At 60.5% G+C, this 113691-nt stretch carries 107 protein-coding genes and 2 tRNA genes (2 of these 109 cut by a window edge); 63 read left to right on the top strand and 46 right to left on the bottom strand.

What is annotated here, in order from left to right; translation table 11 throughout:
• Positions 1 to 48, bottom strand: the 5' portion of a protein-coding gene (locus tag WNY37_RS07550) for a sterol desaturase family protein (protein ID WP_342972853.1). Its footprint begins 756 nt before the window's first position; the window shows 48 of its 804 coding nt (coding positions 1–48); it begins with the start codon at positions 46 to 48; the stop codon falls past the left edge of the window.
• Between the two features lie 143 nt (positions 49 to 191).
• On the opposite strand from WNY37_RS07550, the gene WNY37_RS07545 reads away from it, so the two are divergent.
• Positions 192 to 2216 carry a hypothetical protein gene (locus tag WNY37_RS07545; RefSeq protein WP_342972852.1) on the top strand — a complete coding sequence of 675 codons (2025 nt, stop codon included), beginning with the start codon at positions 192 to 194 and terminating at the stop codon, positions 2214 to 2216.
• 172 nt (positions 2217 to 2388) lie between these two features.
• Positions 2389 to 4599 (top strand): TonB-dependent receptor, encoded by a 2211-nt coding sequence (locus tag WNY37_RS07540; RefSeq protein WP_342972851.1) that lies wholly within the window; start codon positions 2389 to 2391, stop codon positions 4597 to 4599.
• Here WNY37_RS07540 and pbpC read toward each other — a convergent pair.
• Together pbpC and WNY37_RS07530 are read right to left on the bottom strand one after the other, a co-directional pair.
• The gene (gene pbpC, locus WNY37_RS07535) at positions 4596 to 6656 is read right to left on the bottom strand and encodes a penicillin-binding protein 1C (protein WP_342972850.1); all 2061 of its coding nucleotides are present in this window, start codon (positions 6654 to 6656) and stop codon (positions 4596 to 4598) included. The genes WNY37_RS07540 and pbpC overlap by 4 nt on opposite strands.
• Entirely contained in the window at positions 6653 to 11608 is a 4956-nt protein-coding gene (locus WNY37_RS07530; protein WP_342972849.1) for an alpha-2-macroglobulin, read from the bottom strand. The genes pbpC and WNY37_RS07530 overlap by 4 nt, the downstream gene beginning before the upstream one ends.
• 91 nt (positions 11609 to 11699) lie before the next feature.
• Here WNY37_RS07530 and WNY37_RS07525 point away from each other — a divergent pair, with 91 nt between their 5' ends.
• The gene (locus WNY37_RS07525; RefSeq protein ID WP_342974880.1) at positions 11700 to 12908 is read left to right on the top strand and encodes an NAD(P)/FAD-dependent oxidoreductase; all 1209 of its coding nucleotides are present in this window, start codon (positions 11700 to 11702) and stop codon (positions 12906 to 12908) included.
• 224 nt (positions 12909 to 13132) lie between these two features.
• Positions 13133 to 13489 (top strand): YbaN family protein, encoded by a 357-nt coding sequence (locus WNY37_RS07520; protein WP_342972848.1) that lies wholly within the window; start codon positions 13133 to 13135, stop codon positions 13487 to 13489.
• On the opposite strand, the gene WNY37_RS07515 is transcribed toward WNY37_RS07520, so the two are convergent.
• Positions 13456 to 13734, bottom strand: coding sequence for an HNH endonuclease signature motif containing protein (locus WNY37_RS07515; protein ID WP_342972847.1), 279 nt, complete (start codon positions 13732 to 13734; stop codon positions 13456 to 13458). The genes WNY37_RS07520 and WNY37_RS07515 overlap by 34 nt on opposite strands.
• Positions 13735 to 13854: 120 nt before the next feature.
• Between WNY37_RS07515 and WNY37_RS07510 the strand changes: the two genes are divergently transcribed.
• Positions 13855 to 15054: a hypothetical protein gene (locus tag WNY37_RS07510; RefSeq protein WP_342972846.1), complete on the top strand. Its 1200-nt coding sequence runs from the start codon at positions 13855 to 13857 to the stop codon at positions 15052 to 15054.
• Positions 15055 to 15056: 2 nt separating this feature from the next.
• Here WNY37_RS07510 and folD read toward each other — a convergent pair whose 3' ends face one another.
• From folD to WNY37_RS07495, 3 genes are read right to left on the bottom strand one after another with little or no spacing between them, the layout of a single operon-like run.
• Positions 15057 to 15941 carry a bifunctional methylenetetrahydrofolate dehydrogenase/methenyltetrahydrofolate cyclohydrolase FolD gene (folD, locus tag WNY37_RS07505; RefSeq protein WP_342972845.1) on the bottom strand — a complete coding sequence of 295 codons (885 nt, stop codon included), beginning with the start codon at positions 15939 to 15941 and terminating at the stop codon, positions 15057 to 15059.
• Positions 15925 to 16221: a DUF167 family protein gene (locus WNY37_RS07500; protein WP_342972844.1), complete on the bottom strand. Its 297-nt coding sequence runs from the start codon at positions 16219 to 16221 to the stop codon at positions 15925 to 15927. The genes folD and WNY37_RS07500 overlap by 17 nt, the downstream gene beginning before the upstream one ends.
• An 11-nt stretch (positions 16222 to 16232) precedes the next feature.
• Positions 16233 to 16523 (bottom strand): YggT family protein, encoded by a 291-nt coding sequence (locus WNY37_RS07495; RefSeq protein ID WP_342972843.1) that lies wholly within the window; start codon positions 16521 to 16523, stop codon positions 16233 to 16235.
• A gap of 193 nt (positions 16524 to 16716) precedes the next feature.
• Here WNY37_RS07495 and WNY37_RS07490 point away from each other — a divergent pair, with 193 nt between their 5' ends.
• Both WNY37_RS07490 and WNY37_RS07485 read left to right on the top strand, forming a co-directional pair.
• Positions 16717 to 17937, top strand: coding sequence for an MFS transporter (locus WNY37_RS07490; RefSeq protein ID WP_342972842.1), 1221 nt, complete (start codon positions 16717 to 16719; stop codon positions 17935 to 17937).
• Positions 17938 to 17999: 62 nt separating this feature from the next.
• The gene (locus tag WNY37_RS07485) at positions 18000 to 18482 is read left to right on the top strand and encodes a hypothetical protein (RefSeq protein ID WP_342972841.1); all 483 of its coding nucleotides are present in this window, start codon (positions 18000 to 18002) and stop codon (positions 18480 to 18482) included.
• Positions 18483 to 18509: 27 nt separating this feature from the next.
• Here the strand turns inward: WNY37_RS07485 and WNY37_RS07480 are convergent, their stop codons facing one another.
• Positions 18510 to 18887: a VOC family protein gene (locus WNY37_RS07480; protein ID WP_342972840.1), complete on the bottom strand. Its 378-nt coding sequence runs from the start codon at positions 18885 to 18887 to the stop codon at positions 18510 to 18512.
• A gap of 150 nt (positions 18888 to 19037) precedes the next feature.
• On the opposite strand from WNY37_RS07480, the gene WNY37_RS07475 reads away from it, so the two are divergent.
• Positions 19038 to 19526, top strand: a complete 489-nt coding sequence (locus tag WNY37_RS07475) for a hypothetical protein (RefSeq protein WP_342972839.1) — start codon at positions 19038 to 19040, stop codon at positions 19524 to 19526.
• A 41-nt stretch (positions 19527 to 19567) separates the two neighbouring features.
• Here the strand turns inward: WNY37_RS07475 and WNY37_RS07470 are convergent, their stop codons facing one another.
• On the bottom strand, positions 19568 to 20341 hold the full coding sequence (locus WNY37_RS07470) for an SDR family oxidoreductase (RefSeq protein ID WP_342972838.1): 774 nt from the start codon (positions 20339 to 20341) through the stop codon (positions 19568 to 19570).
• Positions 20342 to 20501: 160 nt separating this feature from the next.
• Between WNY37_RS07470 and WNY37_RS07465 the strand changes: the two genes are divergently transcribed.
• Positions 20502 to 22184: an ATP-binding protein gene (locus WNY37_RS07465; protein WP_342972837.1), complete on the top strand. Its 1683-nt coding sequence runs from the start codon at positions 20502 to 20504 to the stop codon at positions 22182 to 22184.
• Between the two features lie 8 nt (positions 22185 to 22192).
• On the opposite strand, the gene WNY37_RS07460 is transcribed toward WNY37_RS07465, so the two are convergent.
• Genes WNY37_RS07460 through WNY37_RS07450 form a run of 3 tightly spaced genes read right to left on the bottom strand, consistent with a single transcriptional unit; the run spans position 22193 to position 23741 of the window.
• Complete coding sequence (locus WNY37_RS07460) at positions 22193 to 22486, bottom strand: 4a-hydroxytetrahydrobiopterin dehydratase (RefSeq protein ID WP_342972836.1); 294 nt, start codon at positions 22484 to 22486, stop codon at positions 22193 to 22195.
• A gap of 5 nt (positions 22487 to 22491) precedes the next feature.
• On the bottom strand, positions 22492 to 23091 hold the full coding sequence (locus WNY37_RS07455; protein ID WP_342972835.1) for a hypothetical protein: 600 nt from the start codon (positions 23089 to 23091) through the stop codon (positions 22492 to 22494).
• Positions 23088 to 23741, bottom strand: coding sequence for an HAD-IA family hydrolase (locus tag WNY37_RS07450; RefSeq protein ID WP_342972834.1), 654 nt, complete (start codon positions 23739 to 23741; stop codon positions 23088 to 23090). The genes WNY37_RS07455 and WNY37_RS07450 overlap by 4 nt, the downstream gene beginning before the upstream one ends.
• A gap of 147 nt (positions 23742 to 23888) precedes the next feature.
• On the opposite strand from WNY37_RS07450, the gene WNY37_RS07445 reads away from it, so the two are divergent.
• Complete coding sequence (locus WNY37_RS07445; RefSeq protein WP_342972833.1) at positions 23889 to 25130, top strand: EAL domain-containing protein; 1242 nt, start codon at positions 23889 to 23891, stop codon at positions 25128 to 25130.
• A gap of 13 nt (positions 25131 to 25143) precedes the next feature.
• On the opposite strand, the gene bioB is transcribed toward WNY37_RS07445, so the two are convergent.
• From bioB to WNY37_RS07425, 4 genes are all read right to left on the bottom strand, one after another.
• A complete protein-coding gene (bioB, locus tag WNY37_RS07440) occupies positions 25144 to 26148 on the bottom strand; it encodes a biotin synthase BioB (RefSeq protein WP_342972832.1) in 1005 nt (334 codons plus the stop codon).
• A 130-nt stretch (positions 26149 to 26278) separates the two neighbouring features.
• The gene (locus tag WNY37_RS07435) at positions 26279 to 27013 is read right to left on the bottom strand and encodes a DUF4386 domain-containing protein (RefSeq protein ID WP_342972831.1); all 735 of its coding nucleotides are present in this window, start codon (positions 27011 to 27013) and stop codon (positions 26279 to 26281) included.
• A 78-nt stretch (positions 27014 to 27091) separates the two neighbouring features.
• Complete coding sequence (locus tag WNY37_RS07430) at positions 27092 to 29536, bottom strand: ATP-binding protein (RefSeq protein ID WP_342972830.1); 2445 nt, start codon at positions 29534 to 29536, stop codon at positions 27092 to 27094.
• Positions 29537 to 29632: 96 nt separating this feature from the next.
• Positions 29633 to 30574, bottom strand: coding sequence for a DUF2785 domain-containing protein (locus WNY37_RS07425; protein WP_342972829.1), 942 nt, complete (start codon positions 30572 to 30574; stop codon positions 29633 to 29635).
• 156 nt (positions 30575 to 30730) lie between these two features.
• On the opposite strand from WNY37_RS07425, the gene WNY37_RS07420 reads away from it, so the two are divergent.
• Both WNY37_RS07420 and WNY37_RS07415 read left to right on the top strand, forming a co-directional pair.
• Entirely contained in the window at positions 30731 to 33115 is a 2385-nt protein-coding gene (locus tag WNY37_RS07420; RefSeq protein WP_342972828.1) for a S8 family peptidase, read from the top strand.
• Positions 33116 to 33123: 8 nt separating this feature from the next.
• Entirely contained in the window at positions 33124 to 33498 is a 375-nt protein-coding gene (locus WNY37_RS07415) for a hypothetical protein (RefSeq protein WP_342972827.1), read from the top strand.
• A gap of 7 nt (positions 33499 to 33505) precedes the next feature.
• Here the strand turns inward: WNY37_RS07415 and WNY37_RS07410 are convergent, their stop codons facing one another.
• The 5 genes from WNY37_RS07410 to ahcY all read right to left on the bottom strand — a co-directional run bounded on the left by WNY37_RS07410 (position 33506) and on the right by ahcY (position 38749).
• On the bottom strand, positions 33506 to 33772 hold the full coding sequence (locus tag WNY37_RS07410) for a DksA/TraR family C4-type zinc finger protein (RefSeq protein ID WP_342974879.1): 267 nt from the start codon (positions 33770 to 33772) through the stop codon (positions 33506 to 33508).
• A 70-nt stretch (positions 33773 to 33842) separates the two neighbouring features.
• The gene (locus WNY37_RS07405) at positions 33843 to 34907 is read right to left on the bottom strand and encodes an SO2930 family diheme c-type cytochrome (protein ID WP_342972826.1); all 1065 of its coding nucleotides are present in this window, start codon (positions 34905 to 34907) and stop codon (positions 33843 to 33845) included.
• Entirely contained in the window at positions 34904 to 36169 is a 1266-nt protein-coding gene (locus tag WNY37_RS07400; RefSeq protein ID WP_342972825.1) for a parallel beta-helix domain-containing protein, read from the bottom strand. Before WNY37_RS07400 ends, WNY37_RS07405 begins: the two co-directional genes overlap by 4 nt.
• A gap of 63 nt (positions 36170 to 36232) precedes the next feature.
• Positions 36233 to 37255 carry a hypothetical protein gene (locus WNY37_RS07395; RefSeq protein ID WP_342972824.1) on the bottom strand — a complete coding sequence of 341 codons (1023 nt, stop codon included), beginning with the start codon at positions 37253 to 37255 and terminating at the stop codon, positions 36233 to 36235.
• Positions 37256 to 37348: 93 nt separating this feature from the next.
• Entirely contained in the window at positions 37349 to 38749 is a 1401-nt protein-coding gene (gene ahcY / locus WNY37_RS07390; protein ID WP_342974878.1) for an adenosylhomocysteinase, read from the bottom strand.
• Positions 38750 to 38950: 201 nt separating this feature from the next.
• Here ahcY and WNY37_RS07385 point away from each other — a divergent pair, with 201 nt between their 5' ends.
• From WNY37_RS07385 to WNY37_RS07360, 6 genes are all read left to right on the top strand, one after another.
• Positions 38951 to 39517 (top strand): EF-hand domain-containing protein, encoded by a 567-nt coding sequence (locus WNY37_RS07385; protein ID WP_342972823.1) that lies wholly within the window; start codon positions 38951 to 38953, stop codon positions 39515 to 39517.
• 162 nt (positions 39518 to 39679) lie between these two features.
• Complete coding sequence (locus tag WNY37_RS07380; RefSeq protein ID WP_342972822.1) at positions 39680 to 40480, top strand: hypothetical protein; 801 nt, start codon at positions 39680 to 39682, stop codon at positions 40478 to 40480.
• Between the two features lie 98 nt (positions 40481 to 40578).
• Positions 40579 to 43371: a DNA polymerase I gene (gene polA / locus WNY37_RS07375; RefSeq protein WP_342972821.1), complete on the top strand. Its 2793-nt coding sequence runs from the start codon at positions 40579 to 40581 to the stop codon at positions 43369 to 43371.
• A gap of 52 nt (positions 43372 to 43423) precedes the next feature.
• Positions 43424 to 44188 carry a hypothetical protein gene (locus WNY37_RS07370; RefSeq protein ID WP_342972820.1) on the top strand — a complete coding sequence of 255 codons (765 nt, stop codon included), beginning with the start codon at positions 43424 to 43426 and terminating at the stop codon, positions 44186 to 44188.
• 298 nt (positions 44189 to 44486) lie between these two features.
• Positions 44487 to 45380 (top strand): hypothetical protein, encoded by an 894-nt coding sequence (locus tag WNY37_RS07365; protein WP_342972819.1) that lies wholly within the window; start codon positions 44487 to 44489, stop codon positions 45378 to 45380.
• A gap of 253 nt (positions 45381 to 45633) precedes the next feature.
• Positions 45634 to 45759, top strand: coding sequence for a hypothetical protein (locus WNY37_RS07360; RefSeq protein ID WP_342972818.1), 126 nt, complete (start codon positions 45634 to 45636; stop codon positions 45757 to 45759).
• 20 nt (positions 45760 to 45779) lie between these two features.
• Here WNY37_RS07360 and WNY37_RS07355 read toward each other — a convergent pair whose 3' ends face one another.
• A complete protein-coding gene (locus WNY37_RS07355) occupies positions 45780 to 46190 on the bottom strand; it encodes a GFA family protein (protein ID WP_342972817.1) in 411 nt (136 codons plus the stop codon).
• A 164-nt stretch (positions 46191 to 46354) separates the two neighbouring features.
• Between WNY37_RS07355 and WNY37_RS07350 the strand changes: the two genes are divergently transcribed.
• Positions 46355 to 47299, top strand: coding sequence for a hypothetical protein (locus tag WNY37_RS07350; RefSeq protein ID WP_342972816.1), 945 nt, complete (start codon positions 46355 to 46357; stop codon positions 47297 to 47299).
• A 122-nt stretch (positions 47300 to 47421) separates the two neighbouring features.
• Here the strand turns inward: WNY37_RS07350 and WNY37_RS07345 are convergent, their stop codons facing one another.
• The gene (locus tag WNY37_RS07345) at positions 47422 to 47799 is read right to left on the bottom strand and encodes a cytochrome c (RefSeq protein ID WP_342972815.1); all 378 of its coding nucleotides are present in this window, start codon (positions 47797 to 47799) and stop codon (positions 47422 to 47424) included.
• Between the two features lie 113 nt (positions 47800 to 47912).
• Between WNY37_RS07345 and WNY37_RS07340 the strand changes: the two genes are divergently transcribed.
• Both WNY37_RS07340 and WNY37_RS07335 read left to right on the top strand, forming a co-directional pair.
• Positions 47913 to 48653 (top strand): VOC family protein, encoded by a 741-nt coding sequence (locus WNY37_RS07340; protein ID WP_342972814.1) that lies wholly within the window; start codon positions 47913 to 47915, stop codon positions 48651 to 48653.
• Positions 48654 to 48739: 86 nt separating this feature from the next.
• On the top strand, positions 48740 to 49105 hold the full coding sequence (locus WNY37_RS07335) for a hypothetical protein (RefSeq protein WP_342972813.1): 366 nt from the start codon (positions 48740 to 48742) through the stop codon (positions 49103 to 49105).
• Between the two features lie 13 nt (positions 49106 to 49118).
• On the opposite strand, the gene WNY37_RS07330 is transcribed toward WNY37_RS07335, so the two are convergent.
• From WNY37_RS07330 to WNY37_RS07315, 4 genes are all read right to left on the bottom strand, one after another.
• Complete coding sequence (locus WNY37_RS07330; RefSeq protein WP_342972812.1) at positions 49119 to 50252, bottom strand: GGDEF domain-containing protein; 1134 nt, start codon at positions 50250 to 50252, stop codon at positions 49119 to 49121.
• 120 nt (positions 50253 to 50372) lie between these two features.
• Positions 50373 to 51146: a phosphatase PAP2 family protein gene (locus tag WNY37_RS07325; protein ID WP_342972811.1), complete on the bottom strand. Its 774-nt coding sequence runs from the start codon at positions 51144 to 51146 to the stop codon at positions 50373 to 50375.
• Between the two features lie 47 nt (positions 51147 to 51193).
• Positions 51194 to 52861, bottom strand: a complete 1668-nt coding sequence (gene ettA, locus WNY37_RS07320; protein WP_342972810.1) for an energy-dependent translational throttle protein EttA — start codon at positions 52859 to 52861, stop codon at positions 51194 to 51196.
• A gap of 158 nt (positions 52862 to 53019) precedes the next feature.
• Positions 53020 to 53736, bottom strand: coding sequence for a hypothetical protein (locus WNY37_RS07315; RefSeq protein WP_342972809.1), 717 nt, complete (start codon positions 53734 to 53736; stop codon positions 53020 to 53022).
• Between the two features lie 193 nt (positions 53737 to 53929).
• Between WNY37_RS07315 and WNY37_RS07310 the strand changes: the two genes are divergently transcribed.
• From WNY37_RS07310 to WNY37_RS07275, 8 genes are all read left to right on the top strand, one after another.
• On the top strand, positions 53930 to 54724 hold the full coding sequence (locus tag WNY37_RS07310) for a hypothetical protein (protein WP_342972808.1): 795 nt from the start codon (positions 53930 to 53932) through the stop codon (positions 54722 to 54724).
• Positions 54725 to 54791: 67 nt separating this feature from the next.
• On the top strand, positions 54792 to 57230 hold the full coding sequence (locus WNY37_RS07305; protein WP_342972807.1) for a DPP IV N-terminal domain-containing protein: 2439 nt from the start codon (positions 54792 to 54794) through the stop codon (positions 57228 to 57230).
• A gap of 149 nt (positions 57231 to 57379) precedes the next feature.
• Positions 57380 to 58750: a trehalose-6-phosphate synthase gene (locus WNY37_RS07300; RefSeq protein WP_342972806.1), complete on the top strand. Its 1371-nt coding sequence runs from the start codon at positions 57380 to 57382 to the stop codon at positions 58748 to 58750.
• A gap of 8 nt (positions 58751 to 58758) precedes the next feature.
• The gene (gene otsB, locus WNY37_RS07295; protein ID WP_342972805.1) at positions 58759 to 59475 is read left to right on the top strand and encodes a trehalose-phosphatase; all 717 of its coding nucleotides are present in this window, start codon (positions 58759 to 58761) and stop codon (positions 59473 to 59475) included.
• Positions 59472 to 61241 carry a glycoside hydrolase family 15 protein gene (locus tag WNY37_RS07290; protein ID WP_342972804.1) on the top strand — a complete coding sequence of 590 codons (1770 nt, stop codon included), beginning with the start codon at positions 59472 to 59474 and terminating at the stop codon, positions 61239 to 61241. The genes otsB and WNY37_RS07290 overlap by 4 nt, the downstream gene beginning before the upstream one ends.
• A 45-nt stretch (positions 61242 to 61286) precedes the next feature.
• On the top strand, positions 61287 to 61697 hold the full coding sequence (locus WNY37_RS07285; protein ID WP_342972803.1) for a DUF1330 domain-containing protein: 411 nt from the start codon (positions 61287 to 61289) through the stop codon (positions 61695 to 61697).
• A 69-nt stretch (positions 61698 to 61766) separates the two neighbouring features.
• Positions 61767 to 62315, top strand: coding sequence for a YbjN domain-containing protein (locus WNY37_RS07280; RefSeq protein ID WP_342972802.1), 549 nt, complete (start codon positions 61767 to 61769; stop codon positions 62313 to 62315).
• 17 nt (positions 62316 to 62332) lie between these two features.
• Positions 62333 to 63061, top strand: a complete 729-nt coding sequence (locus tag WNY37_RS07275) for an HAD family acid phosphatase (protein WP_342972801.1) — start codon at positions 62333 to 62335, stop codon at positions 63059 to 63061.
• On the opposite strand, the gene WNY37_RS07270 is transcribed toward WNY37_RS07275, so the two are convergent.
• Positions 63058 to 63525, bottom strand: coding sequence for a GAF domain-containing protein (locus WNY37_RS07270; RefSeq protein ID WP_342972800.1), 468 nt, complete (start codon positions 63523 to 63525; stop codon positions 63058 to 63060). The genes WNY37_RS07275 and WNY37_RS07270 overlap by 4 nt on opposite strands.
• 147 nt (positions 63526 to 63672) lie before the next feature.
• Here WNY37_RS07270 and WNY37_RS07265 point away from each other — a divergent pair, with 147 nt between their 5' ends.
• The 8 genes from WNY37_RS07265 to WNY37_RS07230 all read left to right on the top strand — a co-directional run bounded on the left by WNY37_RS07265 (position 63673) and on the right by WNY37_RS07230 (position 70912).
• A complete protein-coding gene (locus WNY37_RS07265) occupies positions 63673 to 64416 on the top strand; it encodes a hypothetical protein (RefSeq protein ID WP_342972799.1) in 744 nt (247 codons plus the stop codon).
• On the top strand, positions 64413 to 65624 hold the full coding sequence (locus tag WNY37_RS07260; protein WP_342972798.1) for a DUF4350 domain-containing protein: 1212 nt from the start codon (positions 64413 to 64415) through the stop codon (positions 65622 to 65624). Before WNY37_RS07265 ends, WNY37_RS07260 begins: the two co-directional genes overlap by 4 nt.
• Positions 65611 to 66567 (top strand): MoxR family ATPase, encoded by a 957-nt coding sequence (locus tag WNY37_RS07255; RefSeq protein ID WP_342972797.1) that lies wholly within the window; start codon positions 65611 to 65613, stop codon positions 66565 to 66567. The genes WNY37_RS07260 and WNY37_RS07255 overlap by 14 nt, the downstream gene beginning before the upstream one ends.
• A 109-nt stretch (positions 66568 to 66676) precedes the next feature.
• Positions 66677 to 67033, top strand: a complete 357-nt coding sequence (locus tag WNY37_RS07250; protein WP_342972796.1) for an endonuclease domain-containing protein — start codon at positions 66677 to 66679, stop codon at positions 67031 to 67033.
• Positions 67034 to 67150: 117 nt separating this feature from the next.
• Complete coding sequence (locus WNY37_RS07245; RefSeq protein WP_342972795.1) at positions 67151 to 68464, top strand: DUF58 domain-containing protein; 1314 nt, start codon at positions 67151 to 67153, stop codon at positions 68462 to 68464.
• Entirely contained in the window at positions 68461 to 69462 is a 1002-nt protein-coding gene (locus WNY37_RS07240; protein WP_342972794.1) for a stage II sporulation protein M, read from the top strand. Before WNY37_RS07245 ends, WNY37_RS07240 begins: the two co-directional genes overlap by 4 nt.
• Positions 69462 to 70439 carry an RDD family protein gene (locus WNY37_RS07235; RefSeq protein WP_342972793.1) on the top strand — a complete coding sequence of 326 codons (978 nt, stop codon included), beginning with the start codon at positions 69462 to 69464 and terminating at the stop codon, positions 70437 to 70439. Before WNY37_RS07240 ends, WNY37_RS07235 begins: the two co-directional genes overlap by 1 nt.
• A complete protein-coding gene (locus WNY37_RS07230; protein WP_342972792.1) occupies positions 70439 to 70912 on the top strand; it encodes a DUF6265 family protein in 474 nt (157 codons plus the stop codon). Before WNY37_RS07235 ends, WNY37_RS07230 begins: the two co-directional genes overlap by 1 nt.
• An 88-nt stretch (positions 70913 to 71000) precedes the next feature.
• Here the strand turns inward: WNY37_RS07230 and WNY37_RS07225 are convergent.
• A tRNA-Ile gene (locus WNY37_RS07225) sits at positions 71001 to 71077 on the bottom strand.
• A 103-nt stretch (positions 71078 to 71180) separates the two neighbouring features.
• Between WNY37_RS07225 and WNY37_RS07220 the strand changes: the two genes are divergently transcribed.
• Together WNY37_RS07220 and WNY37_RS07215 are read left to right on the top strand one after the other, a co-directional pair.
• Positions 71181 to 71966 carry an SIMPL domain-containing protein gene (locus WNY37_RS07220; protein ID WP_342972791.1) on the top strand — a complete coding sequence of 262 codons (786 nt, stop codon included), beginning with the start codon at positions 71181 to 71183 and terminating at the stop codon, positions 71964 to 71966.
• An 81-nt stretch (positions 71967 to 72047) separates the two neighbouring features.
• Complete coding sequence (locus WNY37_RS07215; protein WP_342972790.1) at positions 72048 to 73532, top strand: hypothetical protein; 1485 nt, start codon at positions 72048 to 72050, stop codon at positions 73530 to 73532.
• Positions 73533 to 73542: 10 nt separating this feature from the next.
• On the opposite strand, the gene panD is transcribed toward WNY37_RS07215, so the two are convergent.
• A complete protein-coding gene (gene panD, locus WNY37_RS07210; protein WP_342972789.1) occupies positions 73543 to 73908 on the bottom strand; it encodes an aspartate 1-decarboxylase in 366 nt (121 codons plus the stop codon).
• 254 nt (positions 73909 to 74162) lie between these two features.
• Between panD and WNY37_RS07205 the strand changes: the two genes are divergently transcribed.
• The gene (locus tag WNY37_RS07205) at positions 74163 to 75938 is read left to right on the top strand and encodes an SLC13 family permease (RefSeq protein ID WP_342972788.1); all 1776 of its coding nucleotides are present in this window, start codon (positions 74163 to 74165) and stop codon (positions 75936 to 75938) included.
• Here WNY37_RS07205 and WNY37_RS07200 read toward each other — a convergent pair.
• Together WNY37_RS07200 and WNY37_RS07195 are read right to left on the bottom strand one after the other, a co-directional pair.
• Positions 75921 to 76328, bottom strand: coding sequence for a VOC family protein (locus WNY37_RS07200; protein WP_342972787.1), 408 nt, complete (start codon positions 76326 to 76328; stop codon positions 75921 to 75923). The genes WNY37_RS07205 and WNY37_RS07200 overlap by 18 nt on opposite strands.
• A gap of 4 nt (positions 76329 to 76332) precedes the next feature.
• Positions 76333 to 76752, bottom strand: coding sequence for a secondary thiamine-phosphate synthase enzyme YjbQ (locus WNY37_RS07195; RefSeq protein WP_342974877.1), 420 nt, complete (start codon positions 76750 to 76752; stop codon positions 76333 to 76335).
• 175 nt (positions 76753 to 76927) lie between these two features.
• Between WNY37_RS07195 and WNY37_RS07190 the strand changes: the two genes are divergently transcribed.
• Positions 76928 to 77773, top strand: a complete 846-nt coding sequence (locus tag WNY37_RS07190; RefSeq protein ID WP_342972786.1) for a neutral zinc metallopeptidase — start codon at positions 76928 to 76930, stop codon at positions 77771 to 77773.
• A gap of 8 nt (positions 77774 to 77781) precedes the next feature.
• Here WNY37_RS07190 and WNY37_RS07185 read toward each other — a convergent pair whose 3' ends face one another.
• On the bottom strand, positions 77782 to 78201 hold the full coding sequence (locus tag WNY37_RS07185) for a VOC family protein (RefSeq protein ID WP_342972785.1): 420 nt from the start codon (positions 78199 to 78201) through the stop codon (positions 77782 to 77784).
• Positions 78202 to 78280: 79 nt separating this feature from the next.
• Between WNY37_RS07185 and WNY37_RS07180 the strand changes: the two genes are divergently transcribed.
• From WNY37_RS07180 to WNY37_RS07170, 3 genes are all read left to right on the top strand, one after another.
• A complete protein-coding gene (locus tag WNY37_RS07180; RefSeq protein ID WP_342972784.1) occupies positions 78281 to 78931 on the top strand; it encodes a metalloregulator ArsR/SmtB family transcription factor in 651 nt (216 codons plus the stop codon).
• Between the two features lie 80 nt (positions 78932 to 79011).
• Entirely contained in the window at positions 79012 to 79572 is a 561-nt protein-coding gene (locus WNY37_RS07175) for a GIY-YIG nuclease family protein (RefSeq protein ID WP_342972783.1), read from the top strand.
• Between the two features lie 110 nt (positions 79573 to 79682).
• Positions 79683 to 80972, top strand: a complete 1290-nt coding sequence (locus tag WNY37_RS07170) for an O-acetylhomoserine aminocarboxypropyltransferase/cysteine synthase family protein (protein WP_342972782.1) — start codon at positions 79683 to 79685, stop codon at positions 80970 to 80972.
• 44 nt (positions 80973 to 81016) lie between these two features.
• Here the strand turns inward: WNY37_RS07170 and WNY37_RS07165 are convergent, their stop codons facing one another.
• The 7 genes from WNY37_RS07165 to WNY37_RS07135 form a co-directional block, all read right to left on the bottom strand.
• The gene (locus WNY37_RS07165) at positions 81017 to 81793 is read right to left on the bottom strand and encodes a transglutaminase family protein (protein WP_342972781.1); all 777 of its coding nucleotides are present in this window, start codon (positions 81791 to 81793) and stop codon (positions 81017 to 81019) included.
• Positions 81794 to 81989: 196 nt separating this feature from the next.
• Entirely contained in the window at positions 81990 to 83846 is a 1857-nt protein-coding gene (locus WNY37_RS07160) for a hypothetical protein (RefSeq protein WP_342972780.1), read from the bottom strand.
• A gap of 39 nt (positions 83847 to 83885) precedes the next feature.
• The gene (gene rpoD / locus WNY37_RS07155; protein WP_342972779.1) at positions 83886 to 85850 is read right to left on the bottom strand and encodes an RNA polymerase sigma factor RpoD; all 1965 of its coding nucleotides are present in this window, start codon (positions 85848 to 85850) and stop codon (positions 83886 to 83888) included.
• Positions 85851 to 85910: 60 nt separating this feature from the next.
• A complete protein-coding gene (gene dnaG / locus WNY37_RS07150; protein WP_342972778.1) occupies positions 85911 to 87734 on the bottom strand; it encodes a DNA primase in 1824 nt (607 codons plus the stop codon).
• A 130-nt stretch (positions 87735 to 87864) separates the two neighbouring features.
• Complete coding sequence (locus WNY37_RS07145) at positions 87865 to 88401, bottom strand: SRPBCC family protein (protein WP_342972777.1); 537 nt, start codon at positions 88399 to 88401, stop codon at positions 87865 to 87867.
• Positions 88401 to 88748, bottom strand: a complete 348-nt coding sequence (locus WNY37_RS07140; protein WP_342972776.1) for a metalloregulator ArsR/SmtB family transcription factor — start codon at positions 88746 to 88748, stop codon at positions 88401 to 88403. Before WNY37_RS07140 ends, WNY37_RS07145 begins: the two co-directional genes overlap by 1 nt.
• Positions 88749 to 88872: 124 nt before the next feature.
• Entirely contained in the window at positions 88873 to 89361 is a 489-nt protein-coding gene (locus tag WNY37_RS07135) for a GatB/YqeY domain-containing protein (RefSeq protein WP_342972775.1), read from the bottom strand.
• Positions 89362 to 89489: 128 nt separating this feature from the next.
• On the opposite strand from WNY37_RS07135, the gene carA reads away from it, so the two are divergent.
• Both carA and WNY37_RS07125 read left to right on the top strand, forming a co-directional pair.
• Positions 89490 to 90665 carry a glutamine-hydrolyzing carbamoyl-phosphate synthase small subunit gene (gene carA, locus WNY37_RS07130; protein ID WP_342972774.1) on the top strand — a complete coding sequence of 392 codons (1176 nt, stop codon included), beginning with the start codon at positions 89490 to 89492 and terminating at the stop codon, positions 90663 to 90665.
• Between the two features lie 278 nt (positions 90666 to 90943).
• A complete protein-coding gene (locus WNY37_RS07125; RefSeq protein WP_342972773.1) occupies positions 90944 to 91324 on the top strand; it encodes a 2OG-Fe(II) oxygenase in 381 nt (126 codons plus the stop codon).
• A gap of 3 nt (positions 91325 to 91327) precedes the next feature.
• Here WNY37_RS07125 and WNY37_RS07120 read toward each other — a convergent pair whose 3' ends face one another.
• Complete coding sequence (locus WNY37_RS07120; RefSeq protein WP_342972772.1) at positions 91328 to 91837, bottom strand: hypothetical protein; 510 nt, start codon at positions 91835 to 91837, stop codon at positions 91328 to 91330.
• 87 nt (positions 91838 to 91924) lie between these two features.
• On the opposite strand from WNY37_RS07120, the gene WNY37_RS07115 reads away from it, so the two are divergent.
• Positions 91925 to 92389 carry a GFA family protein gene (locus WNY37_RS07115; protein ID WP_342972771.1) on the top strand — a complete coding sequence of 155 codons (465 nt, stop codon included), beginning with the start codon at positions 91925 to 91927 and terminating at the stop codon, positions 92387 to 92389.
• Here the strand turns inward: WNY37_RS07115 and WNY37_RS07110 are convergent.
• Positions 92386 to 93297 (bottom strand): M48 family metallopeptidase, encoded by a 912-nt coding sequence (locus tag WNY37_RS07110; RefSeq protein ID WP_342972770.1) that lies wholly within the window; start codon positions 93295 to 93297, stop codon positions 92386 to 92388. The two genes, WNY37_RS07115 and WNY37_RS07110, sit on opposite strands and share 4 nt — an antisense overlap.
• 108 nt (positions 93298 to 93405) lie before the next feature.
• Between WNY37_RS07110 and WNY37_RS07105 the strand changes: the two genes are divergently transcribed.
• The 12 genes from WNY37_RS07105 to WNY37_RS07050 all read left to right on the top strand — a co-directional run bounded on the left by WNY37_RS07105 (position 93406) and on the right by WNY37_RS07050 (position 106319).
• The gene (locus tag WNY37_RS07105) at positions 93406 to 93930 is read left to right on the top strand and encodes a paraquat-inducible protein A (protein ID WP_342972769.1); all 525 of its coding nucleotides are present in this window, start codon (positions 93406 to 93408) and stop codon (positions 93928 to 93930) included.
• Positions 93930 to 94595, top strand: a complete 666-nt coding sequence (locus WNY37_RS07100; RefSeq protein WP_342972768.1) for a hypothetical protein — start codon at positions 93930 to 93932, stop codon at positions 94593 to 94595. The genes WNY37_RS07105 and WNY37_RS07100 overlap by 1 nt, the downstream gene beginning before the upstream one ends.
• A 38-nt stretch (positions 94596 to 94633) precedes the next feature.
• Positions 94634 to 95368, top strand: coding sequence for an MBL fold metallo-hydrolase (locus WNY37_RS07095; RefSeq protein ID WP_342972767.1), 735 nt, complete (start codon positions 94634 to 94636; stop codon positions 95366 to 95368).
• Positions 95369 to 95704: 336 nt separating this feature from the next.
• On the top strand, positions 95705 to 96913 hold the full coding sequence (locus WNY37_RS07090; RefSeq protein WP_342972766.1) for a Tad domain-containing protein: 1209 nt from the start codon (positions 95705 to 95707) through the stop codon (positions 96911 to 96913).
• 133 nt (positions 96914 to 97046) lie between these two features.
• A complete protein-coding gene (locus WNY37_RS07085) occupies positions 97047 to 97385 on the top strand; it encodes a YMGG-like glycine zipper-containing protein (protein ID WP_342972765.1) in 339 nt (112 codons plus the stop codon).
• Positions 97386 to 97573: 188 nt separating this feature from the next.
• Positions 97574 to 97933 (top strand): hypothetical protein, encoded by a 360-nt coding sequence (locus tag WNY37_RS07080; RefSeq protein WP_342972764.1) that lies wholly within the window; start codon positions 97574 to 97576, stop codon positions 97931 to 97933.
• 130 nt (positions 97934 to 98063) lie between these two features.
• The gene (carB, locus tag WNY37_RS07075; protein WP_342972763.1) at positions 98064 to 101342 is read left to right on the top strand and encodes a carbamoyl-phosphate synthase large subunit; all 3279 of its coding nucleotides are present in this window, start codon (positions 98064 to 98066) and stop codon (positions 101340 to 101342) included.
• 69 nt (positions 101343 to 101411) lie between these two features.
• Positions 101412 to 101885 carry a transcription elongation factor GreA gene (greA, locus tag WNY37_RS07070; RefSeq protein WP_342972762.1) on the top strand — a complete coding sequence of 158 codons (474 nt, stop codon included), beginning with the start codon at positions 101412 to 101414 and terminating at the stop codon, positions 101883 to 101885.
• Between the two features lie 146 nt (positions 101886 to 102031).
• The gene (locus WNY37_RS07065; RefSeq protein ID WP_342972761.1) at positions 102032 to 103135 is read left to right on the top strand and encodes a mitochondrial fission ELM1 family protein; all 1104 of its coding nucleotides are present in this window, start codon (positions 102032 to 102034) and stop codon (positions 103133 to 103135) included.
• A gap of 80 nt (positions 103136 to 103215) precedes the next feature.
• On the top strand, positions 103216 to 104154 hold the full coding sequence (locus tag WNY37_RS07060; RefSeq protein WP_342972760.1) for a cation diffusion facilitator family transporter: 939 nt from the start codon (positions 103216 to 103218) through the stop codon (positions 104152 to 104154).
• A 98-nt stretch (positions 104155 to 104252) separates the two neighbouring features.
• Positions 104253 to 105221 carry a thioredoxin-disulfide reductase gene (trxB, locus tag WNY37_RS07055; RefSeq protein WP_342972759.1) on the top strand — a complete coding sequence of 323 codons (969 nt, stop codon included), beginning with the start codon at positions 104253 to 104255 and terminating at the stop codon, positions 105219 to 105221.
• A gap of 51 nt (positions 105222 to 105272) precedes the next feature.
• Complete coding sequence (locus tag WNY37_RS07050; protein ID WP_342972758.1) at positions 105273 to 106319, top strand: hypothetical protein; 1047 nt, start codon at positions 105273 to 105275, stop codon at positions 106317 to 106319.
• Positions 106320 to 106337: 18 nt separating this feature from the next.
• On the opposite strand, the gene WNY37_RS07045 is transcribed toward WNY37_RS07050, so the two are convergent.
• Positions 106338 to 107090 (bottom strand): hypothetical protein, encoded by a 753-nt coding sequence (locus tag WNY37_RS07045; RefSeq protein ID WP_342972757.1) that lies wholly within the window; start codon positions 107088 to 107090, stop codon positions 106338 to 106340.
• A 142-nt stretch (positions 107091 to 107232) separates the two neighbouring features.
• On the opposite strand from WNY37_RS07045, the gene WNY37_RS07040 reads away from it, so the two are divergent.
• The 4 genes from WNY37_RS07040 (at position 107233) to WNY37_RS07025 (ending at position 110746) form a co-directional block, all read left to right on the top strand.
• Complete coding sequence (locus tag WNY37_RS07040) at positions 107233 to 108369, top strand: serine hydrolase domain-containing protein (RefSeq protein WP_342972756.1); 1137 nt, start codon at positions 107233 to 107235, stop codon at positions 108367 to 108369.
• A 7-nt stretch (positions 108370 to 108376) separates the two neighbouring features.
• Positions 108377 to 109489: an NAD(P)/FAD-dependent oxidoreductase gene (locus tag WNY37_RS07035; RefSeq protein ID WP_342972755.1), complete on the top strand. Its 1113-nt coding sequence runs from the start codon at positions 108377 to 108379 to the stop codon at positions 109487 to 109489.
• Between the two features lie 87 nt (positions 109490 to 109576).
• Positions 109577 to 109653 (top strand) — tRNA-Met (locus WNY37_RS07030).
• Positions 109654 to 109951: 298 nt separating this feature from the next.
• Positions 109952 to 110746, top strand: a complete 795-nt coding sequence (locus WNY37_RS07025; RefSeq protein ID WP_342972754.1) for an alpha/beta fold hydrolase — start codon at positions 109952 to 109954, stop codon at positions 110744 to 110746.
• A gap of 21 nt (positions 110747 to 110767) precedes the next feature.
• Here the strand turns inward: WNY37_RS07025 and WNY37_RS07020 are convergent, their stop codons facing one another.
• The 3 genes from WNY37_RS07020 to WNY37_RS07010 all read right to left on the bottom strand — a co-directional run.
• Positions 110768 to 111361, bottom strand: coding sequence for an ATP-dependent Clp protease proteolytic subunit (locus tag WNY37_RS07020; protein WP_342972753.1), 594 nt, complete (start codon positions 111359 to 111361; stop codon positions 110768 to 110770).
• Positions 111362 to 111432: 71 nt separating this feature from the next.
• Positions 111433 to 113388, bottom strand: a complete 1956-nt coding sequence (locus WNY37_RS07015) for a hypothetical protein (protein WP_342972752.1) — start codon at positions 113386 to 113388, stop codon at positions 111433 to 111435.
• A 20-nt stretch (positions 113389 to 113408) separates the two neighbouring features.
• Positions 113409 to 113691: the 3' portion of an adenine phosphoribosyltransferase gene (locus WNY37_RS07010; protein WP_342974876.1), read on the bottom strand. It continues 266 nt past the right edge of the window; only the last 283 of its 549 coding nucleotides appear in the window; the start codon falls outside the window, past its right edge — the gene reads right to left on this strand; its stop codon occupies positions 113409 to 113411.

Genomic DNA, 113691 nt, shown 5'->3' with positions numbered 1-113691 from the left:
GAAGACGACAAAAAATATGCCTATGCGAACGATCAGTTCACTTGGCATTCAACGCTCCCTCTCGAACCGGCCTCATCACTTGGCGCGCAATTGACCGGATTGGAACCAAACTGCGTATGCATCGTCTTCTGAACACAATTTCACCTTACGCACAGCCCCATACCTTTGAACAAACCGGTGCGGATGTTTAAGTGGATACCAAGGACATAACTTCAACTCGAGCGGACCTCACCATGCTGCATGCTTCGACCCAGAAACTGATTGACCGACTCGCCACCATGACGGCGCAAAAGAAGATTGACTGGATTGAGAAGGACAATGGCGACGTCATGTACGCGACCGAGGGATATGTCGTCCGGCTGACCCCTGAACCCCCTCGCGTCCTGCTGTCCACCGAAGCTGGCAAATCCCTGGAAGATGCGAGCTCCACGCTCCTCAATAGTGCGCCGCATGCAGAAGGCGGCACCTATGGAGACCTCGTCGCATCCATCGCCCGCGATGCCTGCCGCGAAGCGCGCGGCACCGAAGCGGCCATCAATACGCTGCTTGCAGGCCTGTCCGACGAAGAGGCGCCCGAAACCACGGCAGAAGACGACGAAGCTGTAGAGGCCGACACCGACGAAGCGCTCGTCGCGACGTCTGCCGAAGACATGCCCGACAGTCTCGAAGACGAAGGCGACGCCACGACCATTCTGGAAAGCGAAGACTTTGCGAGCGAGGATCAGCCAGAAGCGCCGGCCGAGACCAATGAGGACCTGGTCGATGTCAGTGTCCCGGAAGCGGCCCTCCTCAGCGACGATGAAGCAGACCTGGAAGCGGGCACAGAAACCGATGCGCCTGCCGACACCTTTGAAGCTCAGGCTGAGGCTAACGCCGACGATCATGATGATGTGGTCGAAGATGACGATGAAGATGTCCAAGGCGCCGTCGCGCGTCTCGCAGACGAGGTCAACGGAACCTCCAGTGACGAGGCCGAGGCCTCCCACGCCGAATCGACCGATGACGACTATGTCGAAGAGGTAGAGACGGCAGCAACGAACACGTCTGATGCTGAAACATCTGACGCCGACACGGACACCGACGAAACCGTCGAAACCGTCGAAACCGTCGAAACCGTCGAAACCGTCGAGCCTGAGATCGAGGTTCCATCCTTCTCTGTCCAGCCAGATGAGGGTGAAACCTTCACCATCGATGACGATGAAAGCGACGACACGATCAACGTCTATTCTCAAACCGACCTGCCAGCCGGCCCGGATGTCGACGCTGAAGACGAGCCTGCCGAAATAGCGGCGACGACCGACACGGCCCTTGCAGAAGAGATCGATACGCCTGACCAGGACGCCGTCGCAGAGGTCGCAGACGAAACGCCACCGGTCGCAGCCAGTGCCGAAGCGGAAACCGAAGTCGAAGCGGACGTCGAAGTCGAAGCGAAAACCGGCGCTGAACCTGAAGTCTCAGCCAAGGAATCCAATATACGTTATGTGCCTTTTGGCGCTGCCGGGCTTCAGGCGGCTGGTGCCGACGCCTCTGAAGAAGAGATGCCGGTAGAGGAAAACGTTGCGTCCGAACTGGGCGCCGTCGCAAGCGACATGGCCCTGCCCGAAGAGGCCCAGGCCGACGCCCTCGCGGACACCGAAGCCCCGGAAACAGACTTCGACGTGCCTCCGAGCGCTGAGACCGCAGAGCCCGAAATCGAGCAGCCCGAAGTTCAAGAGCCTGAAATCCAGGAGGAAGACACCGTCGCAATTGCTGCGCAGGATGTTGAGACGCCGTCGGAAAGCCCCTCTGTCTCAGCGCAGCCCGCTGGCATCATGTCGATCAGCGGTTTCAGTGCCGGTCTTGGTTTTGGGGCAAAGGCGTCCGGCTTTACCCCGCAGCCTCCTCGCCCTGCCGATCAAGCCTCGCAATCCGAGCACGTCTCCCGCGCGCCGGTTGTGATCGACGCGACCGATGACTACCCGGACGAAATCAGCGACACGGCCACTGAAATCCAGCCTGAAGTCTCGCCACTGGAATTCGCATCTGCCGAGGACACTGACGACGCGCTGGTCGAAGCAACCGCATCATCTGAGGATGTTGACGCCGTATCGCCTCGCGAGGCGATGCCTCAGCCGGAGACTGCGAGCGCATCAAACCCGGATCAGACCGACGAATCTGCGGAAGAGACTCAGGAAACCATCGTTCGACCGAAAACCCGCTTCAATCCGTGGACCTGATCTGACGCCGAATTTGTTGCTGTGCCGCAACATAATCAGTGTTGCGGCGCAAGATGACGCCTGTGAAGTCTCCGTGCCCCTTGCATAGGAGGGCAGACTAGCCCTTGAAGGGTCAGGAACGCTTTCCCGATAGCGGCAAGCGAAAGAACTGATCCTTCAAAGGCCGCGTCCAATGAAATCCTTGAAATCCTTCCTTGTCGCCAGTGCAGCCCTCAGCGCTTTCGGCTCCGTCGCGTCCGCGCCCGCCGTCGCCCAGGCAACCGAGAATGAAGCGCGCCTCGACCCCGTGACGGTGACGGCTCAGCGCATTGAGGAAGATCTGCAAGAGGTGCCGGTATCGATCTCGACGCTTGCCGACGAAAAGCTCAATAACCTCAAAGCGGGCGGCGCAGATGTCCGCTTTCTGTCTGCCCGCGTTCCCAGCGTCGTCGCTGAAAGCTCATTCGGCCGGGCCTTCCCGCGCTTCTATATTCGCGGGATCGGCAACACCGATTTCGACCTGAACGCCTCCCAGCCGGTCAGCCTTGTCTATGATGGCGTGCCTTATGAAAGCCCGATCCTGAAAGGTTTCCCGGTCTTTGACCTTGAAAACATCGAAGTGCTTCGCGGCCCTCAGGGCACCCTTTTTGGTCGCAACACCCCTGGCGGCATCATCAAGTTCGACAGCGCCAGGCCCGTACACGAATTCGACGCCTATGCGCGTGCCTCGTATGGTAATTACGACACCGTGACCGCCGAAGGGGCCGTGAACCTGCCGATCTTCGAAGATCAGCTCGCCCTGCGCCTGTCCGGCCTCTATCAGGAGCGCGAGCCTTATGTGGACAATGCATTCACAGGCCAGAACGACCGGTACGAGGGCTTTGAGGAACTCGCCGGGCGCGCTCAGCTCCTGTTCACGCCGCTCAATTCAGACTTCGAAGGCCTTCTGAACTTTCACGCCCGCTCCAATGATGGCGACGCTCGCCTCTTCCGGGCCAACATCATTCAGCAGGGAAAACGCGGCCTCGGCCCGAACTTCGAACGCGACACCGTCTATTATGATGGCCAGAACTTCCTGGCTCAGGATACGCATGGCCTCACGCTGACCCTGTCCAAGGGGCTCGCCGACGCGATCGATATGGTCTACGTCTTCGGCAATGAGCAGGCGGAGATTGCGAGCCGCGGCGATATCGATGGTGGATTCGGGGCATCCTTCCTCGGTGCCGGCAATTTCGGTCCGGGCAACATCCCCTTCCCGTCTGAGACGTCCGGCGCCGTCAATGCCCTGCACCAGACCACCCATGAAATCCGATTCGCCTACGATGATGGCGGGCCGCTACGGGCGCAGACGGGCGTCTTTTTCTTTGATGAGTTCGTCTCGATCACCTCGAAGAATTTCGACTCGCTGTCACCGGGTAATCCGGAAACGAGCCAGGCCAGTCGCAGCCTGGACACAGAAAGCGTCGGCATCTTCGCCTCTGTCAGCTACGACCTCACGGACGCGGTGACCCTTTCTGGCGGCGCGCGCTGGACCGATGACGACAAAGAGTTCTCGGCCACTGGTGACAATCGCAGCCTTGGCGATGAACAGGTCAGCTGGGACGCCTCGATCTCGTGGCAAGCGACCGACACCATAAATACCTATGCGAAGGTCGCAAAGGGTTTCCGCGGCCCCACCGTTCAACAACGCTTCGGGGCGCCCTCACAGGCCGATAGCGAGACGCTGGTCTCCTATGAAGCCGGCGTGAAGACCGAATTGATGGACCGCCGGATTCGTCTGAACACGGCCATTTATTATCTCGATTTTGAGGGCCAGCAGCTCACCATTGTTGGCGGGCTGGACAATTCTGTGTCGCTCTTCAATGCCGATGAAAGTGAGGGCTATGGGTTCGAGGTCGACCTCGAAGCGGCCCCGATTGAGAACCTCCTCCTCACCGGCGGGCTTTCCTACAACAAGACCGAGTTCAAGGATGATCTGATCATCGCCCCCGGCTGCGGCGCGCCGTGTACCGTTCTCGATCCGCCCGTGTTCGACGATATGAACAATCTTCTGGGCTACAACATCTCAGGCAACAGCTTCCCCAATGCGCCGGAATGGATTGCCAACTTTACCGCGCGCTACGCGATCCCGGTTGGCGATGGCGAGGTCTACGGCTTCACCGACTGGGCGTTCAAGGACGAAACCAATTTCTTCCTCTATGACAGCATTGAGTTTGGTCAGGATGCCTATTGGGAAGGCGGCCTGCGCCTTGGCTATGAAGCCAATTCAGGCTGGGGCGTATCGGTCTTCGCGCGCAATATTCTCGACGAGGAAGTGCTTGAAGGCGCCATCGACTTCAACAATCTCACAGGCTTTGTGAATGAGCCCCGCACCTATGGCGTTGAGGTGAACTGGCAGTACTAACCGGTTGGGGCACCGATCACCCGCACCAGGACTGACGCTTCCCGGCCGACCGGATCAACGGCGCTGACACGGTAGAAACCTGACCGCGTCGGCGTCCACACGGGCAGGCCCGCATCGTCGGTTGGGCAGGGTTCGCCATCGATATACCAGCTGAGCGCGCCCTCGCCGCGACCGGCCAATACGAAGGGCCGGGACGCCTCGCCATTGACCTCGCCGGACCAGAGTTCGGCATCCTTTGGCGGGAACAGGATTTGCGGCGCGGGGCGGCCACGTTCGAAACGCTGAAGGGCCCCCTGGGCATCGGCGGCTTGCTTCGTCATGAGGCGCGTGCCTGCACCGCCCTCACCGCCCAGATGATAGGTCGCCCGGTCCGCCACTTCGAACAGGATCGGCAGCGCCGTATCACGCCCCGTCGCGCCGGGACGTGGGGCGCCATCAGCGCGGCCGACCCAGACGATGATGGCGTGATCACCCGACACGCCCGCCGCCCAGGCATCGCGGAACCCATATGACGTCCCGGTCTTGAATGCGATCTGTGGGGCGTTCGCTGTGAGGCGGCCCGGCATGCGGCCTTCAGGCGTCGGCGCATCTTTCAGGATGCGCTGAATCTTCTCTGCGCTGTCGGCGCTCATCAGGCGAAAACCACGCGCGGCTTGTATCCGTTTTTCATCTTCGACCGTCCATGCCAGCGGCTTTGCGCGCCCGCCATCACCCAGAGCTGAATAGATCACGGCCAGCTCACGCGCGGTCATCCCGGCGCCCCCTAGCGCGAGCGCCAGTCCGGCCTGATTGTCCGCCCCGCCATGAATGCGCGGCGGTGCCCCCGCCAGTGCCAGCGTTGCGGCAAACCGCTCCGGACCGATCCGGTCCAGCGCGAGGACGGCCGGGACGTTCAGGGAATGCTGGAGGGCGTCCGAAATGCGGACATCGCCGCGAAACATTCGGTCGAAATTATCCGGCTGATAGGAGGCAAACCGCTTCGGCAGGTCGGCAATGCGCGTATCCGGCGCGGCAGAGCCGTCATCAAACGCCATCGCATAGATGAAGGGTTTCAGCGTCGATCCCGGCGATCTCGCCTGCGCGGTCAGGTCGAGCCAGCCGCCCGGCAGGTCGCGCGATGCAGACCCCACAGCCGCTCGTACGCCTCGCGTGGGAATGTTCACAACCAGGATCGCGACCTGCGTGCCGTTGCCGAACTCCTTGGCATGCTCGAGGGCCAGCGCCTCCATCTCTTTTTGTAGCTGGGCATCGATCGTCGAGGTGACATCGGTGCTGGCTTCAAAGGCGGCGCGGGTCGTCGCGTGCCAGGCCCGGGCTGGAAAGGCATAGGCCCCCGTCGGCATGGAGGATGTGCGTGCTTCTTCGGCTCGCGCGGCATCCAGATAACCAAGCCGCTCGAGCTTTGAGACGATCGTCTTGCGGCCCGCATCTGCGCCCTTGGGGCGAAGGTCCGGGCGGCGAACTTCAGGGCTTTGCGGCAAGGCGATCAGCAAGGCTATCTGGTCGTCGGACAGCCGGTCCGGTTCGCGCCCGAAATAGCGCCAGCTCGCCGCGCGAATGCCTTCGATATTACCGCCATACGGCGTGAGCGTCAGGTACAGCTCCAGGATTTCGCGCTTCGTCAGGCGCGCCTCGATCTGATGGGCCCGGAACATCTCGATCAGCTTGGACCCGATATTGCGCGGACGCGGCTCAAGCAGCCGGGCCGTCTGCATCGTGATCGTCGAACCGCCAGACACGATGCGCCCAGCCCGCGCCGAACTCGTCACGGCGCGCACCATGCCCATCCAGTCGACACCGCCATGAGACCAGAAACGCTGGTCTTCGACTTCCAGAAGCGCCTCGATGAAGACCGGGTCGATCTCGTCCAGATCGGCGTGGAAGCGCCAGTAATTATCAGGGGTGGGAATGGCGCGAAGCGGCCTGCCATCCCGGTCTGTCACCATGATGGAGACAGTGTCACCCCGCTCAATCGGCGGGGGGAAGATCCGGTCCAGCGCAAAGGCTGCGACCAGCAATGCCGCGAAGGCAATTGCCAGTCGCTTCAGCCAGATCATCTCTGACCACCCGTCGCTGCGCTTGGCGTCTCAATCGTGATCCGGCCAGGCGCCGAACGCGCGAACACATCCGGGCGATACATGTCTTCGACATTCACGCCCGGGATCGCAAAGCTGCCCGGCGTCACGGCCCGAACGACGTAAGCGAGGCGCACGGCCTTGTCGCGGACATCGATCGCAGCAACGAAGCGGTCATCGCGAGCCTCGGCCGTGTTTGGCTGGTCGATCTTGCCGAGCCAGGCAAACGCGCCGTCCGTGCTGCCTTCGCGGTCGCCATCAGCAGGCTTCAGCACAGTCTCGATTTCGAAACCAGCCGGCAGCAGGTCAGCCACAATCATCGGATTGGTGCGGTTCTGCTCTGGCGTGATCACCATCGACACGACAAGCTGGTCGCCCTGATTGATATCGGCAAGGTCAACGCCTGCACCGGTCAGGCTACGGATGGCCTTCTGCACACGTACCTTCGAGGAGGTGGCTTCTGGCGGCGATGCGGGCGCGCCGCGGACCATCACTGTTCTGAACATCGGCGCAGAATTTCCAGCCAGTGTGAACGTCACATCGCTCTGGGCCTGGTCTTCCGTCAGGACGTAGCGGCGATCATTATTGTTGCCGCGGCCAAGTCCATCGACTTCGACCCGAATCTCCTCACCGTCGCCGGTCAGCGCATTCACAGCGAGCAGCGCGAACGCCTTCTCCTGCGTGGTGAGCTCGGATGGGTCTGGCGCATCATTGCCAAGACGTTCCGACAAGCGCGTGACATGCTCGGTGAAGCCGGTCTCGGCGGCCAGGGCGAGTACGCCCGTCAGGTCGCGAAGCGGCGTCTGATAGTAATCGCCATTATTCTGATAACCGAGCGCCTCTTCCGCCTTGGTGAAGGCGCTATAGGCACGCGACCGGTCACCCATATATGACAGGGCTGCGGCAAGCTGGGCACGCGCAAGCGGGCTTTCCATCTTGTCGATTTCGCGGTCATGCAGGTAACGCAGACGGCTCACATCGGCCTTGCCGGCCTTGGCGAGCACATAAAGCGCATACGGCGCAGACCGACGCATCAGCTTCTCTTCCGTGTCGTCGTGCCAACGGCTTTCCCAGACATCCGTGTCGTAGCCATAGACGCGCCAGGCATCGCCCTGCGCAATCGAGCGAAGCGACTGATAAGCCCGGTCGAGCGAGGCTTGCGGCACTTCGTATCCGGCCTCACTGGCGCGGTAGAGGAAGTCTGCCGTATAGGCACCGAGCCAAGGCGATGCGTGGCGATCCCCTTCACTCCACAGGCCGAACGAGCCGTCGCTCGACTGGCGATTGAGGACGCGAGAGACCGCTTCCTGAACCTGGGCCCGCGCGGGCTCACGCTCGTCTTCATCTGCCCCGAGCGCGACGAGCTGTTCGGAGTAAAGCAGCGGCATGGCGCGGCTGACTGTCTGCTCGGTGCATCCATAAGGATAGCGGGCCAGCGACGCGTAAAGCGCATTGGCATCGAGCGGCAGCGAGGCGAACGTCACTGTCACTTCCGCCGTTCCCGGCACATATCCCGCGAGAATATTGTCCGGGATCGACCAGGCATCGCCCGGCTGCATCAGCGCCGTCGTAATCTCGGTCGCCGGCAGGTAGGGCGAACGTGACTGGATCATATAGTTGCGCGAGATCGAGTAGTTTTCCGGGCCCTCGACATTCAGGCGCAGGCGCGAGATGCCGGAGGTTTCAGCCGCAATGTTCAGCCCTTCATCGATACGCTGGCCTTGCGGAATGGTCCGTGAGACCTCGCTCGCCGCGACCGTCACCGGCTCGCTGGCATCAAGCGAAGCCGTGAAGACGCCGCTTTCGAGCTCGATATTATCGATGCTCACCGTTGCGAGCGCCTCATCACCTGGCGCCAGGAAGCGTGGCAGGATGAGATCGGCTGGGGCCGGATCGCGCACCGTCATTGGCTGGCTGGCAGCGCCGAGGCCGGTTTCAGACCAGGCGACCGCCATCAGGCGCAGTTCGCCGTTGAACTCAGGCACGTCGAAGGTGACGCGTGCCCGGCCATTCCGGCCGACATCGACCAGCCCGGAGAACAGCGCCACCGTCTTGGTCGGCACCACGGTCAGGCCTTCGCCGCCAAGCTGGTCACCACCGGTCCTTACTTCAGCGGGCAGACCCATGTTCGGATCGAGCAGGCGTCCATAATCGTCATAGATTTCAACGCCGAGCGACTTCTTCCCGAAGTAATAGTCGACCGGGTCAGGGGTCTGGAATTTGGTGAGACGCAGAATGCCTTCGTCCACTGCGGCGAGCGTCAGATAGATATGCTCACGGGGACCGCCAGTGACATTGACGTCGATGGTGTGTTCACGGCGCGGGCGGACGAGGTCCGGTGCGTCGATTTCAACCTCGAAAGTGCGGTCATCCATGTCGAGCGGGACATAACCGACGCCAACAGCGCGGCGGGGTTTGGACTGCACGACAGGGTCGCGCGGGGTGTAGACGTTGACGAGGATGTAAGCGCCCTCGCCCCATTCTTCTGTCACCGGCAAGGTAAACTGCGTGCCGTCCGGGGAGACGTCACGGGTTTCGACGTGGATGATCTCGTCGGTTGCGACAACGATCTGCGCTTCGCCGGCATAAGGCGGCACGACGGTGATCGCAGCCGGGCGACCGGCGACAACTTTCTGGTCTTCAACGATGACCTGCACACGGTCAGGGGCTTCGACGCCGTCATCGGAGACATAACCGCCCCAGCCGACATAAAAATCCGTACTGGTTTCAGCGTCGCTGCCATCAGCCGTCACGATGAGTTCGTGCTCACCCCAGTCGAGGCCGTTCACGGCGATGGCCTGGGTGGTTCCGTCCGTGTCGACGACACCCTCATTCACGGTCCGTACCGTGCGTGAGCGGCGCCAGCGCCAGCGGCTGTCTTCGCGATACCAGTCATAGTGGTAGTCGATCTCGATGACTTTCCAGTTGAGGCGCGTGTCAACGATCTCGCCATCGGCATTGAGCGCGGCCAGTTCGAAACGGTTCTCCTGGCCTTGCTTGGCGCGACCGTCGAAATCGGACTTCACACCGAGATAGAGATCATTCGGGCGGTACGGCAGACGCACGCTTTCGGTCACGGCGCGGCCACCGGGCTCCAGAACGGAAACGGTCGTATTGAGCCGCAGCGGACGATCGGAATCAGTGCCGCGCGTGCCGGGGGACAGACGGACAACCGCTTTACCGGCGCCATCAGTCGTCTGGTCATCCAGTTCGATGATCTCTTCGCGGAAATAATTGTCGTGGCGACCGAATGTGTAGCCCTTATAGCCTTCGAACGGGCTCGGATCCGGCTCGACACGGGCCTGGGCCTGAACGGTCAGACCAGCACCGGGGGCACCATAGAGAAAACGGCTGTCGACCAGAATTTCCTTGGTCTCTCCGGCTTTCAGCACGGTGTCTTCATCAGTATCGAGCTCAACGGCGATGCGCTGGGGCACGAAGTCTTCGACCGAGAAGCGATGGGAGCCGGCTTCGCCTGCACCATCGATTTCCAGCACGGCGCGCCACATGCCACGAGACGCACTGTCGGCGAGGTCATAATCCCATTGAACCGCTCCGGCCTCGCCGCCAGCGAAGCGATAACGGTCAGCCTCCAGCCCGTTCGGGCGGTAGATGATGAGATTGCCCGACCGGCCTTCAATGGCATTCGCGGCCCGGTCGCGCATCATGGCCGTCAGGTGAACCGTTTCACCGGGCCTGTAGATACCGCGTTCGGTATAGATGTAGCCGTCAACCGGACCGGGGGTGCGGCGCCCGCCCGTATTCTGTTCAGACAGATCCACCGGCGCGCGGGTCAGATCAAGCACGGCAAGGTCACCCTTGGCCCCGAAAGCCATCACCATGCGGGCGGCAGAATTGCCCGTACCGGCCAGCAATGGCGCACCAAAGCGCACGCGGCCTTCCTCGCCGGTCTCAGCTTCGCCCAGCACCTCGTTGTTGAACGCGATCAGCTGGACGCGCGTATTGGGGAGCACTTCGCCATCCTGCAGCGAGCGCAGCGTGACATCGAGGCCGTTCTCGCCGCGATAGGCCGTCAGCGCCAGATTTGTCAGCATGATCCAGCGTCGCGCCGATGCGGGCGGCCCATCATTGCTGTTGAGGTCCTTGGAGTCCTGCAGCTCAACGAAATAAGAGCCGGGCTTCAGCGTCTCGATGACATCCGGAAGCGGGAAGACAGTGGTCACCGGGGCGTTGGTAATGTTGTCGATATCCATGGAGCCCGTCCAGACTTCGGACGAGACATCGCGCGGATCTTCTTCACCGTAGAGATATGAATAACGGCCCTGAGGGGCCTCATTGCCCTGGTCGATGCGCTTGAATGCCAGCGCCCGGTCGTTGACGCGATAGACGGTGACATCGACCTTCTCGACATTCACGGTTTCGATGGCGAGCCCATCCGCATCGTCGCGCGGCAGGATCACGCCCGAGCCCTTGAAACCGACATAAGGCGGGCGGTCCTCAAAGCTGATCGTTACTTCTTCTTCGCGCGCAATGGCGCGGCCGTCATCGGATGGCAGCCCTTCGAGGATCGTCGCTGTGTAGCTGCGCGCAAAATCGAGGCCTTCGAGACAAAGCTCGCGGCCTTCAATATTATAGGCAGGCCGAACACCCGGACGCATATTGATGAATGTGGAATAGTCGACATCAGGATCGAGCGGCGCGGAGAAAACGAGGCAGGCGCGCGGCTGGTTACCACTCGTGTCTGGGGAATAGCGGAAGTAGGTGAACTTGTTTTCTTCAGCAGCGGCGAGGCGTTGGCGTTCGCGTTCGCGCCGTTCTGCTGCCACCTGATCTGCGCGAGAGCGCTCAATGACTTGTCCGTTTGATGATTCAGGAACCGTCTCGGGCGGCTTGTCGCCGCCTCCGCACGCCGCCAGAGCACTTACCAGTCCTGCGAGAAGTATGCCCCTAGCCTTGAATGTGCGGCCGATCATGTCCGTTCTCCCTCAAATGTGACTCACACCTTTACAGGAAGTTGGTATGCCGCCAACAGGGCGTGATTAAGACTTTTTCAGGATTTGCGATCTGCAACAGCGCTTTCACACCCTTGTTCTTGGCGCCGGCGCGGCAGGCCTGTTCTGCGGGGCCCGGGCGGCCGGACGCGGCCTGAGCGTCTGCGTTCTGGATCATAGTGCGAAGCCAGCCGAGAAAGTGCGCATCTCAGGCGGCGGCCGATGCAACTTCACGAACGTGGATACCAAGGCCGCCAATTTCCATTCCGAGAATCCGCATTTTGCCAAATCCGCCCTGGCCCGCTACACGCCATGGGACTTTTGCGACCTGATGGCAAAGCACGGCCTGAGCTGGCAGGAAAAGACACTGGGCCAGCTTTTCTGCGACCAGCGGAGCACCGCCGTCATTCAACTCCTGCTGGACGAACTGGACAGTGCCGGCGGCGAGCTCCGGCTCTCGACCGAGGTGTCTGGAGTGCAGCACAGAGACGGCCGTTTCGTCGTGGAGACAAGCGCAGGTGAGATTGAAGCAGACAACCTCATCGTGGCGACCGGCGGGCTTTCCATCCCCAAGATCGGTGCAAGCGGTTTCGCCTATGAACTGGCCCGCCAGTTCGGCCATGAAGTCATCCCTCCCCGCCCTGCCCTGGTCCCGCTGACATTCACGGGCGCGGCCAAGGACAATTTCGCCGAACTCTCCGGCGTCTCGTGCCCGATCGATGCGCAAGCCAGACGTGGCCCGGAATTTCACGAGGCGATGCTGTTCACCCATCGCGGCCTGTCCGGCCCAGCCATCCTGCAGGCGTCTTCCTATTGGCGGGAAACCGAAAGCGTCGGCATCGATCTCGCGCCCGGCTGGTCCGTGCGAGATGAACTGAAGACCGCAAAGGCGGACACGCCGAAGATCAACCTCTCCACATGGCTCGCCCGGCACTATCCGGCGCGCCTGGCGGATTACATGCTTACCTGGCCCGGCATGCCCGCCGACAAGCAGCTAGCCAATTTGTCCGGCGCTGACATGGAAGCGGCCGATCAGGCCCTGAAGCACTGGTCCATCAAACCCGCCGGCACGGAAGGCTGGCGCACCGCAGAGGTGACGGCAGGCGGAATCGATACAAACGGACTTTCATCGCAGACGATGGAAAGCAAACACGTCAAAGGGCTCTACTTCATCGGCGAATGCGTCGACGTTACGGGCTGGCTCGGCGGCTACAACTTCCAGTGGGCCTGGGCGAGCGCCGCCGCAGCGGCATCAGCCATCGACGCCGATCGCGCGGCTTAAGACGAATTCGGCCTCTTGATCGTGGAAACGATCAGACGCTGGCGCGTTATCTATACATCTGCGGACGAGCCGCTGCGTCGGTTCAAGCCGCATCGAGTTTCGTGCCTGGGAGGCACGCGACCTGACGGGCTGGGCGATCCGGAATTTGCCGGATAGCCCGCCCGTCTCTTTTATGCGAGAACCGTTCTCAACTTAACGCCGCAGCAGGGTCAGGGCTGACATCGATGATCGCACGCATGCTCGGCTTTCTGTTTCTGGCGCTTGGCGCGATCGGCATATTCCTGCCCATCTGGCCGACAACCGTGTTCTGGATCATCGCTGCCCTCTGCTTCGCCCGGTCCAGCCCGGCCATGCGTGACTGGATCTATGCCCGCCCCAAATTCGGGCCGCCCATTCAGCAATTCATTGAACAAGGAACGCTGTCGAACACGTCGAAAGGCGGCGCCCTGCTCGGCATGTCCATCGCAGGCGGGTTCAGTACGGTATTGCTTTGGGGACGCTGGAGCTGGATGGCGTTCGCGATCGGCTTGCTGATCTGCGGTGCCGCCTACGTCCTCACCCGGCCAACCGACCCCGTCTGAGACTTGCCCTTGATCTTGTTGCAGCGCGCATGAGCAAGCTGCAGATTGTCAGGCTCGTCTGATCCACCAGCCGCACGCGGAATGATGTGGTCGAAGGTCGGGCGCTGCCGTTTCCAGATCGTCGCATGCGCCACATCAAACCGAGAGGCAGGCATCGGCTTGCCGCACAACGCGCAGCATCCGCCCTGCTTTGCCCACAGCGTTCTGAAAAACTCGTTATCTGGTGGAACGGCTGGCTGGCTCATCAGTCTAGTTGGAAGAGGTTGCGAGCGCTGTCCAGCCGCGCAAGCCTTTGACACAACATGGCTTTGACGCAGCCATGATCGCCTGATACCGCCGAGGACAAGTCGAAAGTTCGCTTCACGATGCTGACCAGCCTGCTCCTCGTTGCCGCTTCTATCGGCTTTGGCGTCTATCTTTTCCGCCCGTCCATGCTGACCTCCCGCTTCTGGCGAGCCACGGTGACGCCCTTGGCATCGATTGTCGGATCCGGTTTCCTGATCGCAGGACCGGTGCTCTATCACACCGTCGGACACCTGGCCGTGGTTGCCATGGCCGTGCTGTGCGGCCTCGCCTATCTCTTCGGCTCAGCCGTTCGTGACAATATCCTGCATATTGAGGACGCCGAGCGCACGCCTTTACAAGGCTTCGTCAATGAAGGCGCCGACATCATCCTGGCTGCCGCCTATTTCATTTCCGTCGCCTATTACCTGAACCTGTTTGCCGCCTTTGGCCTGCGCCTGGTCGATGTCACGGACCAGACGACGATCCGCATCGTCTCGACCGCCGCCATTGCGACGATTGGCATGACTGGAGCGTTTGGCGGGCTGAAGGCGCTGGAAAGCCTGGAGGTCGGCACCGTCGGCCTGAAGCTCGCCGTGATCGGTGGCCTGCTGACGACGCTGGCGGTGGCGGCCACTATGAGCCTCGTGTCAGGCAACCTTGAAGCCGGGCCGATGCCATCCCGTGGGGGATGGGACGAAGTGCGCACCATTCTTGGCCTTCTCGTCCTGGTGCAGGGCTTCGAGACGTCACGCTATCTCGGCAGCAAGTACGATCCCGACACCCGCGTCCGCACCATGCGCCGGGCACAATGGATCGCCACGGTGATCTACATCACTTTCATCCTGCTGTTCATGCCGTATTTTACCGGCAGTATTTCAGGGCGCGGGGCGGAGACCGCCATCATTGACATGCTCGCCCCTCTGGGCATTGCCCTCACACCGCTTCTGGTCGCAGCCGCACTGGCGTCGCAATCCTCGGCGGCCATTGCAGACACCAATGGCGCGGGCGGCCTCATCGCAGAGGCGACGCGGGGCAGAATCCCGGTGAAGCCAGCCTACATCGTCACCGCGCTCGTCGCTATCGCCATGACATGGGCCTTCGACATCTTTGAAATCATCACCTACGCCTCGCGCGCCTTCGTGACCTACTACGCCCTACAGGCCTTGCTTGCGGCCTCGACGAACTTCAGGCGGTCGGACTGGCCGCGTGCGGTGCTCTATTCTGCAGCGTTCCTGATCGCCGTCACGATCATCATCGTCGCCAAGCCGGCAGACGTCTGAGCCTAGAGCCCTGCTGGCACGTCCCAGCCGCGGCGATAGCAGGCCGCTTTCACCGTGTTCTGAAGCAGGCAGGCCCGCGTCATCGGACCGACGCCGCCCGGCACAGGCGTGATGTGACCGGCCACAGGCTCACAGTCATTAAAGTCGGCATCGCCCACCAGCCGCGTCTTGCCTTCGCCGCGCTCTGGCGCATCGATCCGGTTGATACCAACATCGATCACGACGGCGCCCGGCTTGACCCAGTCCCCTTTGACCATCTGCGGGCGGCCCACGGCCGGAACGAGGATGTCTGCTGTGCGGCAGAGGCCTTCGATATCCTGCGTGCGCGAATGGGCGATGGTCACCGTGCAGTTCTCGGCAAGGAAAAGAAGCGCCGTCGGTTTGCCGACCAGGATGGAGCGGCCGATCACGACGACATTCTTGCCGGACAGATTTTCACCCAAAGCATGTTTGGCGAGGATTACGCAGCCGGTTGGCGTACAGGGGCGAAGGCCCGGCTTTCCAAGGACGAGCCGCCCGGCGCTGGCTTCGGTCAGGCCATCGACGTCCTTGTCCGGATTGATGCACTCAATCGCGCGATTGGCATCGAGACCTTCCGGCAGTGGCAGCTGCAGGAGAATGCCATCGATCTCGTCATCATTGTTGAGGTCCGAGATCAGCGCCTCGACCTCGTCCTGCGTCGCTGTGGCCGGCAGTGTCTTCTTGATTGAGCGCATGCCGGTTTCTTCGGTGTCGGTCACCTTGTGGCGCACATAGACCTGGCTGGCCGGATCATCGCCGACCAGAACGACAGCGAGGCTTGGCTGTCCCGGAAGCGACCTGACGGCCTCTGCGACCTGCGCCTTCACCGTTTCGGCGACCTGTTTTCCGCTAATCCGCTCTGCCATGCCCCATCCACTCCTCGATCTGGCGCGCCGCAGCGCTGCCGGGTTCAGTGTCGATGTCGACGCCCTTAATGCGGCTCGTCTCCCCCGTCACCACCTTCACATCAGATTTTGCCAGTCTGAGCGCCTTGGCGAGCAGCTTTTCCACAGCCCTGTTAGCCTTGCCCTTTTCGGGCACGGCGCGGACTTTGACTTTCAGGAATATGCGCCCGGCAGCATCTTCGCCCGGCCCTTCAATGCTGTCAGCCGACGCATTTGGTGTAGCGCGAACGGTGAGGCGCATCAGCCGCCTCGTCAGACAACGTTTGGATAGACGTAGTAAGCGATGACGCGCTGCAGGAAGATAATGATCAGGATCAGGACGAGCGGCGAGAGATCAATCCCGCTCATTCGCGGCAACATCCGGCGTATGGGGCGGCATAGCGGTTCGGTGATCTGCTGCAGGAAGTTCCAGAGCCCGGCCACAAACTGGTTGCGGGTGTTCAGGACATTAAATGCAATCAGCCATGACAGAACGGCCTGCGCGATCAGGATCCATATCCCGAGCTGCAGGATGATCATGACAATATCGAGAACAGCTCTCACCACACACCTCCAAGTATTACAGGCCCGACTAAGCCGGTTTGCCTATCGACTGCAAGAGATGGGCAGGTTTTGCCACAGTTGAAGACCTGCGATGCCCAGCCGCGCGTAACTGTCGCGCGTAACTGCCGCTACGTCGTGCTTGCCGACCTGCCCAAAGCCGGACAATGGTGGGGTGTAAGGGGGCGTAGCCTGAATGACCAACACGATCGAAACCGAACAGCCGCTACGCCCACTAAGCGCCTTCCAGAAAGCCGCAATCGCATTTGGCTCCGTCGCCATGGGCGCGGGCATGACGATCAACTTCGTTGTCGTCGCCCCTCTGGCGCGCGAAGCAGGCCTCAATGAAATCGAGGTCGCAGGCATCCTCACCCTGTCAGCTGCGATCTATGCCCTGATGATCCCGCAATGGGGGCGCTGGGCGGACAGGTTCGGCCGCAAGCGGATCATGGTCTTTTCCCTCTTCGCCATGGCCAGCACCAACATGCTGTTCCTGTTCGCCCTTCAGGCGGCACTGATTGGCGTCGTGACGGGCCTGTCGGCCTTCTTTCTTCTGGTTTTCACGCGCGTCTTTTTCGGATTGCTCTCGCCAGGTCTTCAACCGGCCTCGATGGCGGCGATGACCGATGCGACAACATCGCTGACCCGCGCGGGTGGGCTCGGCATGCTCGGCGCGGCCATGGGGCTCGGGTCGATACTCGGGCCAGCAGGTGCGAGCGTTCTGGCTGAATTCGGGGCCCTCGTCCCGCTGTGGGGCTCAATCATCTTCTGCGCCTTCGCTGGTTTTGTGATCGGCTTCTCGCTGCCGAAATCACGCGGCAATCGAGATTCGCAAAGGCCGACGCCCCTGCGCATACGTGATCCGCGCGTCTTCCCGCACCTCGCTTTCCTGTTCACCTATTTCGTCGCCGTCGGTGCAATCCAGCAGACGCTCGCCTGGCTGATCGAGGACCGCTATGGCCTGCAGAAGGCGGCGAGCGTTCAGGCGACCGGCATCGCCTTCGCCTGCATGTCCATCGCGCTAATCGCCGTGCAGTTTGGTTACGTCCAGCCACGTAAACCTGAGCCGGCCCGGATCCTGCCGATCGGTCTTTTCCTGATCATCATTGGTTATCTGTCGGCAGCCCAAGTGGGAAGCTTTGCCGGGCTGAGCGCCGCCTTTGCGGTCGTCGGCGCTGGTTCGGCGCTGGCGGTGCCCTCCGCAAACGCGCTCGGCAGCCTGTCAGTCGAACGCCATGAGCAAGGCGCAGCGGCTGCGCTGCTTTCGGCGGCCCCGCCGGCGGGCTTCATCTTCGGACCGCTGCTCGGCGCCTCGCTCTACTCGCAGGAGCATCGCATGCCGCTCTTTGTGAGCGCCGCCATGATGGGTGTGCTTCTGGCCTACCGGCTACTGGGAAATCGCCGCCGGCCTGGCTGACTTTTGTATTCGCGCGTTACAGACCCTGCCACATAATCCCCTTCAGAATGGAGCCCCGTTTCATGACCTCTCGCCGACTGCCAATCGCCCTTGCCGCCAGCCTTGCCCTTCTTGCCGGATGCGGCAGCCCGGAAACCAGCGAGACGACAACGCCAGCTGAAACGGGCGCAGCGGAGCCCGCTGCACCAAGCCAGGAGGGAGCGGCATCCGAACAGCAGACCGACGCAGCGCGCGCCAACCCATCCAACGGTCTGCCCAATGGTCTCGACGGTCGCTGGGTGTCTGTCGACGACCCCCAGTCTGAACTCCTCATCGAAGGAACGACCGCGGAGATGATCTATGAGGGCGAGGCCCTCAGCACGGATACGATCGCCGCCGTCGATGCCTGCGAAAGCGCCCCGGACGCCGCGGGGGCGATGCTCCTGGAGATGCGGCCCGCCGAAGGTGAGCCGCTCTGCTACAGCCTCTACAGACTCAGCGAGACGGAGCTCGTGCTGACCTATCTGCCGCGCGGCAACACGCTGGAATACCGTCGCGCAGACTGAGACTGCAGCGGCCGGCGAACGCCGTGCCTATGCTGACACCATCGTGAACGCATTGAGCTTGTTGCCATCCGGATCACGGAAGTAGGCTGCGTAGAAGCCTTCATCGCCGCGCGGGCCTGGGGCGCCTTCATCACTGCCGCCATTCGCCAGGGCAATCTCGTGGAGCTTGTGGACCTGTTCCTTGTCTTTCGCTGCCAGGGCGACCATCGTGCCATTGCCGACGGTTGCCTGATTTTCATCGAACGGCTTCGTCGCCGCAATCCCGGCGGCGCCGCCTTGCTCGCCCCATGCGATGAAGGTCGGGAACTCCATCATCCGGCCGACACCCATTTCTGCAGCGATGGCGTCGTAGAATTTCGCTGACCGCTCCAGGTCATTCGATCCTACTGTCACATATCCAATCATTTCCTGGCCTCCTCATTTTCAGAACCGGAACATTACAAGAACAAAAAGCCTTGCGCAACTGAAATCGAAGACCGGTAGCGACCCTTGACGCCATACCGCTGACATCGTCCAATCGAGGAAGGTTTGATTGAAATCCGTGGGGGCACAGATTTGAAACACACGATCCATTATCTGCTCGCTGCAGGCTTTGCAGCGGTAACGGCGGCAAGCGCACATGCCGGCCCGCAGGAAGCGGCGAACTATTTCAAAAAGGTCGAGACCTGGTATTGCAAAGGAGAGCCCTACGGCGTCGGCCGCCCGCCGACGGCTGCACGTATCGCCATGAATATCATGCCGGACTACAGCGTCGTCCTCTACCAGAACGAAGCCCTCCAGATTCGCGGCGAGAAGTATTCCCGGCTCCTCCGCTACGAAGGCAAGGCGACGCTGACAGAATCCGGATTCAGCATCGAATCAACGTCGGTGACGACCGAAAGCGAGGGCATGCTCCCCGGTTTCGGGAACTGGTCGAGGCCATTCAGCCTGAAACTCGATTTTGCCCCGCGCGAAGACCATCAGCTGGACTATGCCTTCACCGGCACCAGCAAGTCATCCGCAGGCACGACCGACCTCTTCTGCTTCGCGGACACCTACAATTAGACCGCGCCAGCGCTCTAATCCAAGGCTGGCCAGCCCACAGCTTACATGGCCGAAATGCCGCCATCGACCTTCAGCTCAATGCCCGTGACGAGCTTGCTCTCATCCGAGGCGAGATAGAGTACGGCGTAAGCGATATCGTCCGGCTCGCCGACCTTGCCGAGCGGGATCTGGCGGCCAAGCTTTGCCAGCGCTTCCTCCTCGCCGAACATTTCCTTGGTGCGGTCGAGGATCGGCGTGTTGATGAAAACCGGGTGCACAGAGTTGCAGCGGATCTGGCCGCCCGTCTTGGCGCAGTGCAGCGCGATCGACTTTGACATGTGGCGCACAGCCGCCTTGGCCGTGTTATAGGCGATATAGTTGGCGCTCGCGACGATGCCGGCAATCGATGAGATGTTCACGATCGAGCCGAGCCCATGGTCGCGCATCAGCGGGATGGCGTACTTGCAGCCATGGAAGATCGAATCGACATCGACGTTCTGCACATGGCGGAAGGTCTCGTACTTCTCGTCCTCAACCGAACCGAGCGAGCCGATGCCGGCATTGTTGACCAGCACATTCAGCCCGCCCATCGCGTCATGCGCTTCCTTGAGAACGACTTGCCAGCGCTCTGCATCGGTCACATCATGCTGCCAGGCGAACGCCGTGCCTTCGCCAAGCTCGGCGTTGATCGCTGCAGCCACCTTCTGCGCGCCCTCACCGTTGACGTCCGTCACCGTGACCTTGGCGCCTTCGCGAGCGAGCATCCACGCTGTCGCCTCACCCAGCCCCTGCGCACCGCCTGTGACAAGCGCCATCTTTCCTGAAACCCGGCCCATCGATTGCCTCCCTGTTTTTGTGTCTTTTCCAGCCCGTCTGAGTTTCAGTTTCGCGGCCTGTCGTCAAGCGGCCGAAGGGGCGTTTTGCAATCAGACATTGTGAACATTTCCTCAATGATTTCCCCTTAATTGAGGAGAAAATAGAATCTGGGGAATTGTCGTGCCGCATCGCAAAAACCTTCATTTGTCCACCGACCAGCTTCTCGATGCGCTGGAAAGTATCGACAATGGCTTTGCCATTCACGGACCCGATTTCAGCCTGCTTTACGTGAACGAGACCGCGCGCGGACATTTTCCCGAGTTCTATGAGCACCTCGCAAAAGGTCACACGCTGGAAGAATCGATGATCCATAGTACGCGGGTTATCGCTGGTCATATCGAGGGTTTCGATGTGGAGGCTCAATCAGAAAAACTGATCACGAAAATGCGAGCCTTCGGGGAAATAGAGGCACCGACAATTGACCGGCGTCATCTGAAAGCCACGTATTCACAGCTGCCCGATGGCAACATTCTCTGTATCAGCACTGAAGTGACGGATTTTCGCAACCATGAGCGCAAACTCCGCCATGCAAAGCGCGACGCCCTGGCCGCCAGTGAAGCGAAATCCGAATTTCTCGCATCGATGAGCCACGAAATCCGCACGCCCCTCAACGGTATTCTCGGCATGGCGCAGGCGCTCGGCCATCGCAACCTGCAGCACGAAGAGCGTGAAATGGTTGATGCCATTCTCGACTGCTCCAAATCCCTCATGACGTTGCTCAATGACATTCTCGACCTTTCGAAAATCGAGGCTGGCAAGCTTGAGATCGCGCCGATTACGGATGACTTCCGTCACAAGCTGAAGCGCACCGAACGCTTCTACCGCCCGCGCGCCGAAGAGAAGGGACTGTTCCTGCGCGTGATCGTCGACAAGAATATTCCGTCGGTCATGGAATTTGACCCTGTTCGTTTCCGCCAGTGTATCGACAATCTGCTATCGAATGCTCTGAAATTCACCTCGACAGGCGGGGTCATCGTGGCGGCCACATGCGAAGACTGCACAGACCCTGATAATGTGCGTCTTAAAATTCACGTCTCTGACACCGGGATCGGCATGACGGAACAGCAAGTCTCCAAACTGTTCCAGAACTTCCAGCAAGCCGATGCGTCCACCACGCGCAGTTTTGGCGGGTCCGGCCTTGGCCTCTCAATCGCCCGCAAGCTCGCTCGCCTGATGGGGGGTGATATCAACGCTGTGTCGAAACCGGGTAAGGGCTCGATCTTTACCTTTTCGATGGAAGCGAAACGCGTGGCGCAGCCGGCCAATAGCGACACCCGGCCCTCAACACCTGTCTTCGCACCAGAACTCGTCTCGCCGAGGAAAGATGAACGCGTCGTCGACTTCCGCGGCAAGACGGCACTCGTCGTGGATGACAATCGGATCAATCGCCGCGTTGCCCGCCTGTTCATAGAGCCTCTCGGCCTTCACGTCATCGAAGCAGGAAGTGGCCGCGAAGCGCTTGACGTTCTCAGCAAGACGCCGGTCGATATTGTTTTGCTCGACATCCACATGCCTGAAATGGATGGGCCCGAAACACTCAGCAGAATTCGAGACAGTGATGAGGCCTGGTCTGAGGTGCCGACCATCGCTCTGACGGCCGATGCCATGGCGGGCGATCGCGAACGCTATATCAGTATGGGCATGTCAGACTATGTCTCGAAACCGATCGACGAACGCCAGCTTCTGACCGTCCTGACGCGCTGCCTGTCGGTGGCTGGACCCGAGCGCGCCCAGCGCCGCAGTCAGGAAGACGAAAATCTCATGAATGAAATCGATGATCTCATCCTGCGGATGAGCGCCTGAAGACAGGCTTAGACGAGCTTGCTCGCAAACGCATCCATCTTGCGGGCCAGTTTCACATCCTTCTCCGTGACGCCGCCGGCATCATGGCTGGTCAGTGTCACCTCGACCTTGTTGTAGACGTTGAACCACTCGGGGTGGTGATCGGCCTTCTCGGCCTGCGTGGCCATTGCGCTCATGAAGCCGAACGCTGTCGCGAAATCGTCGAATTCGAACGCCTTGAAAATCGCGTGCTTGCCATCTTCGGCAGCTGACCAGCCCTCCACTTGTCCGAGTGCTGTGTCCAGTTCCATCTTGTCGGCCATATTGGCTACTCCTCGCCTGCTGTCTCATGTACGAAATAGAGCCAACGGCCATCTTCGGCGATTGCGGTCCGCACGCCCGGATAGCCGTCTCCATTCCTTACCTCAGCAATGCCGCTTTCACCGACAAGTTCCTCAAGACGGGCCCGTTGACTGAAGCTCAGGCGTTCATGCTGCAGCTCTTCTGGGTCGAGCGCGGCAAGTTCCGGCCAGATAAACCAGGCCTCGCCCGACACCATTTTCACGCCGTGCGGCCCGTCCAGAAGCTTTTCCAGGGTCAGGATCGGGTCGAACCCCGTCCGGCGCAGCAAATCCCAATGGGTGCGGTGTGATGCGCCTGCAAAGTTGGAAATGAAGGCGGGCTCTGAATCGGCAAACCGGGCAAGTTGGTTGAGAGAGTTGCTCTCGATAATACGCCGCAGCTCGTCGACTGTGGCCTGCGCGTCTTCGGACAGGTCGCTCTCGACACTTTCGTCCGCCTCGCTTGGACGCATATAGTCCGGCGCTGCTTCAACTTTCAGGCGGACCGTTTCAACCGGCTCCTCACCGCCGCAAGAAGCGACGGCCAGCGCAGCCAGGAAAAGAAAGACGGCCGCGCCTTGCTTCATGCAGTGACCTGCCAGCCTGTTGCTTTGCCGAGGTCAGCGAGGAGCTGATCTTCGTTAAGCACCTTGATTGTCGTCATGCCCATGGCCCGTGCGGGTTTGAGATTGATGCCGAGATCATCGAGATACACGCAATGGTTCGGATCGACGTCGAGGGCTTCACACATGAGCGCATAGATACGCGGGTCAGGTTTACGAATTCCGAGTTTTGAACTTTCAATTACATGATCGAACAGTTCGAAGATCTTCTCGATCTCTGCAGCGCGTTCATCGCTGTCGGTCATGGAGGCGCCTTTTCCGACTGGCGCATTGTTCGTGATACAGCCGACTTTCACCTTCGACTTGCAGTGCCGCAGGGCCTCAACCACCCGTGGCCGCACATTGCCCGATAGCAGTCCAAGCACATGCTTGCCGGGCACGGCGTGGCCAAGCGCTTTCGACTCTTCCAGGAAGAGTTTGTCGAACTCCTCGGCATTGACCTGCGATTGTTCGAGCTTGGCCCACGCATTGGAGTCGCCATTGCGCGCATTCACACTGCGGATGAAGTCTGTGGGAAGGCCGTTTTCGGCCTCATAGCGATTGAAGGCCTCGAAGGGGGACGAGGTAATCACCCCGCCAAAATCCCAGATTACGGCTTGGATCTGATCTGTCATTCCAGAAGCACTAGCGGCTGCCTCCTGGCATGTCGACAAGCCATTTTGGCCGTACCGGGAGAAACCTCCCAAGCATCAACAGAAAGCAAGAATCGCAAAACAAAACTACAGGAAATCTTAAAGCCTGGTTCATATGACTGACAGGTTATGACGACTTCTTCTACTCTATATAACGCCGCTTTTTTCAATGGACCTGCGGGCAGCGACCAGGTCATCGACCGGGCGCTTGATGCCATTCGCCGCCATCTCGGCATGCCCATCGCCTACATTTCCGAATTTGTCGGAAACACCTCCGTGTTTCGCCATGTCGATGCCCCCGGCCTTGAAGACATGATAAAGGTCGGCGACGAGCGTTCGCTGGACGATGTCTACTGCCGTCACATCGTTGAAGGCCGCCTGCCCGAACTCATTCCGAATACGGCAAATAATTCCATTGCTGCCAAGATGCCTATTACGGCGGCCGTACCGATTGGCTCGCATGCCAGTATTCCGATCAAGCTTGAAGACGGATCGGTCTATGGGATGTTCTGTTGTCTCAGCCCTGAGCCGAATGACAGCCTGAATGAGCGCGACCTTGAAACGATGCGTATGTTCGCCTCGCTCGCCGCCGATCAGATCCGCCGACACCATGCGGCCACCCAGACGTATAATGAAAAGCTCGACCGCATTCGTCAGGTCATCACCGATCAATCCTACCGCATCGTCTACCAGCCGATCGTCGACCTTCTGTCGTCGCGCACAGTTGGCTATGAGGCCTTGAGCCGATTTGATGCAAGTCCCGCGCGCACCCCCGATCTTTGGTTTGGGGAAGCTGAGCAGGTCGGCCTGTCACAAGAGCTTGAGCTCGACGCGATCCGCAGGGCGCTGGAGGCGACCCGTCGGATCGATGACGGTCAGTACATCTCCGTAAACGCATCGCCGCATCTCGTCTGCAGCGCTCCATTTCTGGAGCTCATGGCAAAGGCTCCGCTCGGCCAGATATCGCTCGAAGTCACCGAGCATGCCGCCGTCGAGAACTATGAAACCTTCCAGGCCGTTATCGAGCCGCTGCGAAAGGCCGGCATGAAGCTCGCCATTGATGATGCCGGGGCCGGTCATTCCTCGCTCCGTCACATCCTGCAGCTGAGCCCCGACTTTCTGAAGCTCGACATGAGCCTGACGCGCAATGTCGATGAAGACCTGTCCCGGCGGGCCCTCATCAGTGCGCTGGTCTACTATACAAGAGAAACCGGCTCACAAATCATCGCCGAAGGCATCGAGACCGAAGGCGAGCTCACCATGCTGAAACGCCTCGGCGTATCCAGGGGGCAAGGCTATTTCCTCGGCCGTCCATCTGTCGACGCCATCGAGACTACGCGTTCAAACCGCAAGGTTTTGAAGGAAGCCTGAATCGCCTGATTTTTCAGGCGCCAATCAAGCGTGTCTTTGACCGCGACGGCGTCTGAACCTCTTCGCGTGCAGCATGCTCAAAGCCCAGCGCCTTGAGGAGCGCCTCATCGCGCGTCTCGCCCGGATTATCGGTTGTCAGCAGCCGGTCACCGACAAAGATTGAGTTTGCGCCGGCCAGCATGCACAGCGCCTGACCTTCTTCGCTCATGGCTTCGCGGCCCGCAGACAGACGCACCCAGCTCTTCGGGAAGACGATCCGGCAAACCGCGATCGCCCGAGCCATCTCAACAACACTGACGGGCGCGGATGTTCCAAGCGGCGTGCCCTCAATCGGGACAAGCATATTAATCGGGACACTCTCCGGGTGAGGGTTGAGCTTGGACAGCTCATGAATGAGGCCGATCCGGTCCGCGCGGCTCTCCCCCATGCCGAGAATGCCGCCGACACAAAGATTGATGCCAGCCTCACGGCAATGCGCGATCGTTTCCAGACGGTCTTCATAGGTCCGCGTTGACACCACGCTCGTATAGTATTCGCGCGAGGTGTCGAGGTTGTGATTGTAATAGTCGAGGCCAGCGTCTTTGAGGGCGCTGGCCTGGTGTGGCTCCAGCATGCCGGCGGTGACGCAGGTCTCGAGGCCTTCGGCTTTCACCGCTTCAACCATGGCCGTGATCTTTGGCAGGTCACGATCTTTCAGGTTCCGCCAGGCGGCGCCCATGCAGAACCGGTCTGCGCCGCCAGCCTTGGCGTCGCGCGCTGCTGCAACGACGTCTTCCAGCGGCATCAGCTTTTCGGCCTTTAGGCCGGTATCGAAGTGCGCCGACTGGCTGCAATAACCGCAGTCTTCTGCGCATCCGCCCGTCTTGATCGAGAGAAGCTGGCTTTTCTGCACCTTGCCGTCCGCCCAGTTTGCCGACTTCACCGCGAGAGACTGTGTCATCAGAACGTCCAGCGGAGCCTCATAGAGCGCCGTGATTTCATCGCGGGTCCAGTCATGGCGGGGAGCGGTTTTGAGCATCGGTAAGTCCTTCCTTGATCCTCCAGTCGAGGATCGTAGCCAGCAAGTCTGCACCTCGACGAGGCACTTTGGTTTGCCTGCCTTGAAGCCGGAAAGGCGCACGCATTCAAGTCCCGACTTTGGCGAATGCTCAATTCTGTTGGCGCTTGGTCCCTCTACCAATCAGCAACACGACGCAGAAGGCGCTTTCTGCAATGACGGGCAAGCCATAGGCTGGCGCGAAAGCCTCGAACGCAGCCGGCGCGAAGAAACGCAACGAACTGCCGACAAGATAGACAAGTCCCGCAGCCCCGACGCCCACACCAATCAACCGCGGGAACAGGTCTGAGCGCCAGATCAGAACACCAGTCAACAGGCTGTTCACCCCGAAGAAGACCAGCCCGAGATCATAGCCATGGGCATGCAGGTCGAGATACTGGAGCGCCATCGCAGCGAGCTGTCCATCGGCAAGCCCTCCAATGTCCTGACCACCCGACAGCAGCAACCAGGCGGCCTGCATGTTCATGAGGTTGCCTGCGATGAGAACGGACTGAATCAGGCGGAACACCATCGCCATCAAGGCGAGGGTCGGCGCGACCGGTCGGAAGATTACAAACAGCAGAACCGCGAGCGCTGCATCCGCCACCGCCATGAGCATGTCTGCGCCAATGGCCAGCTGAAAGGACCCGGCAGAAGCGCGAATAGCATCGGCCGTGGCCTCTGCATTCTCGAAATCGATGAGCGGGCCGCGCCAGAGAACTTCCGCGCTTATCCCGAAAACAATGATGGCCAGATAAAGCAGGCCCGCGAAGCGCAATGTGGCCGGCCTGGCCATGGCAATCTCCGCATCGCTCGCCCGGAGTGGAATCGGCTCGGTGACGGACATGGACGCTCCTTGCTGGCTCAGCTCGCCTCGACCGAGGCCGGAAAACTCGCCAGTGAAACGCCGGGCGTCTATTCCGCCCTAGGCGCTCGCCTCCAGCGGCGCATTCTCAAGCGGCGTGCGCTTGGTCGTGACCGCTTTCACCGGCAGCCAGCAGACCACTTCGGTACCGCCGTCGGGTACAGATTTGATGCCGACATTGCCGCCATGCAGGTCCACGAAGTTCTTCACCAGCGCCAGGCCAAGACCGGCGCCCTGCTGGTCCGTCGACGTAAAGCTGTCAAAACTGGAGGCCTGGCGGTCAGCCTCGATGCCCTTGCCATTATCCTTCACCGACAGCACGGCCATGTTCTCGATCTGCTTGGCAGAGACAGTGATCTCGCCGCCCGGCTCTGTGAAGCGCATCGAGTTGGACAGCAGGTTGAACAGGACCTGACGGATGCGGCGCTTGTCGGCATTGATCGTGCCGACAGACTTGTCGATGTCCGCATGGACGCTGATCTCCGTATCGGCGGCCTTGCCCACCATGAGATCGATGCCCTCCTGAACCACTTCAGCGAGCTTGAAGTCTTCCAGATCGAGGTCCATCCGGCCCGCCTCGATCAGGGCGAGATCCAGGATATTGTCGATCAGCTTGCCGAGATGGTCTGATGCCGACAGGATCGAGTTGATCTGATCGAGCTGGCGCTCATTCAGCTCACCAAACTTCTGCGATTGCAGGAATTCGGCATAGCCGAGGATCGTCGTCAGCGGCGAGCGCAGCTGATAGCTGACATTGCGCACAAATTCGGTCTTCAGCTTGTCAGCCGCTTCAAACGCTTCGGCGCGGCCGCGAAGCGCCCCTTCAACAGCCCGCTGGGCCGTCACATCAGCAAAGGCGATCAGCGTATTTCCATCCGGCAGAGGCTGGGTGACATAGGTCAGCGTAGACCCATCAGACCGCTTCATCTCGCCCGTCGTCATCTGACGCGCCGTCGCCGAAGGATCGGTGATGTGGCCCTTGATCTGGCTCCACGTCTCGCGGTCGTGGAAAAGCGGAATGCACGCCTCGATAATGACGTCATAGTCCGGCGTTTCCTTGACGATCTGCTCATCAAGGTCCCAGAGCGACGTGAACGCCTTGTTGGACAGCTTCAGCCGACCATCGCTGCCAAACACGGCCACCGCTTCATGCAGGCTGTCGAGCGTGGAGCTTTGCGTCTTGGTAAGCGCCTTGAAGCGCGTCTGAAGATCGAGCTCGCTGGTAATGTCCTTGAACAGCAGAAGCAGGCCGCCCATCGGGTGGCGCTGGCGCGTAACCTGAAGAGTACGGTTGTCTGGCAGGGACCATTTGTCTTCCTCGATCCCGCTAATGTCGAGATAATAGGAAAGCTCATCGGCGCGCCATGCCGCATAGTCAGCGCGAGCTGGCAGGCGGCGGCCTTCGCGCAAGCGGTCCAGCAGCTCACCATGAGACGGGCTTTCCAGCAGGAACCCTTCATCGAGCTGCCACATGGCCGCAAAGGCGCGGTTATAGAAATTGAGACGGCGGTCAGGGCCGAAAATGGCCACGCCGTCGGCGACATGGTTCAGCGTTTCGTCATGCGCCTTAACATGGCGGTTGAGGTCTTCGCGTGCGGCTTCCTGCTCGGTCACATCGAAGGCCATAGCGCCAGCACCGCCTGAAAGTGGGAAGGTCAGCAGGCGCATCGCGCGGCGCTCTTCGCCAATCACGATATGCCGCGTCGCGTCGATGTCCCTGCCCTCTGAAATGGTTTTGCGCATCTGGTCGACAGCTGTGTTGTCGAGCATGATCTGCCGGTCGAGCGTGCGATCAAGCGAGCCGCCTTCTACCGCTTCGATATAGGCCGGGTTCGCCCATTGCAGACGGCCGACGCCTGACACACGCCAGGCCGGGAATGGTGACTTGCCAAGCATATCGAGGAACGCTGTCGGATCGCGCGCAATGACCTGCCGGGCTTCTTCCAGCTTGCCGCGCGCCGAGCTTTCTTCGAGGCCCTTAATGGTCGAGTCCGTAATCCAGACGACGGCGCGGGCGCCAGCCGTGCGCCCATCGGCTTCGAGGAACCGGCCGGACGGGCCGATCAGCGTTAGCGAAAAAGGCTGTCCGTTCTCGCGCAACTCCCTCAGGCGGATGCGCAGCGTCGTGTCCTGCCCTGCCCCATCGCGGGCTTCCAGGTCAGCAAGGCCTTCAATGATACGGATGGCCGGATCAATCGACACCGCGTCATCGGTAAAGCGCAACAGGCTGGCAAGCGCGACAGGCGAGCCGTGAATTTCCGGCGCGGCGATGTCGTCGTCTTCGTCTTCCAGCGTATCGCCCTGCCAGACGAGGATGACGCCGGGGTGCGCCCCAAGAACCGATTTAAGTTCTGCAAGGCCCGTCTCGGATTCCGAGGCGCGCTCGCGATACTTCTTGGCAGCGCCGCGCGCACCCTCTGACGTTCTGAGCGCCCAGAGAATGAAGGCGAGGCCGAGCGCAAGCGCACCGGCAGCAATTAGAAGCGGGACCTGTTCAGCCGTCATGTCATCCTCCGGCGCGAATCACTGGCGCGCGGGCCAATCTACTAGTTAACGCAATGGGCTGTTCTCGTTAAGCCCGAGTTAATAAGCCAGTAACCATCAGGGGATTGTTGTGAGAAGATGCAGCGCGCCCGGGCGCAGTTTTTTCAGGTTTTCATCGTCATTCTCGCTCGCCGAAACGAGGACAGCATAACCAAAGGCCCGCAGATTGTGTCGGCGGGCAAGTGCTGCTTCGGACGAGAAAGTATCGTCCCATGAGGCGAGCGGCGCCGGATCACCGATCTCTTCAAACCATTCGGTGAGGTCCTCTTCGCCAAGCAGTCCGCGCTGCGTCAGGAAGAGCAGCGGGCGCGACAGGCGGCCGGGCTCATCAAAGATGTAGGCAGGCGCGTCGCGGGAGGCGACCTGTGCGCCAATCGCCTCAAGCATCCGCGCCGCGTCCGCCTCATCAATGGCCTCGTTCAGGCTGAGCTGCATAAGCAGGTCCGCGCCATGCGCCACACCATGCCGCCAGCCCTCCCCATCGATAAACCCCCGATAATCGCTGACACCTTCGAGATAGACGGCCCCCGCTTCAACAAGCGCCTTTCGCTGTTCCGGGGACATCCAGGGATCAACGCGGTCGGTCCGCGCAACCTCAGACAAGGCTAACGCGGCAAACGGTCTGGCAAAGCCCTGATCGTCTTCGGTGTCTGGCGACAGGCTGCTCGATAGATGCTGCAGCAGCCTCTCGCGCTCATCTCGTGAAACGGCTCCTGCCCGCAGAAGGGCTGCCAGCGACATGTACGCGAATTCATCCCGCACCGCCGGGTCGGGTGAGCCCAGACACGGGACAATCTGCTGGGTGAGTTTGTCGCCGCCCGATTGCGCCTCAATCGCAGCGTCGACATCGCTTTGCAGCGTCTCCGCCAGGCTTGAGCAATCCGACCCTGAATGCATGAGGGCGTGGGCATCCGTCGAAGTGGTCTGGGCATCGCTATTTGCACACCCAACGACCACCAGCATCGCAGCAGATATCGCGGGCCCGACTCTTCCAGCCATTGCAGTTCCTGCCTGAAATTTCACCTACTGTTCATTTTTGGGGCTGCAATCTCCGATTGCAAACGAAAAAGCAGCCGAATCTGGGCAGATTCGCTGAGCAGCCTAGTTTGTCATCTTAGCAGGCAGAACCGCCGCAATAGGAAAGGCACGTAAAACATGCCAGACAATCAGTCGCTTCGCCTCCGCAAGCTTTTCATGACCGCCAGCCTCGCCGTGCCGCTCCTTATGGGTGCTGCAGCCTGTGGCGGTGGCGGTGCGGGTGGCGGTGGTAGCAGCACCGTGCTGCCGCCCCCGCCTCCACCACCTCCCCCTCCTCCTCCGCCACCACCGCCGCCGCCTCCCGGCCCACCGGCGGGCAGCTTCGAGACGCCAGAGTACAATCGAACCGGCGGCCTGCCGGTGATTGGCGCGTCCTCTGCCTATGCAGAAGGCGCAACGGGCGACGGCATCCTCATTGCCGTGATCGACACCAATACAGACCCTGACCATCCAGACCTCACAGGCCGCATCGTCAGCGCGTCCTTCGATGTGAATGCCTCAACCCGCGGCGCAGACGATGTCGATAGCGAGGGCCACGGCACGCTGGTGACGGGCGTCATCGCCGCCAACAAGAATGATGTCGCTGGCCACGGCATATCATTCGAGGCGGACATTCTTGCGATCCGCGCAGACCGACCGGGCAGCTGTCAGGAAACAGGCGATGATGCAGGGTGCAAATTTCGCGACGCCGACCTCGCCCGCGCGATCGATGCCGCGATCGACAACGGCGCCCGGATCATCAATCTGTCGCTCGGCGGGGAACCCGACACAGATCCATCCCTCGAAAATGCCGTTCGCCGCGCGACCGCCGCTGGCGTTCTCGTCGTCGTTTCGGCCGGCAATGAAGCGGCGCCCGCCGGACCGAATGAGAACGATCCGAGCACCGTCGATGCCGCCACCGGCATCTCTCCGACGGAACCGGCAAACATTGCTGGCACCCCCGGAACGCTCGGCCGCGTTGTTGCCGTCGGCTCGATAGACCTGAATGGCGTGATCTCTGATTTCTCCAACCGTGCGGGCAATGGCGAAGGCCGGAACGGATCGACGAATACCAAGAACTACTACATCCTCGCGCCCGGCGAAGACGTGCTGACCACCGGCCCGGATGATGATGTCATCTTTCCCGATGCCGATAACAATGACGATGACGACATCGGCGATTACTACCGTGTCAACGGAACGAGCTTCGCAGCACCTTATGTCTCGGGTGCGCTGGCCTTGATGCTGGATGTCTTTCCCAATATCGCCCCCGAAGATGCCCTGGCAGCGCTTCTCGATAGCGCGGAAGATTATGTCGATAGCAATCCGGATCTCATCCGCGACGAACCGGCAGGCGTTGGCGTCGATGCCGTCTCTGGCGTCGGGACGCTTGATCTCGCCGCCGCCTTTGCGCCTCAAGGCACGACCAGCTTCACGATTGAAGGAAAGGCCCAGTCGACCGCCCTGGTCGTTGCGCCAGCAGAAGGCGCATTCGGTGACTGGGCGAGCCAGCCCGGCGCCCTGGGCGAGCTGGTTTTCACAGACAAGTTCAATCGCGCCTATCGCTTCGATGCCGCCGCAATCCTGCCACAGGGTGAAGCCCGCATCGCTGATTTCGACCAGCGCGCCGACTCGATTGCCGGTCAGGCGCGCGCTTTCCGCCAGGGGCCTGTGACCTTATCCTGGCACCAGGCTGCCTTCCGGGACAATCCCGCCATTCCATATGATGAGGCCCCGCCCGCGCAGTTCACGGCGCAGTATCTCTTTGCGGGCGGCGGCGTCGAGTTTGGCCGCGGCTTTGGTGCCAGGTCTCTCGCCCCCGAAACAAGCCTCATCAATGAAGCGGGCGCGCGCACCGGATTTTCCGATGGCGGCTGGGCCCGCTACAGCCATGATGTCGGCGATGACATGTCGTTCGAGATTTTCTCGTCCGACGATGAAGACCTCGCCGTCTCCGGCTTTGGCCTCTCACGTCTTGAGGACAATTGGGGATGGCGCGCGCAGGTCAGCTCGATCCAGGACGACCGCACCGCGCTTGGCGGCTATGTCCAGAGCCGGTTCGGTGGCGAGGATCGCTCGCAGCTATCGGCCTACGCGCTCGAGGGGGCATGGCGACCGCTTCGCCGGCTTCGCCTGTCGGCTGGCATGGAAGCCGCCGCCGTCACCCTGCCCGGCGTGGACACCAGCAATGTCTGGACGAGCCGCTGGTCGGTCGGCGCAGACACCGTCACTACCATCGGAAGCCTCGGCCTCGTCGTCGCGCAGCCTCGCCGCGCAGAAACCGGCACGCTGAACTTCGACGGCGTGACAGGGCTCGATGAGGAGTTCAACTTCATCACGCGCACGATTAACGCGCCGCTGACGCCGAGCGGCCGCGAGATCAACTACGAGGCCCGCTGGGGCTTCCGCCTGCCGGCGCAGATCAATGCCGGGTTCACCGCCGCCCTCTCGACACAACCAAACCATGTCGAAAACGCAGATTCTGCCTCAGTGTACTGGTTCAGCCTGTCAAAAAGCTGGTAAGGACAAGCATGAAAAACGTGTTTTCCCTTCTCGCCATCGCCCTGACAGGAGCCTGCGTCATGCCCGGCAATGCAACGCCTTCGCCGCTCTGCAATTTCACGATTACCGACTCCAGCGCCTGGATCAACATGATGCCCGGGCCGGGCGGCCCTCCAGGCAACCTCACCGTGGTCGTGGAGCTTGAGGATGACGGCGTCTCGCGCCGGTTTGAGCCTCAGGACATGGACAGTGACGGCACGCTGAAGCTTGATGTCGTCGAATGGGGGCCAGAAGAAGGCCTCGGCAAGATCGTCTATCGCACCAAGGGCGTACAGCCGGACCGCGTCGAGATCTTCTGTGATGGCGAGCTCATCACGTCGACAGACGTGACAATCGCCCAGTAGACCGCGTCTATTTCAGCTGGCTGTCCTTGGAGCCGCGCCGGTTGATGCCGCCGCGCAGGGCCGCCGCGCTGTCGCGTTCCTGCTGGCAGTCGACGCAAAGACGCACACCGGCAACCAGCTGGCGGCGTTTCTCCGGGATCGGCTCTCCGCATTCCACACAATGTGTAAGGCTTTCACCCTTGGGGCGGCTTGCCTCAATGCGCATCAGCTCATCGCGGATCGAATCTTCAATCTGTTCGTGTACGGCGCCGTCGCGCGACCATCCGCCTGCCATCAGGGTCTCCATACCTAGTCTTCAGAACAAACATGTGAGGAGCATGACCGGTTCCTGAAAGGTCTGGCGTTCAGTCGTCGTCCATGCCGGCAATCCATTCGCGCACCAGCTCCACACCATCCTCATCGATCAGCGCGCGGCCAAGCTCCGGCATGGCGACGCCGGCTTCGGTCGAGGCCATGCGATAGGTCAGGATGGAGTTGTCAGGCTCGCCCGGCGCGACAACGAAGACAGCATCACCTGAGCCACGCCCGGCCGCTGTCGGATGCTTGCCGATGCCGAGCTTGGTCGGCTCGTCTTCATTGTAGCCGAGCCAGAGACCGGAATTGGACGCCGAGCCCTCAGCGCGATGGCAATGAGCACAATTGATGTCGAGATAGGCGCGCGCCCGGCCTTCAACGCTCGCATTCAGGTCGCTGGTGCTCGGCACGGCGGGCGGCGCATCCGGCAGGCCGCTGAGCGTGCCCCGCGCTGACCAGTCAGCGAGCTGCATCCTTCCGTAAGGCCCTTCATGATTGAGGTTACGCGCCTTCGGCCCGATCGGCGCGATATCGTCGCCCATCTGGTGGCAGGTCTTGCACTGGTTCTGGTTGGGAACCCGATACTCAATGGACACCGGCTCGCCCGCCGGGTCGATGAAGTCCAGGTCCAGCCAGTCACCGGCTGGCGCATAGACGGCTTCAGTCTCATCCTCATTCCAGACATAAGGAAACGCCGCCCAGCCATCGGCCTTGTGGATCAGGAGCCGGGTTTCGCGGTAGCGCTCTCCCTTGGCAGGCTCACGCATATCCGACGCGAAGGCGAATGTCTTGATGAGCACGCTGCCAACGGGAAAGTCGAATACGTCCTCGCCATTGTAAGCGGCTGCTTTCCCCTCCGGCACAAAGACCAGCCGGTGCTTGCTCGCATGATCCGAAAAGAGCGGATTGACGAGATCATATCTCACCACGCCCTCTGAAGGTTCGCGCGCTGACGCGTCCTGAAAGAAACCATACTCAGCCAGCGTCCTCGCCGGCTTCTCCGCCAGGATCGCCGCCATGTCAGGGCCTGCAGCGCCAGCCTCCTGCATCGTGCAGAGACGCAGTCCGCCAGCGGCGATAATCAGCAGGAGCGCAGCAACAAGTCCGCGTCTCATTCAGCGTGGCTGAGCTTCACGGGATCGAGGCTACCGAAACCGTCGCCCGAAGGGCGGTCCATGCTGGGCGACACATTGGCGATGTCGACCGGATAGGTGCCGAGGCCAAGATTGACGAAGCCGATGGTTTCCGGCTCATCAATCGCAAGGCTCACATCCGTGTCGTCCTGTCCTTCCCAGCGGGTCACGCCGTCCCAGACAATGGGTGGAAGCGAGCCGCCAAGGAGCGGTGCGAAATCTCCCAGCATTCCCTGCGGATTGTTCCCGCCGCTGCCATAGTCATTGCTGCGCACAACGACATTGCGCGGAAGCGGATTGTAGTCCTCGTCGGTGAACGGCTCGGTATAGGCTGTAATCAGCACCTGCACGGACTGGTTGTCTTCAAACCGGTTGTCCTCGACCACGACCCGGTCATTCGCCATGACGATAACGCCCGTACCCGCAGGCACGCCCGCCACGATATTCCCCGGCGGGGCGAAGTTCGGCGTGTTGTTGGAATAGATGTCATTGTCATGGATGCGGGTTGAATGACCGCCCATCACCGGCAGGTCCGGCAGGTCAAAGACGAGCACGCCGCCTGTATTCTGGGTCACGACATTTCCATAGACGTCGGCGCGGGTGGAGTTCTCAATCTCTATCCCGGCCACATTCTTCTCGGCCACAGAGTCGCGGACGATGATATTATCCGACTGTCCGACATAGATGCCCGCGTCCGAGGCGCCGCGTACCGTCACGCGCTCGACCAGCACATCCGTGCTTTCAACCGGATAGACACCGTAAGCGCCATTCTCGGGATCAGGTTCGCCCAGCCATTCAACGGTCAGGTCGCGATAGACAATCCGGTCCGCGCCTTTGGACTTGATGCCATCACCCTTGGTCTCCTGAATGGAGAAGTTTTCGAGGATCACGTCGTCGGCTGTCACCAGAAGGCCTTCGCCAGAGCCGCGCTGTTCGGAGAAATCGAGGATCGTTGCGCCCTGCCCGGCGCCGGCGATGGTGACGCCGTCAACATCAAGCGACAGGCCGTCCGTCATCATGAACGTGCCTTCGGGCAAGGTGATCGTGCTGCCTTCTTCGGCTTCGATCAACGCTGTTTGAAGCCGCGCCTGGAAGTCGTCGCCCGCTTCGAGCGTTGCTGCGCTATCTGAAGCGGCCTTCTCGGTCTGAGTTTCTGTGTCGGCCGTTGTGTCCGTCGGCTCTTCGCCGCCGCCGCCACACGCCGCCAGTACGGCAACCGCCGCCCCCATCATCAAAATGCGCATCGTCCTGACCTCCCGTCCTTATATCTGACGCGAGTGTCATTCTTTTTCGGCGCTTCGGCAAGCCTAGCGTTCAAGCCCGAAGTATTTGTAGGCGCTCCGGCGATCCCCCCAATACGGCCAGACATAGGATGGCAACTGGATTTTCGTGATCGGCTGCTGCTGGAAAGGCTCTGCCGGAACATCGCCGACAAGGATGGCTTTCGTACCGTCCTTCGGGCCCTGCGTGATGATCCACTCAACACGTTTGCCGATCTTTCTTGGCAATTCGGTACGGAAAAAGGCCAGGCCCTGTCTGTACTCTTCCGCCCAGCGGTCACGGTATCGCGTCGCATCGAAATCCGGATTGAGGTCTTTTGCTCCGGCAATACGCGCCTCGACGGTGACCGGACGGCCCTGCCCGTCCAGGTAGCAGCTGCGGTTCGGCGCGCCGCGGTGGCCCATGAAGCCGGTGCGCTTGGGGTCGACACCATTGGCAATCGCCCCGCCCTCATAGGCGCTGACGACGATGCCATCGATTTCCACGCCCGGCGCCGTCTGGATATTCCAGAGCACGGCATTGTAGGAAGTCAGGACAAGGTAAACCGGCGCGTCGGTCTCGGTTACGAGCACGTCGACACGGGTCAGCCATTCAACCGCGTTTCCCTTGGCAAAAGCGGCCGCTTCCCTTGCGAGCGCAGCGCTGTCGAAACTCGATGAGCCCATCTCATCGGCGATCTGATCTGACAGCCGGATGCGCTGCTGCAGCTGTTCAGCGCGATTGGCATCGGCAACGTATTGGAGCGGCGTCTTCACCCCGCCGCCATAGAAATAGGCGTAGGCCACGCGTGCATTGCCAGACGGGCGCGGCATCCGGCATTTGGCTTCTGCATCGACAAATTCGAATGGTGCGGGCGCGGCCTTGTTGGTCAGGACCGGCTGGCCGGTCGCAACCTGACCGACCGTACTTGCGGGTGCACCATCGACTTGCGCCACCGGATAGTCTGCCGGAATCTGATTGCCATTGCTGGCGGATTTGAGCATCGCTTCCGAGCAGGAAGACAGGCTGACCGTCAGCGCAATCAGGGCAAGTCTTGTCAGTCGCCGCATAAAAAAACCCTCCGCAATCAGGCCAGAAGCTTAATCACGAAGGGTTTGATTTATGCCGAACCCGATCCGTGAAATTTCACAGACCAGAGATGTTTAGTAGCGGTAATGCTCCGGCTTGTACGGGCCTTCCGGCGTCACGCCGATATAATCGGCCTGCTCTTCGGACAGCTCTGTCAGGCCAACATTCAGCTTGGCAAGGTGAAGGCGCGCAACCTTCTCATCGAGATGCTTCGGCAGCGTGTAGACCGAGTTCTTGTACTCGCCATCATTCTTGTGAAGCGCGATCTGGGCGAGCGTCTGGTTGGTGAACGAGGCGGACATCACGAAGCTCGGATGGCCCGTGGCGTTGCCGAGGTTCACCAGACGGCCTTCGGAGAGAAGGATGATGCGCTTGCCATCCGGGAAGGTGATCATGTCGACTTGCGGCTTGATATTGTCCCACTTGAAATTGCGCAGGCCTTCGACCTGAATTTCATTGTCGAAGTGGCCGATATTACAGACAATCGACATGTCCTTCATCGCCCGCATGTGATCGACGGTGAGGATGTCCTTGTTGCCTGTGGCCGTCACGAAGATGTCGGCTTTCGACGCCATCGTGTCGAGCGTCTGGACGTCATAGCCGTCCATGGCGGCCTGCAGGGCGCAGATCGGGTCGACTTCGGAAACGGTGACACGCGCGCCAGCACCTGACAGCGATGCCGCAGACCCCTTGCCGACATCGCCATAGCCAGCGACGAAAGCCGTCTTGCCGGCCATCATCACGTCTGTGCCGCGGCGGATCGCGTCGACCAGCGATTCCTTACAGCCATACTTGTTGTCGAATTTCGACTTGGTGACCGAGTCGTTGACGTTGATCGCCGGGAAAGGCAGTTCGCCCTTTTTCTCCAGCTGATAGAGGCGGTTCACGCCGGTCGTCGTCTCTTCGGACACGCCCTTGATGCCAGCCTTGATGCGGGCGAACCAGCCCGGCGTTTCGGCGATGCGCTTCTTGATCTGCTTGAACAAGGCGACTTCTTCATCCGACCCTGGATTGTCGAGAATGGACGGGTCTTTCTCGGCCTTCTCGCCGATGATCAGATACATGGTCGCGTCGCCGCCATCATCGAGGATGAGGTTGACGGTCTTGCCATCCGGCCACTCGAAGATCTTGTCTGCGAAGTCCCAGTACTCTTCCAGCGTCTCACCCTTGTGAGCGAAGACCGGGGTGCCGTTGTCGGCAATAGCAGCCGCAGCATGGTCCTGTGTCGAATAGATATTGCACGAGGCCCAGCGCACTTCCGCGCCCAGCGCTTCCAGCGTCTGAATGAGGACAGCCGTCTGGATCGTCATGTGAAGCGATCCGGCGATGCGCGCGCCCTTTAGCGGCTGCTCTGAGCCATACTCTTCGCGTGCCGCCATCAGGCCCGGCATTTCGGTCTCTGCGATCGCAATTTCCTTGCGTCCGAAATCGGCGAGGGAGATGTCTGCTACAGCGTAGTCTTTGGACATATCAATGATCCTTTATATGTTTATATGCCATCTATCGAAGCCTCCATCAGAAGGCAAGTTTCACGCGCAACTTTGATCAGTGAGACGCTCGAAATCGCCTTCGCGCTCCAATCCGGGCGCAATTTCGCCGCAGCATACTGATTGGTCATGTGGCATTCACGTCACACATGGCTATATTAACTTTCCCGGTTCTGCATTGGAGCTCACATGATCCGTTCACTCGCAGCCCTGATCGTCATCGCCGCGCCGCTATCTGGTTTTTCAGGTGCCGCTGCTGCTGAAGATGACGTGGTCGTTCGCCTTCCAGGGTCTGGAGAAGTGAAGGACGAAGCGCGCGCCACACTGAAAGCCGACCGGCTGAAACCCGGCGGCGGCCTGCTGGCCTCCTTCGACGCAAACGCAAATGGCCGGATTTCAGCGGAAGAGCTCGAAACCGGCGTCAAAAGCGCGTTCATCGCTGCGGACGCCAACCGCGACGGCGAACTGACCGCGCTCGAACAGCAGGCCTGGGCGCAGGATTTGCCGACCCGCGACGATTCTCTCGCCAATCCGGTTCGCTTCGACCCCAATCTCGACCGCCGCGTCAGCTTTGCCGAATTCCGCAATGTCATCCTCAACCTGGCCAGCGACTACAGCGAAGACAATGCAGAGCTGAAGCTTGCCTCGCTCAAGGCGCCGACCCCGGAGCGCAATAAGCAACGCGAGCGCATCGACGAAATCATCGAAAACACAAGCGTGCCCCCACAGGCGCGGTCCCGCGCGAGCGAGTTCTAGACGAATACCCACGTCACGATGACTGACACCAGCAGGGCCTGAAGGCTCTGTCGGCCTTGCGCGGGGTTTCGGCCTTGCCAGCTCTCCAAATCATCGCGCCAGCAAAACACTTTGGACCGATTCAGCTTCCAGCTGCGCATTACCTCTTAGGAGGCGCACCAGTTGAGCGAGCCAATTCACGACTGCCCAACCTGCGGCCGAAAGGCCCGCGTAACAGACAAGTTCTGCGTCACCTGCGGCGAAAAGCTGCTCGATTACGATGGCAGTCGCCGGACCGTGGTCGACCCTCAGCGACCACTCTCTTCACTGACGCCTTCCCCCAAACCTCCGCCGCCACGACGTCCGCCGGAAGGCAGCATGTATGCCTGCCCCGTCTGCGCCAGCCATCAGCCGGCCTGGTGGGCCATTGTCCGATGCAGCATCTGCGCGAACGAGCCGAGTGAACAGGCAGTCTTCTCGAACCTTCTGCCTGCCGAAGCTGTCCGCAGGCATAGTTTCAACTTTCCGGAGCGGACAGCGTGCGTCGACTGCGGCGGCGTGGTCTCGCTGGGCGACTTCACCGGCTGCCACCGGGAGACCGAGATGCGGGACGGAGGAGGTCAATATTTCCATCGGAAGACAGAGCCGGACTGGGCCGAGGAGGCAAGGCTCACGCTGAAGCCGCCCCATATGCAGATCCTTGAAAAGGCGCACGTCCATCGCTTTCGCGCGATGCGCGAAAAACAATCGGGTGCGCCCGCTACAGACCCGCTCACCCCAAGCGAGGACGTCATTGACATGGAACGCGCGAGCGCAGCCGCGGACTTTCTCCTGCCGCCTGTGACCGCCGAACACCTCGACCTGCTCACCAAAGCCATCCTGCTGCGCCCCTGCCCACGCTGCGACACCCCCGACCCGCTTGGCATCGTCCAGGAACTCGGTGACGCCGCTGCGTATTTCAAGCCAAAGCGGCGCCATCCCTGACCGGCTGATGTTCACCCTGCCCACAACGCCTGCATGAGCCCCCCTACCCCTTCCGCGAATGTGCCGCTACATCTGCCCTCTCAGGAAGGATTCTGCCCATGCCCACCGCGCCGATCAATGAAGACAGCCATCTCTACCTCATCGACGCGAGCGCCTATATCTTCCGCGCTTTCCATGCCCTGCCGCCGCTGAGCCGCGCCTCTGATGGCCTGCCCGTCGGCGCTGTGGCCGGTTTCTGCAACATGCTCTGGAAACTGCTGGAAGAGCTGAAGGGCGACGAGCGCCCGACCCATTTCGCCTGCGTCTTCGACAAGGGCAGCTACACCTTCCGCAACGATCTCTATCCCGACTACAAGGCCAACCGGGATGAGCCGCCAGAGGACCTTCGCCCGCAATTCCCGCTGGTCCGCGAAGCTTCCATCGCCTTTGCCTGCCATGCCCTCGAAATGGAGGGCTATGAGGCCGACGATCTGATCGCGACCTATGCCCGCCAGGCTGAGGCCAAGGGGGCTCGCGTGACCATCGTCTCGTCGGACAAGGACCTCATGCAGCTGGTCACAGAGAAGACCACCATGCTCGACACGATGAAGAACAAGCATCTTGGCATCCAGCAGGTGTTCGAGAAATTCGGGGTCGGTCCGGAAAAAGTCGTCGACGTTCAGGCGCTTGCCGGCGACAGCGTCGACAATGTCCCCGGCGCGCCCGGCATCGGCGTAAAGACGGCGGCCACGCTGCTCGAGGAATACGGCACCGTCGAGGAATTGCTCGAACGCGCCGAAGAGATCAAACAGCCCAAGCGCCGCCAGACCCTGATCGATCATGCCGAACAGGTCCGCATTTCGAAAAAGCTGGTCACGCTGGACGACAAGGTTCCTCTTGAGACCCCGCTGGAAGACCTCGCCGTCTGCGACCCGGACCCGGTCACCCTCATCGACTTCCTCGAAAAGATGGAGTTCCGCACCATCACCCGCCGCGTTCGCGAAACGCTGGAACTTGAAGGTGTGCTCGAAGAACCAACGCAGGGCGAGGTTGGCTTCGACAAGGAAAACTATGTCTGCGTGCGTGATTTCAAGACGCTCGAGGACTGGATCGAGCGGGCCTATGAGGCCGGCGTGATCGCCGTCGACACCGAAACCGACAGCCTCGACTGCCAGGTCTGTAAACTTGTCGGCATCTCAATCGCCGTCGCGCCGAATGAGGCTTGCTACATCCCGCTAGACCACATTGACCCGGATCATTCCGGTGGCGGCGACATGTTCGACGCAGCCCCGCCGCGCCAGATCCGCAAGGAAGACGCCCTGAAGGCGCTGAAACCCCTGCTCGAAGACCCGGCCATTCTCAAGGTCGGCCAGAACATGAAGTACGACTACACGGTCTTCATCCGCAACGGCATCACGCTCGCCCCGATTGATGACACGATGCTGCTCTCCTTTGCGCTGCATGCCGGCATGCATGGCCACGGCATGGATGAGCTGTCGGAGCGCTACTTCCACCACACGCCGATCCCGTTCAAGGAAGTCTGCGGCACCGGCCAGAAGCAGATCACTTTTGATCGCGTCCCCCTCGACAAGGCGACCGAATACGCCGCCGAGGATGCCGACGTCACCCTCCGCCTCTGGCAGATGTTCAAGCCGCGCCTGCACACCGAAAAGGTCACCACGGTCTATGAGACGCTCGACCGCCCGTTGATCCCCGTCCTCGCCGAAATGGAAAGCCACGGCATCAAGGTCGACCGCGACTTCCTCTCGCGCCTCTCCTCCGATTTCCAGCAGCGCATGGCCGGCCTCGAAGACAGCGCCTACAAGGCCGCGGGCACTGAATTCAACATGGGCTCGCCCAAACAGCTCGGCGAAATCCTCTTCGGAGAGATGGATTTGCCCGGCGGCAAGAAAACCAAGTCCGGCCAGTGGTCGACCGATGCGAGCCAGCTCGAATTCCTCGCCGCGCAGGGCCATGAGCTGCCGCAGATCATCCTCGACTGGAGAACGCTCTCAAAGCTCCGCTCGACCTATACAGAGGCCTTGCAGGACGCGATCAACCCGGACACCAAACGCGTCCACACCTCCTATTCCATGGCGGGCGCGCAGACGGGCCGGCTCTCCTCCACTGATCCGAACCTGCAGAACATCCCGATCCGCACCGAGGAAGGCCGCAAGATCCGCGAAGCCTTTATCGCCGAAGAAGGCAATGTCCTGATCAGCGCCGACTACAGCCAGATCGAGCTGCGCCTGCTGGCCCATATCGCCAATATCGACGCGCTGAAGAACGCCTTCAAGGACGGCCTCGACATCCACGCCATGACGGCCTCGGAAATGTTCGACACCTCCATCGAGGGCATGGACCCGATGGTGCGCCGCAAGGCGAAGGCGATCAATTTCGGCATCATCTATGGCATCTCAGCCTTCGGCCTTGCCAACCAGCTCGGCATCGAGCGCGGCGAGGCGTCGGACTATATCAAGGCCTATTTCGAGAAGTTCCCCGGCATCCGGAAATACATGGATGAGACCAAGGCCTTCGCGAAGGAAAACCTTTACGTAACAACGGCTTTCGGCCGGAAACTGCATCTGAAGGAAATGGGCTCGAAGAACGGCGCCCAGCGCGCCTTCGCAGAACGCCAGGCCATCAACGCCCCGATCCAGGGCTCCGCCGCCGACATCATCAAACGCGCCATGATCGCCATGCCGGAAGCGCTCGCCAAGAAGAAGCTAGACGCGAAGATGCTGCTACAGGTCCACGACGAACTCGTCTTCGAAGTGCCCGAAGCCCAAGCCGAAGACACGATCAAAATCGTCAAAGCCGTGATGGAAAAAGCGCCGCTACCCGCCCTGCAACTCAGCGTCCCGCTGGACGTCGACGCAAACGCCGCGCGGACTTGGGCTGAGGCGCATTAGTATATGAGAGTGATTCATGATTTAGACACTCTGCGATAGTCAATCTAAGATAATGAATCGAAAGCAATTCGTCGAAAGCTACGGTGCGACTTGCTCCAACTGGACTTGGAGTTGGTCGTTCGTAAATCACGAGGACCAGTTCGTGATATTCGGGTTTTGGGACGACCTAGAATCGAATGGCTCAGCAGTTATTCTTGAAAAAAGCTGGAGAAAACTAAACAACCGGCTTCAACCAGGATACGGTCAGGCAATAAAACATATCCAACTAATCGAAAATAGTGGCTACCGCCTTAGGGTGTTTCGACAATACAACTCCCAAAACAGCACACTTGGCGTTCAGACGGCGAAACTAAAGGGCTTCTCCGAGAAGCTGTTCGACGCACGCTTGAAGCGAGTTGGAAGTCGCTGGGACGCAATTCTCGCAGCTTTCGATTTGCATATCGATACTGACGGGCCGAAACGGCAATCTGGCCAACCGGGTCCTCCACCGTCACTTTGGTCAGCTATCGTTTCGCGCAGTGATGGACCAACTGCACTGTATGCATTTCGCTTCGGACACTCCAACGTATTCAAGCTGGGTATCTCTCAAAATCCCGAAAGTAGATTGGCTTCGCTCAACTTCTCGGTTCCAGACGAACTGCTTGGGCGAAACTGGCAATTGTTCGACACGCATTGGTTCGAAAACGGTCTGAGCGCATACACAGTCGAGCAAACTCTCCTCAAAAAATTCGACAGTCACAAGAACGAACGCGTCCAGGCGCTCAGCAGGCAAGTAACGGCAGCGTTCGAAAATCTAAGAGGCCAAACAAAGCAGTGATCATTGCCACGACTTGCCAGTCCCTAACCATCCACATTGCATTCCCCCACCCCGCCCACGATATCTCACTCACGCCTTTTGCGGCCCACTTCACACTAAAATCCGCAAAGCCAGTCCGGCGCTGTCCCTGCATGCGCGCGTACGCGAACGCGGCAAGGAGGTGGGCTGAGGCGCACCGTTTAGGTTTGGACCGGGTGCTCGAGTTCAAACGAGTTGACGAAGACTCTGTCCTCGATGAAGGTCGAATCCTGCACCAAAAAATGTGGTTGCGTTTCAATAAAAATCTTTTGAGATCAAGATGAAATATAATATTTCCTCAATTTTTATAATACTTATAATTTCAATACTTTCCCCTAACAGCCACGCGCAGTCTTCACGCGATATTCGCGCTTGCCCCACGGGCGACTTGCTCAAAAAAGTGATAGAAACATCCGGAAAATACCAAGATGACACTTTCAGTGCTTACGGGGTGCTGTTTTGGAATGAGGTGGGACCGTCTGTCTTCAGCAAAGATGATGTCTACAAACTCGCGATCGCCCAGTGCGCCAATACCCTGAGCGACTCCGGTTGCAACAAATTGGACATGGAGACGCCCGAATTCGCTGACTGGCACGCCTATTGGGATGCGAACCTGAACCACCAGATTTACGGCGCAGCAAAACCCGATGCCAATACACCCGGGATGATCCATCCCCCGTCAGCATTGCTCGACTGGGCGCAGACAACACTGGACTGCTCAGTTACCGAGGGTCAGATGAACGTTGCTGGCGCAGTCGGCGACCAACCGCCTTCAAATGCTATTCCCGATCAAGACGAGCCGTTTGAGGTGCATTATGCCGAACTGGAACGCCTCACACATCTGACGGCTGTATATACACAGGCATGCTGGACGCTGATCAAGGAGCTCGAGCCCGATGGCGGCAAAAGCGCTGGCGAGCTGGCAGAACGCTGGTATCGAATGCAGAGGGCGTCAATCGGAACCGATTATGACGGGTGCGACTCTGTCCCTGAAAGTCTCGAACGACAGATCATGGCCGACATTGCAGCCTCTGCCAGTCAGAGAATGCCTGTAGAGACCCAACCCAGTGCAGATCCGGATTGGTGCGACAGCACATGCCAGCGGGAAAGGACAATCCAGGAAAACAGGCAACGGTCCTGCTATGTGAGCAATGGCCGCCGGATTTGTTATTAGGCGATTTGGACCTGTTCAGTGGCTCCCGATCCGGTACCCGGCGAGCCCATTCGTCGAACGAATGAGTCCACACCTCCCATTGCATTCCCCATCCCCGCGCACGATATCTGACCCACGCCTTTTGCGGCTCACGTCACACCAAAATCCGCAAAGCCATTCCGGCGCTGTCCCTGCCTGAGCGCGCATGATGTGCGCCGGCCTACAGGGGCAATCCGCATCGCTGGCTGCGATGCAAGAGAAGTGACCCGACCCCATGTCGAAACAACAGAAATCGAACCGCGAAATCCGCAAACCGAAAAAAGAAAAAGTGAAGACGAACGCGTCCAACCCGTCAGTGAAAACCGGCGTCCAGAACGTCTTCGACCAGCGCAAGAAATAGATCCTGCCCAAGTCCTCGCCTCAGCCCGCAGGCGGGGACTTCGCAAACGCCGTGATACTCTCCGGCAGGCTCACCCAGTCCTGCTTGCTGTCGCAATAGGTCTGCACGGTTGGATTCAGGCGTGATGCATCATTCAGCGTGCCGCCTTTCACGGCGACCATGCCTGGAAATGCCTCCAGTTCCGAGACGTTCGGAGAGCCGCAATTGCCGCAGAACTTCCGGTACACATTGTTGCCGCTGTCGCCCTTGTCCTCAAAGGTCTTGAGGTCACCCTCAACGGTGAGCTGCGCTTCATTGACCAACAAATTCACCGAAAACGCGGCCCCGCCCTGCTTCTGGCAATTGGTACAATGGCAGAGCGCGGTAAACATCGGCTCGCCCTCAATCTCGTAGCGGACCTTGCCGCACAGGCATCCCCCGGTCTTGGTCATCTTTTTTTTCCTCCCGCCTTGTTGATTCTTAGTCGGCCTGAATCTTTTTAATCGGCCCATCGTGGAAATCGAAGCCGAATTGCCCTTTAGTTTATGCTCTCATTTCGAGTTGACCGGGCACTCAGGATCAACTCATAAATGCGTAAGTTGAACTGGAGGGGTCCATGAAAAAACTCGTATTCGCTGTATCTGCTGCAGCGCTTGCTGGTTGCGCAACAAACTATCGCGTGCCCGTGGAAGAAGCGCCGCCCCAATGGCGCGATGACGGAACGAAGCTTCAGCTTTCACCGGTTGATGGTTCTGTCGAAGCCTTTGGCGGGACCATGAAGAGAGGCGATGTCCTGCTCCAGTTCGAGGTAGAGAATTTGCGTACCGGGGTCATCCAGGATGCGGTTACGTGGACATCGCCCTTTGGTCTCGAGCAGACACTCGATGCCGGCACGCCCGTCTATGCGCGTCAGTTCACCATGACGATGCAGCGGACTTACAATTACATCCCAACTGGGCCGCGCACCAATCTGAACTCGATAAATAACCCTATCGAATGGTGTGCGCCGAGGGAGGATGACGCTGTCTGCATTTTCTGGGAAGGACCGGAGAAGGCCCGCTACATCGACTCAGGCGGCGGCGTCCCACAATCGGTCTCGCTCACATCGCCAAGCGGAATGAATGGGCCGGTCCCCACAATCATCGAACAGGACGTCGAGTTTGGTAATCCCTTACAGGTCCGGATGGTGATCACTCGCTTGAATGAAAAGGAAATTCGTCTGATGAGCCGGCTCTACGACGGCGATGACTGGACGAGCTTCGGTGGTGGTACGCGTCGGATCAAATGGGAAGACAAAGCGAACGTCATCAATCTCTTTGGCGGCAAATTCGAAATCGATCCGGTCAAGGAAGATGATGGCGACATTAAAGAGGTCGTCGTCACCGTCGTCGAGGCCCCGGAGAATGTGACGCTCATGACGATGAATGAGCTTCTTGACGCCCTGGTCGCCATGCAGGCCGCAAGGGAAGCCGCCAGCGAAGACTCTGCGGATGAAGACGCATCATCCGGCGGCGATGAAGCGTCAGGCGAAGCCGGCGAGGAGCAGCCAACCGACGAGTAAGGGCTTCACGGGGGCCTTGGGCATCAGCAGGGCTCTGCTCATCAACGGGCGCTCAGGCCACAACCTCCACGCTCGCACACAGGGCGAGCCCCGCGCGCCCAAATCCAGTGGTCTTCAAGGCCTCAGGTTTCCTGCGGTTCCTGGATGCTTTCGATATAAGCGATGAGCGCGTTGGAATCCTTCGGCTCGAATTGCCATTCCGGCATGTCCGGGTGGCCGACCATGATGCCTTCGGACAGCGGCTCAGCGAGACTTTCGACCGGGTATTTCCAGGATATCTGCCGGAACGGAATGGCATCCGTGTGCGGACTCTCGCCCTCTGTGCCAACCGCATGACAGCCAGAGCAGAGATCCTGCGCAATCGTCTCGCCCTGCCCGATCAGCTCGGCTCGCTGCGTCTGCGCGGGGGTAGCTATATCGCCGTCTTCAGCAGGGGCGTTGCACGCCGTCATGGCGAACGCACCGACCACCAGAAGCGGGACCATCCAGACCTGTTTCATCCCAAATCTCCTCTCATTTCCAACCCGTCGAGCCTAACAGACATGACCGCGAGCGGAAATGGCAACTGATGCATGTTTGCCCATCGCCTCCCTTTTCGTGTTAACGCTGCAGGATGACAAAACTTCGCCTGCGCCAACTCGTTATCGCCGCTCCGGGTCCAGAGGTCGCCGACGACCTCCGCAAGGTTTTTCAGCTGGGAAAGCCGTTCCACGACAAAGCTGTTGCCGAGTTCGGACTGAAGAATTCGGTGTTCTCCATCGGCGACCAGTTCATCGAAGTGGTCTGGCCGGTGAAAGACGACGCCCCCCTCCATCGCTTTCTCGAGCGCAATGGCGGCGCGGGCGGCTATATGGTGATCTTCGAAACCGACGATATCGATGCGGCCCGCACTCGCCTCGATGGCGCCGGCATTCGCCGCGTCTGGAATATCGATCTCGACGACATAGCCGCCAGCCATATTCACCCGGCTGACGTTGGCGCCGCGATCATCTCAATCGACGAGACACGGCCCTGGGGCAGCTGGCGCTGGGGTGGTCCGAAATGGAAAGACGAAGCCGTTGAAGGCGAGCTTTCCGGCGCCATCCTTGAATCGCCCGATCCGAACGGTCTTGCGTCGCGCTGGGCCGCCGCGCTCGGCATCCCCGCCACCACCCACCCGGATGTCACCCGCATCGCGCTTGATGACGACCAGACCCTCATCTTCCAGAAAGGCGAAAAGACAATGCTGGAAGGCTTTTGCGTCAGCTTGCAGAGTGCGATGAAGGCCCTCGAACGCGCCGATGATCTTGGCCTCAAAAGTCAGGGCGATACGGTCTGGGTCGGCGGTGTGCGTTTTGTGCTGAATAACGACTAGGCCGGAATCCGGCTGGTCTCAACGCCATTAACCGTCCTATAGTTCGCTCCTGAAACCCAAACGCCGGGCAGGCAAAGGAGTGCGTGATGGACTGGTTCAATGAAGTTTTCGACCTTGCTGCGGTCGCCTCTGGCGCGGGCCTGGCCGGTGGGAGCGGCGCTGCCGTTCTCGCCTGGACCATCAAGGGGGCGATCATGCGGTTCATCATCCGCACGCTTATCACGGCGGTGCTGACCGGGGTCGGCTTCTACTTCCTGCTGGGCTTCCTGGGGTTCCAGATCGTGCCGTCTGACGAGGTTGCCGCGACGCCGCCGAGCACGAGCATGGCCCTCGACGATGACGACACCTTCCGCCCGCAAAGCACGCGGCCTGAACTGGCGGGTGAGCCGGACGATGCGGCCGAGGATGAAAAGCGGATCGTTGTGAAGTCCCCCTTCAGGCGCGGTGGCTGAACGCCAACGCTCGCTACAGGAACTCGACTTCCAGATGCGTACGGGTGCGCGTCAGCACGCGGCAACCAACGCGCAAATTCTCCGACCGGATCACGAGCCTGAACTCATCTGGCACATTTGAGGTCGTCACAAGGTCCAGTCCCGCCCCCTCCTGGCCGAGCGAGCGGACCGTGCAGTCAATGGATGCGTGCGAGCCGGCAAAGGTAATCTGCCCGGCTTTGAGCACCCGGCGGCGAACAACGCGCTGAACCACATCGGCATTATCGCCCCAGGTGACGCAGCGATTGCGGCCTGTCTGCTTGGCTTTGTACATGGCTGCATCCGCGCGGTTGAGCAGGGTTGGCAGGTCGTATTTGCGATCCTTTTGCGTTGCGATACCAAAGCTGGCCGTCACCCCCATCGTCTTGCCGGCGAACTCGAACCGTAGGGATCCGATCGCAACGCGCAACTTCTCGGCAACCAGGATTGCCCCCTTCTCGTCAGTCTCGGGCAAGAGGACGCCAAACTCCTCACCTCCAAGCCGGCCAAAAACGTCGCTCTGTCGGAGTTGAGACATGCTGGCCTTTGAGATCGCCTTGAGAACCTTGTCTCCGGCAGCATGCCCGTACGTGTCGTTGATCGATTTGAAGTGGTCGACATCAAAACTGACGATGTGCAACGTGTGACGATGGCGAGCACTGAGCTGCGCCACACGGTTACCCTCGTCCTCGAAGGCGCGCCGGGTCAGCAAGCCGGTCAAACCATCATTGGCCGCAAGCTGTCGCAGCTCATAGAAATCTGTGATGACGCGGCTGATATCATCGAGCGCCTGGACCTGGCCGGGTGCCAGCGTCAGGTTTCTGGAGTCGAGCGCCGACAAGGTGCCAACAATCTCCTTGTTGACCGACAGGATCGGGACGCCCGCGTAGAATTGCACGTCGTTATAGATGTCTTCCGAATTGAGCCCGGAAGACACTTTCAACCACCGCTGCTGGCCATCCGTCACGGATATTGTGGCGGACTCGACGCCGAGCATGTTCCTCAGCAGCGTGACAATGTTCTCGTAGAAGCCATCGGCTGGAGTATAGAACTCGTCGGCGCCGCTGGCCGGGGACGATTGCGGCGTGTGTGACACGCTTTCTTCCGGAAGGTCTGGATCTGACGACATGGGTTGGCTCGGTTCGCTTCGGTTGTTCGGCGCACATCCACTTTTGATTGTTATGACGAGTAGATTCGGCGCTTTCAGCAACAGGTTAGGCACCTGTGGTAGCAACGACAAGCGTTCAGACTATTCGGAATCCAGCTCGATCGTGCCTTCAGGTGTGACATCCAAGCTATAGTGATTGAGGGCGACTTCTAGTGTCATAAAACTGTAGACGGCCCAAACCGCTGCTGTGAACGCTGCGACGAGCAGAAAAGCCTTCAAAAACTCAGTGGCAGGCGGCGATTTGGAAAACGTCCACCAGATGACCGACAGCATGGCCGAGGCGAGCAGCATGGCCGCGATGACATCGCTCGGCCAGTGCGCGCCGAGATAGACCCGCGAGGCACCGATCGAGACGATCAGCACGGCAAGACCGGCAAGCACCACGCCCCGCCAGACCCCATCCAGCGCCCGCGCCGCGAACAGGGCAAGCGCGCCATAGATGACCATCGAATTTGTCATATGGCCGGACGGGAAGCTGAAACTCTCAACGCCGGAATAGAGATCAGCGACCGGCCGATCGCGCCCGACAAGCAGCTTGATCGCCTTTACGATGAAAGGTGTCGACAGGAAAACAACAGCGCACCCGACGGCCGGCCACCAGGCCGCACGCAGGGCAAGCGCCACGACAATTCCGATCCCGATCAGAGTGAGCGCGGTGCCGTCACCAAACAGGGTAACCAGGACGACAATCCAGTTACTCGCCGCGTTCCGCGTCGCCATGATGGTATCTATGACCATCTGGTCGAAGCCCCACACCGCTCGTGTCTGCAGCACGAGTGCCGCCAGCCCTGCGAGCAGGGCGAGGAAGACAGCTGAGGTCAGAAAGGCGCGGCGGGCAGAAACAGATCTTGTCATTACACTGACAGTTCTAGACCGTCCGCCGCTCTCATCCAGAAAAAATACTAGCTGCGTGCAAATTTCTTGAATTTGAGCTTCTTCGGCTCGACAGCATCCGGGCCGAGACGGCGCTTCTTGTCTTCAAGATAGGACGAGAAATCACCCTCGAACCATTCGACATGGCTATCGCCTTCAAACGCCAGGATGTGCGTCGCCATGCGGTCAAGGAACCAGCGATCGTGCGAGATCACCACCGCGCAGCCCGGAAAGCCGTCGAGGCCTTCCTCAAGCGCCTGCAAGGTTTCGACGTCGAGATCGTTGGTCGGTTCGTCGAGCAGCAGGCAGTTGGCGCCCTGGCGCAGCATCTTGGCCAGATGCACACGGTTGCGCTCACCGCCGGACAGCAGCCCGACTTTCTTCTGCTGGTCGGAGCCCTTGAAGTTGAACGCGCCGGTATAGGCCCGCGAGCTGACCTCGATACCGCCCAGCTCGATCACGTCGAGCCCATCGGAAATCTCTTCCCAGACATTCTTCTTGTCATCGAGCTTGTCACGGGACTGGTCGACATAGCCGAGCTTCACCGTATCGCCGACACGGATCGAGCCATCGTCGGGCTCTTCCAGCCCAAGGATCATCTTGAACAGGGTCGATTTACCCGCCCCGTTCGGACCGATCACACCAACGATACCGCCGGGCGGCAGTTTGAAGGTCAGGTCCTCGATCAGCAAATTGTCGCCGAACGCCTTGCGCAGGTCTTCGGCCTCGATCACCACATTGCCGAGGCGCGGGCCGGGCGGAATGCGGATCTGGGCCGTCGAGACCTTCTCGCGCTCAGCCTCTGCCGCGCGCTGTTCATAGGACTGGATACGGGCTTTGGATTTGGTCTGACGCGCCTTTGCGCCAGCCCGGACCCATTCAAGTTCCTTGGCCAGCGTGCGCTTCTTGCCGGCATCCTCGCGGGATTCCTGCTCCATCCGCTTGGCTTTCTGCTCAACCCAGTCGGAATAGTTGCCCTTGTAGGGAATGCCGCGGCCGCGATCGAGCTCGAGGATCCAGTCAGTGATTTCGTCGAGGAAATAGCGGTCGTGGGTCACCAGGATGACGCAGCCCGGAAAATTGATCAGATAGTTCTGCAGCCAGGCGACCGTCTCGGCGTCGAGGTGGTTGGTCGGTTCGTCCATCAGGATCATGTCGGGCTTCGACAGAAGCAGCTGACAGATCGCGACGCGGCGGATTTCACCACCCGAGAGGTTGTCGACGCTCGCATCCCCTTCCGGGCAGCCGAGCGCAACCATCGCCATCTCGATCTTGGAATCGATGTCCCAGGCGTCGGCGCTGTCGACCTGCTCCTGAAGCGCCGTCATCTCTTCCATCAGCTCGTCAGTGTATTCCTCGCCGAGCTTCATCGAGATCTCGTTGAACTTGTCGACCAGCTGCTTTTCCGGGCACTGGCTGGCGATGTTCTCGAACACGGTCATGGACGGATCGAGCTTCGGCTCCTGCGGCAGGTAGCCGACTTTCACGCCCGGCCCGGCATTGGCCTCGCCGTTAAATTCCTTGTCCTGCCCGGCCATGATGCGCAGCAGGGTCGACTTACCGGCACCGTTGACGCCGACCACACCGATCTTTGCATCCGGCAGGAAAGACAGGTGAATATTCTCGAACACCTTCTTCCCACCCGGATACGTCTTGGTGAGACCTTGCATGTTGAAGACGTATTGTTGACCGGCCATGGGCGGCTGCTCCTGGATTGAGGTGTTCGGGATTCCCACGCCATTTGGCGCAGGCGCGCCTTCAGTTCAAGTGGCAACCACTGTACCAGGGACGCGCCAGATTCACCTTGAGCCAGACACAGGCGGACAATTTCGACACGTCCGGTCTGCGTCAGCCCTCAAAATTTCGTCGACTGACACCAGACGCCGGTTTCGGCCTGCCGGGCCTGTTCGGCGGCCATGACCGGACGCAAAGCCGCAATCGCATCTGCAACGCCATCAACGACAAGCGTCGCCTTTCCATAATCTTCAGGCGTGCTCTCTTCTGTCCGCTTGAACCAGACCGTCATTTCAAACGTATGCCCGCCCTCTTCAAAGGCTGTCTGCATGGCGGGCCCATCATACGGGCCACTGGCCGCGATATAGAGACTGGTGGAGCTTTGCGGATTCCAGCCATCATCTTCTGGCAGGATAACTGATGTCCCGTCGATACTCAGCGACTGATCGAGATCATGGCGCTCATTGGTCTCATCGCGCGAGAACGCAACCAAGTTATAGCTCATGTCGCGCTGAGGCGGATGCAGCAGATAGAGCCCGACCTGCAGGTTCATCTCGCCGTCCATCAGGCGATTGCGCTGCCCCTCCCAAGGCTTGCTCCAATAATAGCTGACAGCATAGCCATTTGTGGTTTCCGTCTCGCCGTCAAACATGGTCCAGTTGACCGGGGCGTCCCGCTTTTCGAGCCGTATCGTGTCGGTCTTGATTTCATAGGCCCAGTCGCCCTGTACGCCCGCAGAGCATGGGGGACGCTGCTCCTCGGCTGACGCCATTGCGGCAAGTCCAAAACCCGCTCCCACTGACAGGCACGCCATCTGGGTCATTCGAAAAGATTTCATTGTTTAAGGCTCCCACCCTTGTTTGCGCCGCACATGGCACGATGCGGATAAGATTAGATGGAGCGCCCCACTCAGGCTTGTATGGAATCGACATGAAGCGGCAGCTTTGTCCGCGAACCAGCGCGAGGCGCTTGATCTTGGTCGGCATTACTGGAACGACAGCATTGAGAGATGCCCCGATGCGGAGACAGATATGAGCGTTCCAGAACAGCCGGACAAAGGTCCGCCCTTGCCCCCGCCAAAATCTGAACGTCCGACCGACGACAAACAGTTGAAGCCCGGCTGGAATGACATGGCCGAGGATATATTCGGGCTCAGCGTGCGCGGCCTCGTCACGATGCGAGACCTCGTCATCCGCCCATCACTTGTCTTCGATGCCGCGCGCCGGCCAGACTGGCTGCAGCGCTACACGCCCTCCATTCGCCTCGTCTCCTCGCTTGTCGCGCTGATGCTTGTGCTCAGAATTTTCTGGGCGGGCGAAGACAGCGCCATGTATCAGTCGGTGCTCGAGCAGATCGAGGAAGTTGCCCCGACCATCAGCGCAGACGGCGGCTCTACGGCACTCGCGGACAATTATTTCGCCGCCTGGGCCATCGTGTTTCCGCTGACCTACCTTGCTGTTCAGTTCCTGGCTGCGATGTGCGTGCGGATATGGGGCAAGGGCGTGCCGCAAGTCACGCGCATACGGCTCTATTTCGCGGCCATCGTGCCGGGCGTGATCCTTGCCAATCTTTCGCTGATCGCGACACCGTTGATCGGGCCGGCCCAGCTTGCATTGTTTACGACGCTCTACATGGTCGTTTGCGGCCTCGCCTATGGCGCGACCGCCTATCTTGGCCTGAAATCGTCCTATGCGTCGCCTCTTTCCCGTCTCTGGCGCGGCGCTCTGTTCGCTGTCATCGTTCTCCTCGCCGATACAATCGCGTCAATCAGTTCAAGCGTGCTAGGCGGAATAGCGGCGGGTCAGTTCCATCTGGCGACAGGTTGAAACGCGACGAGCCGCCGCCGATAGAAAGACAAGGCAAACCCTCATTCCCAAAACTGAACGACGCACGATGACCCATAGATTCTCCGCGATCGCCGCCCTGTTTTTCGCAATGGCCGGCCTGTCGCTCACCCTCGCACCTGCCCATGCCCGCCAGCAAGGAACTGCCATGCCCTCACAAGAGCTGACAATCGAACGGCTATACGCCTCCCCATCCCTGAACGGACCAACGCCGACGGGCGTGAAGTATTCTCCGGATGGACAGCGCGTCACCTTCCTGAAAGCGCGCGAAGACGACAGCAGCCGTTACGATCTCTGGCAGTTCGATGTGGCCAGCGGCGAACAGTCGATGCTGGTCGATTCAAAACTGCTGGACCCCGATGAGGTCGAACTATCCGAAGAGGAAAAAGCGCTGCGCGAACGCAAGCGCATTGCCGGGCGCAAGGGCATTGTCAGCTATGACTGGGGCACGGCAGATACAATCCTCGTCCCGCTCGGCGGGGATCTCCACCTCGTCACCCTGACCGACAGCGGGCCAAAGACCCGCCAGCTCACCGACACCGAGGCCTATGAATACGATGCCCGCATCTCGCCCGATGGCCAATATGTCTCCTTCGTGCGCGACGGCGCGGTGTTCGCGGTCGATCTCGAAACCAGCGAGGAGATGCAGCTTACACCCGATGCCGAGCCGGAAAACGCCATCTCATACGGCGTCGCCGAATTCGTCGCGCAGGAAGAGATGAGCCGCTACACCGGCTACTGGTGGAGCCCGGATGCGCGTTACATCGCCTACACGAAAGTGGACGAAAGCACTGTCGACGTGATCGAGCGCTTCGACATCAAGGCCGCAGAAACCACCGTCATTGACCAGCGCTATCCTCGCGCCGGGCGCCCGAACGCCGTGGTCGACCTCTTCGTGCGCGACCTGGAAACAGGCAAGGTTACCGAGATCGACTGGCGAATGGAAGATTTCGGCCCGGCAACGGACCAGTATCTCGTCCGCGTCAACTGGACCGGCGAACGGCTGACCTATCAGCTGATGGGCCGGGACCAGTCAGTCAAACGCTGGCGTAGTGTCGCTGCGCCAACCTGGTCCGACCCAATCGACCTGCCCGTCGAGCACCATCGCGACTGGACCAATCTTTCGAATGATCTCTCGACGACCGGTGACAAGATCGTTTTCACAAGTGAATATCCGGGCGGTTTCCGCCACCTCTACACCGTGACAACAGACGGCGAGATGAGTGAAGGCGTGACACGCGGCGACTGGGCTGTCTCTGCCATCGAAGGCATCGACCGAAAGAACAATCTCGTCTTCTTCACCGGCTTCAAGGATACGCCGCTGGAAAAGCACCTCTACGTCCAGCGCATCGTGTCGCACACCTATGACAAGTGCCCGGCCTGCGCGAACTGGCAGCCCGGCGACGGTCCTCCACCCGTTCGCCTTACCGAGCCCGGCAAGAGCTGGTCAGTGACGATGTCGCCGGATGGAGCCTCTTATGTGGCCACATCGTCTTCGCCTGATCAGCCCCCGCAAACGGGTCTCTACCGGGTGAGCGTTCCGGACGGCGAACCGCGCTTCATGCCTGACTATGATGATAATCCGGCGGCGACCGCCGTCATCCCCCTCGCCCAGCTCGACATCTCGGCCGAGCGCATCGCCTGGATTGAGGAAAATGCGCTCGACGCGGACCACCCATACGCGCCTTATCTCGACGCTCACGCCGTGCCGGAATTCGGCACGCTGGAAGCCGAGGACGGCCAGACCCTCTACTATTCCATCCTCAAGCCGGCAGACTTCGACCCGTCGAAAAAATACCCCGTCATCATCGAGGTCTATGGCGGCCCGCACGTCCAGACGGTCGACCGCGACTGGGAGAGCCTGTCAGACCAGTACCTCACCCGCCAGGGGTACATCGTCTTCCGGCTCGACAATCGCGGCTCATACAATCGTGGCAAGCGGTTCGAGGCGCCGATCTATCGCCAGACTGGCGGGCCCGAAGTGCGTGACCAGCTGCTCGGTGTCGACTGGTTGAAGTCGCAGCCCTTCGTCGATGCAGACCGGATCGCGATCCAGGGCTGGTCCTATGGCGGCTACATGACGCTGATGACGATCCTGCAGGCCCCGGAAGGCACGTTTGCCGCCGCTGCCGCAGGCGCGCCGGTCACCGACTGGTCGCTTTACGACACGTTCTACACCGAGCGCTACATGAACACACCGCAGGACAATCCGGACGGCTATGAGAAATCATCCGTGCTCTGGCAGTTCGATCAGCTCGCCCATGACATGCCGCCGCTCCTGCTGATGCACGGCATGGCCGACGACAATGTCACTTTCGACAATACGACCCGCCTCATGGCCGCCATGCAGGAAGCCGGGCAGATGTTCGAGCTGATGACCTATCCCGGACAACGTCACGGCATCCGGGGACAGGCGCTTCAGACACACCTCATGAAAACGCGAATGGCATTTCTCAACCGGCACCTGAAACCGGGCACGTCAGAATGAAACCTTGGCGCGTCGTCTCAGGGCATCCGGATCAACGGTCCACACGCAACTGGTAAAATGTGATGCCTGATTGTGCGTCGCTGCGGTCAGGATCAATAATTTCTGCAGAACCGTTGAAACTCCCAACGCACCGGGGCACTAGGTAAGCGATGGGAAGACTGATCGCGATTTCGAACCGCACCGCCGCCGATGCGAGCGCCCGCGCCGGCGGTCTCGCCGTTGCTGTGTGGGAATCACTGAAATCAACGGGCGGCATGTGGGTTGGCTGGTCTGGCAACATCTCTGATGAAGTCCCCGCCGAGCCGGAAGTCTTCACCGATGAGGGCGTCGAATTCGTCGTTACCGACCTCACTGAGGAAGAACATGACGGCTACTACCTGCAATATGCCAACCGCGTCATCTGGCCGATCTTCCACTACCGGGTCGATCTTGCCCATTTCGCCAATCCCGACTTCGCCGCCTATGCTGGCGTAAATGCCCGCATTTCGAGCCTGGTCGCACCGCGCCTGAAAGAAGGCGACAGTGTCTGGGTACATGACTACCATTTCCTGCTCATGGGCGACTATCTGCGCCAGAGCGGCTGGACGGGCCCGATCGGTTTTTTCCTGCACATCCCGTTTCCTGCGCCTGAAATCTTCAAGACGCTGCCAGAGCACGACACGATCGCCCGCGCGATGAGCCAGTTCAGCGTGCTGGGTTTCCAGTCGAAAACGGACCGGGGAAACTTCGTTCGCTATCTCGTAGAGAACTGCGACGCCACGGATGAAGGTGATGGCTGGATCAGCGTATTCGGCCGCCGTATTCGTGCGAATGCCTACCCGATCGGCATTGAAGCGGAATCCTTCGCGAAAGGCGCCATAAGCGAAGTCGCCAACACGGCGGCGTCCCGCATCGGTAAATTCCTCGGCGGGCGCCAGCTCGTCCTCGGCGTTGACCGGATGGACTATTCGAAGGGCCTGCCGCAGCGGTTTGAGGCCGTCGGCGAACTGTTCGACCATTTCCCCAAGATGCGAGGCAAGGTCTCGTTCACGCAGATCGCGCCGCCGTCGCGGTCCAAGGTCGAAGAGTATCGCGACCTGCGCACACAGCTGGACGGCCTCGCCGGGCGCATCAATGGTGACTATGGCGACCTCGACTGGATCCCTATCCGCTATCTCGCCCGTTCCTATGAACGCCGCGAACTGGCAGGGCTCTACCGGATCGCCCGCGCCTGCCTCGTCACGCCGCTGCGTGACGGCATGAACCTCGTAGCCAAGGAGTTCGTCATGGCGCAGGATCCGGATGATCCGGGCGTGCTCATTTTGTCGGAATTTGCAGGCGCAGCCGAACAGCTGTCCGATACGCTGATCGTCAATCCGCACGACACCTATCGCGTCGCAGAAGTGCTGAACAAGGCGCTCACAATGCCGCTGGAAGAACGCCAGGAACGGTGGGAGAAGCTTCGCAAAACCGTCGTTGAACAGGACATCTCGTGGTGGCGGGAGAAATTCCTGCGTGATCTTGGCGTGGAATCTGCTTGAGCCTGCCTATGAAAAATCTGCCGCGCCTGACGAGCAATTCAGCGCTCTTCCTCGACTTCGACGGAACCCTCGCACCTATTCAGGATGATCCTGACACGGTCGCCATGCCAGCCGAAACCCTCGCCGCACTAACCCGGCTACAACCCAAATTCGAAGCGATCTGCATTATAAGCGGCCGCGATATTCGCGACCTCTCATCGCGTGTGCCGACGTCGCATTGGCGGGCGGGCGGACACGGCCTTGAAATCTGCAAGCCGGGCGAAACGCCAGCCCCGTCGGGCACGACGGCCCCACGCCCGCTCAGCAATGCCATCGAGATGGTTGTGCGCGGCCTCGACGGCGTGCGCATTGAGCATAAAGGACCAGTGATTGCTGTTCACTACCGGCAGGCGCCTGATCTTGGAGATATGCTTCTGGCGCGTCTGACCGACACCGTGAATGTCCAGCCGGACTACAAGGTCCAGGCCGGCAAGATGGTGATCGAGGCAAAGCCCATCCACGCCAATAAAGGCCGCGCGCTCGAGTGGCTGATGCAACAGCCGCCCTTCGCCGGGCACAGCCCCATCATGGTTGGCGACGACACCACTGACGAAGACGCATTCTCCGCCGCCAACAGGCTTGGCGGCACATCGATCAAGGTTGGCGACGGTCCAACCGAAGCACAGCACCGGCTGGACTCTCCGAAAGGCGTGGCCGACTGGCTCAGCGAACAGGGGCAAGAATGACCAATCTTGAACTCGGCATCATCGGCAATGGTACGGTCGCAGGCCTGATTGATGAGCATGGCACGTGCACCTGGCTTTGCCTGCCACGCTTCGACGCCGAGCCTGTCTTCAACAAGCTGCTTGGCGGGCGCGGCCAGTTTGCCGTCAGCCTCAAGGGCCACGTTAAAAGTACGCAGACTTATCAACGCAATACGGCGATCATTGAAACCGTTCTGGAAGCGGAAGACGGGTCTGCCGTCAAGATTACCGACTTCTGCCCGCGCTTCATGGACAAGGGCCGCATGTTCCGCCCCTCCTCCATGGTCCGCCGCATCACGCCCCTGAAAGGCATGCCGACCATCCGCGTCGAGCTTTTCGCACAGAGCCAGCGCGGCGAATACAACATGGTGGTCCGCCGCGGCGTCAATCATATGAGCTTCCTCGACGAGCAGGCCGGCTTTCGCGTCACGACCGACGCGCCTGTGTCCTACGTGATGGACGGGCGCGACTTCGTTCTCGACCGCGAGCTGAGCTTCCTTCTCGGCCCGGATGAAAGCCTGTCTGACCGTGTCGGCGTCATCGCGCTGGAATGGCTGGAGCGAACGTCCGATCACTGGATGTCGTGGACCCGCCGGCTTGATACGCCGCCAGACTGGCAGGACGCCGTCATCCGCGCCGCGATTACGCTGAAACTCTGCGTCTATGAGGAAACAGGCGGCATCGTTGCGGCTCTCACCACCAGCATACCCGAACATGAGGGCTCTCAGCGCAACTGGGACTATCGCTTCTGCTGGCTGCGCGACGCCTACTTCACGGTGACCGCCCTCAACCGCCTGTCCGCAGTTGGCACGCTGGAACACTACCTCGCCTATCTGCGCAACACGGTCGCCCATACCAATGGCGGGCATATCCAGCCAGTCTACGGCATCTCGCTGGAACACGATCTCACCGAACAGATTGCCCATGCGCTGCCGGGCTATCGCGATCATAATCCGGTCCGGTTTGGCAACCAGGCGGCCGAGCACATCCAGCACGATGTGTACGGCCATGTCATTCTCGGCGCGAGCCAGGCCTTCTTCGATGACCGCCTGTTCGCCAAGGCTGGACCGCTCGAATTTGCCCATTTTGAAGGCGTCGGAGAGCGGGCCTTCGCCGTGTGGAATACGCCCGACGCCGGCATCTGGGAGTTTCGCGGCATTGCGCACGTTCATACCTCTTCGGCGATCATGTGCTGGGCCGCTTGCGATCGGCTGGCCCGGATTGCTGTCTGCCTCGGCATGAATGAACGCGCCGACTACTGGAACGAAAAGGCAGACACGATCCGCGAAGGCGTTCTTGAGAAAGCGTGGAGTGAGAAGCGGCAGGCCTTTACCGGCGCGTTTGGCGAAGAGGCCCTTGATGCGTCCGTCCTGCTCATGGCCGAAATCGGCTTTATCGACGCCAAGGATGAGCGTTTCATCAAGACAGTCGAGCGCATCGATGAAGAACTGCGCGATGGCTATCACGTCTTCCGCTACAAGATTGAGGATGATTTCGGCCTGCCGAAAACCGCCTTCACCGCTTGCACGTTCTGGCACATTGATGCGCTCGCGCGTATCGGCCGGATCGACGAAGCGCGGGCCATGTTCGAAGACGTCCTCGCGCATCGCACGCGTCTTGGATTGCTGTCGGAAGACATCGACACATCAAATGGCGAGCTCTGGGGCAACTTCCCGCAGACCTATTCCATGGTCGGCATCATCAACGCCGCCAACCGGCTGAGCCGCAAATGGGATGAGGTTGTCTAGCAGACCTGTCTCTGCTGAATACGCAAGCCAAGCGAGGAGACCGCCATGCCAGCCATGCAGCCGACAACTGACCAGATGCGCCGGTTCGCCAAGGACGTCCATGACGGCCCGATCGTCATGGTGAACCTTCTGAAGTTCAAGACACGCGCAGAGTACCAGCCGGATGATCCGGAATATGGCGAGCCGATTACCGGGGCCGAGGCCTATTGGCGCTATAATGATGCGCTCTTCATGTTCAGCGCCGAACCCCAGATCGGGCTCGAAATCGTTTATGACGGCCCGGTCGCCGGCATGTTCATTGGCGATGGCGACTGGGACAAGGTGCTGGTCGTGCGCTACCCCTCGCGCAAACACTTCCTCGCCATGACATCAGACCCCCGCTATCAGGACGCGCACCGCCACCGCGCCGCCGGCCTCCTGCATCAGGACCTGATCGAGACACGCCCGGATAGCTGAGCAGTTTGTAATTTGCCGCAACGCCAAGGCTTTGCGAGCATCCGAAACTGTTCTGCGGGATCGGCCTCGATGAAACTCAACAGATTGATCACCTGCGCGCTGGGACTGGCATTAATGTCGGCACCTTGCGTGGCAAATGCGGAGGATGCCGCCGAACTGGCAGCGCCAAAAAGCCAATCCGTCGACCTGATTGATGCCACCGACCCGATGGCCATCGCGACCATCCTCGCCGAAGAGGGCTTCAATCCCATCCTCTCCAAGCAGGAGTCTGGCGCTGTCCAGATCCAGTCCACGACCGGAGAGGTGGACTTCTGGCTTCATTTCCAGGCCTGCGCGCCCGATTTTACGGCCTGCGAAGTGATCACCTTCATGTCAGGCTTCGACTTCGATACACCGCAGGATCCTGCCATCTTCGGCGACTGGAATCGCGAGAAGCTCTCCAAGGCCTATCTCGACGGTGATGGCGATCCGCTTGTCGAATTCTCGGTAAACCTCGTGCATGGCGTCACCCGGGACAATTTCCTCGACACATTGCACTGGTTCGCACTGGAAGTCCGGACCTTCATGGAGCAGATTGACTGGCACAAGCAGGAGCCCGACTCCGCCAAGCCGATCTGAAACGGGGAACCACATCCATGAAACGCATGTCTCAGGCCGCTGCCGGTCTGTTCACCGCCCTCGCCATCGCCGCCTGTCAGAGTGTTCCTGCCACCACCACGGCAGACCTCAGCCCGGCCCTCGACTGGGTCGCCAACAGCCCGGAATGGGCTTCAGAGGCTGAAGAGATGTTCGGCCTTGCTGGCGACTATGTGGAAACCGTCGCTGCCGAACGGCCTGAAAACAGTTGGGCGGTCGTCCTCGATATCGATGAGACCGTGCTGAACAACGTCGAATACCAGATCAGACTCGAAGCGACCGGCGAAGAATATACCCCGGAAGGCTGGCACGCCTGGACCGCTGAAAAATCAGCGCCGCTCGTGCCGGGCGCCAAGCAATTCATCGAGCGGGTAAACGCGCTGGGCGGGCATGTCGCGCTGGTGACGAACCGCGCCGATACCGAGCAGCTCTGGACCGAGGAGAACCTCGCCGCTGTCGGACTTGAGCGTCATGAAGATTTCCGCGTCCTGCTGACCCGCGCCCGCCCGGAAGGCGCCTCCGACAAGACCCCGCGCTTCGAACTGGTGCCCGCCATGCTCGCCGCGCAAGGCTATCCCGGCGTCGAGGTTGTCGCCTATATCGGCGACAACAAGCATGACCGGCCGCAGCCCGTCAGCACCGATGACAAATTCTTCTGCATCAATCAGGGCGGCATGTACGGCACGCCGTGCGCCACGAAGCCTCAGCCAGTGATGGCGGCCGACTAAGCCGTCAGCAGGATCCGGCAGATCGCTTCGAGGCCCTCGCGGTCGACCTCATCGAAGGCATCATGATCGGTGGAGTCGACATCAAGGACGGCGGCGAGATTCCCCTCGCCGTCGAAGACCGGCACGACGATTTCGGAGTTGGACCGGCTGTCGCACGCAATGTGTCCAGGAAACGCGTGCACATCCGCGACAAGCTGTGTCTCTCCCGTCGCCGCGCAGGCCCCGCAGACGCCCTTGCCAAACGGAATTCGAAGACATCCTAGCGTGCCCTGATACGGCCCGACCACAAGTTCGTCGGCCTTCTCAGGGTCGACGACGTAAAACCCGGTCCAGAAAAAGCGCGGACGGAAGGCTTCAGCCAGCAGGCAAGCGGCCGACGCGTAGCGCGCAGGCACATAAGTTTCGCCTGCGACAATGCTCTCAATCTCCGATTTCAGCTCGCGATATTGTTCGGCGTGCGTCATCTGTGTCCTCCGCAGCAGCAAGCGGCTCATATGCCGATAGGACCATTACTTCGCAAGAGCCTTATGGACGCCGCGCTGCTGCTCTGAAATAGTCATGATCAGAGGGTTGGGTGACCGGAGTGCCGGTCGATGAGAGGAGGCTGCTGCGTGACGATTGCTGTCCGGACGATCATGATCGCCTGGGTCCTCGCGCTGGCCGCCATGGCGTCTCACCCTGCGCATGCGCAGTCTGATGACAAGGAGGTCTCCGTAGAGCGCTCACGCGTCGAACAGCTCGTCGAAGCGCACACCGCAAATGACAGGCTGCAGACCGAACGCTCCGAATGGGAACCGGAAGTAGAGGAGTTCGAACCACGCAAGCGCAATGCGTTTCTCGATGCCATCGCGGACTTTTTCGGATGGCTCTTCCGCATCATAGGCCCCCTGCTCAAATACCTGATGATCGCCGTGATTGTCGGCGCCATCCTGTATGCGCTCTGGTACATGTTCGGCGATGCCGCCGGCCTTCGCTTCAATCGCAAAAAAGCGAAAGACGGGCCGGACGTTTCCGAGATTGATGACCAGCGCCCGACACAGACCCAGGCTGTCGCCCTGCTGGATGAAGCCGATGCGCTTGCCCGTCAGGGCCGCTTTGCTGAAGCCGTCCACCTGCTCCTCTTCCGCTCAATCGATGACCTCCAGAAAAAGCGCTCGGGCGGCGTTCCAGCATCGCTGACCGCTCGCGAGATCCAGTCATTGTCAGACCTCTCGCAAGCCGCCCGCCGCGCGCTCTCACCCATCATCCGCATTGTGGAGACCAGCTTCTTTGGTGGCCGCCCGGTCGACGAGTCCGGCTGGAAGCAGGCCCGCCAGTCCTATGAGGACTTTGCCTTTGGCGAGGCGACCGCATGAGTGAACGCCTGCCCCAAGCCGCCAATCCATTTTCTGGCCGCGTCGTGCTGATCCTGCTCGCAATCGGGCTTGTCTCCTTCGCGGCGGTTCTGTCGCTGATGGCTTGGTCTCCAGAGCTCGCCAGCCGAGACCGGCCCGGCGCGACGCCCTATTCGCGCTCGGCCAGTGGCTATGCTGGCCTCATCGACATGCTGGAGGCTGAAGGACGCACGGTCAGCGTCTCGCGCCTTCGCGATAATATGGAGCGAAGCAATGGCCGTCTGCTGATCATCACCATGCCGCTCTATGGCCGCGAATTCAATATCGACGAAATCGCTCCGCCGGCGCTGATCGTCCTGCCGAAGTGGCGTTATATAGCCAACCCCGCCCGACAGGCGTTCGAACTGGACACACGCCTCGCCGACAAGAAAACCGTGGACGCCATGCTCGGCCTTGTCGAAGAGGATGCGTCGCTCGTGCGCCTCAGAAACCCCGGCAAGCTGGCGACACCTTTCGGCAAGGTTGCGCCGGATTTCGATCACGACATGCAGGTGGTGAGATCCTCCGAGCTTGAAGACATTATCAGCATTCCCGGCGGGTTGCTTCTCGCCAAACTGCCAGGCGAAGAGATCTACCTCCTGTCAGATCCGGACGTGTTCAACAATTTCGGGATTGCACGTCTTGAGAACGCCGTCACCGGCCTTTCGATCATCGACTATATTGGTCGGGGACCAGACCAGACTGTCGTGTTTGACGCGACCATCCATGGCTTCGAACGCTCGCGCAGCCTTCTGAAAACAATACTCGACATTCCCTTCCTGGGCGCGACGCTCATCGCGCTGGCGACGATGGGGCTGATCGGCTGGGCCGCATCGATCCGTTTCGGCGCGCCAGAGCGCGAAGCGGCGCCCTTCGCGCCGGGCAAGCAGGCGCTCGCTGACAATTCAGCCGGCCTGATCACCATGGCCAAGCGCGAACCGCGCATGGCGCCAGGCTATCTCTCGCTGACACGGCGCGCGCTCATCAAGGAGCTCGGCCTGCCAAAGACGCTCAGCGAAGAAGACATATCGAACCTGCTCGACCGCATGGCACAGCAGCAGGAGATGGACACGACATGGAGCGGCACCGGACATGAGCTATCCAAACCGGCCGCTTCCCGCGAAGACTTGAGACACAAGGCCCGTGCCCTCTGGCATTGGCGAAAGGAGATCACGCATGGCAATGACTGACATTCAGACGCTGGCCGACAAGATCAGGGGCGAAGTCGCCAAGGCCGTCATCGGGCAGACTGACACGGTCGATCTGATGCTGACCGCGCTCTTTTCATCCGGCCACATCCTGCTCGAAGGGCCTCCCGGCACGGCAAAGACGCTGCTCACCCAGTGCTTCGCCGCCGCAATCGACCTCGACTTTGGCCGCATCCAGTTCACGCCGGACCTGATGCCAGGCGATGTGATCGGCACCAACCTCTTCAATTTCCAGACGAATGAATTCTCGCTCACAAAGGGCCCGATCTTCACCGACATCCTGCTCGCCGACGAGATCAACCGCACACCGCCGAAGACACAGGCCGCCCTCCTCGAGGCCATGCAGGAGCGCAAGGTCACCATCGACGGCACGCCGCACAAGCTGAACGATCACTTCATGGTCATCGCCACGCAGAACCCGATCGAGCAGCAAGGTACCTATCCGCTCCCGGAAGCCCAGCTTGACCGCTTTCTCTTCAAGCACGTACTCGACTATCCAAGCCGCGAGGAAGAGCTCACCATCGTTGCAGGCCATGGCAGCCGCACCGGCATGAAAACGCCGGCCGCCTTTGGCGTGCAGTCGGCTGTCACGGCAGATGCGCTGCAAGCTGCAAATGATGCGGTCTCGCAGGTCAAGCTCAAGGACGACATCGTCGCCTATATTGTCGATATCGTGCGCGGTACACGCGAAACACCGGCGCTGGAAACCGGCGCCAGCCCCCGCGCGGCGGCTGCGATTGCGGCGGCGTCGCGCGCCCGCGCCGCGCTGGACGGTCGTGACTTCGTCATTCCCGACGACGTAAAGCTCCTCGCCCCGGCCACGCTGCGTCATCGCGTGATCCTGTCGCCAGCCGCCGAGATCGAAGGGCGCACAACCGACGAAACCCTCGCCGGCCTCATCGAAAGAACCGCTGCTCCAAGATGATCGCCCCGACGCTCCGATCTGAGACTCTTTCCTCCCCCGTTCACGGGGGAGGTGTCAGCGCAGCTGACGGAGGGGGAATGGGCGTTACGTGCGCAAGTGGGAGCTTAACATGCGCAAAGACTCCAAGACCAAGCACGCGCGCCACCTGCGAAAAACGCTCACCGCCGCAGAAACTCGCCTCTGGGCACGGCTTAGACGGCAACAGATTGAGGGCTTCAGATTTCGCCGCCAACATCCGATTGGCCCGTTCATCGTCGACTTTGCCTGTATCGAAGCAAAGCTCATCGTTGAAGTGGATGGCGCAACGCACAGCACTGAAGACGAACAGGCTTCAGACCGCCGAAGGTCGACCTGGCTCTGCAGAGAAGGCTGGCAGATCGTCCGCACATGGAACTCAGAAGTCTACGACAATATCGATGGCGTTCTCGAAGCGATCAGAATTGCGCTTCTGGACCAATCCTTCTGAGCCCCCATCGACCGCTTCGCGGCCACTTCCCCCGCAAGCGGGGGAAGACCGGACCAAGCCACCAGGTTTTCCTCCCCCGCCTGCGGGGGAGGTGCCGGCAGGCGGAGGGGGCACTCCATGATAGCCCCGACGCTCCGATCCATATGGCTGATGCTGGTGGGGGTTCCGCTCCTGCTTGTTATCGCCATCGTCGCGCCGGGATGGTGGACGCTCTCGGCAGGCTGGATCGCCGCCGTGGCAGCGCTGATGTTCGTTGACCTCGTCATGGCGGCGCGCGCCTATCAGCTCGAGATCGAGCCCGATACGCCGGTCCTGCTCTACATGTCTGGTGAGGATCCGGTCCCGGTGACATTTACCTTCCCGGCAGGTCCGCTCCCGTCCCGGATGGAGGTCCAGCTTGAAACCAATGACCTCATCGCCTCGCCGCGCCGCAAGATTATCAAGGGCTGGCAGAACCGCGCGCACACCGCTGACTTCACCCTCAAGCCGATCCGTCGCGGCACAGGCCGGCTGGAGCGTGTCTGGGCGCGGTGGACTGGGCCGCTCGGCCTGGTCTCCATCCGGAACGTCAAACCGCTCGAGCAGGACATCGCCATCACGCCGAACACGCGCTGGGTGAAAGAAGAAGCGGTTCGCATTTATCAGCGCGACGCCGATTTCGGCATCAAGGTCCAGATGGACCGCGGCGACGGCTCTGAATTCGATGCCCTCCGCGAATTCGTCTCCGGCATGGACCGCCGCGCCATCGACTGGAAGCACTCGGCTCGCCACCGCATGCTGCTGGCCAAGGAATTCCGCACAGAGCGCAACCACAATATCGTCTTTGCCTTCGACACAGGCCGCCTGATGAGCGAACCGCTGGGCGGCGTTCCGAAGCTCGACCGGGCGATCAACTCGGCCTTGCTGCTGGCTTACGTCTCCCTGCGCTCGGGGGACCGCACCGCGATTTTCGGCTTCGATGCGCGCCCCACCGTGCAAAGCTCGATCCTCACAGGCACAGGCGCTTTCCCGCACGTTCAGCGGCTCGCCTCGCAGCTGGACTACTCAGCCGAGGACGCGAACTACACGCTCGCCCTCACCTCGCTGGCCAGCCGTCTGGAGCGCCGCTCTCTCATCATCCTCTTCACCGATTTCGTCGATACGATCTCGGCTGAGCTGATGCTGGAAAACGTCTCCCGCCTGCTGGACAAACACCTCGTCGTCTTCGCGACCTTTGAGGACGAGGCGCTGAGCCAGATGATCAACGCCGCCCCAAACACCGCCGAAGATGTCAGCCGCGCCGTCATTGCCGACACGCTGCTACAGGAACGCGAAGTCGTTTTCCGCCGCCTGCAGCGCATGGGCGCGCAGGTGATTGAGACAACGCCGGAACGCTTCGGCAGCGAGCTGGTCTCCCGCTATCTCGACATTAAGCGGAGGGAGCTGCTGTGAACGACCGGGTGATGAAATCCTACCGCTTCCGCGAGGAACGCCAGGATGACTGGGCGAGGCTCGACAAGATCGTGACGCGCGCCGAAAAACGCAGCGTGCGGGCGCTGTCTGACGAAGACATGACCGCCCTGCCCCGGCTCTACCGCCAGGCCGTATCGTCCTTGTCCGTGGCGCGCTCCATCTCTCTTGACCAGAACGTCCTCGCCTATCTCGAGACGCTCTGCGCGCGGGCCTATTTCTTCGTCTACGGCACGCGGGTCAGCATCGGCCGTCGTATCGCGCAATATTTCCGCCGCGACTGGCCAGCGTCCGTCTCCGCCGCGCTGTGGCCGACCATCCTTGCCGCGCTCTGCCTGTTCGGCGGCGCAGCGCTCGCCTTCTTTCTCTGCATGCAGGACATGGAATGGTACTGGACCTTCCATCAGGGCTTCGACAGCCGCAATCCGGAAGCGAGCGTTGAGAGCCTGCGCGCGACGCTCTATACCGACAATACAGACATCGCCGACATGCTCGCCGCCTTTGCCGCGCAGCTCTTCTCGCACAATAGCGGCATTGCCATTTTCGCCTTTGCCCTCGGCTTCTGTTTCGGCATGCCGACGGCGATCCTGCTGATCTACAATGGTGTCTATCTCGGCAGCTTCTACGCGGTTTTCTGGGACAAGGGCCTCGGCTACGAACTGACAGGCTGGCTCTTCATCCATGGCGTTACGGAGCTATTCGCCATCGTGCTGGCGGGCGCGGCAGGCTTCATGATTGGCGGCGCGGTGGCCTTTCCGGGGACCAAGTCTCGCATGCAGTCGATGCGGGATGCGGGCAATGAGGCCGCGCTCGTTATTATCGGGGCGGTGCTCATGCTGTTCATTGCCGCCCTGCTCGAAGGCTTCGGCCGCCAGCTGATCAACGCCGATAGCACGCGCTACATCATCGCCATCACGACGCTCATCTTCTGGCTCGCCTATTTCTACTGGCCGCGCAGACATCGCGAAGAGGCCGGCTGATGGCGCGCGCAGGCACAAAACGAAAGGCCAAGGCGGACGCCGCCATCAGCGGCGATACCCGCCGGGAAGCCATCCGCCGGCGCGAGCTGCGCCTCAAGGAAGAGGCGCGGCAGGCCAGGCGCGTCCGCCCGCTCGTCACGCCAGAAGGCGCGGCCCTGAACCTCAAGATCGCCACAGCGTCAGAGCGCGCCGGTGCCTTCCTGCTCGATTTCGCGCTTCAGATCATGATGATCATCGCCTCGGTCTGGCTGATTGCACTGGCCTTCTCATCCATGGGCTTTGAAGGCTGGATGGTCGCCGGGTCAGTCAGCGCCGTCATCGTGTTCCTGCTGCGCAATTTCTATTTCATCTTCTTCGAGATCGGGCGCAAAGCCGCCACACCGGGCAAGCGCGCCCTGGGCCTGCGTGTCGCAGCCCGCAATGGTGGACGCCTCACCGCCAATGCCGTCCTGGCCCGGAACTTCATGCGGGAACTGGAAGTCTTCCTGCCGCTCAGCCTGCTTTTGATGACAGCGGAGGATCAGGTGAGCGCGTGGATCCGCCTGCTGGGCGTGGCCTGGGCCGGCGTCTTCGTGCTCTTCCCGCTGTTCAATCGTGACAAGCTGCGCGTGGGAGACCTGATCGCTGGCACAATCGTGATCCATGCGCCGCGCACCAAGCTCAAGCAGGACATCACATCCGTTGCGCCAGCACGGAAAGACCCCGCCTACCAGTTCACCGATACCGAGCTCGACGCGTACGGCATCCATGAACTCCACGTTCTCGAAGACGTGCTTCGCCAGTCCACCAAGGAGATCAAGGCCCGCGTTGCCGAGCGCATTCGCGACAAGATCGGCCGGAAAACACGCGAAGGCGAGGACGATGTCGCCTTCCTCGAGGCCTACTACGCGGCGCTCCGCGCCCGCCTCGAGCAACGCATGCTGTTCGGCGAGAGAAAGACCGACAAGTTCGACACCGGAAACCGGGGAGAAGACTGATGGCCCCCCGCGCCTTCGCCTTCGCCTTCACATTCGCGGCGACAATCCTCGCCAGCACGGCCTGCGCCAGCCCCGTTGCACGCGCACCGCTTGATTGGATGTCGGGTTGCTGGGCCCATGAGCATGGCGACACAAAGGAAGTCTGGTCTGAGCCAGAAGGCGAGCTGATGTTCGGATACGGCGTCAGCAAACGCGACGACCGCGTCGTCTTTTTCGAAGAGCTCCGTATCGAAGAGAGAGAGGATGGCGCGGTCTATATCGCCTCCCCGAATGGCGGACCGTCAACCGAATTCACCGAAACCGAACGCACCGGTCTCTCGATCGTGTTCGAAAACCCGGACCACGACTTCCCGCAACGCATCGAATACGGCGCAAACCGCATCGCCCTCGTGGCAAAAATCGCAAAGCTCGACGGCAGCGGTCTACAGACTTTCAGCATGGACAGGTGCAAGGATGACGGCGAGTCGGAATAACGCCCGCATAGCCCCTGCCGGGGCATTCGCTTGCCTAAAATCAGTCCACTGGACTGATTTTTTGAGCTGACGCTCAACCGGCAGCGAATGGTGGGCCCGGAGGGACTTGAACCCCCGACCAGACCGTTATGAGCGGTCCGCTCTAACCAACTGAGCTACAGGCCCTGGAACCAATTGTGCGGTGATCATCTTCTAGATGACACGATGCCGCCGCAATGGCCGAATTACATCAAGAGCGCAAGTCCCTGACGCTGAAAGGAGCTCAGAAATGAAAATGACAACCCCCAGAATGATCGCAGGCATCGCCGGTGCCGGTGCCCTGGTCGCCTGCGGTACCAGCATGGCGCAGCAATCGCCCGCCAACACGGTGAACGTGCCCGGCGAAGCGCCCATCCCGTCCTCACACCCCAATTCCATCCAGCCCGAGACCACGCTTCAGATCTCGGCATCCGGAGAGGTCTCGCGCGCGCCTGACATCGCCACGATTACCGCCGGTGTGCAAACCGAAGCCAAGACCGCCTCTGAGGCCATGTCGCAGAACGCTTCGCGCATGGACGGTGTGTATTCGGCCCTGCAGACGGCGGGCGTTGCCAACCGCGACATGCAGACGTCCAACCTCTCCCTGCAGCCGAGCTATGACTACTCCAATCGCGATGGCAGCCCACCGCGCGTGACGGGCTACACAGCCAGCAACCAGCTGACGGTGAAAGTCCGCGATCTGGACAATCTGGGCACGACGATGGACGCCATCGTCACGCAGGGCGGTAATACGATTTCCGGCCTGCAATTTGGGCTCGATGACCCTTCAGAAGCGCGCGACGAAGCGCGTCGCCAGGCCATCCAGAAAGCGGTACAGCGCGCCAATCTCTATGCCGAAGCGACCGGCTATCGTGTGGCCCGTATCGTCACGATCTCAGAGAGTTCGGGCGGCGGATACCAGCCCATGCCGATGATGAGTGTGCGCGCCGAATCGGCCGAAGACTCGACCCAGGTATCGGGCGGCGAAGTGGGCTACTCGGTGAACGTCAATGTCACGTTCGAGCTGCGTAAATAAGCGTCTGCTCAATTAAATGTCGCCACGTTCCCTTCGAAGGTTTAGGCTCCGATAGCGGAGGATCAATCTTCGGAGGGGACAATGCGGTATTTCATGCTCGCCATGTGCGCGGGCCTGGCGGCTTGCGCGACCACGTCGGACAAGACCGATCAGGCAGACTACCCGACCAGCGAAGAAGAGGCGCCCTATTATGATGACTATGCTGGCGAGCCTTCACCCATACCGAGCCGACCTCGCGAAACGCCAGACAATTACTATCCCGGCCCTCCCATGGTCGGAAGCGGCGCACCGGCCGCTGGCGGTTCTACGAATGTAACCGTCACACGTGACTTTCTCCCCTTCATCGATGTCGCCATTGATCAGGAAGCGGCCAACTCGCAGTGGGGATTGCCGCTAGAGGATCTCTACACCCGGATCCGCATCGTGACGCTCGACAAGCAGGCGACCGACATGGATGGCGTCGCCTCGGGCGCCTATACCGAGGCCCCTGCCCAGCGAAACTACAAGGATGAGAGCCGCGGCTGGTTCTCGCGCATGATGGGCTCCAAAGAGGTGTCCCGCGCGCTCCTCGCCGAATTTGAAATCTCCAAGCCGGATGTCAAAGCCACGGAGGCGCTGTTCTCGGCCTCGTTCACGTCCAATCGCGAACAGGGCGAAAGCTGGTCGACCGATCAGAGCCTCGCCCTCTACGCCACGCCCTGGTTCAAGGTCTCGTCCAACACCACCATCACCGCAAAACTGCGCATGCAGCTGTCGGATGAGCGCGAAAGCTCCGGTGCGACAGCCAATGTCATGTCTTCCCTGACTAATGCGGCCAGCCTGCTGGCGCCGAGCTCTTCGCTGATCACGGCGTTCACCGCCCCGACCATGCTGGAAGCCTCGAACTTCCTCGACAATTCGGTCTCGACGCTTTTTGGCCGCTCCATCACGGAGCAGACGATGAGTTCCATGGCGATCAAATCCTGGTCTGACAAACCGATCCTCGTCGTCTTTGCCGCGCTGCCCGATGCCAGGGATATTCGCAATACCAAGGACCGGGAAATGCTGGGCGGCTGGGCGGTCTATCTCGATGCGCCCATCGTGTCGGTCTTCACAAGCACCACACAGCCGGATGAACAGGGATATGATCAGTGGCCCGATTATCGCGGCGTCGTCGGCGCAGATATCCTCGCCTTCAAGATCGGCGAGGAACTCACCGTCTATGATTACATCTTCTCGCGGCTCGACCTGTTCGACCGTATCGCCAGCCTGAATGATTATCCTGACGCTGACCTCGCTCGCCTGATCTGCACGCGCATGGAGCGCGGCCTGGCGGAGATGGGCTTCAACGCCGCCGACTCCGCCGCTGGCGTCTGGGCGGCCGCGACGAGCGACCAGTTTAACGCGGCGGCCAGTGCGGCGATGCTCCAGCCATCAACGTGCACCGCGATGCAGCGGTGGTTTACGCTCTCTGGAGAGGTCGTCGAAGCACCGCTAGCGGGCAATGGCGATAATGAATATGGGTATGATCCGGACGCACCGCTCTCAACCGAGAGCGAACCGTCCAGCGAAACTGAAGAATACTGAAAACCGGGACTTAGTAGGCCGCGCTTGGCGCCTTCATCTCATTGGCGTCGTCAAGCAGCACCACGGTCGGCGCATGCTGGCGAGCTTTTTCGGCCTCAATTGAAGCGAATGCTGCGATGATGACCTTGTCGCCGACAGAGAAGTGACGGGCTGCTGCGCCGTTCACGCCGATGGTCTTGGAGCCACGCGGCGCTTCAATCGCATAGGTCTGGATGCGTGCGCCATTGGTCACGTTCCAGATGTCCACACGCTCATTCGGAAGGATGCCGGAGGCGTCCAGAAGTTCCTGATCAATAGAGACCGACCCTTCATAATGAAGGTCACACTGGGTGACCGTGCCAGAATGAAGCTTGGCCTTGAGCATGTTAAGAAGCATCAACGCAACTCCCTGTATCTTACGCGGCTCATTTCCGCCCACTCTATATGGGGCTCGTTTCCCCAAGGTAAAGAGATATGGCGCACCGCAACAGTTATGCCTTAAAGCATAGTTGGCGCTACAGGTGAAGACTGATTGACGCTTGTCGCGGCGTGAGTGGTGACCAGCATGCCCGACCAGCTGCACAATCACCCGCAGTCCATGCAACCGCGCTATCCGAAACAGCGTTCATATCTCAATCCGGAGATGCCCCTTTGATCGACTTTCTGAACGCGAACGCAACATGGATTGCGCTCTTCCTTCTGGCTGCGATGTTCGTCAGCTTCGTTGCCGAGCGGATCAACCCCGCCGCGACGGCAATTGCCGGGGCCGCCGCTTTCCTGGCGCTCGGCTATGTCACCGAGGACCTCGCCCTAGGCGCATTTGCCAACAGCGCGCCCATCGCGATCGGGGCGTTCTTCATCCTCGCGGCTGCCCTGCAACGAACCGGCGTTCTTGAGTACATTGCCGGGCGCATTCTCGCCGTGGCGGACAAGACCAAACTCGGCGCGCTGGCGCTGGTTGGCCTGGTGACCATCGTCGCCTCAGCCTTTGTCAGCAACACCGCCGTCGTGGTCATCCTCGTGCCCGTCATCATCGCGCTCTCCCAGAAGCTTTCAGTCTCGCGCAAACGGCTCCTGATCCCGCTCTCCTTCGTGTCGATCCTCGGCGGCACGATGACGCTGATCGGCACATCATCGAACCTGCTCGTTGCCGGTGTCGCGCAGTCGCGCGGCCTCGAAAGGTTCGGCATTTTCGAAATATCGGCGGTCGGCATTTTCACCCTGGTGGTGTGTCTGAGCTTCCTGATCGTCTTTGGACGCTGGCTCCTGCCCTCGGCTGATGAAGGCGGCGAAGACACTGAACGCCAGCGTTTTTTCCTCACCGACATTTTTCCCAATGAGGACAGCAAGGTCATCGGCCTGCCGCCGGAAGACGTCCCTGCCCTCAAGGCGAAGGGCGTGAAACTCGTTTCTCATCGGCGCGGCAACCGCCTGATCGCGCCAGACGATGAAGATCGGTTATTGTCAGCCAATGACCGCCTGACGGTCCGCGTCACGCTTGAGGAACTCCTCACCCTTTCGACGGGGCAGACCTTCAAGGTTGGCCTGCGCGTGCGCAAGGACATTCCGGACGAGCCGGTGCAGGCGCAAGCGACAATCGCGGCGACGGACCCGAATATTGGCCGGCCGCTATCCCAGCTCTCGCACATGTCGAACTACCAGATCACGGTGCGCGGCCTGTCACGGTCCGGCCACCAGCCGGGGCCAACGCTTTCCGCTTGCCGCCTCCATGCCGGCGATACGCTTCTGCTGGAAGGCACAGCCGGGACGCTTCGGGCGCTCGGCACCTCGACGCCGCTCCTGATCGATCATGACATCGACGCGGTGCCTTTCCGGCGCGGCCATGCCCCGATTGCAATCTGCGCCCTCGCCGGCGTCATTATCGCCAGCGCGGTCTTTGGCGTCCCCCTCGCTGTAGCGGCGCTGATTGGCGTGGGCGCGGTCATGGTCACCGGCTGCATCAGCACCGATGATGCCTGGCGATCCCTGCAGGCGGGCGTGCTTGCGCTGATCGTTGCGATGCTGATCGTCGGGCGCGGCATGGAAGAGACAGGCGCGCTCGCCCTGATCGTGGACGCGATATCGCCAGTCCTCCTGGCGGCGTCCCCCTTCGTCGTGCTGCTCATCATCTATGCGATGACGTCGCTGCTCACAGAGCTCATCACCAATGCGGCTGTGGCCGTCATCATGACCCCGCTTGTGATCACGCTCGCCGGATCGCTGGGCATGGACCCCCGCGCCCTGGTGCTCGCCGTCATGTTTGGCGCCAGCGCCAGCTTTGCCTCGCCGATCGGCTATCAGACCAATACGATTGTTTATTCGGCCGGGAACTACCGCTTCAGCGATTTCATCAAGATCGGCCTGCCCATGAATATCATGGCGGGCCTCGCCTCATGCACGGCGATCTGGCTATTTTTCCTGAACTGACGCGTCGATGCGCCAAGGGGGAAAGCGGCGCATGTCGCCGGCCTGATAGAGACAGACCCGGTTGCCGGCCGGATCGCGCAGATAGGCCTCGCGCCACTTCCAGCTCTGGTCGACCGGCGACGAGATGAAGCTCAGCCCCGCCGCCACGAGCCGTTCATATTCGGCATCGAGATCGTCCACCTCGAAATAGACCAGCGGATCATCCGCGCCCGGCCAGCCTTCGACATGATGTAGCGAAAATGTCGCCGGTTCGCCGCCATCCCCCGCCGGGCATTCAAAGCGCGCATAACGCGGCGGACTGTCGACAATCTGGACAAGGCCAAGCGTGGTGTAGAAGGCGACGCTCGCCGCGTAATCAGTGCAGGGCACAGTGGCCTGGTTCAGTCTCATCGTCTCACCCACCCATGTGAAGCACAACCTGCCGCGTATGTGGCCGGTCGCGGTGTTCGAACAGATAAAGCCCCTGCCAGGTGCCGAGCAGCATCTCGCCGCCGCTCACAGGTATGCCGATGGATGTCTGCGTCAGCGCCGCCTTGATATGGGCAGGCATGTCGTCTGGCCCTTCCGCGTCATGAATGATCCAGCTCATGGACGGGTCATAAGAATGCGGCACGAGGCGGCGGAAGAAATTGTTGAGGTCAGTCTGCACATCGGGGTCGGCATTTTCCTGGATCAATAACGAGCAGGATGTATGGCGCACAAAAACCGTCAGCAGCCCCTCGCTCACCCCGCTGTCGCGCACGAACTGTCGCGCCTGCTGTGTGAATTCGGTCAGGCCGGGGCCGCTCGTCGAAATGGATAATGTGTCGATCATGCGCGTCCATCGATATGCCATCGCTGACATCATGTCAGCCCGGCTGAGGCGAGGCTCGCATGTTTCATGAGGCGTGTTGGTATTCATCGTATCGATCTTTCAATTCGAGGCGGTTGCGTGCATCCTCTTTCCGGCTCGCGCGTTTGGGTTCGGGACAGGCAAGCAGGAGAAGAGAATGCGTTGGAAGGGTGGCCGCACAAGCGGACGGGTAGAAGACAGGCGGGGCATGAAGACAGCGGCCGCTGGCGGCGGTCTCGGCGTTCTGGTCCTGGGACTTCTCGGTTATTATTTTCTCGGTATCGACCCGCAAACCACCCAGAAGATCGCGAGCAGCTTCGGCGGCGCAGGCGTGCAGGAACGCGGCGACGTCGGCACGCCTGAAGACCAGGCCGGCCTCTTCGTCGATGTCATCGGCTCGAACATCAATGATGTCTGGTCCGCCAGCATGAACAGCTATTCCCCGCCATCCACAGTGCTCTATACCCAGGGCACCAATACAGGTTGCGGCTACGGCCAGTCCGCCATGGGGCCGTTCTACTGCCCCGCCGACGAGACCGTCTATCTCGACCTCTCCTTCTGGCAGCAGATGGAAACCCAGCTCGGCGCGTCCGGCGCTGACTTCGCCAAGGCCTATGTCATCGCGCATGAATTCGGCCACCACGTCCAGAAACTGACCGGCGCTACGACGCAGGTTCGCGAGGCGCAGCAACGCGCCCGCAACCAGGCAGACGCCAACCAGTATGCCGTCGCGCTCGAGCTTCAGGCAGATTGCTATGCTGGCGTGTGGGCGGCCAATGCCGCGCGCGTCTCCGGCGGCGACGTCGCGCTGGAAGAAGGCGACATACAGGAAGGCCTGCGCACGGCCAGCGCGATCGGCGACGACACCCTGCAGGAACGCGCCGGCCGCAATGTGAACCCTGAAAACTTCACGCATGGCTCATCACAGCAGCGCCAGGAATGGCTCCTGCGCGGCTATCGTTCCGGCGATCCCAATAGCTGCAACACGTTCGACGAACTGTAGGTCCGCGCTCAGTCATAGCGGTTCTTCTCGGCTGGATCGTCTGAGAAGTATTCGACAAATTCGAACTCGATATTGTTGCCGTCGATGAAATAGACATTGCGGCGGTGTTCGGTCGGGGCACCCGGATTGGATATCTCGTGACCGGCCGCCTCCAGCCGCTGAATCAGGCGTTCGATATCCGAGACCTCGAAAGCCAGATGCGCCAGTCCCGGCTGATGCCCTTTCAGGTCGCGCGGTGCGCCTTCGCCATTGTCCGACAGCGCAATGTAGAACTCGTCGTCACCGAAATGCAGCCACTCTCGCGGCTTGCCCGACCAGGTTCCCTTGCCGCGTCCGCGAACGCGCCAATGCGGGAAAGCGGCCTTCAGGAAACTCAATGTCGGTCCGAAATCAGTGACGACGAGATTGGCATGTTCGAGGCGTACCATTGTCCTTCTCCATTTATTATAGATTTTCCTTTATTTATTCTCGCTTGTTTTTGAAAGCAATCCCTTTTAAAAAAGAAAAATGAGCCAGACCGCTTCTCCACCGCCGCTGACTGCAACGCGCAATACAGTTCTCGACCTGCTGAAGCGCGGCGGTCCGCAATCTGCCAGCGCGCTTGCCGAAACGCTTGGCGTCACCGCCATGGCCGTCCGCCTGCATCTCTATGAACTGGCCGAAGAGGGCCTCATCGAAGAAAGCTCGAAACCGCAGGGCCGCGGCCGCCCGACCAAGATCTGGTCGCTGACAGACGCCGCCTCCCGCGCTTTCCCGGACGCCCATCAGGGACTCGCCCTGGAGATGATCGAATCGATCCGCGACATGTTCGGCGAGGACGGTCTTTCGAAGGTCATCGACAGGCATAGCGAGACACAACTCGCGGCTTATCGCGCCCATCTTTCAGGGCACACGGATATCGGCGCGCGCGTAAAGCGCCTCACCGAACTCCGCTCAGCCGAGGGCTATATGGCCGCTGCCGCCGAAGACGGCGACGACTGGCTCCTGATCGAGAACCACTGCCCCATCTGCTCGGCCGCCAAAGCCTGCCAGCGCCTTTGCGCAAATGAACTGGACGTCTTCCAGAATGCCCTCGGCACTGACACCCTCGTCACCCGCGAGGACCATATCCTCGTAGGGGCCCGCCGCTGCGTGTACCGAATCAGGGCGCAATCCTGAATAGATGAAAATTATCATTTCTACCTAAGGGAATGTCATCGAACGCCTGCTAGCGTCCCCTCAGAGCATCGGAGGGACTGATGGATATTTCGTCTGTGCGTGCAGCGCTAAACAAGGCCAAAGGCCCCTGGTATCCCAAGGACCATCAGGGACCCGGTTTCTACGCCATCTTCCTGAAATCCAGCAGCCAGCTACCAGGCATCGATGTCCCGCGCGACGGGCTTCTCTACATCGGCAAGACTGAAAAGGGCTTTTCGGCCCGTGACCATTTCCAGCCATCATGCGGGCATAGCGGTCACTGCACCGCGCGCCGTAGCCTCGGCGCCCTGCTGAGCGAACAGCTCGATCTCAAACCCAAGCCGCGCAGCCGTCGATCGATTTACAGCCGCAAGTCCCACTTCCGGTTCGATGCCGCCGGCGAAAAGCGCCTGTCGGAATGGATGCAGGGCCAATTATACATTGCGCGCGTTCCGTTCGAAGGAAATGTCAGCGCCGCCGAAGCCATGCTCATCGAAGGCCTGCGCCCGCCGCTCAACCTGACCATTTGGGACAATCCTCAAGCCGGTCTGGTCAAGCGGCTGCGGCGCCAGTGCTCGGATCAGGCACGGTCCTTCTTCTCACGCGGGGCGCGCGTCGCCTGACAGGCTGAGACGAGCCGTCACCCCAATAATCTCTTGGAAATTTGTCTTCGACCCGTCAGAAGGTGGCCGAGGCCGGAATTGAACGGCCGTATAGTATGGAGAAGACATAGATGACCGATGCGACGATGAATGATTTCGACACGCTGCAAGTGCATGCTGGCGCCGAGCCCGATCCGGCCACCGGCGCGCGCCAGGTGCCGATCTATCAGACCACCGCCTATGTCTTCAAAGATGCTGACCATGCTGCCCGCCTCTTCGGCCTGCAGGAAGTCGGATACATCTATTCGCGCCTGACCAATCCCACCGTCGGCGCGCTGCAGAACCGGATGGCTGCGCTTGAGGGCGGCGCGGGTGCGGTGTGCTGCTCTTCCGGCCATGCCGCCCAGATCCTTGCGCTCTTCCCGCTCATGGCGCCGGGCCGGAATATTGTCGCGTCGACGCGGCTCTATGGCGGCACGATCACCCAGTTCAGCCAGACCTTCAAACGCTTCGGCTGGTCGGCGAAATTTGTCGACTTTGATGATGTTGATGCGGTCAAGGCCGCCATCGACGACGATACGCGCGCGATCTTCTGCGAGACCATCGCCAATCCCGGCGGCTATGTCACAGACCTCGACGCCATTGCACCGATCGCCGATGAGGCCGGACTTCCTCTTATCGTCGACAACACGACCGCCACGCCATATCTCTGCCGCCCCATCGAGCATGGCGCGACGCTGGTCGTTCATTCAATGACGAAATACCTCACCGGCAACGGCACGGTGACCGGCGGGGCGATTGTCGATTCCGGCAAATTCGACTGGTCGGCCTCAGACAAGTTCCCGTCCCTGTCGCAGCCTGAGCCAGCCTATCACGGCCTGAAATTCCATGAGACGTTCGGGCCAGCGGCCTTCATGTTCCACGGGATCGCCATCGGTCTTCGCGACCTTGGCATGACGCTCAACCCACAGGCCGCCCATTACACGATGATGGGCATCGAGACCCTGTCGCTGCGCATGCAGAAGCATCTCGCCAACGCGCAACAGATCGCTGAGTGGCTGGAAAAACATCCGAGTGTCGCCGCCGTGACCTACCCCGGCCTCGACTCTTCGCCGTACAAGGCACGCGCCGAACGCATCTGTCCCAAGGGTTCGGGCGCGCTGTTCACGGTACAGCTGAAAGGCGGATATGATGCCTGCGTGAAGTTCGTCGAAAGCCTGAAACTGTTCAGCCATGTCGCGAATCTCGGCGATACGCGCTCACTCGTTATCCACTCGGCATCGACCACCCACCGCCAGTTGACCGAAGAGCAGCAAGTCGCCGCCGGGGCCGCCCCGGACGTGGTTCGCCTGTCCATCGGCATCGAAGGCGCCGATGACCTGATTGCCGACCTCGACCAGGCGCTGAAAGCAGCGGGCTGACGGGCTAACGGACGCGCCAGCACCTTAAGCGGTGCTGGCAACCCTCATTCCAGGGTGACGTGGACAGACTGCTCCTTCAGCTCGGCCGTGCCGAAAATCGTCATGAAGCTGATGTCTGTCGCGTCACGGCCGGACGCGATCCGCACGACATTGCCAATGTCCGACATGCGTGACGGGTCGATCAGCTGCCAGGCGCCGTCCAGCCAGACATCCGCAATCGCGTGGAAGTCCGGCGGCTCGATCCCCGGCGCATAGACAGACACCATTCTCGCGGGCAGGCCCATCGCCCTCGCAAAGCTGATGAACAGGTGGGCATAGTCCCGGCAGACGCCCTGCCGACTCATGAACGTATCGGCCGCGCTCGTGACGCCCGTACTCGATCCCGGCACGTAGTCGAGATGGTCGAACACCCAGTCCGCCATCGCGGTGGCCTGGGCCCCGCCAGACAGGTCGCCAAACGTGTTCATGGCAAACCCGACAAGCTGGTCCGCCTCGCAATACCGGCTCGGAAACAGGTAACGCACCACATCCGCGGAGAGCTCATGGCGCGGCGTCGCCGGAAGATCGCCCAGGTCTCTCACAATACGCGTCACATCGACGGTGGCCGTGTAGTCAATCTCCAGGTCGCCCTCGGCATGGATCCATTTCGCGCGCTGATCGCCGCCCCCGCCAATCACGTCGCGCCGCTCGACGTCCGGCCGCATGGTCAACGCGTCCTGGACGATGACCTGTTCAGCCAGGTCGAGCGCCTCGACGGCCAGCAGCACGTCTGCCGGCTGGGCGAAATGATAGTGCAGGCGGGACTGGATAGAGACGCGCATCTGGCGGGGCTTTCTTTTCGAGGGATTCCACAACACAACGCCGCCCGGCCAGATAAGATGCTGCCTGTCTGCGCAAAAAAAAGCGCTGACCTCTGGCCAGCGCCTTTATTCTTCGCTGGTGCCCATGCGGGCGTCTCCTGTCAGGAGGAGATAGCGGGCATGTTGGTAAAGTGTGTCAAATCTCCTTGAGATTAGTCTACTCGTTCTCTTCCTCGTACCGATACCGGTCTCTCAGTGCGATGAGATGTTCATGCATAGTCTTGTCGGGGTCTCTGTTGCGCTTCTTGAGGTCATTGATAATTTCGATGGCCGACATGCGGCTATGTACAGGAACGTCTTCAAGAATTTCGATAACGGCGGCCTCCGCTGCGACGACAACTTCAGCGGCTTTCTCAACCACCACCATCTCAGGCCCAGCAACAGATGCCGTCGCGCCGAGCAAAAAAGCACCAATAAGATTCAATGACTTGGTGACCAGGTTGCCACCCGTATTGGCATACAGGCCACGCAATTTACCAGACTGAACATCGCCCCGGTCAATTGCAGCAATGAACGTCTTGAGGGTTTCAATATCTTCCGACGATAACAGATTGTGTTGCGCGGAAATCGCAATCGCAACCGTTGCCGCCCCATAACGCTTCTCTGGGTTGAGATAGTGGGACGACTCATCATCCAGTTCTCGGGCAGTCGGAAAACGCCGGGCGAGTGGTCCTGCCACGCGGACCATATTCATGAGCTTTCGGCGTGCATTTATTGGAAGCTCAGGCGCACCTAGTCGCCCCAATACCACGTCGTCATCTGCTTCCAGAAGGCTGCCGATAACACATAGCGTCGTCCAGAAGGTAACGATCTCAGATGCCAGGTGCTGCGTAGTTCCCGCAACAATTTCCGACATTTCGTCGTACGCGGACTTAACATCATTCCGGCCGGGCCAATTACAGATTTCGTAGATGTCGTCGATCAAGCCCGGCAAGAGCTTTCTGAGGTTGTCGTGCAGCTTTCTTGTCGCCGCTTCTTCAGCGGCTCTCTCATCATCGCCCGAAGCGGGCGAGGCCATAACGAGGCACTCATCATGTTGCCGGAACTGGAGAGCAGCTTTGTATTGGACCAGGCCGACCACGTTCTCAGCGTCAATTTTATTGGACGTTGAGGGTATTTGTCCCGCTTGGGCGGATTCATCGTAAAAAGAATCGTATTCCGATTCATTGGAACGGCCGACCCACCCCAAAATTTCCGCGATGTCAGCCATCACTTCATCTGGGGATCGCGGATTGTTGTCGCCGTCGTCCCAGAACTCTGTCGGCTTGTTAGCAACTTTATCGAGTTTCTTGTTCGGAAACGGATCGACGGAGGCATCTTTCAGTATGTGATCGTACCAGCGGCCCCAAAGCGGCCAAGCCGAGCCGAACTCCAATAACATGGATCTGAACTTGTTGATCGTCTTTACCAATTCAGCTGATAGTCCGTACGGCCAGAGCGGCGACGCCAGAAGTTCAAACGGACCACTCGTTTCATAAGCCCGCCCATTCAGATCAATCGGACCACTCGTTTCATAAGCCCGCCAATCCAGATCAATCGCCTCCCATAAGGCCTTTCTAAATGGGTAGGCGGCGGCGTTGGCAGCGTGAGCGGCGGCAGCGGCGGCGTTGGCAGCGGCGTCGGCGGCGTTGGCGGCGTTGGCGGCGGCGGCGGCAGCGGCGTCGGCGGCGTCGGCAGCGGCGTCGGCAGCGGCGTTAGCAGCGTTGGCGCTAGCAGCGTTGGCGATGGCGACGGTGGCGGCGGCGTTGTGAAGGTTGGCGACGACGATGGCGGTGACTACAGTGTCGGCGGTGGCGTAGGCGCGCTGCGAAAATAGCGTGGCCCTCAAAACGGCCATGGTCAAGCTCTTGTCTCTGACCAACGCAATAATCGGGAGGACCCGCCATGCAATGCGAAGGGCAATGACACGCGCATGAGCGGGCGTCATACCGTCCGTTTTCAAGGCCATCTGAAGCTTTTCCGGATTGTCGATCCGGGACATCTTGCCAGCAGGCGCGGTATTGTCGTCTGACATCAGCCCCTCCCCGGCGGGCCAGAGAGGGGTTGGCTTGCCTTACGTATCCAAAAAGCTCCGCAGCTTCCGGGACCGGCTCGGATGCTTGAGCTTTCTCAGCGCCTTTGCCTCGATCTGACGGATACGCTCACGCGTCACCGAGAATTGCTGGCCGACTTCTTCGAGTGTGTGGTCGGTGTTCATGCCGATGCCGAAGCGCATGCGCAGCACGCGTTCCTCACGCGGGGTGAGCGAGGCGAGCACGCGGGTCGTGGTTTCGCGTAGATTGCTCTGGATCGCGCTATCGACCGGCAACAGCGCCATCTTGTCCTCGATGAAGTCGCCGAGGTTTGAATCCTCGTCGTCGCCAATCGGGGTTTCAAGCGAGATCGGCTCTTTCGCGATCTTCAGCACCTTGCGGATCTTCTCCAGCGGCAGGCCGAGCTTTTCAGCCAGCTCTTCCGGCGTCGGCTCACGGCCAATCTCGTGCAGCATCTGGCGCTGGGAGCGGACGATCTTGTTGATCGTCTCGATCATGTGCACCGGAATACGGATCGTGCGGGCCTGGTCGGCGATGGAGCGCGTGATGGCCTGGCGGATCCACCAGGTCGCATAGGTCGAGAATTTATAGCCGCGGCGGTACTCGAACTTGTCGACCGCTTTCATCAGGCCGATATTGCCTTCCTGGATGAGATCGAGGAATTGCAGGCCGCGATTGGTGTACTTCTTCGCGATCGAGATCACGAGGCGAAGGTTGGCTTCCACCATTTCCTTCTTGGCAACGCGGGCTTCGCGCTCGCCTTTCTGGACGCGCTGGACGATCAGGCGATAGTCATCAATCGGAATACCGATCTCCTGCGACACAGCCGAAATCTCGTCGCGGATGTCGTTTATCTGCTCGGCTTCCTTGTCGAAGAATTTTTCCCATTTCTTCTTCGATTTGGACGCGTCGACGGCTTCTTCCTGCCAGGCAGGGTTCAGCTCATTGCCGAAATAGCTGGTCAGGAATTCCTTGCGCGGCACGCCGTGCGCATCGGCAAGACGCATCAGCTTGCCTTCAAGGCCCATCAGCTTCTTGTTGATCGCATAGAGCTGTTCAACCAGCGCTTCGATACGCGCATTGTTGATGTGCATCGTCTTGAGATTGTCGACAATCGACTGAGCCAGCGCGTCATATTCGTCCTGCGCTTTCGGGGTCAGCTCCTTGCCTTCCATGCGGCGGTCGACGAGCTTTTCCTGCAGCTTGCGATACTGGCCAAAAGCGAGCGCCATCTCGTCGAGCTTGCCGAGCACACCATCGCGAAGTTCGGCTTCCATGGCCGACATCGACATGGCTGCACCCTCTTCCTCATCCTCGCGTTCTTCGCGGGCAAGGCGCTCTTCAGTGGTCTCGTTCTCGCGGGCCTTGGCTTCGGCCTCTTTTTCCTCTTCGGTCTTTTCTTCCGGCTCAGGCGCTGGGTTTTCCGCGCCATAAGTGGTTTCAAGATCGATCAGGTCACGCAGCAGGATCCGCTCATTCATGAGCTCGTCGCGCCACACCATCATGGCTTCGAAGGTCAGCGGGCTCTCGCAGAGACCGCGGATCATCGCGTCGCGGCCAGCCTCGATGCGCTTGGCAATCGCGATCTCGCCCTCGCGGGAGAGAAGCTCAACCGCGCCCATCTCGCGAAGATACATGCGGACCGGGTCATCGGTGCGGTCGGATCCGCGGGCATTGCCCTTCTTGGCAACCGCCGTCGTTCCGGTCTTGGCGACGGCCGTGCTCTTGGATGAAGACTCAACTTCGTCTTCATTCTCCACGACCTGAATGCCCATCTCGGACAGGGCCGACATGGTGTCTTCAATCTGGTCGGAGCTCAGCTCGTCAGACGGCAGGACAGAGTTCAGCTCGTCATGCGTGACGTAGCCCTTCTCCTTTGCCTTCTTGATGAATTTCTTGACCTTGGAGTCATTCAGATCGAGCACCGGACGGTCTTCAGTTTCCACGTCACCATCTTCGTGCTCATTCTTCTGGGCTTTCGCCATGTAGTTCTCCCGCCTGTCGCAGTGCCTGTCTGCAACATTCAAACCAATTTTGCCAGCCGGTCAGTCCTGATCGGCTTGTTCTGCTGCCTCATTGAGACGCGCTGCGCGAGCTTTGCGTTCAGCGACCTCATGGTGCAACCGGCGCCAGTTTTCAGGTGATGCCGTTACATCATCTCCACTGCCGCCCCCATAAGGGCTGCCATCATCTCTTGCTACATATTGCTCCAGGGCGATCAGCCATTCCCGTTCCTCGGGCCCATCTGGGTCAATCGTCGGAATTTCGGGATAATTTTTGAGCAATTCAGCAGCGCGCGTGTTACCTCGATCTACTAAATGGTCGCGGATGGCCTCGCGGTCAACACCCTTGCCTGCTTGTGGCCAGGAAATAATCACGTCACGGAGAATCGCGACGTCTTCATCGCGGAAGACACTCATCGACAACGTCTCGAATCCGAAGTCGATCAGGTGCGGATTATCAATGGCCCGAATGATCAGGCCAAGGCCGCGCGTCTTGGGCGCCGTGGACGTCTGGTGGGCGCCTTTCTGGGGCGGTCCCTTTCGTTGCTGACCCGGGGCTGAGCGCTTCGACCGGCGCAGCTGCCAGAGGTGCTCATTCATTCGCGATTTGAGGTCCCGCTCATAGGCTGCGCGCACCGCCGGGTTCTTGATCTGCCCTGCCGCCTGCATCAGCCGCGCCTCCAGCCCGGCCTGGCGTTCCGGCGTATCGATCGCTTCAGCGTCCCGTTCGCGCAGCCACAGCACCTCAACCAGCGGCAGCGCACCGGCCAGCGCCTGCTTCATCGCTTCGGGCCCCGACTGGCGGATGAGGTCATCGGGGTCCATCCCGCCCGACAAGAGGCAGAAGAAGAGCGACCGACCCGGCTCAAGAAATGGCAGGGCGCGTTCAATCGACCGGTAAGCTGCGCGCAGGCCCGCCGCATCACCATCGAAACACAGCACAGGCTCCGGCCCGGCCCGCCAGAGCAGGCCGAGCTGGTCCTCGGTCAGCGCCGTGCCGAGCGGGGCGACCACATGGCCAATCCCGGCCTCGGCCATGGCGATGGCGTCCATATAACCTTCAGTGACGATGAGGCCGCCCTCATCGGTATCGCCAAACGCCGTGCGCGCATCCTTGTAGCGATAGAGAACCCGGCCCTTGTGGAAGAGCTCGGTATCATTCGAGTTGAGGTATTTCGGCTTGGCGTCGGGCTGCATACCCCTGCCCCCGAAGGCGATCACCTGACCGCGCACATCGGTGATCGGGAAGATCACGCGGCCCCGGAACCGGTCATACGGATCACCGCCGCTTTCCTTCTGCACAGACAGGCCGGATTCCAGAATCTCGCGATCGCTGAAACCCTTGGACTTCAGATGATCGATCGTCGTACGCCAGTCATCGGGCGCATAGCCGAGCCGATGACGCGCCCAGGCGGCCGCGCCCAGCCCGCGACCTTCCAGATAGGCCCGCGCGTCCGTGCCTTCGGCCGCCCGCAGCCTGTCTTCATAGAAGGCGCACGCCGCCTCGCAGCATTCATACAGCCGCTTGCGACGGTCATAGGTCTCTTCATCCGCCGCGGTCGCCTTGGGCAGCTGCATGCCCGCCTCATCAGCGAGCTTCTCGACCGCTTCCATGAAAGACAACCGCTCGGTCTCCATGACGAAGGAGATCACATCGCCGCCAATGCCTGATGAGAAGCATTTGAAGATTCGCTTCTGGTCGTTGACGTAGAAGCTCGGGCTTTTCTCATTAGTGAAAGGCGAAAGCCCCACCCATTCCTTGCCCTGCTTCTTCAGCTTCACCTTACGCCCGATCACGTCCGACGGGCGGATGCGCGCTTTCAGCTCTTCGACAAAGCCATCAGGGATGCGGATGGGGGCAGACATGAGGCTCAGTGTACCGCGAACCGGGGGTCTCGCGCCACTGGTGATTGCCGCGGTGCACAAGCTTCAGCATGTCTGTGGAATTCTGGCGCTGGCCTAGCTGTCCCCATCAACCGGCAAACAGTGATTCCCATCAGCCAGTTTTTTTCAGCCGTGTCTCATAAGCCGCTTCAAGCGCCATGTGGCGGGGCCAGAAGTCTCGCACGGCCCGGCCATCGAGATTGTCCTGAAGCAAATCGAAGTGCGCATGCCAGCCGGCCGCAGCGCCGATCAGGAAATCGCCGTCCGTCAGGCGTTTGTGCTGCAGGACAAGGCGGACCTTGCCATCCGCCTCGCTCAGCATGATGGACACTTCGGTCGGCGGGTGGCCCTGCTCGGCTGGCCAGGTGATGTCGAGCCGGTGCGGGGGTTCATAGACCAGGATATCGCAATCGAATGAGCCTGTTTCCTGATCGGCATATTTCTCTGGCGGACCGCTCTCAGACAGCTTGCGGTGATCGAACGCCAGCGTCATCGTTCCGCCTGCATGATCGTCTGTCTTGCCGCCGCAGAACCATGCCTCACGCAGCTCCGGCTTCACGATATAGTCCCAGACCCGCTCGATCGGTCCTGGCAGCAAACGTTCGAAGACAAGCGTCCCCTCGCCATTCAGCGCTCCATAATCGGCCATCAGAACGATCCTTCCTCATTGTCATTATCGACCTGCAAAACTGCTTCCAGCGCATCGAGACGCTCGGTCCAGAAGCGGCTGTAGCGCGCCGTCCATTCGGCGACTTCGGCCAGCCGCTGACGATCCAGCGAACAGACATGCTCGCGGCCGACGCGCCGGCGCCTGATCAGCCCGGCGTCTGCCAGGATGCCCACATGTTTGGAAACCGCAGCAAGCGACATGTCATACGGGCCTGCCAGACGCGATATCGCCTGATCGGTCTCAGCCAGCGAGGCGATAATGCCGCGCCGGGTCGGATCGGCCAGCGCCTTGAAGGCGCGATCAAGAACAGTGGATTGGTCAACCATTTGGTTGAGTAAGCATTTTGACCAGAAACAGTCAACCAATTAGCTGAATGTCAGCGTAAGACATCAGGAATTACTCGCGCGGATGCTTCGGCGAGCAGGCCTGAAAGGGCAGGACGAAAATGGCTTAAACGAGGGCCTTGCGGACGGCCTTGCCGGCGCTGCCGGTTTCGATACGGCCCGGATAGCGGCTTTGCAGCTCAGCCATGCAGCGGCCCATATCCTTCAGCTTGTGCGCGTCGAGGTCCTCAACGACCTTGTCGACCGCCTGCTCAAGGGCGGCGCCCTTCAGCGCTGTTGGCAGGAAGGACTGGATAATGTCCATTTCCTCGCGCTCGCGTTCAGCATCGCTGACACGGCCAGCTTCATCATATTCGCGCGCTGAGATCTCACGCTGGGCAACCATGGTCTCGAGAAGCTTGCGAATGTCTGTTTCCTCACAGCCTTCGCAATTGCCCTGGCCGCGCGCCGTCACGTCACGGTCGCGCATGGCGCATTTGACCAGTCGCAGCGTGCGCGCACGCGTACCTTCTGGTTCATCGCTGACGGCGGTTTGGAGCGCATCCAGGATACGGGTGCGGATGCTGTCGGATGGAGAAACGTCTGCCTGTCCCATACCTACACTTTTCTAATGGACCTGACGCTTGACGGCCCGGTCACTGAACGCCTATCTCGCCAGCTAGAGTGCGGTCATATGGTGACCGAAATCCTAATGGCGTCGATAGGACGCGAGGAGATACGCCCATGGCCGATAAAAATCAACACGATACACCAGCCACGGGTGCGATTGCACTGGCGGATGGAACGGTCTTTCTGGGGGTTGGTTCCGGCGCACCGGGAATCGCCGTGGGTGAGCTGTGCTTCAACACCTCCATCACAGGTTATCAGGAAATCCTGACAGACCCCTCCTATGCCGGACAGGTGGTGCTGTTTACCTTCCCGCATATCGGCAATGTCGGCGCGAACCCGGACGATCATGAGGAATCCTCGGCAGAAGCAGGCAAGGCAGCCACCGGCGCTGTTTTCCGTGACCCGATCACGCCGCCATCCAACTGGCGCGCGAATGACCATTTTGATGCCTGGCTCGTGAAGAAGAATATCACCGCTGTTTCAGGCGTGGATACGCGCGCGCTGACCCGCATGATCCGTGAGGGCGGAATGCCGAAATGTGCTGTCGCCCACTCGCCTGATGGGAGAATCGATGTCGACGCGCTGATCGAAGCGGCGCGCGCCTGGGAAGGCCTCGAACATGCCGATCTTGCGCTCAATGTCGTCGGCGATGCCGCCTATGCCAATTCAGAGCGCCTGTGGGACATCACCGCCGGCTATGCGAATAATGACGACACCGATTTCCACGTCGTCGTGCTCGATTTCGGGGTAAAGAAGAATATCCTGCGCAATCTCGCGCATGTCGGTGCGCGCGCGACGATTGTCCGGGGCGATACCTCGTTTGAAGACATCATGAAACTCAACCCGGATGGCATCGTGCTGTCGAACGGTCCGGGCGATCCGGCCGCTACGATCAAGCGCTGCGGCGAGACGATCAGACTGCTTGTCGATAGCGGCAAGCCGCTGCTCGGCATCTGCCTCGGCCACCAGCTTCTGGCGCTGGCGCTCGGCGCGCAGACAATGAAGATGCCGCAGGGCCATCACGGCGCCAACCATCCGGTCAAGGATTTTGAGACCGGAAAGGTCGAAATTGTCTCGATGAATCATGGCTTTACGGTCGATACCGCCACGCTGCCTGAAGGCGTGGAAGAGAGCCATAAATCCCTGTTCGATGGCACCAATTCCGGGCTGCGGGTAAAGGACCGTCCGATTATCTCTGTCCAGCACCATCCGGAGGCGAGCCCCGGCCCGCAGGACAGTTTCTACCTGTTTGAGCGGTTCGCCCGCTTCATGAAGGATCAACAGAGCTGAACGCCATCTGTCTTGCGCCGGGCGACAATCGCAACGGTGCCATCATCGACGATCTCACAACAAAAGGCTGGAGCTGGCAGCCGGGTCTTCTCCCGGACGCGCTGACCACGGCCCTGCGCGAAGAACTCATCGTCCGCGACGCCGCCGCAGACCTTGAAGCCGCCGGCATCGGCCGCGAAGACGGCTTCCAGCTTGATCGCACGATCCGCCGCACGCGCATCACCTGGTTCGACAATTCGACTCTGGCACAGCGGGACTTCCAGGCATGGACCGAAACCATGCGCCAGACGCTCAATCGCGAACTCATGCTCGGCCTGTTCGAGATGGAAGTCTGTTTTGCTGTCTACCCGCCCGGCGGCTTCTATGACCGCCACCTCGACAGCTTTGCCGGCGCGAGAAACCGCGTCATCTCGCTCGTCGCATACCTCAACGAAGACTGGGACGAGCCCCGCGGCGGCGCGCTCGCCGTCTGGCCGGCAGGCGCAGGCCTCGAAGACGCCCCCATTGCCCGCATCTTGCCGGAAGGTGCCGGCATCATGCTGATGCTGTCAGAAGACATCCCGCACGCGGTTGAAGTCACCAATGAAAAACGCCTCGGCCTGGCTGGCTGGTGGCGCGTGAACCAGTCCGGCCCCGGCCGCATCGACCCACTGAACTAGCCGCTACTCATAAAGCCCGCAGGCCGAGCCCGGCAGCGGGTTCAGCACAAGCTGCCGCGCCGTCGGAATGGAGACATCCCGTACGATAAAGCAGCCCGAGAGCCTCATCCGCGCCCAGTCCTGTTGCGGACCGCCCAGAACGGGGCTGTATTCGCAGGAAAGCCCATTGGCCGGATGATGGACCGTGTCACCAATATGAACATCCATGAGCAGATGGTTCGACCCTGTGGGCACCGATATCCGCTCGACACCGTCCAGCATCCCGAAGTCGCAGGTTTGCGGCGTGGCGTAGGTGCCGTCCTCTTGCAGCACGCCCGGCCAGGCGAGAGGCAGCATGCTGAGGTCGAGAAGAACAACATCGCGGTCGGTTAGGGCTTCAAGACCAGCTGGCGCTTCGAACCGGGATTCACCCGGCAGGTCTCCCTCGACCATTTTCACCTCAGCCGTCTGCGCCATCACCTGCGAAGCGGACATCGCAAACAGACAGGCGGCGATCACAATTCTCGACAACATGGCATCCCTCATGAGTTGTGGCGAACTCGAACAAATAGCAATACTGCGCCGGACGATGATTTGAAATGATGACGCGAGCAAGGCGAGATGAAAGACCCGAACCTCCCAATCGAAGGCGGCTGCCGCTGCGGCGCGGTCCGCTTCCGCATTTCCGCGCCGCCAATCTTCACATCAGCGTGCCATTGCAAGGGCTGTCAGAGAATGTCGTCCAGCGCATTCTCGCTGAGCGCGGCTGTTCCGGCTGACGGGTTTGAGATCTTGCAGGGAGAGACCGTGCTAGGCGGGCTGAAGCAGGACCTTCCACACCATTTCTGTCCCGACTGCATGACCTGGATGTTCACCCGACCACCGCAAATCGACTTCATTGCCAATGTCCGCGCCACATTGTGCGACGATACCAGCTGGTACGCGCCGTTCATGGAGACATTCACGAGCGCGAAACTGCCATGGGCCGAAACAGGCGCGCCGCACAGTTTCACGGAATTTCCGGTCGAAGCGGATATGGCCCCGCTGATCGAAGCCTATGCGCGATCTGTCGGGCGCGCAGACTAGCGCAGCGCCCCGCAATTCTGCTCATACTGGGCGATGGCTTCCGGCATCCAGCGGCGAAAATTCTCGGCTCGCGTTTCAGACGCCGGGTGGGTCGACATCCATTCCGGCGGGCGCTGTCCGCCAATCTGCCCCATCCGCTCCCACAGCTCCGGCGCCTCGCGCGGGTCGTAGCAGGCGCGCACCAGCAGCTCGAGGCCGATCTTGTCGGCTTCGGCTTCGTGCTCACGGGAGAATTTCATCAGCCCGCCCTGCGCCGCCATGCCAAGCGTCGCCATCACCATCTGGCGCTGACCGGGATCCATATCCCCGACACCGACGCCGACGGCCATCATGCCGAGCTGTGCAAGCTGTCCCTGGCTCATCCGCTTGGCCCCATGATGGGCGAGCGCATGGCCGATCTCATGCCCCATGACCACAGCCAGCTTATCGACATCATCAAGATCCGCGCGGGTGACCTGCCCATCATAATTGCCGGTAATGTCCATGATCCCGGTATAGACCGCCACATAGCCGCCCGGCAGGCAGAACGCGTTTGGCTGTTCGGACTCGATGACATTGTAAGTCCAGGCAAAGTCGCGGGCGACGGGCTCAAAATCGTATCCGGCAGCGATGTAGTCCTGCTCCAGCTCGATCGCAGCCGCCTGCAGGCGCTCACCAATTTCGCGAACCGTCGCGACCACTTCAAGCTCATCGTCCGGGCATGCCCCGGCTGACAGGGTCGGACAGAGGACCTTGCCGCCCTCCTGCTGCAGGATCTGTTGATAGGACTGCGCGCCCAGTTGAGACGCCTGATCGATCGAGATCGTATTGAACTCCGCCCGGCCCGAATAAGGGTTCACTTCCCGGTTCGAAAAGTAATAGAGGGCGAGCCCTGCAAGGGCGATAAGAATGATGGCGCCGCGTCCCATGAGCCGCCTCCGCATGGACCAGTTTCAGTTCGTGCAGCAAACTAGTCGCTAATCGGTTGTGTGGGAAGCGTTGACACCTTTGCCGGTGTCTGACGTTGTCTCTTCGACATGACAGACACAACCGCCTCCGAAACCACCGCCGAGCCGCGCCCGAAGGGCAAGCTGCCGAGCAAGATCATAGACGTCGTTTCCGAATGGCTGCTCTATGTCTCGGCCGCGCTGATCATCATGGGCATTTCCCAGCCCTCGATCATGAAGCCCAACACGATCGGCCTGATGATCGAGTATAATCTCTGGGGGATTGTGCGCACCCTCTTCGAGTTTGACCTCGTCTTCATGGGCGTTGTCGTCATTATATTTTCCGGCATCTTCCCGCTGTCGAAGACAATTCTTGCCGCCATCATCTTCCGGCGCGGCGCCCCGCCCAGCCCGAAACTCGCCTGGTGGCTGAACATTCTCGCAAAATGGTCGATGCTGGACGTCTTCCTCGCCGCCCTGCTGATCGGCCTGTCACAGACCATGGCCTATGTCGGCTTCATCCCGAAGATAGGCCTCTACTATTTCACCGTCGGCGTGATCCTGAATAACCTCGCAACGCTGCGCCTGTCGTTTTCGAGGTGGAAACCGATTTAATGATGACACTTACAACCGTTCGACCCTGGTTACTGGCTAGCGCATTGTTTGGATTGCTCATCTCGGGTTGCGCCACTACCGAACCCTCTGTGATCATCAACAATGGCAAGACCGTTGACCGAACCGGCTTCCTGATCATGGACAAGGATAAGCCGTTTGAAGCAATGCCGCCTGGTCCAGACGTTTTGGAGATCGATATTCCGACACTACCAATGTCGCTGGAGCAGTATCGCCAAGAGAAGTTGCTCGTTCTTGATGCTGTCACCTTCGACAAGGTCGTCTATTACTTCGGGGACTTCAAAGAGACGAACAACGCACCCGCTTTCGCTCTACCCGCATCCTATGTCGTCGAACGCAGCCTTAGCAAAGCACTTGAACGGCAGAATAGCAGCCTGCTTCTCCTTGGTGACACCCCAGATTTAGATACAGGTGGCATCTGTCTTCTGGGTTTGGAATCGGTTTCGCTGAATATCGAAGACGCGACGAACGAATTAGCGGCCAATGTATCGATTCTGGTGGTCTGCGATCCAGAAGCTCCTTCCCTGCGATTGAAGGGCACTTCCAGAAAGCCGATGGACCCGGCTCAGGAAGTGAAGATCAACGCAATTTATGAAGCCAGCCGGGATGCTTTCGCGGAAGCCATTGAACTTGCATTCGGCTCATGAGCTTCCAACGAAACATATCTGCCCCTACATAGAGCGCCATGACAGACCAACAGACCCAGCCGAAACTCGAAATCCGCGTCATTCCGACGACGCCGCTCCAGCAGAACACCTCGATGATCTGGTCGATCGAGACCATGGAAGGCGTGTTCGTTGATCCCGGCGGCGACATCGACAAGCTGATGGGCGCGGCCGAGGAGTTCGGTGTGAAGATTGTCGGCGTGTGGCTGACCCATGGCCATATGGACCATGCCGGCGCGGCCAAGGCGGTTAAAGACCGGACAGGCGCTGAAATCATCGGCCCGCACAAGGATGATCAATGGCTGCTCGACGAGATCGAATCGTCCGGCAAGCGCTATGGCATCACCGACGGCCAGAACGTCACGCCGGACCGCTATCTGGAGGATGGCGACGAGCTGGAGCTCGATGGCGTGACATTCGGCGTCGCCCACTGCCCCGGCCACACGCCCGGCCATGTCGTGATCTACAATGAGAGCGGCGCCCTGGCCTTTGTTGGCGACGTCCTGTTCCGCGGCTCGGTTGGCCGGACGGACTTTCCGCGCGGCAACCATCAGCAGCTGATCGATTCGATCACAAGCAAGCTCTGGCCGCTCGGCACCGATATCCGTTTTGTCCCCGGACACGGCCCAATGAGCACCTTCGGACAGGAACGCGCCGACAACCCCTTCGTCGCCGATGCCGTCACCGGATATCAGGGCGCCCAGAAGAGTGAAGCCAACGAGATCGACCAGAAACTGGCAAAACGCTGGAGTTAGTCCGCCATTCCGGCGCGGATTCCACAGCCCGTCACGCAGGTCAGCTGCCGCGATGGCCCCCGTCACTGGACCGAAAGACAAGGTTGAGACACCTGCCATGACGGAACACACAGCCATCCGGCAGCGAACGAACACACTGCGACGCACCGGGCCGTTCAAGCCACTGCAAATCTGCGGAAACGACTGCAAAAAAGGCCTGATTTCAGACAAAATCGCTCAAATTTCATCATTCGACTTAGAGTAGCTTTCACGACGTTTTGTAATAAACGAGTTGTGAAAAAGCGCCGCGCCCCGTTTGGCATTCGTCGATTCTGTGCGTCCGCCGACGCCAGTACGATGCCTATTTTCGCCATCAGCCTGATGGCCATCCTGTCGCTCGTCGGCGGAACGATCGCGCTTGGCATGGACTCTCGCTCGTCCAACAATCTGCAGCATGCCGCCGACTCGTCGGCTCTCGGCGGTGCAACAGCCTTTCTTCACTCAGATTCGCCCAAAGCCGAGGAACGCCTCAAGGCCGCCCATGAGCAGGCCCGCTCACTCGCCACGCAAAACACCGACTATTCGCTGACCGAACTCGACGTCGCCGCTGTCACGGAAGACGCATATGGCCAGCACACCAATCTCAAGGTTGAGCTTCAGTTCAAACCGGTGAACTATTTCGCGAAGCTTGTCGGATCCAAGTCCACCACGCCGATCCGTCGCCGCGCCGTCGCGACAGCCACCTGGGGCTTCCCACTCTGCGTGCTGACACTCGAGCCGAAGAGATCGGGCCTCACGATCAAAGATCAGGGACAGCTAGAAGCAAACAACTGCATCATCTGGTCCAATTCCGACAGCCGCAAAGCGATGGATTTCAAGGGCGGCTCTGCCAAAACCAAAGCCTTCTGCGCGGTCGGCGATGTCGATAAAGACAGCAGAGCCCAGGTTGATCCCAAGCCGGAAGTTGGCTGCCAGCCGCTTCCCGATCCCCTGGCCGGCTACGAGGTCCCGACGTCAGGCATATGTGACAGCTTCTCCGTCGATGTCATTCGCATCGGATCCACGAAACTTTCGCCCGGTATTTATTGCGGCGGCCTGTCCGTGCGCGCCCGCAACGTCACGCTGGAGCCGGGCATCTATCACATTCGCGGCGGCGGGCTTAAAATCGATGCCCGCGGTGAGCTTGAGGCTCACGGCGTAACGTTCCTGTTCGACGGCTTGATCAACAAGGTCGAGATCAGAGGCGGCTCGGGCCTTAAAGTCACAGCGCCGACCGAAGGCGAAACAGCAGGCATGGCATTTGCCCAATTGCCGAGCGTGGTCACCAGGCTTCCCGACATGAAGATCGACGGCGCGCTTAATGTCGAAGGCGTGATCTACATGCCGAGCTATGACATCAAGATCAAAAAGCTCGGCGGCGGAACGACCAGGTCGCCCTATCTGCAAATTGTCGCCAACTCGCTGGAAATTTCCGACCAGGGCAGTCTCGCGATTGAGTTTGACATGACGCAGACCGACCTTCCGCTCGTCATCAAGCCCGCCCGCGAAGCCCGTCTTGTCGAGTGAGGCTGCCGCCTGCGGCAAATCCGAAAATCACAATTAATTCACTTTAATTTCCGTGTTCTGTCTGTGTTCATACGGGAACCACTATGACCAAGCTTCGTTTCTCCCCCTCGAAGCTACGAGAAAGGATGCCTCGATGAATACGCTTTTGAAAACGACCGCATTGGCCGCCACAGGACTTATGATGGCTGCCTGTACCCAATCTGGTTACACCGAACGCAATGCCGCCATTGGCGCTGCCGGTGGTGCTGTTGCCGGTGCTGTTATCGGTAACAATGTCGGTGATGGTGACGCAGGTCGCGGCGCTGCAATCGGTGCTGTCCTTGGCGGTGCCGCTGGCGCAGCAAAAGGTTGTACTGAGGCTGCCGACTGCGACACGCCCGGCGTAAAAGACCAGCCGGATGAAAAGGATAGCGATGGTGACGGCTACGCCGACGCCTATGACCGTTATCCTTACGACCCACGCGCCTGGTAAGACGATACCTGTCGCTTTCAGCCATTAATTGGCGTGATTGGCCCCTGCTCCCCATCGGTGCAGGGGCCTTTCTTTATGCCCGCCTGTTGACCGCACCCCCGATTTGGACGCCCGAATAGCTTGACCCTTCAAGCCTGGGCGGCAAAAGCTAGCCGCTCACTGATTCTGACCAAGGCGGAGCCGGATTGATGTCAAAACCGCGCGTTTCCATTATTTCCATCGCATCATTTTTGATCCTGGCCGCCTGCGGCGGTGCCGACGGCACCAGAGCCAATGATGCAGCGTGCGCCGTCACCGTGCTGAAAACGCTCGATATGCTTCCGGATGACATGTCGGTGCACGTCGAGAAAATCGAATCCGGGCGCAGTGGAAACGCTTTGTCCTGCAAGGTCACAGGGCCTGGTGATAACATCATGATCGACGCCACGGTGACCTGTTCAGGCGGCGCCGATGAGCTGGACGCCTGTATCACGATTGACGGAATCAGCACTCTGAACGGCGAGATTATCTATCCAGCCGACCTGCCAGACACCGAAACCGAGAACTAGCCCGACGCGGAAATCGGCCGGCCTCGAGAGATTGTTACAAATTCTCTGTGCCTATGGCCTTGCCCACCCCATCGACTCCCCGCTATAGCGCACCCGTTTGGCCATTGGTCATGAGTAACGAGGAGCCGAGATGCCGAAACGTACTGACATCAAATCCATCCTCGTCATTGGTGCCGGCCCGATCATTATCGGCCAGGCCTGCGAGTTCGATTATTCAGGCGTTCAGGCGATCAAGGCGCTGAAATCGGAAGGCTACCGGGTCATCCTGGTCAATTCCAACCCGGCCACGATCATGACCGATCCCGACATGGCGGACGCGACCTATGTCGAGCCGATCACGCCGGATTTCGTCGAGAAGATCATCCAGATCGAAAAGCCGGACGCCCTGCTCCCGACCATGGGCGGGCAGACCGCGCTGAACTGCGCGCTCGACCTCTACAAGGCCGGTACGCTCGACAAATATGGCGTCGAACTGATCGGCGCGCGCGCTGACGCCATCGAAATGGCAGAAGACCGCAAACTCTTCCGCGAAGCGATGGACCGCATCGGCCTCGAAAACCCGAAAGCGACCATCGTCGCTGCGCCCGAAATCAAGAGTGAAGACGGCAAGATCATCGGCTATGACCGCATCGGCGGGCTGGCCCGCGCCATGGAAGCGCTCGACGAAATCGGCCTGCCAGCCATTATCCGCCCGGCCTTTACGCTCGGCGGCACAGGCGGCGGTGTCGCTTATAATGTCGAAGAGTATGAAGAGATCGTCCGCTCGGGCCTTGCCGCCTCGCCGGTTGGCCAGGTCCTCATCGATGAGAGCCTGCTCGGCTGGAAAGAGTTCGAGATGGAGGTCGTCCGCGACAAGGCGGACAATGCGATCATCATCTGCGCCATCGAGAATATCGACCCGATGGGCGTCCATACGGGCGATTCCATCACCGTCGCGCCAGCCCTGACGCTGACCGACAAGGAATACCAGATCATGCGCAACGCCTCGCTGGCCGTGCTGCGCGAGATCGGTGTCGAGACGGGCGGTTCGAACGTCCAGTTCGCGGTCAATCCGGACAATGGCCGCCTCGTCGTCATCGAGATGAACCCGCGCGTGTCGCGCTCCTCCGCGCTGGCGTCCAAAGCGACAGGCTTCCCGATTGCCAAGATCGCCGCAAAGCTCGCCGTGGGCTATACGCTCGACGAACTCGACAATGACATCACCGGCGTCACCCCGGCCTCCTTCGAGCCGACCATTGATTACGTCGTCACCAAGATCCCGCGCTTTGCCTTTGAGAAATACAAAGGCTCCGAACCCCTGCTGACGACGGCGATGAAATCCGTTGGCGAGGCCATGGCTATCGGCCGCAACTTCCAGGAAAGCCTCCAGAAAGCGCTTTGCTCGCTCGAAACCGGCCTTTGCGGCCTCGACGAGAGCGAGATTAGCGGCACGGATGCGCTCACCTCTGCGCTCGCTCGCCCAACGCCAGATCGCCTGCGCCATGTGGCCCAGGCCCTTCGCGAAGGCTTCAGCGTCGAAGAGATCTACAAGATCACCAGCATCGACCGCTGGTTCCTGCGCCAGATCGCCGAGCTGATCGAGATTGAGGGCGATATCCGCCGCGACGGCCTACCCAGCGACAAGCACGCGCTGACCACGATCAAGGGCAAAGGCTTCTCTGACGCCCGCCTCGCCATGCTCACCGGCCAGAGCGAAACAGACGTCCGCGCCTTCCGCCACAAGGCCGGCGTGCGTCCCGTCTACAAGCGGATCGATACTTGCGCCGCCGAATTCGCGGCCAAGACGCCTTACCTCTACTCGACCTATGAGCATCCGGCCTTCGGTCAGGAGCATGGCGACGACGAAGCCGGTGTTTCAGACCGCAAGAAAGCCATTATCCTCGGCGGTGGCCCGAACCGGATCGGACAGGGCATCGAGTTCGATTATTGCTGCTGTCACGCCGCTTTCGCCATGGAAGACATCGGCATCGAGTCGATCATGGTGAACTGCAACCCGGAAACGGTCTCGACCGATTACGACACCTCCGACCGTCTCTATTTCGAACCGCTGACGCATGAACACGTCTCCGAAATCATCGCCAAGGAACAGACCGCTGGCGAACTCGCAGGCGTGATTGTCCAGTTCGGCGGCCAGACCCCGCTCAAGCTCGCAACGCCGCTACATGAAGCCGGCGTCCCGATCCTCGGCACCAGCCCCGTTTCCATCGATCTTGCTGAAGACCGCCAGCAATTTGCCGCCCTGCTCGACAAGCTCGGCATCCAGCAGGCCCCGTCCGCCACCGCCCGCTCCGAAGAAGAAGCGCTCGAAAAGGCACGTGAGCTCGGCTATCCGATCATGCTCAGGCCCAGCTTCGTGCTCGGTGGCCGCGCCATGGAAATCTGCCGCGACGATGACGACGTAAAGACCTTCGCCAAGGAAGCCATGAAGGTCTCCGGCGACCAGTCCCTCTTCCTCGACCGCTACCTCTCTGACGCCATCGAAGTCGATGTCGACGCCCTGTGTGACGGCACCAACGTCCATGTCGCGGGCGTCATGGAGCATATTGAGGAAGCCGGCGTGCACTCGGGCGACTCTGCTTGTGCCCTGCCGCCATACACCCTCTCGCCTGCCATGGTTGGCCGCCTCTCAGAGCAGGCCATTGCGCTCGCGCGGGAGCTGAAGGTTCGCGGCCTCATCAACATCCAGTTCGCGGTCAAGGATGACGAGATCTTCGTCCTCGAAGCCAATCCGCGCGCCTCGCGGACCGTGCCCTTCGTCGCCAAGGCCGTCGGTGCACCGATCGCCAGGATCGCCGCCAAGGTCATGGCCGGGTCCAATCTGACCGATTTCGACCTCTCTATGGCCAAGCCCCGCCGCGTTGCGGTGAAGGAAGCCGTCTTCCCCTTCGCTCGCTTCCCGGGCGTTGACCCAGTGCTCGGCCCGGAAATGCGCTCGACCGGTGAAGTCATGGGCTGGGATGATGATTTCGGCGCCGCCTTCCTGAAGTCGCAGATCGCCATCGACGTCCACCTGCCGCGCGAAGGGGCCGTCTTTATTTCGGTCAAAGACAGCGACAAGCCGATTATCGCCGATGCCGCCAAAGAGCTGATCGACATGGGCTTCACCATTGTCGCCACCAGCGGCACGGCCGATTACCTGGAAAAGCAGGGCCTCGCCGTCGAACGCATCAACAAGGTCATCGAAGGTCAGCCGCATATTGTCGACCGCATGATCAATGGCCGGATCCAGCTTGTTTTCAACACAACCGAGGGTGCCCAGTCGCTCAAGGACTCCGCTTCGATCCGCCGGACAGCATTGACGCGGAAGATTCCATATTTTACGACGCTCGCCGCATCTCGAGCATCCGTTCAGGCCATCCGGACCCTTCGCGAACGCGAATTATCAGTCCGGTCCTTGCAAAACGCCTGATATCAAACCACTTGACGCAATTGGCGTTTGGAAAGACGCTATTCGTTTACAACGACGGTTATCCAGAACATGCAAAGAACACCAATGACCGCCGAAGGGCACGCTGCCCTCGACGCAGAACTGAAACATTTAAAGTCGGTTGAGCGCCCAGCAGTCATCGCGGCGATCTCCGAGGCCCGCGAGCATGGCGATCTCTCTGAGAACGCCGAGTACCATGCTGCCAAGGAAAAGCAGAGCTTTATCGAAGGCCGCGTGGCTGAACTCGAAGACAAGCTCGCGCGCGCAGAAGTCATCGACGTGACCAAGCTGAAAGGCGACAAGATCGTCTTCGGCGCAACCGTCACGCTGACCGATGTCGACACTGAGAAGCAGGCAACTTACCGCATCGTCGGTGAGGATGAGGCCGATATCTCCAAGGGCAAGGTGTCCATCACCTCCCCCATCGCGCGCGCCCTGATCGGCAAGGCCGTCGGCGACGAAGCTGAAGTGGCTGCACCAGGCGGCGCCCGCGTCTACGAGATTGAAGCGGTCGAGTTTAAATAAGCGACCCGCCCTTTGAATTTCCAAGATGCCGGGGCTCTGACGGGTTCCGGCATTTTCTATTTCACCTTTGCTGTCAGCTGAAAGGTGCAAGACCCTAAAAAAGCTGGCAATCTTGTCCCAGAAGCGAATCGCGAGGCACCGCCGGCATGAACGCGCCAACGAAAGCCAAGCCTATCGCCCCACAGGTGGGCCCGTCCGTCTGGGCTGTGTCAGACGGCCGCGCTGGCAATGCTGCGCAGGTCCGATCCATTATCCAGGCGCTTGGCAGTACCGGCCGCTGGATGAAGATCGCCCACATCCAGGGCGAAGGCCATCGCGAGCGCCCGATCACCCTGACGCCCCGCGCCCCATGGACCTGGCTGCCCGGCGCCCGCTGGCCGATGGAGCGTCTCGCCCTGCCGTCCGAGCAGCGCGACATCTTCGAGGGGCCCTTTCCCGATGTCTGGATCGCCGCTGGCCGCCGCAGCGCCCCGTACACAGGTGCCATCCGCCGGCTGTCCGGCGGCAAGACGCTGACCGTCCAGATTCTCGATCCCAAATCCGACCGGGGCGATTTCGATCTCATCATCGTGCCAGAGCATGACGAACTGGACGGACCCAACGTCATTCGCACGGTCGGCGCGCCCTCCTATTTCTCGCCAGATGATATCGAGGATGCCGGACAGGCTTTCGCCGATCTTGCCGACGAGAACAACAAGTCCGCCATCGTCATCCTGGGCGGGGATTCAAAAACGCACACATTCAGCGATGCAGTAGCCACGTCGCTCGCAACCGATCTCAAACGCCTGTCCGGCCAAGGCTGGCGCCTGCGCATCACCACCTCGCGGCGCACACCCGTCCCTGTCATCGCGAAAATGCGTGCTCTTGCGGGAGATATTGGCGCGAAATTCTGGGCCGGCCCGGATGATGGCCCCAACCCCTACCTCGCCTGGCTCCTCTATTCGGATGTCGCGATCGTCACCGAGGACAGCGCCAACATGCTGTCAGATGCAGCCTTCCACGGCCTGCCGGTCCATATGGTGGCCCTTGAAGGGTCCAACCCGAAATTCGACCGCCTGCATGAGAGCCTTATCAAACGCGGCTGCGCCCGCTGGTTCGAGGGCACGCTGGAGCAGTGGTCATACGACCCGCTTCGCGAGGCAGACCGGGTCGCCGACGAAATCGTCAGACGCCTCGTCGCCCGCCACCCGCAACCGGCCATGAAAAACGTCAAGGATGGCAATGGCGTCGTCGTGCCGGATTGGCTATAATGCTATGTTATAGCATTCCTAAGTGATTGTTTTCATTGAATTTCTTGACATTGCACGGTCACGCCCGCATCTAGAGGTCTATGAGTCACGGACACGATCATAGCCACGATCACGGCCATTCGCATGGCCATGACCACGGGCCTGGCGGGCACTCGCACGTCCCTTCCGTCGACAGCGCCGACGCGCGCAAACGCGTTGCCTTTGCAGCGCTCCTGACTTTCGCCTTCATGACCGCTGAAGTGATCGGCGGGCTCATCTCTGGTTCGCTGGCCCTGCTCGCGGACGCCGCTCACATGCTGACCGATGCCGGCTCGCTCGCCCTCGCCTGGGTCGGTTTCCGCCTCGCCGCCCGTCCCGCAGACTCCAAACGAAGCTTCGGCTTTGCCCGGTTCAAAGTGCTCGCCGCCTTCGTAAATGGACTCGCGCTGATCGTGCTTGCCGTCTGGATCATCTGGGAGGCCTTCCACCGCCTGGCAGAGCCTCAGCCCATTCTCGGCGGCGTGCTGCTAGCCGTCGCGATTGGCGGCCTGCTCGTCAACATTATCGCCTTCTGGATCCTGCATGGCGGTGATCAGGAAGACCTGAACATGCGCGGCGCCGTCTGGCACGTCGCGGGCGACCTGCTCGGCTCCGTCGCCGCCATCGTGGCTGCGATCCTGATCCTTGCCACCGGCTGGACACCGATTGACCCGATCCTGTCAGCCCTCGTCGCCCTGATCATCGCGGTTGGTGGCGTCCGCCTGACCCGCGAGACCGCCCATATCCTGATCGAGGGCGTCCCCTCCGGCCTCGACCCCGACACGATCAAGGCTGACCTCGAAGCCCATCTTGAGAATGCCGAGAGCGTCCTGCACATCCATGCCTGGGCGCTGACGGAACAGAAGCCACTCGTCACGCTCGAAGTCGTCGCCCGCGAAGGCGCCTGCCTCGATACGCTTCGCCTGGCTGTGAAAGAGCGGATGCAGGACCAGTTCGGCGTCAGCCATGCGACGGTCGAAGTGCGCAAGTCTGTGAAATAGTTCTCCTACACAGACGGTTGAACACCCCCAGGGGTTTATTCACGCGCCAAGAATCCCCATACCTAATGCCGACAAGAAAAAGACGTTTGGAGCGGGTGATGAGCGAGACATTGCATTCTGAAATCCTGATCATCGGGTCTGGCCCCGCCGGCTGGACGGCTGCAATCTATGCGGCCCGCGCCATGCGCGACACGCGCGTCGTGGCCGGCCTGCAGCCCGGCGGCCAGCTGACCATCACGACCGAAGTCGAGAACTATCCGGGCTTCGCCGAAATCCAGGGTCCTGAACTCATGGAGAAGATGCGCGAGCACGCTGAAAAGATGGGCACGCATGTCTCCGAGGATCATATCAGCGAGGTCGACTTCAATACGCGCCCCTTCAAGGCGGTCGGAGAAAGCGGCGTGACCTATACCGGCGACGCCGTGGTCATCTGCACAGGCGCCCAGGCAAAATGGCTCGGCCTGCCATCGGAAACCAAATTCCAGGGCTTCGGCGTGTCGGCCTGCGCAACGTGTGACGGCTTCTTCTACCGCGAGAAGGAAGTGCTGGTCATTGGCGGCGGCAACACGGCCGTCGAAGAAGCGCTCTTCCTCACCAATTTCGCCTCCAAGGTCACAGTGGTTCACCGCCGCGACAGTTTCCGCGCCGAGAAGATCCTGCAGGACCGCCTGTTCAAGCATCCGAAAGTCGAAATCCTCTGGGACACCGTGCTGGAAGAAGTCATCGGCGACGAGAATCCGCTTGGCGTGACCGGCGCGAAGCTGAAAAACGTCAAGACCGGCGAGGAATTTACCCGTGACGCACACGGCGTCTTCATCGCAATCGGGCACGCCCCGTCGACGGAGCTCTTCAAGGGCAAGGTCGACATGAAGGCGAACGGCTATCTCATCACCGAGCCGGGCACGACGAAGACCAACATTCCAGGCGTCTACGCGGCTGGCGACGTGACAGACGAGACCTATCGCCAGGCCGTTACCGCCGCTGGCATGGGCTGCATGGCGGCGCTCGAAGCCGAACACTGGCTCGAAGAGCAGGCCGCCATCGAGGGCGCCGTCGCGGCTGAATAAGCCTGCAATAGAGTTCTGGACGAGACGCCTTCTCTCTATAAACTCCTGTCCATGCAGAGGGTGGTTCGCACAGTTTTTCTGGCCGCGTCGGTCATGTTTGTCGCCCTGTCAGCCAATGGCGACGACTTGAGTGATGCCGTAGATGCCTTCCTGAAAGAAGACTACAGCCAGATCGACACGATCGCCCGCTACGCCGATGACGGCGTCCCCGAAGCGATCGCCCTGCTGGGACGCGCCTATATTTACGGCAATGGGCTGGAGATTGACCGCCCGCTCGGCCTTGCCCTCCTGGAACAGTCGGCAAGCCTCGGCGACCGCGCGTCGGCCGTACAACTCGGCCGCATCTACGAATTCGGCATTGAAGGCATCGCCCCGGACGAGGCCCTCGCCGCAAAATGGTACGTGGTTGCCGCCAATGCCGGCGATACAGCGTCTGCGCCGGCCGCCCTCAAACGCCTGCCAGCCGCGATTGTCATTGAGGCCGGCGGTGGCAGCTGGGCCAATCCCGACACGCTGGACGAGCGCCCCTCCGAACAGGCCCCGCTCAAGGCAGTAGACAATACCCCGCCAGCTATGGCACTGGCCTCGCCTGACGGCCCCTCGCCCGGCGCACAGCAGGACAGCACGGCCTCTCCCGCGAGCGTGATCCTTGGCACCGACAAGGCCCCTGCCCCGCTTTCCCTGCTCGACAGGACCAGCTTCCCGATCTTTGCCGACACCCGCCTCAGCGCGATTGGTGATGCCGCCGCCAGCTGTCAGGTCGTCCTGCAGCCCGAAATCGAGCGCCGACAGTCGACTTTTGACGGCATGATGCAGCTCGGCAACGATGCCTCAACCGAAAAGACTGGCGTCGGCTATGACAAATTGCTGGAGAATGAGCGGGAACTGAAAGCAATGACGGAAGCCTTGCAGGCCAGCGAGCGCATTCTCGCTGACCTCAGTCAGAATGGCGGCCTGAGCCCGGACGCTGTGCGCCTGGCCCAGATACCGCATCAGGAAGCCTTCGTATCGCGGCCCGATACCGGACCGTCCGCCGCCCTCTGCGGCCGCCGCTTTATCCAGCTGGTGGGCGAGAGCGCCGGCTGGGGCGCCAAGTAACCGCATCGGGCTTGCTGCCTAGAGCAGCGACTCCGCCAACCGCTCAATGTCGCGGCGCGAATGCCCGGCCATATAGGCTGAGAAGCTGTTCGCGCGGTCCTGCATTGCACCGGCAAGCGCCGTCTGCGGCACAGCGCCAGCCGCCCGCCTCAGACACGCCTCGATCTCATCGCGATACCGGCGAGCATTGTGCGCTGCGAGCGCACGCGCATATTGCCATTCAAAGGACGGATCGTCCTCGCCGTGAGCCAGCGCCTGACGATAATGCTGACGCGCCTTTCGCATGCTTGCGCCCATGAACGCCGAGCCGATACTGCCACCGCGCCGGACGACTTCGACATTCCACACCGCCATGAAACCATGCGCATAAGCATTGTCCGGCTCGTCTTCGAGCACAGATTCGACAAGGTCCCGAGCCGTGGAAGCATAGCCGGAATCCATCGCCTCGCCCCGGCTCATATCCCGCGCGAGCAAGGACAGCGCGATCGCAAGCTGGAGGCGTCCTTCAATATTGTCGGGGTCGATCGCCAAGGCCTGCTTCGCCAGGCCTGCGGACTCTTCGACTTTCCGCTTGTCGAGGCGTCCCGAAACAACCGTGTCGGCGAGCAGCGCGCGCGCCGCCCGCGCCAGATTGTCCGCGCCGCCTTCAGCCTCCGCGATCTGCGCAGCCTCACGGAAATGCCCGGCCGAAAAGGCCTCTTCCGCCCTGTCAGCTGAAGCAGGCTGGCCGAGCATAAGACACGCGGCGATCGATGCGGCAAAAATTCTCATGGCTTCGAGAGATAGCGCGAATGCCGGGTCTGCCCAAATCAAATTCGGCCGGCCTGATTCTCCGGTCTTCTTCCTCTTGGAAAAGGTTGCCGCCGCGGCGCCGCGCGCCTAGCGTCACGCAGAAGGCAATAGGATGCATAACATGGCGGATGGTATGGCAGACGGGTTCACCGAAGACCGGTTCGCGGCGGTACGCGAACAGTTCGAACAGAACCTGTCAGACGGGACCGACCTCGGCGCCTCTTTCTGCGTCACAAGCAAGGGCGAGACCGTGGTCGATCTCTGGGGTGGATTCGCTGATCCGGAAAAGACGCGCGCCTGGGAGAAGGACACGATCGTCAACGTCTATTCGACCACCAAGACGATCACGGCGCTCGTTGCCCTCTATCTCGCCGACAAGGGGCTGATCGATTTCGACGCGCCGGTCGCCGATTATTGGCCGGAATTTGCCGCCAACGGAAAGGAAGCGGTCAAGGTCTCTCACCTGATGAGCCATTCGGCAGGCTTGCCCGGCTGGGCCGACCCGGTCGAAAAGGAAATGCTGTATGACTGGGAGCGCGCCACCAGCCTTCTGGCGGCGCAGGCCCCGATGTGGGAGCCGGGCACAGCCTCGGGGTATCATGCGCTCTCGCAAGGCTATCTGGTCGGCGAGGTTATCCGCCGCGCAGATGGCCGCAGCGTCGGCACGGTCTTCCGGGAAGACTTCGCTCAGCCGCTCGGCATAGACTTCCATATCGGCCTGCCGGCGTCGGAGGACCACCGGGTCGCAGACCTGACCCCGCCGCCAGGCTTGCGGGGCAGCCCCTCTTACGACTCCGCCATCAAGAAGGCGGCCTTGGCCCATCCGCCCATCGAAGTGTCCGAGACTCGCACCCGCGCCTGGCGTGGCGCCGAAATCCCGGCGGCCGGCGGCACTGGCAATGCCCGCGCCGTCGCCACGGTGCACACCATTCTTGCCAATGGCGGGGTGGCTGGCGGAAAACGCTTCCTCTCAGAAGCGGGATGCCGAAAAGCGCTCGAATGCCAGGTCGAAGGTACCGATCTCGTCCTCGACATGCCCATCCGCTTTGGCATGGGGTTTGGCCTGTCCGGCCCGATGTCGCCCGCCCTCAATGACGACTCGATCTTCTGGGGCGGCTATGGCGGCTCGCTCGTTCTGATCGACATGGCGGCGCGCACGACAATTGCCTATGCAATGAACAAGATGGAAGGCACCACAACTGGAGACATGCGCGCGATCACCCTTGCCGCCGCAGCATGGCAGGCGCTGGGATCGTAGGAAAGTCATGGACCAGTTCGATGCGGACCTTATCGTCATCGGCGCAGGCGTCATCGGGCTCGCTGTGGCCCGCGCCGCCGCCTTGAAAGGCCGCGATGTCATCATCCTGGAGGCCGAAGACGCGATTGCCGTGCACACCTCGTCGCGCAATTCCGAAGTGATCCATGCAGGCCTTTACTATGCGGCGGGCTCCTACAAGGCCCGGTTCTGCGTCGAGGGACGCCGCAAGCTCTACGACTATCTCGATGCGCATGGCGTCACCTACAGGAATTGCGGCAAGCTCGTTGTCGCGCACGGCGATGAGACCGAAGGCCTCGACGGCATCGTCCAGCGCGCCGAAGCGAACGGTGTCGAAAAGCTGCGCGTTGTCTCAGGCGAAGAAGCGCGCACCCTTGAGCCAGCGCTGAGCCCCGACATCGCCGCCGCGATCCACTCGCCGGTTTCGGGTATTTTCGACAGCCACGCTTACTTCCTGGCCTTGCAGGGCGAGCTGGAAGACAATGGCGGCATGATCGCCTTCGGCACGCCAGTGCAGTCCGGCACCGTCACTGGAGACCGAATCGACCTGATCACAGCCGGCGAAACCCCAACGAAGATATCGGCCCGCACCGTCATCAATGCCGCCGGGCATAACTCTATCGCCGTTGCGGGCCGAATTGACGGACCGCACATTTCAGGCTTGCCGACCCCTCGCTACGTCAAGGGCAGCTATTTCAGCATACTCGGCAAGACGCCCTTCTCGCGTCTCATCTATCCCATGCCGGGGCGCGCCAGCCTTGGCCTGCACCTCACAGTCGACCTGTCCGGGCGCGGCAAACTCGGCCCTGATGCCGAGTGGCTGCCGGAAGAGGCCGCGCCGCCTTTCGACTACCGGGTAGACCCGGCCCGCGCCGACCATTTCTACGCATCCGCCCGCCAATACTGGCCCGGCCTGCCCGACGGCGCCCTCGCGCCGGACTATGCCGGCGTGCGCCCGAAGATCGTTGGACCGGGTGAGCCGTCGGGTGACTTTATCATCGATACCAGCGCGCCAGGCCTCATCAATCTGATGGGGATTGAGAGCCCCGGCCTCACCTCCTCGCTGGCAATCGCAGATTACGTAGTGGGCCTGCTGGATTAGGCGGTTGCAGAGCGACAAATCAATGTGTATTCAGCCCGCTTGCTGTGCTGACCCGGCATTCCCGCTCGGTCGCACAGACACCGGATTGGTTCGGTAGCTCAGCTGGTTAGAGCGCACGACTCATAATCGTGAGGTCGGGAGTTCAAGTCTCCCCCGAACCACCATTTTCCTCAAAGTCGCGATCGTCACCCTCTAGTTGCAAAGCCAACTTATCCACGGGTTAAATGTGGAGAGGCTTTGCAAAGAAGTCGCGAATCCCGTATACAGCATTTCTGTAGAGTATCCGAGTAGAGTGCTTAAGGGAGGCCTGTCTGGCCTCCCTTTTTCGCTTTCGGACTGCAGCAATACCTGCACAAAGCAATTGCGTCTGGCGCGTGATTTGCAAGTCTTCCGGATGCTGGACATCAATCTTGCCCGGCGAATCACGAGGACGAGCATCTGGCCGAAGCTGCACAAGATTTAATGTTGGACAGAGCCGCTGACGGCTTTCATGAGCTATGGCTTGACGCGTCCGGCACGCGCCTGCGCGCGCATATCTGGAACGCGGGCGCCAGCAAACAGCCGCTCGTCTTCCTCAATGGTATCGGCTCCAGCCTGGAAATGGCCGCCCCGCTGGCACGCCAGTTCAAGGACCGCCCATTCATCGCGCTTGAAATGCCAGGTGTCGGCCAGACGCCGGCCACACAATTCCCGCTCGATCCGGCAAGCCTTGCCCGGCTTGCGGTGCGATCGATCGAACAGGCCGGCCTGAAGCGCTTCACCCTGATGGGACTTTCGCTCGGCGGTGCGCTCGCCCAGCAGATCGCTATCCAGTATCGCGGCAGGGTCGATCGGCTGATCCTCGCGGGCACCTGCACAGGCACGACCATGCTGCCCGCCGACTGGACCGAGGCCGGGCTATGGCGCACGCTCAACCCGTTCGCCGCGATCATGGACGACCTCATTGCCGACTTTTCCAGCGCTCATATCAGGGGTGTCGCCATGTCGAACACGCCAGCCATGCTGGCGCAGTTCGCGCCTTTCGCCATCTGGTCCAGCCTGTATTTCCTGCCGATGATCGAAGCGGACACGCTTGTGCTCGCCGGCTCACGCGACCGGATCATTCCGCCAAAGAATGCGATCCAGCTTTCAGCCTTCATCCCACGGGCAGACCATCGCATCCTGCCGGATGCGGGACACCTGTTCCCGTTCACGGAGCCAGAGCGCACCGCGAGCCATATTGAGAGATTTCTGGAGCCGGACGCCGCGCAGGAATAGCCGCGCCCGGACCGACGTCGCCTAGACGATTTCCTTGCGGCTGGTGACGATCTTGTTGACCAGGCCGTACTCGACAGCCTCTTCGGCACTCATCCAGTGGTCACGATCGGTGTCGGCCTTGATCTTCTCGAGCGGCTGACCCGTCGCCTCAGCGAAAATCTTGTTCAGGCGCTCGCGCATACGCACGATTTCACGCACCTGGATTTCCACGTCAGACGCCTGACCACCCACGCCGCCGCGCGGTTCATGAAGCAGGAAGCGCGTATTTGGCAGGGAGTAGCGGTTCTCTTTCTTGGCCGCCGAATAGATCAGCGCACCCGCAGAGGCGACCCAGCCTGACCCCAGCACTTTCACCGGCGCATCAACGAACTTGATCATGTCGTGGATCATGTCGCCGGATTCGACGTGGCCGCCCGGTGAAGAAATCACCAGCAGGATCGGCTTGTCGCTTTCCGAGCCGAGCGCCAGCAGACGTTCACAGACCCGCCGGGCAAGCTTGTCGTCCACACCACCCGTCAGAAGAATGGTGCGGGCATTGAACAACGCTTCCTCAAGGAAGGCGTTCGGCTCTGCCATGGGTTTGGATTCTTGTTCGTCGTCGAGGCGGATTGTCATGTTCACTCCGTGCATGCAGTCAGCTCACATAGGTGAGGCGCGCCTGCGCCGGGGTCAAGCGTCGCCATCACCTATTCCGGTGAATATGTGACGGAAATGCCCATGTCCTCCACGGTTTGCTCCACATTGTCTGCGTCCTGCTGATCATCAAGGTAGGCAAAGTCGATCGCCGTGGTCGGATCCGACACGATTTCGAGGCTGCCGCCCGATGTCTCATAATAGAGCGCCATGGATTCCAGCCACTCAGCGGCCTGCGCCACTTCCTGAGAGGCAGGGTTTTTCATCGAGCGGATCGCCGTCGCGATATACTGGCGGATCTGTTCAGGCGTCATGCTGCCGACCATCGCGCCCCAGCCTTCCTGCGGGTACAGTTTTCCGACCTCGATGGCATAGCCAAACAGCTTGTCATAACCGCCATCATCTTTCTCAAAGAAACGAAGTCCCTTGAATTCGAACGCGTTCTGGAAGGCGTCTTCGAAGGCGCTCTCCTTGTCATCGGACTCCATGGCCGTTTGCACTGCGCCATAATCAGGCAGGGTCATCCGGAAGCTGGCATCGCCTTCGCCGAACCCGGCAGACTCCGATGTCGCGCGAACTTCAAATGCGCCTGACGCATCATCCCACGTGCCCGTGAAGTTCAGGTCGAACGGGATGGTGTCGAGATCGTATTCATCGAGCTTGCCGAGCGCCGTTTCGATATCGTCAACCGCGTCTGCCGCTTCCGGATTTTCATCAGCCGCATCCGGCACGAAGGTCAGCGCGAAATTGCCGATCTCTTCCAGCGCAACCGACGCGCCCTTCACGTCCAGCTCTAATTTGTTCGGAATGAACCAGCTGAACTCACGCCCATCGAAATTGACGCGCTCAGCGGTGAATATCTCGCCATCATTCAGTTTCAGCGTGTAGTCGCGCGCCGTCCACATGCCCAAGCTCATCAGATCCTTCTCGTCCATGCTCGGAAAGTCGCCCCGCGCAAGGAAGCCGGCCAGCTTGTCCATCTGCAGGTCCTCATAGGTAAAGAACTGCGTGCTTTCTTCCTGTTTGTAGTTGATGCCGTCTGAATAGCCGGCGTCTTCAAACGTCCCGTCAGGAGACGTCATCGCCATGCTCTGGGATTGGCGCACATTATACATGATCGCCCGACCGACATCGAAACCGGACACATCCTCATATCCGTAGAAACCGACATCGGCATTGATCTTCTGGTCGATCATGATCTCATCGGCCGAGCCCTGGCGAATATCGACATCGACTTTCGCGTCATAGACCACGGCGTCTTCCATCGCGACGGTCCGCATCACGGCGAGCGCCTGCTGCGCCAGGCCGACAGCCATACGCACATTCTCAATCTCGTCCTCGGAGACCTCCATCATCTCATAAAGACTGTCCGGAGCAGGCGCGAACTCATAGGGGCGCAGCGTCAGATTGCTGACCACCATCCGGTTTGCCGTCACCTCGAATGTGTCGAGCGCGAAATCGACCGAATCGAGATCGTCGTCCTCTGCTTCAGCCGCGAGCGAATCGAACAGCGTCTCGGCCGCATCTGCAACGCCGAAATAGCTGAGATTTTCTGCTTCCAGCCGGTCAAACAGCCTGGCTTCGACATCGAGTTGTTCCCCGCGCAGGCGCGCAGCAAGAAAGCCCTCGTCGAACCCCCACAGGCGCGCCTCTTCTGCGCGCAGCCCGAAGGCCGGGTCGGTATTGATGGTAATGGCCAGCCCGGTCAGCGCGGTCGCACCGGTAGAGTCGTCAAACGACTTCTCGTCCCAAGATACCGTGACAAGGTCCGGCAGGGCCTCGTTCAACTCGTCAAAACCGGCCTCGCTGCCGTCCTGAAGAAGGAACGCTTCGTCCGCGAAGGCCTCAAAAGCCTTGATCGTCTCTTCGAAGTCTGGCGCGTCCTCGGATGCGTCGGCCATCTCGCCGCTGAACCCGGATTCATCCGGAAGCGGTGGTGGCTCATCCTTGCCACAGGCGACCAGTGCGCCGGCAATCGCGATCGTCGATACCCAGTTTAGAAGCTTCATGGTCGTTGTTCCTTGATCAGTTAGTGGCCTTCAAATGTGACGAGCGCTCGCACATCGATGCCTAGGTTTCGCAGCCTGTCAGCCCCATGCAGATCAGGCAAATCTACCAGAAACACGGCCGCCACAATCTCTGCCTCGCCCTGCCTGAGCAGTTTGGCGCCCGCTTCGGCGGTCCCGCCCGTGGCGATCAGATCGTCAACCAGCAGGACTTTTTCGCCCTTGGAAACGCCATCGACATGCATGTGGAGCGCATCGCTTCCATATTCCAACTCGTAAGGTACGCTCCAGGTTTCATAAGGCAGC

Origin of the sequence: Henriciella sp. AS95 (assembly GCF_038900055.1) — a bacterium.
In the GTDB taxonomy this organism is placed as follows: Bacteria; Pseudomonadota; Alphaproteobacteria; order Caulobacterales; family Hyphomonadaceae; genus Henriciella.
This window is presented reverse-complemented; position numbering and strand designations above follow the sequence as displayed.

Excerpts from the sequence above, each read along its gene's own strand:
- WNY37_RS07530 (WP_342972849.1), bottom strand. The coding sequence starts at position 11,608 with ATGATCGGCCGCACATTCAAGGCTAGGGGCATACTTCTCGCAGGACTG.
- WNY37_RS07480 (WP_342972840.1), bottom strand. The coding sequence starts at position 18,887 with ATGATTGGATATGTGACAGTAGGATCGAATGACCTGGAGCGGTCAGCG.
- polA (WP_342972821.1), top strand. The coding sequence starts at position 40,579 with ATGCCCACCGCGCCGATCAATGAAGACAGCCATCTCTACCTCATCGAC.
- WNY37_RS07035 (WP_342972755.1), top strand. The coding sequence starts at position 108,377 with ATGGACCAGTTCGATGCGGACCTTATCGTCATCGGCGCAGGCGTCATC.
- folD (WP_342972845.1), bottom strand. The coding sequence starts at position 15,941 with ATGGCAGAGCGGATTAGCGGAAAACAGGTCGCCGAAACGGTGAAGGCG.
- WNY37_RS07425 (WP_342972829.1), bottom strand. The coding sequence starts at position 30,574 with ATGGCTGGAAGAGTCGGGCCCGCGATATCTGCTGCGATGCTGGTGGTC.
- WNY37_RS07310 (WP_342972808.1), top strand. The coding sequence starts at position 53,930 with ATGAGCGTTCCAGAACAGCCGGACAAAGGTCCGCCCTTGCCCCCGCCA.
- WNY37_RS07170 (WP_342972782.1), top strand. The coding sequence starts at position 79,683 with ATGACCGATGCGACGATGAATGATTTCGACACGCTGCAAGTGCATGCT.
- WNY37_RS07400 (WP_342972825.1), bottom strand. The coding sequence starts at position 36,169 with ATGCGCATTTTGATGATGGGGGCGGCGGTTGCCGTACTGGCGGCGTGT.
- WNY37_RS07085 (WP_342972765.1), top strand. The coding sequence starts at position 97,047 with ATGAATACGCTTTTGAAAACGACCGCATTGGCCGCCACAGGACTTATG.
- WNY37_RS07275 (WP_342972801.1), top strand. The coding sequence starts at position 62,333 with ATGAAACGCATGTCTCAGGCCGCTGCCGGTCTGTTCACCGCCCTCGCC.
- trxB (WP_342972759.1), top strand. The coding sequence starts at position 104,253 with ATGAGCGAGACATTGCATTCTGAAATCCTGATCATCGGGTCTGGCCCC.
- WNY37_RS07350 (WP_342972816.1), top strand. The coding sequence starts at position 46,355 with ATGAAAAAACTCGTATTCGCTGTATCTGCTGCAGCGCTTGCTGGTTGC.
- WNY37_RS07180 (WP_342972784.1), top strand. The coding sequence starts at position 78,281 with ATGAGCCAGACCGCTTCTCCACCGCCGCTGACTGCAACGCGCAATACA.
- WNY37_RS07365 (WP_342972819.1), top strand. The coding sequence starts at position 44,487 with ATGAAATATAATATTTCCTCAATTTTTATAATACTTATAATTTCAATA.
- carB (WP_342972763.1), top strand. The coding sequence starts at position 98,064 with ATGCCGAAACGTACTGACATCAAATCCATCCTCGTCATTGGTGCCGGC.
- WNY37_RS07185 (WP_342972785.1), bottom strand. The coding sequence starts at position 78,201 with ATGGTACGCCTCGAACATGCCAATCTCGTCGTCACTGATTTCGGACCG.
- WNY37_RS07420 (WP_342972828.1), top strand. The coding sequence starts at position 30,731 with ATGCCAGACAATCAGTCGCTTCGCCTCCGCAAGCTTTTCATGACCGCC.
- WNY37_RS07415 (WP_342972827.1), top strand. The coding sequence starts at position 33,124 with ATGAAAAACGTGTTTTCCCTTCTCGCCATCGCCCTGACAGGAGCCTGC.
- carA (WP_342972774.1), top strand. The coding sequence starts at position 89,490 with ATGGCCGATAAAAATCAACACGATACACCAGCCACGGGTGCGATTGCA.
- WNY37_RS07235 (WP_342972793.1), top strand. The coding sequence starts at position 69,462 with ATGGCGCGCGCAGGCACAAAACGAAAGGCCAAGGCGGACGCCGCCATC.
- WNY37_RS07280 (WP_342972802.1), top strand. The coding sequence starts at position 61,767 with ATGAAACTCAACAGATTGATCACCTGCGCGCTGGGACTGGCATTAATG.
- WNY37_RS07120 (WP_342972772.1), bottom strand. The coding sequence starts at position 91,837 with ATGTTGTCGAGAATTGTGATCGCCGCCTGTCTGTTTGCGATGTCCGCT.
- WNY37_RS07115 (WP_342972771.1), top strand. The coding sequence starts at position 91,925 with ATGAAAGACCCGAACCTCCCAATCGAAGGCGGCTGCCGCTGCGGCGCG.
- WNY37_RS07445 (WP_342972833.1), top strand. The coding sequence starts at position 23,889 with ATGACGACTTCTTCTACTCTATATAACGCCGCTTTTTTCAATGGACCT.
- WNY37_RS07080 (WP_342972764.1), top strand. The coding sequence starts at position 97,574 with ATGTCAAAACCGCGCGTTTCCATTATTTCCATCGCATCATTTTTGATC.
- WNY37_RS07520 (WP_342972848.1), top strand. The coding sequence starts at position 13,133 with ATGATCGCACGCATGCTCGGCTTTCTGTTTCTGGCGCTTGGCGCGATC.
- WNY37_RS07315 (WP_342972809.1), bottom strand. The coding sequence starts at position 53,736 with ATGAAATCTTTTCGAATGACCCAGATGGCGTGCCTGTCAGTGGGAGCG.
- WNY37_RS07095 (WP_342972767.1), top strand. The coding sequence starts at position 94,634 with ATGACAGACCAACAGACCCAGCCGAAACTCGAAATCCGCGTCATTCCG.
- WNY37_RS07270 (WP_342972800.1), bottom strand. The coding sequence starts at position 63,525 with ATGACGCACGCCGAACAATATCGCGAGCTGAAATCGGAGATTGAGAGC.
- WNY37_RS07305 (WP_342972807.1), top strand. The coding sequence starts at position 54,792 with ATGACCCATAGATTCTCCGCGATCGCCGCCCTGTTTTTCGCAATGGCC.
- WNY37_RS07040 (WP_342972756.1), top strand. The coding sequence starts at position 107,233 with ATGGCGGATGGTATGGCAGACGGGTTCACCGAAGACCGGTTCGCGGCG.
- WNY37_RS07195 (WP_342974877.1), bottom strand. The coding sequence starts at position 76,752 with ATGATCGACACATTATCCATTTCGACGAGCGGCCCCGGCCTGACCGAA.
- WNY37_RS07300 (WP_342972806.1), top strand. The coding sequence starts at position 57,380 with ATGGGAAGACTGATCGCGATTTCGAACCGCACCGCCGCCGATGCGAGC.
- WNY37_RS07200 (WP_342972787.1), bottom strand. The coding sequence starts at position 76,328 with ATGAGACTGAACCAGGCCACTGTGCCCTGCACTGATTACGCGGCGAGC.
- bioB (WP_342972832.1), bottom strand. The coding sequence starts at position 26,148 with ATGCTCAAAACCGCTCCCCGCCATGACTGGACCCGCGATGAAATCACG.
- WNY37_RS07065 (WP_342972761.1), top strand. The coding sequence starts at position 102,032 with ATGAACGCGCCAACGAAAGCCAAGCCTATCGCCCCACAGGTGGGCCCG.
- WNY37_RS07385 (WP_342972823.1), top strand. The coding sequence starts at position 38,951 with ATGATCCGTTCACTCGCAGCCCTGATCGTCATCGCCGCGCCGCTATCT.
- WNY37_RS07410 (WP_342974879.1), bottom strand. The coding sequence starts at position 33,772 with ATGGCAGGCGGATGGTCGCGCGACGGCGCCGTACACGAACAGATTGAA.
- WNY37_RS07335 (WP_342972813.1), top strand. The coding sequence starts at position 48,740 with ATGGACTGGTTCAATGAAGTTTTCGACCTTGCTGCGGTCGCCTCTGGC.
- WNY37_RS07325 (WP_342972811.1), bottom strand. The coding sequence starts at position 51,146 with ATGACAAGATCTGTTTCTGCCCGCCGCGCCTTTCTGACCTCAGCTGTC.
- WNY37_RS07245 (WP_342972795.1), top strand. The coding sequence starts at position 67,151 with ATGATAGCCCCGACGCTCCGATCCATATGGCTGATGCTGGTGGGGGTT.
- WNY37_RS07160 (WP_342972780.1), bottom strand. The coding sequence starts at position 83,846 with ATGTCAGACGACAATACCGCGCCTGCTGGCAAGATGTCCCGGATCGAC.
- WNY37_RS07395 (WP_342972824.1), bottom strand. The coding sequence starts at position 37,255 with ATGCGGCGACTGACAAGACTTGCCCTGATTGCGCTGACGGTCAGCCTG.
- WNY37_RS07165 (WP_342972781.1), bottom strand. The coding sequence starts at position 81,793 with ATGCGCGTCTCTATCCAGTCCCGCCTGCACTATCATTTCGCCCAGCCG.
- WNY37_RS07285 (WP_342972803.1), top strand. The coding sequence starts at position 61,287 with ATGCCAGCCATGCAGCCGACAACTGACCAGATGCGCCGGTTCGCCAAG.
- WNY37_RS07485 (WP_342972841.1), top strand. The coding sequence starts at position 18,000 with ATGACCTCTCGCCGACTGCCAATCGCCCTTGCCGCCAGCCTTGCCCTT.
- WNY37_RS07430 (WP_342972830.1), bottom strand. The coding sequence starts at position 29,536 with ATGACGGCTGAACAGGTCCCGCTTCTAATTGCTGCCGGTGCGCTTGCG.
- WNY37_RS07110 (WP_342972770.1), bottom strand. The coding sequence starts at position 93,297 with ATGGGACGCGGCGCCATCATTCTTATCGCCCTTGCAGGGCTCGCCCTC.
- WNY37_RS07050 (WP_342972758.1), top strand. The coding sequence starts at position 105,273 with ATGCAGAGGGTGGTTCGCACAGTTTTTCTGGCCGCGTCGGTCATGTTT.
- dnaG (WP_342972778.1), bottom strand. The coding sequence starts at position 87,734 with ATGTCTGCCCCCATCCGCATCCCTGATGGCTTTGTCGAAGAGCTGAAA.
- WNY37_RS07215 (WP_342972790.1), top strand. The coding sequence starts at position 72,048 with ATGCGGTATTTCATGCTCGCCATGTGCGCGGGCCTGGCGGCTTGCGCG.
- WNY37_RS07405 (WP_342972826.1), bottom strand. The coding sequence starts at position 34,907 with ATGAGACGCGGACTTGTTGCTGCGCTCCTGCTGATTATCGCCGCTGGC.
- WNY37_RS07290 (WP_342972804.1), top strand. The coding sequence starts at position 59,472 with ATGACCAATCTTGAACTCGGCATCATCGGCAATGGTACGGTCGCAGGC.
- otsB (WP_342972805.1), top strand. The coding sequence starts at position 58,759 with ATGAAAAATCTGCCGCGCCTGACGAGCAATTCAGCGCTCTTCCTCGAC.
- WNY37_RS07135 (WP_342972775.1), bottom strand. The coding sequence starts at position 89,361 with ATGGGACAGGCAGACGTTTCTCCATCCGACAGCATCCGCACCCGTATC.
- WNY37_RS07260 (WP_342972798.1), top strand. The coding sequence starts at position 64,413 with ATGAGTGAACGCCTGCCCCAAGCCGCCAATCCATTTTCTGGCCGCGTC.
- WNY37_RS07515 (WP_342972847.1), bottom strand. The coding sequence starts at position 13,734 with ATGAGCCAGCCAGCCGTTCCACCAGATAACGAGTTTTTCAGAACGCTG.
- WNY37_RS07470 (WP_342972838.1), bottom strand. The coding sequence starts at position 20,341 with ATGGGCCGGGTTTCAGGAAAGATGGCGCTTGTCACAGGCGGTGCGCAG.
- WNY37_RS07510 (WP_342972846.1), top strand. The coding sequence starts at position 13,855 with ATGCTGACCAGCCTGCTCCTCGTTGCCGCTTCTATCGGCTTTGGCGTC.
- rpoD (WP_342972779.1), bottom strand. The coding sequence starts at position 85,850 with ATGGCGAAAGCCCAGAAGAATGAGCACGAAGATGGTGACGTGGAAACT.
- WNY37_RS07450 (WP_342972834.1), bottom strand. The coding sequence starts at position 23,741 with ATGACAGATCAGATCCAAGCCGTAATCTGGGATTTTGGCGGGGTGATT.
- WNY37_RS07490 (WP_342972842.1), top strand. The coding sequence starts at position 16,717 with ATGACCAACACGATCGAAACCGAACAGCCGCTACGCCCACTAAGCGCC.
- WNY37_RS07045 (WP_342972757.1), bottom strand. The coding sequence starts at position 107,090 with ATGAGAATTTTTGCCGCATCGATCGCCGCGTGTCTTATGCTCGGCCAG.
- WNY37_RS07220 (WP_342972791.1), top strand. The coding sequence starts at position 71,181 with ATGAAAATGACAACCCCCAGAATGATCGCAGGCATCGCCGGTGCCGGT.
- WNY37_RS07025 (WP_342972754.1), top strand. The coding sequence starts at position 109,952 with ATGTTGGACAGAGCCGCTGACGGCTTTCATGAGCTATGGCTTGACGCG.
- WNY37_RS07125 (WP_342972773.1), top strand. The coding sequence starts at position 90,944 with ATGCGCCAGACGCTCAATCGCGAACTCATGCTCGGCCTGTTCGAGATG.
- WNY37_RS07145 (WP_342972777.1), bottom strand. The coding sequence starts at position 88,401 with ATGGCCGATTATGGAGCGCTGAATGGCGAGGGGACGCTTGTCTTCGAA.
- WNY37_RS07360 (WP_342972818.1), top strand. The coding sequence starts at position 45,634 with ATGTCGAAACAACAGAAATCGAACCGCGAAATCCGCAAACCGAAAAAA.
- WNY37_RS07370 (WP_342972820.1), top strand. The coding sequence starts at position 43,424 with ATGAATCGAAAGCAATTCGTCGAAAGCTACGGTGCGACTTGCTCCAAC.
- WNY37_RS07015 (WP_342972752.1), bottom strand. The coding sequence starts at position 113,388 with ATGAAGCTTCTAAACTGGGTATCGACGATCGCGATTGCCGGCGCACTG.
- WNY37_RS07255 (WP_342972797.1), top strand. The coding sequence starts at position 65,611 with ATGGCAATGACTGACATTCAGACGCTGGCCGACAAGATCAGGGGCGAA.
- WNY37_RS07460 (WP_342972836.1), bottom strand. The coding sequence starts at position 22,486 with ATGGCCGACAAGATGGAACTGGACACAGCACTCGGACAAGTGGAGGGC.
- WNY37_RS07540 (WP_342972851.1), top strand. The coding sequence starts at position 2,389 with ATGAAATCCTTGAAATCCTTCCTTGTCGCCAGTGCAGCCCTCAGCGCT.
- WNY37_RS07190 (WP_342972786.1), top strand. The coding sequence starts at position 76,928 with ATGCGTTGGAAGGGTGGCCGCACAAGCGGACGGGTAGAAGACAGGCGG.
- WNY37_RS07345 (WP_342972815.1), bottom strand. The coding sequence starts at position 47,799 with ATGAAACAGGTCTGGATGGTCCCGCTTCTGGTGGTCGGTGCGTTCGCC.
- WNY37_RS07230 (WP_342972792.1), top strand. The coding sequence starts at position 70,439 with ATGGCCCCCCGCGCCTTCGCCTTCGCCTTCACATTCGCGGCGACAATC.
- ettA (WP_342972810.1), bottom strand. The coding sequence starts at position 52,861 with ATGGCCGGTCAACAATACGTCTTCAACATGCAAGGTCTCACCAAGACG.
- WNY37_RS07435 (WP_342972831.1), bottom strand. The coding sequence starts at position 27,013 with ATGTCCGTCACCGAGCCGATTCCACTCCGGGCGAGCGATGCGGAGATT.
- WNY37_RS07140 (WP_342972776.1), bottom strand. The coding sequence starts at position 88,748 with ATGGTTGACCAATCCACTGTTCTTGATCGCGCCTTCAAGGCGCTGGCC.
- WNY37_RS07455 (WP_342972835.1), bottom strand. The coding sequence starts at position 23,091 with ATGAAGCAAGGCGCGGCCGTCTTTCTTTTCCTGGCTGCGCTGGCCGTC.
- WNY37_RS07090 (WP_342972766.1), top strand. The coding sequence starts at position 95,705 with ATGCCTATTTTCGCCATCAGCCTGATGGCCATCCTGTCGCTCGTCGGC.
- WNY37_RS07355 (WP_342972817.1), bottom strand. The coding sequence starts at position 46,190 with ATGACCAAGACCGGGGGATGCCTGTGCGGCAAGGTCCGCTACGAGATT.
- panD (WP_342972789.1), bottom strand. The coding sequence starts at position 73,908 with ATGCTTCTTAACATGCTCAAGGCCAAGCTTCATTCTGGCACGGTCACC.
- pbpC (WP_342972850.1), bottom strand. The coding sequence starts at position 6,656 with ATGATCTGGCTGAAGCGACTGGCAATTGCCTTCGCGGCATTGCTGGTC.
- WNY37_RS07340 (WP_342972814.1), top strand. The coding sequence starts at position 47,913 with ATGACAAAACTTCGCCTGCGCCAACTCGTTATCGCCGCTCCGGGTCCA.
- WNY37_RS07020 (WP_342972753.1), bottom strand. The coding sequence starts at position 111,361 with ATGACAATCCGCCTCGACGACGAACAAGAATCCAAACCCATGGCAGAG.
- WNY37_RS07105 (WP_342972769.1), top strand. The coding sequence starts at position 93,406 with ATGACAGACACAACCGCCTCCGAAACCACCGCCGAGCCGCGCCCGAAG.
- WNY37_RS07500 (WP_342972844.1), bottom strand. The coding sequence starts at position 16,221 with ATGCGCCTCACCGTTCGCGCTACACCAAATGCGTCGGCTGACAGCATT.
- greA (WP_342972762.1), top strand. The coding sequence starts at position 101,412 with ATGCAAAGAACACCAATGACCGCCGAAGGGCACGCTGCCCTCGACGCA.
- WNY37_RS07100 (WP_342972768.1), top strand. The coding sequence starts at position 93,930 with ATGATGACACTTACAACCGTTCGACCCTGGTTACTGGCTAGCGCATTG.
- WNY37_RS07250 (WP_342972796.1), top strand. The coding sequence starts at position 66,677 with ATGCGCAAAGACTCCAAGACCAAGCACGCGCGCCACCTGCGAAAAACG.
- WNY37_RS07175 (WP_342972783.1), top strand. The coding sequence starts at position 79,012 with ATGGATATTTCGTCTGTGCGTGCAGCGCTAAACAAGGCCAAAGGCCCC.
- WNY37_RS07060 (WP_342972760.1), top strand. The coding sequence starts at position 103,216 with ATGAGTCACGGACACGATCATAGCCACGATCACGGCCATTCGCATGGC.
- WNY37_RS07330 (WP_342972812.1), bottom strand. The coding sequence starts at position 50,252 with ATGTCGTCAGATCCAGACCTTCCGGAAGAAAGCGTGTCACACACGCCG.